This window comes from Streptomyces sp. NBC_00536 (assembly GCF_036346295.1).
In the GTDB taxonomy this organism is placed as follows: Bacteria; Actinomycetota; Actinomycetes; order Streptomycetales; family Streptomycetaceae; genus Streptomyces.
In genome coordinates this window covers 1,719,419-1,834,043 of sequence record NZ_CP107819.1, presented here as the reverse complement: position 1 = coordinate 1,834,043, position 114,625 = coordinate 1,719,419, and the positions used below count along the sequence as shown (strand labels likewise).

At 72.1% G+C, this 114,625-nt stretch carries 101 protein-coding genes, 1 tRNA gene and 2 pseudogenes (2 of these 104 cut by a window edge); 61 read left to right on the top strand and 43 right to left on the bottom strand.

What is annotated here, in order from left to right; translation table 11 throughout:
- Nucleotides 1-858: the 5' portion of a DUF3533 domain-containing protein gene (locus OHS33_RS07845; RefSeq protein WP_330329649.1), read on the bottom strand. Its footprint begins 252 nt before the window's first position; the window shows 858 of its 1,110 coding nt (coding positions 1-858); it begins with the start codon at nt 856-858; its stop codon lies off the left edge, out of view.
- A 185-nt stretch (nt 859-1,043) separates the two neighbouring features.
- Between OHS33_RS07845 and OHS33_RS07840 the strand changes: the two genes are divergently transcribed.
- From OHS33_RS07840 to OHS33_RS07830, 3 genes are all read left to right on the top strand, one after another.
- Nucleotides 1,044-4,604: a DNA polymerase III subunit alpha gene (locus OHS33_RS07840; RefSeq protein ID WP_330329648.1), complete on the top strand. Its 3,561-nt coding sequence runs from the start codon at nt 1,044-1,046 to the stop codon at nt 4,602-4,604.
- Nucleotides 4,601-5,614, top strand: coding sequence for a DNA polymerase Y family protein (locus OHS33_RS07835; RefSeq protein WP_330329647.1), 1,014 nt, complete (start codon nt 4,601-4,603; stop codon nt 5,612-5,614). The genes OHS33_RS07840 and OHS33_RS07835 overlap by 4 nt, the downstream gene beginning before the upstream one ends.
- A gap of 235 nt (nt 5,615-5,849) precedes the next feature.
- The gene (locus OHS33_RS07830; RefSeq protein ID WP_330329646.1) at nt 5,850-6,710 is read left to right on the top strand and encodes an esterase/lipase family protein; all 861 of its coding nucleotides are present in this window, start codon (nt 5,850-5,852) and stop codon (nt 6,708-6,710) included.
- 35 nt (nt 6,711-6,745) lie between these two features.
- Here the strand turns inward: OHS33_RS07830 and OHS33_RS07825 are convergent, their stop codons facing one another.
- From OHS33_RS07825 to OHS33_RS07810, 4 genes and pseudogenes are all read right to left on the bottom strand, one after another.
- Nucleotides 6,746-7,825, bottom strand: coding sequence for a lytic polysaccharide monooxygenase (locus OHS33_RS07825; protein WP_330329645.1), 1,080 nt, complete (start codon nt 7,823-7,825; stop codon nt 6,746-6,748).
- Between the two features lie 201 nt (nt 7,826-8,026).
- On the bottom strand, nt 8,027-8,710 hold the full coding sequence (locus OHS33_RS07820) for a histone deacetylase (protein ID WP_330334951.1): 684 nt from the start codon (nt 8,708-8,710) through the stop codon (nt 8,027-8,029).
- A 176-nt stretch (nt 8,711-8,886) separates the two neighbouring features.
- Nucleotides 8,887-9,189: pseudogene (locus tag OHS33_RS39815) on the bottom strand (DUF402 domain-containing protein); the annotation flags it as partial.
- A 210-nt stretch (nt 9,190-9,399) separates the two neighbouring features.
- Nucleotides 9,400-10,329: pseudogene (locus OHS33_RS07810) on the bottom strand (GNAT family N-acetyltransferase); the annotation flags it as partial.
- An 89-nt stretch (nt 10,330-10,418) separates the two neighbouring features.
- Between OHS33_RS07810 and OHS33_RS07805 the strand changes: the two are divergent.
- Complete coding sequence (locus tag OHS33_RS07805) at nt 10,419-10,805, top strand: GntR family transcriptional regulator (protein ID WP_330329644.1); 387 nt, start codon at nt 10,419-10,421, stop codon at nt 10,803-10,805.
- A 10-nt stretch (nt 10,806-10,815) separates the two neighbouring features.
- Here the strand turns inward: OHS33_RS07805 and OHS33_RS07800 are convergent, their stop codons facing one another.
- Complete coding sequence (locus tag OHS33_RS07800) at nt 10,816-11,922, bottom strand: DUF5925 domain-containing protein (protein ID WP_330329643.1); 1,107 nt, start codon at nt 11,920-11,922, stop codon at nt 10,816-10,818.
- Between the two features lie 190 nt (nt 11,923-12,112).
- Between OHS33_RS07800 and OHS33_RS07795 the strand changes: the two genes are divergently transcribed.
- Nucleotides 12,113-12,916: an SGNH/GDSL hydrolase family protein gene (locus tag OHS33_RS07795; protein WP_330329642.1), complete on the top strand. Its 804-nt coding sequence runs from the start codon at nt 12,113-12,115 to the stop codon at nt 12,914-12,916.
- A gap of 17 nt (nt 12,917-12,933) precedes the next feature.
- Here the strand turns inward: OHS33_RS07795 and OHS33_RS07790 are convergent, their stop codons facing one another.
- Complete coding sequence (locus OHS33_RS07790; RefSeq protein ID WP_330329641.1) at nt 12,934-14,655, bottom strand: serine/threonine-protein kinase; 1,722 nt, start codon at nt 14,653-14,655, stop codon at nt 12,934-12,936.
- A 293-nt stretch (nt 14,656-14,948) separates the two neighbouring features.
- Between OHS33_RS07790 and OHS33_RS07785 the strand changes: the two genes are divergently transcribed.
- Complete coding sequence (locus OHS33_RS07785; RefSeq protein WP_330329640.1) at nt 14,949-15,218, top strand: hypothetical protein; 270 nt, start codon at nt 14,949-14,951, stop codon at nt 15,216-15,218.
- Between the two features lie 109 nt (nt 15,219-15,327).
- Here the strand turns inward: OHS33_RS07785 and OHS33_RS07780 are convergent, their stop codons facing one another.
- From OHS33_RS07780 to hmgA, 4 genes are all read right to left on the bottom strand, one after another.
- Nucleotides 15,328-16,566 carry a CaiB/BaiF CoA transferase family protein gene (locus tag OHS33_RS07780; protein ID WP_330329639.1) on the bottom strand — a complete coding sequence of 413 codons (1,239 nt, stop codon included), beginning with the start codon at nt 16,564-16,566 and terminating at the stop codon, nt 15,328-15,330.
- Nucleotides 16,567-16,643: 77 nt separating this feature from the next.
- The gene (locus tag OHS33_RS07775) at nt 16,644-17,777 is read right to left on the bottom strand and encodes a type ISP restriction/modification enzyme (RefSeq protein WP_330334949.1); all 1,134 of its coding nucleotides are present in this window, start codon (nt 17,775-17,777) and stop codon (nt 16,644-16,646) included.
- Between the two features lie 271 nt (nt 17,778-18,048).
- Nucleotides 18,049-18,798 carry a GntR family transcriptional regulator gene (locus OHS33_RS07770; protein ID WP_330329638.1) on the bottom strand — a complete coding sequence of 250 codons (750 nt, stop codon included), beginning with the start codon at nt 18,796-18,798 and terminating at the stop codon, nt 18,049-18,051.
- Between the two features lie 43 nt (nt 18,799-18,841).
- Nucleotides 18,842-20,155, bottom strand: coding sequence for a homogentisate 1,2-dioxygenase (hmgA, locus tag OHS33_RS07765; protein WP_330329637.1), 1,314 nt, complete (start codon nt 20,153-20,155; stop codon nt 18,842-18,844).
- A 136-nt stretch (nt 20,156-20,291) separates the two neighbouring features.
- Between hmgA and OHS33_RS07760 the strand changes: the two genes are divergently transcribed.
- The 8 genes from OHS33_RS07760 (at nt 20,292) to OHS33_RS07725 (ending at nt 32,120) form a co-directional block, all read left to right on the top strand.
- Nucleotides 20,292-22,475 carry a right-handed parallel beta-helix repeat-containing protein gene (locus OHS33_RS07760; RefSeq protein WP_330329636.1) on the top strand — a complete coding sequence of 728 codons (2,184 nt, stop codon included), beginning with the start codon at nt 20,292-20,294 and terminating at the stop codon, nt 22,473-22,475.
- A 107-nt stretch (nt 22,476-22,582) separates the two neighbouring features.
- Nucleotides 22,583-23,431, top strand: a complete 849-nt coding sequence (locus OHS33_RS07755) for a hypothetical protein (protein WP_330334948.1) — start codon at nt 22,583-22,585, stop codon at nt 23,429-23,431.
- Nucleotides 23,432-23,658: 227 nt separating this feature from the next.
- Nucleotides 23,659-24,951: a hypothetical protein gene (locus OHS33_RS07750; RefSeq protein ID WP_330334947.1), complete on the top strand. Its 1,293-nt coding sequence runs from the start codon at nt 23,659-23,661 to the stop codon at nt 24,949-24,951.
- Between the two features lie 18 nt (nt 24,952-24,969).
- Nucleotides 24,970-25,596 (top strand): TetR/AcrR family transcriptional regulator, encoded by a 627-nt coding sequence (locus OHS33_RS07745; RefSeq protein WP_330334946.1) that lies wholly within the window; start codon nt 24,970-24,972, stop codon nt 25,594-25,596.
- A gap of 160 nt (nt 25,597-25,756) precedes the next feature.
- On the top strand, nt 25,757-27,955 hold the full coding sequence (locus tag OHS33_RS07740) for a molybdopterin oxidoreductase family protein (RefSeq protein ID WP_330329635.1): 2,199 nt from the start codon (nt 25,757-25,759) through the stop codon (nt 27,953-27,955).
- A gap of 73 nt (nt 27,956-28,028) precedes the next feature.
- The gene (locus OHS33_RS07735; RefSeq protein WP_330329634.1) at nt 28,029-29,504 is read left to right on the top strand and encodes a CitMHS family transporter; all 1,476 of its coding nucleotides are present in this window, start codon (nt 28,029-28,031) and stop codon (nt 29,502-29,504) included.
- A 97-nt stretch (nt 29,505-29,601) separates the two neighbouring features.
- Complete coding sequence (locus OHS33_RS07730) at nt 29,602-31,014, top strand: aldehyde dehydrogenase family protein (RefSeq protein ID WP_330329633.1); 1,413 nt, start codon at nt 29,602-29,604, stop codon at nt 31,012-31,014.
- A gap of 26 nt (nt 31,015-31,040) precedes the next feature.
- On the top strand, nt 31,041-32,120 hold the full coding sequence (locus OHS33_RS07725; RefSeq protein ID WP_330329632.1) for a Zn-dependent alcohol dehydrogenase: 1,080 nt from the start codon (nt 31,041-31,043) through the stop codon (nt 32,118-32,120).
- Nucleotides 32,121-32,600: 480 nt separating this feature from the next.
- Here OHS33_RS07725 and OHS33_RS07720 read toward each other — a convergent pair whose 3' ends face one another.
- Nucleotides 32,601-33,245, bottom strand: a complete 645-nt coding sequence (locus OHS33_RS07720; protein WP_330329631.1) for a TetR/AcrR family transcriptional regulator — start codon at nt 33,243-33,245, stop codon at nt 32,601-32,603.
- A 73-nt stretch (nt 33,246-33,318) separates the two neighbouring features.
- Here OHS33_RS07720 and OHS33_RS07715 point away from each other — a divergent pair, with 73 nt between their 5' ends.
- From OHS33_RS07715 to OHS33_RS07705, 3 genes are all read left to right on the top strand, one after another.
- A complete protein-coding gene (locus OHS33_RS07715; protein ID WP_330329630.1) occupies nt 33,319-34,476 on the top strand; it encodes an acyl-CoA dehydrogenase family protein in 1,158 nt (385 codons plus the stop codon).
- 106 nt (nt 34,477-34,582) lie between these two features.
- The gene (locus tag OHS33_RS07710) at nt 34,583-34,897 is read left to right on the top strand and encodes a YiaA/YiaB family inner membrane protein (protein WP_330329629.1); all 315 of its coding nucleotides are present in this window, start codon (nt 34,583-34,585) and stop codon (nt 34,895-34,897) included.
- A gap of 92 nt (nt 34,898-34,989) precedes the next feature.
- Nucleotides 34,990-35,628, top strand: coding sequence for a TetR/AcrR family transcriptional regulator (locus OHS33_RS07705; RefSeq protein WP_330329628.1), 639 nt, complete (start codon nt 34,990-34,992; stop codon nt 35,626-35,628).
- On the opposite strand, the gene OHS33_RS07700 is transcribed toward OHS33_RS07705, so the two are convergent.
- A complete protein-coding gene (locus OHS33_RS07700) occupies nt 35,619-36,080 on the bottom strand; it encodes a MaoC family dehydratase (RefSeq protein ID WP_330329627.1) in 462 nt (153 codons plus the stop codon). The two genes, OHS33_RS07705 and OHS33_RS07700, sit on opposite strands and share 10 nt — an antisense overlap.
- A 122-nt stretch (nt 36,081-36,202) precedes the next feature.
- Between OHS33_RS07700 and soxR the strand changes: the two genes are divergently transcribed.
- On the top strand, nt 36,203-36,661 hold the full coding sequence (soxR, locus tag OHS33_RS07695; protein ID WP_330329626.1) for a redox-sensitive transcriptional activator SoxR: 459 nt from the start codon (nt 36,203-36,205) through the stop codon (nt 36,659-36,661).
- Here soxR and OHS33_RS07690 read toward each other — a convergent pair.
- The 5 genes from OHS33_RS07690 to OHS33_RS07670 all read right to left on the bottom strand — a co-directional run bounded on the left by OHS33_RS07690 (nt 36,648) and on the right by OHS33_RS07670 (nt 40,960).
- Entirely contained in the window at nt 36,648-36,917 is a 270-nt protein-coding gene (locus tag OHS33_RS07690; protein ID WP_330335347.1) for a hypothetical protein, read from the bottom strand. The two genes, soxR and OHS33_RS07690, sit on opposite strands and share 14 nt — an antisense overlap.
- On the bottom strand, nt 36,820-37,353 hold the full coding sequence (locus OHS33_RS07685) for a hypothetical protein (protein ID WP_330334945.1): 534 nt from the start codon (nt 37,351-37,353) through the stop codon (nt 36,820-36,822). The genes OHS33_RS07690 and OHS33_RS07685 overlap by 98 nt, the downstream gene beginning before the upstream one ends.
- 80 nt (nt 37,354-37,433) lie before the next feature.
- Nucleotides 37,434-37,976, bottom strand: coding sequence for a hypothetical protein (locus OHS33_RS07680; RefSeq protein WP_330329625.1), 543 nt, complete (start codon nt 37,974-37,976; stop codon nt 37,434-37,436).
- A gap of 149 nt (nt 37,977-38,125) precedes the next feature.
- Nucleotides 38,126-39,490: a serine-threonine protein kinase gene (locus OHS33_RS07675; RefSeq protein WP_330334944.1), complete on the bottom strand. Its 1,365-nt coding sequence runs from the start codon at nt 39,488-39,490 to the stop codon at nt 38,126-38,128.
- 183 nt (nt 39,491-39,673) lie between these two features.
- Nucleotides 39,674-40,960 carry an exo-beta-N-acetylmuramidase NamZ family protein gene (locus OHS33_RS07670; protein WP_330329624.1) on the bottom strand — a complete coding sequence of 429 codons (1,287 nt, stop codon included), beginning with the start codon at nt 40,958-40,960 and terminating at the stop codon, nt 39,674-39,676.
- Nucleotides 40,961-41,088: 128 nt separating this feature from the next.
- On the opposite strand from OHS33_RS07670, the gene OHS33_RS07665 reads away from it, so the two are divergent.
- From OHS33_RS07665 to OHS33_RS07655, 3 genes are read left to right on the top strand one after another with little or no spacing between them, the layout of a single operon-like run.
- Nucleotides 41,089-41,904, top strand: coding sequence for an SDR family oxidoreductase (locus tag OHS33_RS07665; protein WP_443065423.1), 816 nt, complete (start codon nt 41,089-41,091; stop codon nt 41,902-41,904).
- Nucleotides 41,901-43,586, top strand: a complete 1,686-nt coding sequence (locus OHS33_RS07660) for a class I adenylate-forming enzyme family protein (protein WP_330329622.1) — start codon at nt 41,901-41,903, stop codon at nt 43,584-43,586. Before OHS33_RS07665 ends, OHS33_RS07660 begins: the two co-directional genes overlap by 4 nt.
- Nucleotides 43,587-43,642: 56 nt before the next feature.
- Nucleotides 43,643-44,317 carry a TetR/AcrR family transcriptional regulator gene (locus OHS33_RS07655; RefSeq protein ID WP_330329621.1) on the top strand — a complete coding sequence of 225 codons (675 nt, stop codon included), beginning with the start codon at nt 43,643-43,645 and terminating at the stop codon, nt 44,315-44,317.
- 27 nt (nt 44,318-44,344) lie between these two features.
- On the opposite strand, the gene OHS33_RS07650 is transcribed toward OHS33_RS07655, so the two are convergent.
- The 8 genes from OHS33_RS07650 to OHS33_RS07615 all read right to left on the bottom strand — a co-directional run bounded on the left by OHS33_RS07650 (nt 44,345) and on the right by OHS33_RS07615 (nt 50,390).
- Nucleotides 44,345-44,992 carry an acetate uptake transporter gene (locus OHS33_RS07650; RefSeq protein ID WP_330329620.1) on the bottom strand — a complete coding sequence of 216 codons (648 nt, stop codon included), beginning with the start codon at nt 44,990-44,992 and terminating at the stop codon, nt 44,345-44,347.
- Between the two features lie 151 nt (nt 44,993-45,143).
- Nucleotides 45,144-46,406 carry an acyl-CoA dehydrogenase family protein gene (locus OHS33_RS07645; RefSeq protein ID WP_330329619.1) on the bottom strand — a complete coding sequence of 421 codons (1,263 nt, stop codon included), beginning with the start codon at nt 46,404-46,406 and terminating at the stop codon, nt 45,144-45,146.
- 11 nt (nt 46,407-46,417) lie between these two features.
- On the bottom strand, nt 46,418-47,449 hold the full coding sequence (locus tag OHS33_RS07640) for a phosphotransferase family protein (protein WP_330329618.1): 1,032 nt from the start codon (nt 47,447-47,449) through the stop codon (nt 46,418-46,420).
- Nucleotides 47,450-47,612: 163 nt separating this feature from the next.
- The gene (locus OHS33_RS07635) at nt 47,613-48,524 is read right to left on the bottom strand and encodes an MBL fold metallo-hydrolase (RefSeq protein WP_330329617.1); all 912 of its coding nucleotides are present in this window, start codon (nt 48,522-48,524) and stop codon (nt 47,613-47,615) included.
- Between the two features lie 117 nt (nt 48,525-48,641).
- Nucleotides 48,642-48,938 carry a hypothetical protein gene (locus OHS33_RS07630; protein WP_330329616.1) on the bottom strand — a complete coding sequence of 99 codons (297 nt, stop codon included), beginning with the start codon at nt 48,936-48,938 and terminating at the stop codon, nt 48,642-48,644.
- 129 nt (nt 48,939-49,067) lie between these two features.
- Entirely contained in the window at nt 49,068-49,418 is a 351-nt protein-coding gene (locus tag OHS33_RS07625) for a DUF202 domain-containing protein (protein ID WP_330329615.1), read from the bottom strand.
- The gene (locus tag OHS33_RS07620) at nt 49,415-49,813 is read right to left on the bottom strand and encodes a YidH family protein (protein WP_330329614.1); all 399 of its coding nucleotides are present in this window, start codon (nt 49,811-49,813) and stop codon (nt 49,415-49,417) included. Before OHS33_RS07620 ends, OHS33_RS07625 begins: the two co-directional genes overlap by 4 nt.
- A 55-nt stretch (nt 49,814-49,868) precedes the next feature.
- Nucleotides 49,869-50,390 carry an NUDIX hydrolase gene (locus OHS33_RS07615; RefSeq protein WP_330334943.1) on the bottom strand — a complete coding sequence of 174 codons (522 nt, stop codon included), beginning with the start codon at nt 50,388-50,390 and terminating at the stop codon, nt 49,869-49,871.
- Nucleotides 50,391-50,484: 94 nt separating this feature from the next.
- On the opposite strand from OHS33_RS07615, the gene OHS33_RS07610 reads away from it, so the two are divergent.
- The 4 genes from OHS33_RS07610 to OHS33_RS07595 all read left to right on the top strand — a co-directional run bounded on the left by OHS33_RS07610 (nt 50,485) and on the right by OHS33_RS07595 (nt 57,097).
- The gene (locus tag OHS33_RS07610) at nt 50,485-52,140 is read left to right on the top strand and encodes an FAD-binding dehydrogenase (protein ID WP_330329613.1); all 1,656 of its coding nucleotides are present in this window, start codon (nt 50,485-50,487) and stop codon (nt 52,138-52,140) included.
- Between the two features lie 706 nt (nt 52,141-52,846).
- Nucleotides 52,847-53,803, top strand: coding sequence for a hypothetical protein (locus OHS33_RS07605; protein ID WP_330329612.1), 957 nt, complete (start codon nt 52,847-52,849; stop codon nt 53,801-53,803).
- Nucleotides 53,804-53,831: 28 nt separating this feature from the next.
- The gene (locus OHS33_RS07600; protein WP_330329611.1) at nt 53,832-55,382 is read left to right on the top strand and encodes an APC family permease; all 1,551 of its coding nucleotides are present in this window, start codon (nt 53,832-53,834) and stop codon (nt 55,380-55,382) included.
- 230 nt (nt 55,383-55,612) lie between these two features.
- Nucleotides 55,613-57,097: an amino acid permease gene (locus OHS33_RS07595; protein ID WP_330329610.1), complete on the top strand. Its 1,485-nt coding sequence runs from the start codon at nt 55,613-55,615 to the stop codon at nt 57,095-57,097.
- 115 nt (nt 57,098-57,212) lie between these two features.
- Here the strand turns inward: OHS33_RS07595 and OHS33_RS07590 are convergent.
- Nucleotides 57,213-57,297 (bottom strand) — tRNA-Leu (locus OHS33_RS07590).
- A gap of 168 nt (nt 57,298-57,465) precedes the next feature.
- On the opposite strand from OHS33_RS07590, the gene OHS33_RS07585 reads away from it, so the two are divergent.
- From OHS33_RS07585 to OHS33_RS07575, 3 genes are all read left to right on the top strand, one after another.
- Entirely contained in the window at nt 57,466-58,791 is a 1,326-nt protein-coding gene (locus OHS33_RS07585) for a M20/M25/M40 family metallo-hydrolase (RefSeq protein ID WP_330329609.1), read from the top strand.
- Between the two features lie 154 nt (nt 58,792-58,945).
- A complete protein-coding gene (gene chpH, locus OHS33_RS07580) occupies nt 58,946-59,179 on the top strand; it encodes a chaplin ChpH (RefSeq protein WP_330329608.1) in 234 nt (77 codons plus the stop codon).
- Between the two features lie 171 nt (nt 59,180-59,350).
- On the top strand, nt 59,351-60,199 hold the full coding sequence (locus OHS33_RS07575; RefSeq protein ID WP_330329607.1) for a chaplin: 849 nt from the start codon (nt 59,351-59,353) through the stop codon (nt 60,197-60,199).
- A 58-nt stretch (nt 60,200-60,257) separates the two neighbouring features.
- Here the strand turns inward: OHS33_RS07575 and OHS33_RS07570 are convergent, their stop codons facing one another.
- A complete protein-coding gene (locus OHS33_RS07570) occupies nt 60,258-60,446 on the bottom strand; it encodes a DUF5703 family protein (RefSeq protein ID WP_283452490.1) in 189 nt (62 codons plus the stop codon).
- A gap of 47 nt (nt 60,447-60,493) precedes the next feature.
- Between OHS33_RS07570 and OHS33_RS07565 the strand changes: the two genes are divergently transcribed.
- Nucleotides 60,494-61,162: a hypothetical protein gene (locus OHS33_RS07565; protein ID WP_330329606.1), complete on the top strand. Its 669-nt coding sequence runs from the start codon at nt 60,494-60,496 to the stop codon at nt 61,160-61,162.
- A gap of 397 nt (nt 61,163-61,559) precedes the next feature.
- Here OHS33_RS07565 and OHS33_RS07560 read toward each other — a convergent pair whose 3' ends face one another.
- Both OHS33_RS07560 and OHS33_RS07555 read right to left on the bottom strand, forming a co-directional pair.
- Nucleotides 61,560-63,884, bottom strand: a complete 2,325-nt coding sequence (locus tag OHS33_RS07560) for a helix-hairpin-helix domain-containing protein (protein ID WP_443065422.1) — start codon at nt 63,882-63,884, stop codon at nt 61,560-61,562.
- Between the two features lie 332 nt (nt 63,885-64,216).
- Nucleotides 64,217-65,209, bottom strand: a complete 993-nt coding sequence (locus OHS33_RS07555) for an aldo/keto reductase (RefSeq protein WP_330329604.1) — start codon at nt 65,207-65,209, stop codon at nt 64,217-64,219.
- 134 nt (nt 65,210-65,343) lie between these two features.
- Here OHS33_RS07555 and OHS33_RS07550 point away from each other — a divergent pair, with 134 nt between their 5' ends.
- On the top strand, nt 65,344-66,393 hold the full coding sequence (locus OHS33_RS07550) for an LLM class F420-dependent oxidoreductase (protein ID WP_330329603.1): 1,050 nt from the start codon (nt 65,344-65,346) through the stop codon (nt 66,391-66,393).
- A gap of 196 nt (nt 66,394-66,589) precedes the next feature.
- Nucleotides 66,590-67,420, top strand: a complete 831-nt coding sequence (locus OHS33_RS07545) for a ferritin-like domain-containing protein (RefSeq protein ID WP_330329602.1) — start codon at nt 66,590-66,592, stop codon at nt 67,418-67,420.
- On the opposite strand, the gene corA is transcribed toward OHS33_RS07545, so the two are convergent.
- Nucleotides 67,398-68,390, bottom strand: a complete 993-nt coding sequence (gene corA / locus OHS33_RS07540; RefSeq protein WP_330329601.1) for a magnesium/cobalt transporter CorA — start codon at nt 68,388-68,390, stop codon at nt 67,398-67,400. The genes OHS33_RS07545 and corA overlap by 23 nt on opposite strands.
- A gap of 54 nt (nt 68,391-68,444) precedes the next feature.
- On the opposite strand from corA, the gene OHS33_RS07535 reads away from it, so the two are divergent.
- The 4 genes from OHS33_RS07535 to mshC all read left to right on the top strand — a co-directional run bounded on the left by OHS33_RS07535 (nt 68,445) and on the right by mshC (nt 72,066).
- The gene (locus OHS33_RS07535) at nt 68,445-69,167 is read left to right on the top strand and encodes a histidine phosphatase family protein (RefSeq protein ID WP_330329600.1); all 723 of its coding nucleotides are present in this window, start codon (nt 68,445-68,447) and stop codon (nt 69,165-69,167) included.
- A 91-nt stretch (nt 69,168-69,258) separates the two neighbouring features.
- Nucleotides 69,259-69,849 carry a DUF3090 domain-containing protein gene (locus tag OHS33_RS07530; protein ID WP_330329599.1) on the top strand — a complete coding sequence of 197 codons (591 nt, stop codon included), beginning with the start codon at nt 69,259-69,261 and terminating at the stop codon, nt 69,847-69,849.
- A complete protein-coding gene (locus tag OHS33_RS07525; RefSeq protein ID WP_443065259.1) occupies nt 69,846-70,715 on the top strand; it encodes an SCO1664 family protein in 870 nt (289 codons plus the stop codon). The genes OHS33_RS07530 and OHS33_RS07525 overlap by 4 nt, the downstream gene beginning before the upstream one ends.
- A 121-nt stretch (nt 70,716-70,836) precedes the next feature.
- Nucleotides 70,837-72,066, top strand: a complete 1,230-nt coding sequence (gene mshC, locus OHS33_RS07520; RefSeq protein WP_330329598.1) for a cysteine--1-D-myo-inosityl 2-amino-2-deoxy-alpha-D-glucopyranoside ligase — start codon at nt 70,837-70,839, stop codon at nt 72,064-72,066.
- 209 nt (nt 72,067-72,275) lie between these two features.
- Here mshC and OHS33_RS07515 read toward each other — a convergent pair whose 3' ends face one another.
- The 5 genes from OHS33_RS07515 to OHS33_RS07495 form a co-directional block, all read right to left on the bottom strand.
- On the bottom strand, nt 72,276-73,277 hold the full coding sequence (locus OHS33_RS07515) for a PAC2 family protein (RefSeq protein ID WP_330329597.1): 1,002 nt from the start codon (nt 73,275-73,277) through the stop codon (nt 72,276-72,278).
- Nucleotides 73,278-73,402: 125 nt separating this feature from the next.
- Nucleotides 73,403-75,010, bottom strand: coding sequence for a glycerol-3-phosphate dehydrogenase/oxidase (locus tag OHS33_RS07510; protein ID WP_330329596.1), 1,608 nt, complete (start codon nt 75,008-75,010; stop codon nt 73,403-73,405).
- 39 nt (nt 75,011-75,049) lie between these two features.
- Nucleotides 75,050-76,576 (bottom strand): glycerol kinase GlpK, encoded by a 1,527-nt coding sequence (gene glpK, locus OHS33_RS07505; RefSeq protein WP_330329595.1) that lies wholly within the window; start codon nt 76,574-76,576, stop codon nt 75,050-75,052.
- Between the two features lie 77 nt (nt 76,577-76,653).
- Nucleotides 76,654-77,436 carry an MIP/aquaporin family protein gene (locus tag OHS33_RS07500; RefSeq protein ID WP_330329594.1) on the bottom strand — a complete coding sequence of 261 codons (783 nt, stop codon included), beginning with the start codon at nt 77,434-77,436 and terminating at the stop codon, nt 76,654-76,656.
- 317 nt (nt 77,437-77,753) lie between these two features.
- Complete coding sequence (locus OHS33_RS07495; protein ID WP_330329593.1) at nt 77,754-78,521, bottom strand: IclR family transcriptional regulator; 768 nt, start codon at nt 78,519-78,521, stop codon at nt 77,754-77,756.
- Nucleotides 78,522-78,771: 250 nt separating this feature from the next.
- On the opposite strand from OHS33_RS07495, the gene metH reads away from it, so the two are divergent.
- The 4 genes from metH (at nt 78,772) to OHS33_RS07475 (ending at nt 86,851) form a co-directional block, all read left to right on the top strand.
- A complete protein-coding gene (metH, locus tag OHS33_RS07490; protein WP_330329592.1) occupies nt 78,772-82,284 on the top strand; it encodes a methionine synthase in 3,513 nt (1,170 codons plus the stop codon).
- A 114-nt stretch (nt 82,285-82,398) separates the two neighbouring features.
- A complete protein-coding gene (locus OHS33_RS07485; RefSeq protein ID WP_330329591.1) occupies nt 82,399-83,100 on the top strand; it encodes an HAD family hydrolase in 702 nt (233 codons plus the stop codon).
- A 491-nt stretch (nt 83,101-83,591) separates the two neighbouring features.
- Nucleotides 83,592-85,196 carry an ABC transporter substrate-binding protein gene (locus OHS33_RS07480; RefSeq protein WP_330329590.1) on the top strand — a complete coding sequence of 535 codons (1,605 nt, stop codon included), beginning with the start codon at nt 83,592-83,594 and terminating at the stop codon, nt 85,194-85,196.
- 77 nt (nt 85,197-85,273) lie between these two features.
- Nucleotides 85,274-86,851: an ABC transporter substrate-binding protein gene (locus OHS33_RS07475; RefSeq protein ID WP_443065258.1), complete on the top strand. Its 1,578-nt coding sequence runs from the start codon at nt 85,274-85,276 to the stop codon at nt 86,849-86,851.
- A gap of 12 nt (nt 86,852-86,863) precedes the next feature.
- Here the strand turns inward: OHS33_RS07475 and OHS33_RS07470 are convergent, their stop codons facing one another.
- Together OHS33_RS07470 and OHS33_RS07465 are read right to left on the bottom strand one after the other, a co-directional pair.
- On the bottom strand, nt 86,864-87,535 hold the full coding sequence (locus tag OHS33_RS07470; RefSeq protein WP_330329588.1) for a response regulator transcription factor: 672 nt from the start codon (nt 87,533-87,535) through the stop codon (nt 86,864-86,866).
- Nucleotides 87,536-87,624: 89 nt separating this feature from the next.
- On the bottom strand, nt 87,625-88,497 hold the full coding sequence (locus OHS33_RS07465; protein ID WP_330329587.1) for a RecB family exonuclease: 873 nt from the start codon (nt 88,495-88,497) through the stop codon (nt 87,625-87,627).
- Between the two features lie 177 nt (nt 88,498-88,674).
- Here OHS33_RS07465 and OHS33_RS07460 point away from each other — a divergent pair, with 177 nt between their 5' ends.
- The 3 genes from OHS33_RS07460 (at nt 88,675) to OHS33_RS07450 (ending at nt 91,601) form a co-directional block, all read left to right on the top strand.
- On the top strand, nt 88,675-89,877 hold the full coding sequence (locus OHS33_RS07460) for a site-2 protease family protein (protein WP_330329586.1): 1,203 nt from the start codon (nt 88,675-88,677) through the stop codon (nt 89,875-89,877).
- An 18-nt stretch (nt 89,878-89,895) separates the two neighbouring features.
- Nucleotides 89,896-90,816 carry a tRNA (adenine-N1)-methyltransferase gene (locus OHS33_RS07455; protein WP_330329585.1) on the top strand — a complete coding sequence of 307 codons (921 nt, stop codon included), beginning with the start codon at nt 89,896-89,898 and terminating at the stop codon, nt 90,814-90,816.
- A gap of 164 nt (nt 90,817-90,980) precedes the next feature.
- Nucleotides 90,981-91,601: a hypothetical protein gene (locus OHS33_RS07450; RefSeq protein ID WP_330329584.1), complete on the top strand. Its 621-nt coding sequence runs from the start codon at nt 90,981-90,983 to the stop codon at nt 91,599-91,601.
- Nucleotides 91,602-91,615: 14 nt separating this feature from the next.
- On the opposite strand, the gene OHS33_RS07445 is transcribed toward OHS33_RS07450, so the two are convergent.
- A complete protein-coding gene (locus OHS33_RS07445) occupies nt 91,616-91,936 on the bottom strand; it encodes a ferredoxin (protein ID WP_330329583.1) in 321 nt (106 codons plus the stop codon).
- A gap of 264 nt (nt 91,937-92,200) precedes the next feature.
- Between OHS33_RS07445 and arc the strand changes: the two genes are divergently transcribed.
- The 6 genes from arc (at nt 92,201) to prcA (ending at nt 98,325) form a co-directional block, all read left to right on the top strand.
- Nucleotides 92,201-93,967 carry a proteasome ATPase gene (arc, locus tag OHS33_RS07440; RefSeq protein WP_330329582.1) on the top strand — a complete coding sequence of 589 codons (1,767 nt, stop codon included), beginning with the start codon at nt 92,201-92,203 and terminating at the stop codon, nt 93,965-93,967.
- A gap of 233 nt (nt 93,968-94,200) precedes the next feature.
- Nucleotides 94,201-95,712 (top strand): depupylase/deamidase Dop, encoded by a 1,512-nt coding sequence (gene dop, locus OHS33_RS07435; RefSeq protein ID WP_330329581.1) that lies wholly within the window; start codon nt 94,201-94,203, stop codon nt 95,710-95,712.
- A gap of 176 nt (nt 95,713-95,888) precedes the next feature.
- Nucleotides 95,889-96,101: a ubiquitin-like protein Pup gene (locus OHS33_RS07430; RefSeq protein WP_330329580.1), complete on the top strand. Its 213-nt coding sequence runs from the start codon at nt 95,889-95,891 to the stop codon at nt 96,099-96,101.
- A gap of 244 nt (nt 96,102-96,345) precedes the next feature.
- Complete coding sequence (locus OHS33_RS07425) at nt 96,346-96,726, top strand: endonuclease VII domain-containing protein (RefSeq protein WP_330329579.1); 381 nt, start codon at nt 96,346-96,348, stop codon at nt 96,724-96,726.
- A complete protein-coding gene (prcB, locus tag OHS33_RS07420; RefSeq protein WP_330329578.1) occupies nt 96,678-97,517 on the top strand; it encodes a proteasome subunit beta in 840 nt (279 codons plus the stop codon). Before OHS33_RS07425 ends, prcB begins: the two co-directional genes overlap by 49 nt.
- A 46-nt stretch (nt 97,518-97,563) precedes the next feature.
- Nucleotides 97,564-98,325, top strand: coding sequence for a proteasome subunit alpha (gene prcA, locus OHS33_RS07415; protein WP_330329577.1), 762 nt, complete (start codon nt 97,564-97,566; stop codon nt 98,323-98,325).
- 67 nt (nt 98,326-98,392) lie between these two features.
- Here prcA and OHS33_RS07410 read toward each other — a convergent pair whose 3' ends face one another.
- Nucleotides 98,393-99,394 (bottom strand): LacI family DNA-binding transcriptional regulator, encoded by a 1,002-nt coding sequence (locus OHS33_RS07410; protein ID WP_330329576.1) that lies wholly within the window; start codon nt 99,392-99,394, stop codon nt 98,393-98,395.
- A gap of 160 nt (nt 99,395-99,554) precedes the next feature.
- Between OHS33_RS07410 and OHS33_RS07405 the strand changes: the two genes are divergently transcribed.
- From OHS33_RS07405 to OHS33_RS07345, 13 genes are all read left to right on the top strand, one after another.
- Nucleotides 99,555-100,865, top strand: a complete 1,311-nt coding sequence (locus OHS33_RS07405; protein WP_330329575.1) for an MFS transporter — start codon at nt 99,555-99,557, stop codon at nt 100,863-100,865.
- A 9-nt stretch (nt 100,866-100,874) separates the two neighbouring features.
- Nucleotides 100,875-102,236 carry a Pup--protein ligase gene (pafA, locus tag OHS33_RS07400; protein ID WP_030016332.1) on the top strand — a complete coding sequence of 454 codons (1,362 nt, stop codon included), beginning with the start codon at nt 100,875-100,877 and terminating at the stop codon, nt 102,234-102,236.
- A gap of 155 nt (nt 102,237-102,391) precedes the next feature.
- Nucleotides 102,392-103,336 (top strand): FKBP-type peptidyl-prolyl cis-trans isomerase, encoded by a 945-nt coding sequence (locus tag OHS33_RS07395; RefSeq protein WP_330329574.1) that lies wholly within the window; start codon nt 102,392-102,394, stop codon nt 103,334-103,336.
- Nucleotides 103,337-103,404: 68 nt separating this feature from the next.
- The gene (locus OHS33_RS07390; RefSeq protein WP_330329573.1) at nt 103,405-103,797 is read left to right on the top strand and encodes an FKBP-type peptidyl-prolyl cis-trans isomerase; all 393 of its coding nucleotides are present in this window, start codon (nt 103,405-103,407) and stop codon (nt 103,795-103,797) included.
- 151 nt (nt 103,798-103,948) lie between these two features.
- Complete coding sequence (locus tag OHS33_RS07385) at nt 103,949-104,905, top strand: helix-turn-helix transcriptional regulator (RefSeq protein WP_330329572.1); 957 nt, start codon at nt 103,949-103,951, stop codon at nt 104,903-104,905.
- Nucleotides 104,906-104,922: 17 nt separating this feature from the next.
- Nucleotides 104,923-105,891, top strand: coding sequence for a helix-turn-helix transcriptional regulator (locus OHS33_RS07380; protein WP_330329571.1), 969 nt, complete (start codon nt 104,923-104,925; stop codon nt 105,889-105,891).
- A gap of 29 nt (nt 105,892-105,920) precedes the next feature.
- Entirely contained in the window at nt 105,921-106,193 is a 273-nt protein-coding gene (locus OHS33_RS07375; RefSeq protein WP_330329570.1) for a hypothetical protein, read from the top strand.
- 129 nt (nt 106,194-106,322) lie between these two features.
- Nucleotides 106,323-106,520: a hypothetical protein gene (locus OHS33_RS07370; RefSeq protein WP_330329569.1), complete on the top strand. Its 198-nt coding sequence runs from the start codon at nt 106,323-106,325 to the stop codon at nt 106,518-106,520.
- 145 nt (nt 106,521-106,665) lie between these two features.
- A complete protein-coding gene (gene tatA, locus OHS33_RS07365; protein ID WP_330329568.1) occupies nt 106,666-106,968 on the top strand; it encodes a Sec-independent protein translocase subunit TatA in 303 nt (100 codons plus the stop codon).
- A 47-nt stretch (nt 106,969-107,015) separates the two neighbouring features.
- On the top strand, nt 107,016-107,972 hold the full coding sequence (tatC, locus tag OHS33_RS07360; protein WP_330329567.1) for a twin-arginine translocase subunit TatC: 957 nt from the start codon (nt 107,016-107,018) through the stop codon (nt 107,970-107,972).
- A gap of 17 nt (nt 107,973-107,989) precedes the next feature.
- Complete coding sequence (locus OHS33_RS07355; protein ID WP_330329566.1) at nt 107,990-108,877, top strand: diacylglycerol kinase; 888 nt, start codon at nt 107,990-107,992, stop codon at nt 108,875-108,877.
- A 45-nt stretch (nt 108,878-108,922) separates the two neighbouring features.
- Entirely contained in the window at nt 108,923-111,763 is a 2,841-nt protein-coding gene (locus tag OHS33_RS07350) for a DEAD/DEAH box helicase (protein ID WP_330329565.1), read from the top strand.
- Between the two features lie 90 nt (nt 111,764-111,853).
- Nucleotides 111,854-112,555, top strand: coding sequence for a TetR/AcrR family transcriptional regulator (locus tag OHS33_RS07345; RefSeq protein WP_330329564.1), 702 nt, complete (start codon nt 111,854-111,856; stop codon nt 112,553-112,555).
- On the opposite strand, the gene OHS33_RS07340 is transcribed toward OHS33_RS07345, so the two are convergent.
- The 3 genes from OHS33_RS07340 to OHS33_RS07330 all read right to left on the bottom strand — a co-directional run.
- Entirely contained in the window at nt 112,510-113,484 is a 975-nt protein-coding gene (locus OHS33_RS07340) for an RluA family pseudouridine synthase (protein ID WP_330329563.1), read from the bottom strand. The genes OHS33_RS07345 and OHS33_RS07340 overlap by 46 nt on opposite strands.
- Before the next feature lie 154 nt (nt 113,485-113,638).
- Nucleotides 113,639-114,478, bottom strand: coding sequence for a siderophore-interacting protein (locus tag OHS33_RS07335; protein ID WP_330329562.1), 840 nt, complete (start codon nt 114,476-114,478; stop codon nt 113,639-113,641).
- 61 nt (nt 114,479-114,539) lie between these two features.
- Nucleotides 114,540-114,625 carry the 3' portion of a 5'-3' exonuclease gene (locus tag OHS33_RS07330; RefSeq protein WP_330334941.1) on the bottom strand. The gene runs 820 nt beyond the window's last position, so the window shows 86 of its 906 coding nt (coding positions 821-906); the start codon falls outside the window, past its right edge; its stop codon occupies nt 114,540-114,542.

Genomic DNA, 114,625 nt, shown 5'->3' with positions numbered 1-114,625 from the left:
GGCGCCGCCCGCGCTCGGATTGCCAAAGACGACCACCAGCAGGATCGCCAGGCCGATGCCGACGACTCCCGCCAGCCCCTGGAAGGCCAGGGTGATCGCGCCGACCGCGAAGACGACCAGGGTGCCCAGGCCCCACAGGCCGAAGATGCTGCCGGGCAGCGCGTCCAGGACCGGGCCCGCGATCACCGCGCCGAGCAGTCCGGCGGCGATGGAGTACAGCAGCAGCGCGCCCAGCCGGATGACCGCGCGGGCGGCGTTGGCGGGCCGGGCCCCGGCGCTGATCGCGAGGATCGCGGCGCACAGGTAGCCGCCCACGCACCAGCCGACGACGAGGTAGAAGGAGCTGAGCCCGCGCGCGTCGCCCGCGGCGGCGGGGGCCACGTCGGTGACCTTCACCGTGCGGCCCTGGGCCTTCTCGGCCAGGCCGACGACCTGTTCCAGGGCCTGGCCGAGCGAGGCCCCGGCGCCGCCCGCGACGAGCAGCCGGTCGGTCGTGCCGCGGGGGTCGACGATCAGGGCGCCGTCCACCTCCCGGTTCCTGATCTGGCGCAGGGCGGTGGCCTCGTCCTTGACCGCGCGGGGATCGAGGGGATCACCGGGCAGCTCGCCGAGCTGTTTCACGGACCGCTCGGTGAGCTGGGCGACGGGGGTGGTCACCGCCAGCGGGATCTCGCTCGGCTCGGGGTGGTGGAAGGCGCCGATGTACGAGGTGATGAAGGCGAGCTGGAGCGCCAGCACCCCCAGGACCAGCAGGGCTGCCCGGGTGGTCACGGCGTCCTTGACCTCGGCGAGGAAGCCGCCGGAGGGGCCGGTGGCACTGCCCGAGGGGCCTGCTGCGGTGTTGGTGGGCCGGTTCATGCCTTCACGCTCGACCGGGCGGGGACCGGGCGCAGCAGGGGTGGGCCGAATGGATGACCGGGCCACGACTGGGCCACCGATGGGTGATCGAACATGTGTTTCGCACGGACATTCGAATTGCTCTATGGTGGAGACGGGGGAGGCGAAGGAGTGTCGGGCGCATCGAGAAAAGCAGGAGGCCGCGGATGCCTGGTTTTACGCATCTGCACACCGTTTCGGGGTTCTCCGCGCGCTACGGCGCCTCGCACCCGCAGCGGCTGGCGGAGCGCGCCGCGGAGCGGGGCATGGACGCCCTCGCGCTCACCGACCGCGACACCCTCGCGGGCGCGGTGCGGTTCCTGAAGGCGTGCGAGAAGGCCGGCATCCGGCCCCTGTTCGGCGTCGGACTGGCGGTGGCCCCGGCCCCCGCACATGCTTCCGGTCCCGCCTCCGGTCCCGCCTCCGGCCGCGGCGGGACCTCGCACCGGCTCCGCGCCCCCGTCACCCCCGTCAAAGGGGGCGCCTTCATCGACGAATCCGCCACCCGGGCGCTCTTCCTCGCCCGGGACGGAGCCGCGGGCTGGGCCGAACTGTGCCGGATGGTCACCGCCGCCCACGCCCACGCCCAGGACGGCGGGGGTTCCCCGCTGCTGCCCTGGGACGCCCTGCGCGGCGCGAGCGGCGTGTACGTCCTGCTCGGCCCCGACTCGGAGGTCGGCCGGGCGCTCGCCGCGGGCCGCCCCGACCGGGCCGCCCGGCTGCTCGCCCCCTGGCGCGAGGTCTACGGCGACGCCCTGCGCCTGGAGGCCGTGGACCACGGCCGGACCGGCGCCCGGGCGGGCACCGGCCCCGGCTCGCTGCGCCTGGCCGCCCGCACCGTCGGCTTCGCCGCCGACCAGGGCGTACGGGCCGTGCTCAGCAATGCCGTGCGGTACGCCGACCAGGGCCAGGGCCCGGTCGCCGACGTCCTGGACGCGGCCCGCCGGCTCGTCCCCATCGACCCCCGGCGCGGCCTCGACAGCGGGGAGCGCTGGCTCAAGGGCCCCGCCGCCATGGCCGAGGCCGCCGACCGCATCGCGCTCGCGGCCGGGCTGGGCCCCTCCGGCGCCCGCGCCCTGCTGGCCGAGACCCGCGCCACCGCCGAGGCCTGCGTGGTCGACCCCGCGGACGACCTCGGCATCGGCGAAGTGCACTTCCCCGAGCCCCGGCTCGTCGGCGCCGCCCACCGCACCGCCCAGCGGGTGCTCGCCTCCCGCTGCGCGGCGGGCATGGTGCTGCGCGGGCACGCGGACGACCCGGTGTACTGGGAGCGGATGCGGCGCGAGCTGGACATCATCTCCTACCACGGCTTCGCCTCGTACTTCCTGACGGTGGCTCAAGTGGTGGACGACGTCCGGGACATGGGCATCCGGGTGGCCGCGCGCGGCTCCGGCGCGGGCTCCCTGGTCAACCACCTCCTCGGCATCGCGCACGCCGACCCGGTCGAGCACGGGCTGCTGATGGAACGCTTCCTGTCCAAGCGCCGCCGGGTGCTGCCCGACATCGACATCGACGTGGAGTCCGCGCGCCGCCTGGAGGTCTACCGCCGGATCATCGGCCGCTTCGGCACCGAACGGGTCGCCACCGTCTCCATGCCCGAGACCTACCGGGTCCGCCACGCCATCCGTGACGTGGGCGCCGCCCTGTCACTGGACCCCGCCGAGACCGACCGGCTCGCCAAAGCCTTCCCGCACATCCGGGCCCGCGACGCCCGCGCGGCCCTCGCCGAACTGCCCGAGCTGCGCGACGTACGCGAACGCCAGGAGCGGGGCGAGGTGCACGGGCGGCTCTGGGAACTGGTCGAGGCGCTGGACGCGCTGCCGCGCGGGGTCGCCATGCACCCGTGCGGGGTGCTGCTCTCCGACGCCTCGCTGCTCGCCCGTACGCCGGTGGTCCCCACCAGTGGCGAAGGCTTCCCCATGTCCCAGTTCGACAAGGAGGACGTGGAGGACCTCGGGCTGCTCAAGCTCGACGTGCTCGGGGTGCGGATGCAGTCGGCGATGGCGCACGCCGTCGCCGAGATCCGGCGCGGTACGGGGCGGGAGCTGGACCTGGACGACCCGGCGCAGGTGCCGCCGGACGACGGGGCGACGTACGAACTGATCCGCTCCGCCGAGACGCTGGGCTGCTTCCAGATCGAATCGCCCGGCCAGCGCGACCTGGTGGGGCGGCTCCAGCCCGCCACCTTCCACGACTTGGTCGTGGACATCTCGCTCTTCCGTCCGGGCCCGGTCGCCGCCGACATGGTGCGGCCCTTCATCGAGGCCCGGCACGGGCGGGCGCCGGTCCGCTTCCCGCACGAGGACCTGGCGGAGCCGCTGCGCGAGACCTACGGGGTCGTCGTCTTCCACGAACAGATCATCGAGATCGTCGACATCATGACCCGCTGCGGGCGGGACGAGGCCGACCGGGTGCGGCGCGGGCTGTCCGACCCGGACTCGCAGACCCGGATCAAGGTCTGGTTCGCGGCCCGGGCCGCCGGGCACGGCTATGCGCCCGAAGTGATCGCCCGTACCTGGGAGATCGTCGAGGCCTTCGGCTCGTACGGCTTCTGCAAGGCGCACGCGGTGGCCTTCGCGGTGCCCACCTACCAGTCCGCCTGGCTCAAGGCGCACCACCCGGCCGCCTTCTACGCCGGGCTGCTCACCCACGACCCCGGCATGTACCCCAAGCGGCTGCTGCTCGCGGACGCGCGGCGGCGCGGGGTGCCGGTGCTGCCGCTGGACGTGAACCGGTCGGCGGTCACCCACCGCATCGAACTGGTGTCCGATGCGGGGAGCGGCGCGGCGCGCTGGGGGCTGCGGCTCGCGCTCTCCGACGTCCACGGCATCAGCGCCGCCGAAGCCGCGCGGATCGAGACCGGACAGCCCTACGGCTCGCTGCGCGACTTCTGGGACCGGGCCCGGCCGGGCCGGCCGGTGGCCGAACGGCTCGCCCAGGTCGGCGCGTTGGACGCCTTCGGCGCCAACCGCCGCGACCTGCTGCTGCACCTGTCCGAACTGCACGGCGCACAGCGGGCGGTGGGCGCGCGCGGACCGCAACTCCCGCTGGACGGCGGCCGGTCCACCGCCTCCGCCGGGCTGCCCGACCTGGACGAGGCCGAACGGCTCAGCGCCGAACTCGGCGTCCTCGGCATGGACGCCTCCCGGCACCTGATGGGCGACCACCACGCCTTCCTGGCCGAGCTGGGCGTGATCCCGGCCCGCGCCCTGCGCACGGCCGCCCACGGCCGGACCGTCCTGGTCGCGGGGGCCAAGGCGGCCACCCAGACCCCGCCGGTCCGCTCCGGCAAGCGGGTCATCTTCACCACCCTCGACGACGGCAGCGGCCTGGTCGACCTCGCCTTCTTCGACGACAGCCACGCGGCGTGCGCCCACACCGTCTTCCACTCCTTCCTGCTGCTGGTGCGCGGAGTGGTCCAGCGGCGCGGCCCGCAGAGCCTGAGCGTGGTCGGCGCGGCCGCCTGGAACCTGGCCGAACTGGCCGAACTGCGGGCCACGGGCGGCCTGGAGGCGGTCGCGGCCCGACTGGCGGAGCCGGTGGCCGTACCGACGGCCGGGCCGACCGCCGGGCCGACCGCGGAGCCGGGCGATCCCGCCGGTCCGGGCCGGACGATCCACCTGCCGACGGGGTACGAGCTGAACCCCTGGGCCGATCTCCAGCCCCCCGGCACCGGCCCCGCCACGGGCCGCAAGCTCTGGCACTCCAGCCCCGGGAGCGCGGGATGACCCCGGCGGCGGGCGCCGCGGGCGGGGCGTCCGTGCTGTGCCTGCGCTTCCACCGCGCCGACGGCGCCCCGCTGAGCGCGGACACCCACGCCGGTCTGCTCGCCCTGCTCGGCGCCCTCACCCCGGTGGTCCAGCCGCTGCCGCCCGACGGGGCGCTCGCCGATGTCCGGGGCGCGCTGCGCTACTTCGGGCGGGACGCGGCGGACCTGGCCGCGGTGATCCGGGTGCGCGCCCTCGCCCTGTACGGCGCCGAGTGCGCCATCGGCGCCGCCGGGAACCCGATGCTGGCCACGATGGCGGCCCGCGCGGCCGGGCCCGGGCGCACCCTGCTGGTCCCGGACGAGCCCGCCGCCGTACGGGAGTTCCTGGCCGCCCGGCCCGTCGTGGCCCTGGCCGGGGTGGGCCGGGGGGCCGCCCGGGTGCTCTGCTCCTACGGCCTCGACACCGTCGGCCGGGTCGCCGCCGCCCCGCCCGCGACCCTGCGGCGGATCCTGGGGCCCCGGGCCGGGCGCGAGGTGCACGAGCGGGCCCACGGCATCGACCGCACCCCGGTGCTGCCCGGCGCGGCCGCGCGGTCACTGGCCGCCGAGCGCCCCTTCGGCCGGGACGAGCTGGACCCCGTACGCCACCGCAGGGCCCTGCTCTCCCTCGCCGAGGAACTCGGCGCCCGGCTGCGCGCCGGGGACCAGGTCTGCCGCGCCCTCTCCCTCACCGTGCGCTGCGCCGACCGGACGACCCTGACCCGGACCCGGGTGCTGCCCGAACCCACCGCCCACTCGGCCGCCTTGACCGCCACGGCCTACGCCGTCCACGCGGCCCTGGGCCTCCAGCGGGCCCGGGTCCGCGCGCTCTCCCTGCGCGCCGAGGAGCTGACCCCGGCCGACCGGGCCGCCCGCCAGCTGACCTTCGACCCCGAGGACGAGAAGGCCCGGCGGCTGGAGGCGGTCACGGACCGGATCCGGGCCCGGTTCGGCCCGGGCGCCATCGCCCGGGGCAGCCTGGCGGCGTGAGCGGGCGCTGAGCGGGCGCTGAGCGGGCGCTGACCGGGGCGCCGCCGGCCGCTGCGGCCGCGCGAAAGACCACCCGTTTGCCGCACGACACGCAGACTTTACTGACGCGTAACTTCCAACTCTTGCTACTCGCCCGTAATTTGGCGACAGCAGCACCTCCATGTGATCCGGATCACGGGACTCCCCACGTTCCATCCCCCTGCTCCTTCCCCTTGACCAGCAAGGAGATCACTCGATGCTGCCCTGGAGACGACGCCTGCTCCGCCCGCTGGCCGTCCTCGCCCTCGCCGCCGCGGCCCTGGTGCCCACCGGGTCCGCGCAAGCGGCCTCCGCCCCCCACAGTGGATGGAACGACTGGTCCTGCAAGCCCTCCGCCACGCACCCGCGGCCCGTGGTCCTGGTCCACGGAACCTTCGGCAACTCCGTCGACAACTGGCTCGGGTTCGCCCCGTACCTCGTGAACCGCGGGTACTGCGTCTACTCCCTCGACTACGGCCAGCTGCCCGGCGTACCCCTCTTCAACGGACTCGGCCCGATCGACAAGTCCGCCGGTCAGCTCGACGTCTTCGTCGACAAGGTGCTCGCCTCCACCGGAGCCGCCAAGACCGACATCGTCGGGCACTCGCAGGGCGGCATGATGCCGAACTACTACCTGAAGTTCCTCGGCGGCGCGGCCAAGACCAACGCGCTGGTCGGGATCGCTCCCGACAACCACGGGACCACCCTGCTCGGACTCACCAGACTGCTGCCCTACTTCCCGGGCGCCGGGGACCTGCTCAACTCGGCGACCCCGGGGCTGGCCGACCAGATCGCGGGCTCGCCGTTCATCACCAAGCTGAACGCGGGCGGCGACACCGTGCCGGGGGTGAAGTACACCGTCATCACGAGCCGGTTCGACGAGGTGGTCACCCCGTACCGCAGCCAGTTCCTCGACGGGCCGAACGTACACAACGTGCTGCTCCAGGACCTGTGCGGGCTCGACCTCTCCGAGCACGTCGCGATCGCCCTGACCGACCGGATCGCCTGGCACGAGGCGGCCAACGCGCTCGACCCGCAGAACGCGCGGCAGACCACCTGCGCGTCGGTCTTCGACTGACGCGCGGGCGGTCCGTGGTCGCCGACGCGTGCGCGTCAGCGGCCGTGACGACCGGTGGTGGCCCGGCGACGGGCCACCGCGAAGAGCACGGCCGCGCCCATGGCGAGGGTGGCCGCCCCGGCGATCGCGATCATCGGGGTGGTGCTGTCGCCGCCGGTCTGGGCGAGGTTGCCGTCCGCCGGGGACGGGGCCGGGGACTGCGCGGGGGACTGGGCGGGTGACTTCGCCGCGACCGGCGCGGGCGAAGAGCCGTTGGTCTTGGGGTCGTTGTCCCCGTGGCCGCTGTGCTCGACCGTGGACTGGCCCGCGCCGTCCGCGATCTGCTGGTCCGTGGGCGCCTTGGGCCCGGTCGCCTGCCCGGTGGCCGGGCCCGCGGTCGGGCCGGTGGCCGGCTCGGAGGCGGCCGGGTCCGCCGGCTTGGTGCCGGCCCCGCCGCTGTCCTTGCCGAACACCACGTCGGAGCAGGTGTAGAAGGCCTCGGGGCTGTCCGAGCGCTGCCACACGCTGTAGATGAGGTGGCGGCCGGTCTTCTTCGGGACGGTGCCGGAGAACACGTAGTCACCGTTCTGCATGCCCGGGTCGCTGACCTTCAGGAACGGCGAGGCCTCCAGGTCGGACCACTTCAGCGGCTTCGACGGGTCGTACGAGTCCTTCGTGACGTACAGCTCGAAGGAACCCTTGTGCGGGGCGGTGCCCTTGTAGCGGAAGGTGTGCGCACCGGCCGTCATCGGGCTGGCCGGCCAGTCCGCGCGGGGCAGGTCCAGCCCCTTGTACTTGCTGTTGCCCGCCGAGCACAGCTGCCCGTCCGGGATCAGCGCCTTGCTCTGGCCCGCCGCGTTGGCGATGTTCACCGCGTTCCAGTCGTAGAAGGCCTGCGCGCCGCTCGCCGCGACGGCCGCCTTGCAGGCCGCCGACTCGGGTGACTCTGGTCCCTCCGCGTAGCACGCGGCCACCCGGCTGACCGGGTCCGTCATCGAGCCGTGCGCGGCGGCCGGCCCGACGGCGTACGCGGCCACCGCGAGCGGGGCGATCCCCAGGATGGAGGCACGGACGGCGGCACGGACGGCGGCACGGACGGCGGTGCGCGAGGTGGCGGGGTGGCGGCGTGCGGGCATGGGTGGAACTCCTCTGGAGCGGGGCGTACGGGCGTACGGGCCGGTGCGGCGGGCTGTGCGGCGCCGTCCCCGTACGGGTGCGACGCCGCCTCCGGCCCTCCCTGGCTCGCCCAAGCTAGCCATCGGAAGCCCCCGTTCCGAGGCCGTGAGGCCCCCGGAGCCGATCCTTAGGGTCCCTTTAAGGCACCGGTAAGAGCCCCCTCAGGAACGGGGCTCCCCGGTACCGCCCCTCAGTAGCTCCAGCACCTGCACCGGAGTCCAGTTCCCGGCCGCGCCGGGGCGAGAGGCGAGGTAGTCGGCGATGTCCGGCTCTTCCCACGGTCCGGACTCCAGCAGGCCACCGGCGAGGTACCGAAGGTACGCGGCGGACGGCATGAGGGGTTCGACGTCCTGAAGGGTCCACGGCGCGGTGAACGTCAGCAACGGGATGCCCTCGATCGTCCCGGGGCAGATCAGCGTCTCGTAGCGCCCCGGCCCCAACTCGTCGCGCCCCAGGCGCAGGACGGTGGTCAGGTCCAGGTCCGTCCCCGGCTCCCTGTACATTTCCTGCGCGGCGATGTCCGACATCTGGCTCACCGTCACGAGGTGAGCGCGACCTCGCATACGGCCGGGTGCCGTCGGGTCGTAGAAGCCCCTGCCCCCCGTCCACACGGGGGACTCGGTCGCGAAGTGCAGGCATCCCTCCAGCTCGACGGCGATCGACCGTTCCGGCGCGCGGTGGTCCCGGCAGCCGGGATACGTGCGCGCGGCCCCCGGAGGCGTCCCGCCCGCGATGTAGGCGGTCAGCCGGTCCATGTGCATGTTGGAGCCGTAGGACGCGTACCAGACACGCTCGGGGACGACGGGATCTTCGGCGGCGAGAGGAACCGCGGTGTGGACGGTCATGCTCTGCTCCTCGCGTGCGGGGGTGGGAGTCGGCATGGGGCCGCACCTACGGGGTAGCGAATCACGTGCGGGTCGTCCGGCAAGGCCGTGACCCGACCCGAAGCGGCTTCCCGCCCTTCCGTGAGGAGGGGCGGAGCGGCCCCGGGCCCCCGTGCCGGGGCCCGGGAACGCGTGCCTCAGGCGAGCAGCGCGGGCAGGCCCGGCGCCGAACGGGCCTGGTGCTCCAGCGCGTCGAGGGCCTCCACGGCCCGCGCCGCGGCCTCCGGGTCGCGCTCGGCGAGGCCGCTGGCCGCGAACTCGTCTTCGTCCAGCCGCCGTACGTCCGACCCGTCCGCCGAGACCCACAGGTCGAGGTCGAGGTCCTCCACCACCACCTCACCGCCGCGGACCACCGCGGGCCGGGTGATGTCGCAGTACCAGCCCTTGAGGACGCCCGCACCGCTGCGGACCTCCTTGACCGCGTACCAGCGGTCCCGCCAGAAGTGCTCGGTGAACACGTCCCCCGGCTCGAATTGGACGAAGCCGAAGTCGCGCACGCCCGGGGCCGCCCAGGGGGCGCGTACGGAGATCCGCGTGCCGGTGTCGGCGAGCAGATCGGCCGGATAGCTGATCTTGGTCACGCCGGCCTTGACGAGGGTCACGGTGAGCGTCTTCATGGCGGGCCTCTTCGTGGTGGGCTGCTGCGGGGCGAGTGTTTTCGTGTATCTGACCTCGGAGGCGCAGATCGCGTATCCGAAGCCCTTGTTGACGGCGAGCATCGGGGCGTTCCCGCTGTCGTTGCCCGTGAAGGCCTCCGTGTAGCCCGCCGCCCGCGCCCGGTGCAGGGAGACGGTCTTGGCGAGCTTGGCCAGCCCCCGGCCCCGGAAGGCGCGCCGGGTGCCCGTCATCGCCGAGGCGTAGCGGGTGGCGCCGTCGGTGTGGGCCGCGGTGAAGGCGGCCACCCGGCCGTCGACGAGGACGGCCGTGCTCAGCTCCCGGTCCAGGGCCGGGGCGTGCCAGACGTGCCGCAGCCAGTCGTCGTAGTCGTCCAAGTCGGTGGGCACGTCGCCCGGTTCGTCGGAGGAGGCCTCCGCGTCGGCCTCGAACAGCGGGCGCGGGTCGGCCTCGAAGGCGCTGACCGGGCGCAGTTCGACCCCGGCGGGCAGCACGGCGGGCGGCTCCGGCAGGGCCGCGGCGGTCAGGTCCAGGCGCAGGAAGTGGGCGGAGCGGCTGGCCCGGTAGCCGCGCCGCTCGGCGAAGGCCCGGTGCGCGGGCTCGTCCAGGACCCAGGCGAACACATCGGTGGCCCCCCGCTCCGCGAGGTGCCGCTCCGCCGCGCGCACGAGGGGGCCGCCCGCTCCGAGACCCCGGTGCGCGGGGTCGACGTAGGCGTTCAGGAAGGCCTGGCCCGGCTCGGGGCTGTCATGGGCGATGCCCACCTGGGCGCTGCCCACCACCGTCCCGTCGGGCGTCTCGGCGACCAGCAGGCGGTAGTGCCGGTCGGGATGGGCCGAGGAGAGTTCGAAGGCGACGCCCTCGACGGTCGTGATCATGTAGGGGAGTGCGGCCCGGCGGACACGGACGACGGCTTCGGCATCCGCCGCGTCACCGGGGCGGAGGTCACGGATCAGAACGGTCATGCGCCGACGCTACGGGCGCCGTCACCGCAGCCGCCTCCGATTTTTCCGGCCGATCGCCGACGGCCGGAGCATGGGCGACAATCGGGCCCGTGACCTCGACGAACCTGAAGCTCGCCCTTGACGGCTCGGCCGGTGCGGCCGCCCCCTACGAACAGCTGCGCGCGCAGATCGCCGGGCAGGCGCGCTCGGGACGGCTCCCGGCCGGTTTCAGACTGCCGACGGTGCGCGGGCTGGCGGAGGAGCTGGGCCTGGCCGCGAACACGGTCGCCAAGGCCTACCGGGCCCTGGAGGCGGACGGGGTGATCGAGACGCGCGGCCGCAACGGCACCTTCATCGCCGCCGGGGGCGACGCGGCGGACCGCGAGGCCTCGGCCGCCGCCCAGACCTACGCCGAGCGCGCCCACCGGCTGGGCCTGACCCGCGAGGCGGCCGAAGCCGCCGCCGTGGCCGCCCTGCGGGCCCGCTACAGCGCCTGACGCCCTCTCTCTAGAGGTACAGCCCCGCGTCCGCCCCGTGCCCCTGGGGCGGCAGCAGGGACGCCGGGCCCGCGCCGCGCCGGAGCGCGAACAGCTCGGCCAGGGTCGCCCCTTCGCGCGGCACCCCCTCGTCCGTGCCGAGCCAGTCGACGGCCTCCCGGTGCGTCAGCCGGTCGACCTCGATCCGGGCCAGGCAGCGCCCGGGCCGGACCACGGCGGGGTGCAGCCGCTCCAGGTCCTCGTTGGTGGTGACCCCGACCAGCACGTTGCGGCCCTGGCCCAGCAGACCGTCCGTCAGGTTCAGCAGCCGGGACAGCGCCTGCCCGGCGGTGTGCCGGGCCTCGCCGCGGATCAGCTCGTCGCAGTCCTCCAGCAGCAGCAGCCGCCAGCGGCCCTTGGCCGTGCCCTCGTCCTCGCCGATGGCGATGTCCATCAGATAGCCGACGTCGTTGAACAGCCGCTCGGGGTCCAGGACGCAGTCCACCTGGCACCAGTCGCGCCAGGACCGGGCGAGCGTGCGCAGCGCGGAGGTCTTGCCGGTCCCGGGCGGCCCGTGGAGCAGCAGCAGCCGCCCCGCGATGTCGTCCGGGGTCACCTTCATCAGCCGGTCCAGCGCCCCGGCCACCGGCGCCGTGTAGTTGGGCCGCACCTCGGGCCAGGTGCCGGCGGCGATCTGCCGGGTCGTGCGGTACGGGCCGCGGCGCGGGGAGACGTACCAGAACCCCATGGTGACGTTCTCGGGCTGCGGTTCGGGCTCGTCCTGGACGCCCTCGGTGGCCTCGCCGAGCACGCTGGCGGCCAGGTCGTCGCTGACCGCGGTCACGGTGACGTCCGCGCCCCGGCTCCAGCGCGAGACGAGCATGGTCCACCCCTCGCCCTCGGCGAGGGTGGCACTTCGGTCGGAGTCGCGGGCCGAGCGCAGCACGGTGGCCGCGGGCGGGACCAGGGTGGCCCCCGCCTTCACCCGCTCGATGGAGACGCTGTGCGAGTACGGCTGCTCGCCCGACGCGAACCGGCCGAGGAACAGTGCGTCGACGACGTCCGACGGGGAGTCGCTGTCGTCGACGTTGAGCCGGATCGGCAGCGCGTCATGAGGGTTGGCTGGCATGGCGCCCATGATCCGGCACGAAGTGCCCTTGTGCACACGTGTTTCGCCGGAACGGGTGCGTGAGTTCCCTCTTCAAACGCATCGGTGGTGAAGATTCGGACCGGAACTCCACCCCGAACATTCTTGGCATGAACACTCCCAGTGGACCCCTGCTCGCTGTACCACGGAACCGACAGGAATCCCCCACAAGGAGCCGTACATGAGATTGTCACGGTTTGCCGCTTTAACCTCGTCACTCCTCCTCGCCGCGGGCGCCGCGCTGTTCGGCGCCGGACAGGCCTCCGCCGCCCAGGCGGACTTCGGCTACGTCGCGCTCGGGGACTCGTACTCCTCCGGTGTCGGATCCGGGAACTACGACAGCTCCAGCGGCGATTGCAAGCGCACCAGCCGGGCCTACCCAGCCCTCTGGGCCGCCGCGCACACGCCCCAGTCCTTCGCCTTCACCGCCTGCTCGGGCGCCCGGACGGACGACGTCCTCGCGAACCAGCTCGCGCCGCTCAACACCGGGACCGACCTCGTCAGCCTCACCGTCGGGGGCAACGACGCCGGATTCTCCGACGTCATGACGACCTGTGTGCTCCAGTCCGACTCCAGCTGCATCAACCGGGTCAACCAGGCCAAGGCCTACGTCGACTCCACCCTCCCCGGCAAACTCGACTCCGTGTACAACGCGGTGGGATCGCGCGCGCCGAACGCGCACGTGGTGATCATCGGCTACCCCCGCTTCTACAAGCTCGGCGGCAGCTGCATCGCCGGGCTGTCCGAGGCCAAGCGGTCCGCGATCGACGGCGCGGCCGACTACCTGAACGCCGCGCTCGCCAAGCGCGCCGCCAACCACGGCTTCACCTTCGCCTCGGTCACCAGCGCCTTCACCGGGCACGAGATCTGCTCCGGCAACGAGTGGCTGCACAGCCTCAACTGGGCCAACATCGGCGAGTCGTACCACCCGACCGCGACCGGACAGTCCAGCGGCTACCTGCCGGTCTTCACCAACGCGGCCTGATTCGGGGGGTCCTGAATTCAGGGCGTCGGGCCCGGGCTGGACGACGGGCCCGGCGTACCGGATGTACCAGGGGAGGAGGCCCCGCCCGTCGGGGTCTCCTTCTCGCACCTGACGGAGAAGTTCACCCAATCGGAAGCGGTCGTCACCGGTCTGCGCACCTCCAGCCGGACCGCGTCGTCGAGCGTCGCGCCCGGACGGTGGCTCAGTTCGGTGAAGGACAGCTCCCGGACGGCCGGCCCGCCCGCCTCGTAGCTGACGGCCTGCCAGTCCGGCGCGGAGCTCACCCCGCTGCGCGTGGTCCAGCGGTACTCCACCACCGCGGGCGTACGTACCACCTCCAGCGAAGCCGTGAAGGCGGGCGCGGACGCCTCGGGCGGCGGACAAGAGCCCGCGTAGCGGTCGCGCACCGCACGCACGGACACCGTGACGTTCTGGGCGGCCGTCGCCGAGCCGCTCGGTGAAGGGCTGGGCGACGGGGTGGCCGAGGGCCGCGGGGCGGAGGTGGCGGGGGAGGCGCTCGGCGAAGCGGCCGGGCCGGCGCCCGTCGGGCCGCTGCCGCCCGCGGGGCCGCCGGTGCGGTCCTTGAGCAGCAGCCAGCCCAGCACGCCCAGGGCCAGCAGCAGGACCACGATCCCGACGGTGAGGACCAGACCGGCCCGGCCGGTGCGGGGCGATTCGGCGGCGGGACCGTAACCGGGGCGCGGCGCGGGCCCGTACCCGGGTTCGTCTCCGTACGCGTCCCCGTACGGGGCGGGCGGTGGGGGAGTGGGCGGTCCGTACACACCGGCGCCGGGTCCTCGGCCCTGTCCCTGACCCTGCCCCTGGCCTTGCCCCTGCCCGTGCCCGTGGTGCGCGGTCGAGGTCGGCGAGTCGGGGCCCGACACCGGCCCGCCCTCCGCCCGTACGGTGCCGCCCGCGCCCACGACCCGCAGCATCCGCGCCGCTTCCGGCGCGGTCAGCCGCAGGGCCGGGTCCTTGCGCAGCAGACCCTCCAGTACGGGCTCCAGCGCCCCCGCGCGGCGCGGTGGCGGCAGCTCCTGGTCCACCACGGCCTGCAGGGTGTCGACCGGGCTGTCCCGGCGGAACGGGGTGTGCCCCTCGACCGCCGCGTAGAGCATCACGCCCAGCGACCACAGGTCCGAGGCGGGTCCGGGCGCGGTGCCCAGCGCGGCCTCCGGCGCCAGGTACTCGGGGGAGCCGATCACCTCCCCGGTCATCGTGATGGCCGAAGAGCCCTCCAGCCGGGCGATCCCGAAATCGCTGAGCAGCACCCGGCCGTCGTTGGCGACCAGGACGTTGCCGGGCTTCACATCGCGGTGCAGCACCCCCGCCTCGTGCGCGGAGCGCAGCGCCGACAGCACCTGCTCGCCGATGTGCGCGGCCCGCTGCGGGGGCAGCGGTCCGTCGGCCTCCAGCACCTCCGCGAGCGAGAGCCCGCGCACCAGCTCCATCACGATCCACGGCCGCCCGCCGTCGGTGACCACGTCGTAGACGGTGACCACCCCGCGGTGCGTGACCCGGGCCGAGGCCCACGCCTCGCGTTCCAGGCGCGCGTACATCCGCTGCACGTCGGCCCCGTCCAGACCGGCCGGGGCCCGGACCTCCTTCACGGCGACCTCGCGGCCCAGGACCTCGTCCCGGGCCCGCCAGACGATGCCCATGCCGCCCCGGCCCAGTGGGCCCAGCAGCCGGTACCGTCCCGCGACCACGCGTTCGTCGCCGCTCGGCTCTCCGCTCACGCGAGCCCCCTCATCCGGGTAACGGGGTGATCACTCCAAGTTAGCCGATCGGTCCCGGTGTGACTCCTGTCGCGCCGCAACTCTCCGCAACTCGTCGCATCTCCGCACCGGGCGGCCGCGGGCGAGCCCGTGACGCCCGGTCACTTCGGAGAGTGACGGTCAACTGCGCTGAGTAATCGTCAACTACCGCTCACCACAGGGGTAATTCACACGACCGGGATACCCTGCTGCCGCGCGAGGGCGATAGGGTTACCCTGCCCGGGCCGGGTGCCCTCGTACGGGTGGGGAGAGACATGGAACAGATAGCAATGCGCAGCAGGCCGCCTCGCGTGCCTGCCATCACCTGCGGAAGCAGCGCGACCAGTTCGCGCCTCGACCGTCACCTCTCAGTGCTGGGCGGACCCGCCGTCCCGCACGGTGACGCCGCCGAGGCGACGCTGCTGATGCGTGAGCTGACGTCGCGCGACCACACGCACGTACAGCGGAGCCGGAGCGCGCGCGTCTCGCTCTTCGCACCGCTGCGACGGCTGCGTCGCACGCTCTTCGGCAGCCGCCGCTCGTAACTGTCCCCGGATCCAGGGCTGCCCAGGCGGCCGCCGGGTCCGCGCCCGCGTCCCGATGTCTCGCTGTCCCGAATCCGTTGTCGTCTTCTCGTCGTCTTCATCCCCGGCCTCAGGCGATCACACCGTCCCGGCGCAGTGCCGTGATCTGCGCGTCCGTCATCCCCAGGGCGCGCAGCAAGGCGTCGGTGTGCTCGCCGAGCGCGGGAACCGCACCCATCCGCGGTTCCGCGCCACCCGGCAGTCCGATCGGCGGCAGCAGTGCCCGCAGCGGACCCGCCGGTGAACCGATCTCCCGCCAGCGGTCCCGGGCCGCCAGCTGGGGATGCCCGGCGAGCTGGGCCACCGAATTCAGCCGCGCGCAGGCGATCCCGGCCGCCTCCAGCCGCGCGAGCGCCTCGGCCGCCCCGGACCGGCCCAGCGCCTCGGCGACCACCGCGTCGGTCTTCTCCCGGTTCGCGGTGCGCGCCGCGTTCGTCGCGTACGCCGGGTCATCAGCCAACTCGGGCCGCTCCAGGACCTGTTCGGCGAGCCGCCGCCACTCGCGGTCGTTCTGCACCGACAGCAGGACCCGGTCCCCGTCGGCCGTCGGATAGGCGTCGTAGGGCGCGATCACGGCATGCGCCAGACCGGTCCGGGCGGGCTCCTCGCCGCCGTGCAGGGTCAGGTTCAGCGGGTGGCCCATCCACTCGGCGAGCGCGTCCAGCATCGAGACCTCGACCGGACCCCCGCGCCCGGTGGTGCCACGCCGCAGCAGGGCCGCGAGGACCCCGGAGAAGGCGTACATGGCCGCCGCGATGTCGGCGGCCGGGATGCCCGCCTTGACCGGCCGGCCGGCGGTGCCGGTCACCGAGACCAGGCCCGCCTCGCACTGCACGAGCATGTCGTAGGCCCGCTTGTGCGCGTACGGTCCCTGCGCGCCGTAACCCGAGATGTCCACGGCGACCAGCCGCGGGTAGCGCGCGCACAGCGCGGCGGCGTCCAGCCCGAGCCGGGCCGCGGCCCCCTGGGCGAGGTTCTGCACGAAGACGTCCGCGTCGGCCAGCAGCCCGTGCAGGGCCTCCCGGCCGCGCGGGTCCTTCAGGTCGAGGGCGATGGACTCCTTGCCGCGGTTGGCCCACACGAAATGCGAGGCCAGCCCGTGCGCGGCGGTGTCGTACCCGCGCGCGAAGTCCCCGCCGTCGGGCCGCTCGACCTTGATCACCCGGGCCCCGAGGTCGGCGAGCTGCCGGGTGGCGAAGGGCGCGGAGACGGCCTGCTCGACGGCGACGACGGTGATCCCGTCGAGGGGGAGGGGGAGGGGAGCGGATGCCGGCAGGGGCGCGGGTGTGGGTGTGGGCGCGGAGTTCATTCCACGGTCCTACCGTCCCGCTCCGGGTCTGTCACCCCTGGGACTCCTGGAATCGGTCACACCGGACCCGGCATGACTCAGAACGGCAGCGCGAACTGCCCGTCCGGGCCCTCCTCCTGGTGGCTCAGGACCGAGGCCGGGCGGCGGGACCAGCGGGGCGGCGGGAGCACCCCGGCCGCGCGCAGCCGCTCCGCCGGGAGCGCGGGCCCCGGCTCGAACGCGGCCCGGGCCGGGGCCAGACCGGCCAGCAGGCTCACGGTGGTGACCAGGGCCAGCAGCTCCGAGGTCCAGGCCTGCGGCCACTCGGCGGGGCCCAGTGCGGCCAGACCCTGTGCGCCGGGCTCCCGGTGCGCGCGGCGGGCGGCGAACCACCGCTCCAGCACGCGCACGCCGTTCACCTCGTACGTCCATGCCTCCGCCGGGACCGGCGCGATGCACCCGGCTCCCAGCAGCAGGCTCTCGCCCTCCTCGTCCCAGGACAGCGCGGGCGGCCACCCCGTGACCGCGGAGCGGACGTACGGGCGGCGCCCGCCCGGCAGCCGGGGCGCCTCCCCGCCGCGGGCCCCGCGCAGCTGGACGGTCAGCAGCCGCTGCCCGAGCTCCAGCCCGGCCCGCCAGCGTTCCGGACCGGCCGGGAGCGGGACCTCGTACCCCCGCGGGCCGGGGCGGGCCGCCGCGAGGATCCAGCACAGGACGTCCTCCGGGGTCACCCAGCCGCGGAAGTGCTCGCCCAGCAGTGCCGGCAGCCCCGGCGCCAGATTAGGCTCGGCGCCACCGGGGCGGCGGTGCAGCGGCCGGATCCGGCCGAGCCGCCCCGCCGGCAGGTGCGCGGTGACCAGCGGGGCCCCGAGCCCCGGTGGTTCCACGAGGAACAGCTGATGCTCGTCCAGCACCCGCCACAGCTCCGGGCGGGCCAGATCGATCAGCCGCTGGTCGGGCAGCAGCCACTGCTCGTCGAAGGGCTCGACCAGCACCCGGACGGGGTCGGGGCAGGCGCCGGGCTCCCGCCCGAACCGGCCGGTGGCCGACCGCTGGCCGGGCAGCGCGGCCGCACCGGCGGCGGGCCCGCGCGAGCGGCTCGGCCGGAACAGCCGCTCCCGCTCGGCCCCCTCGGCCCCGGTCAGCGCCGCCCAACGAGCCCGCAGCGAGCCGGGCTCGGGCGCGACCACCCAGTCCCGCCCGAGCCGCAGCCCACCCACGGACCACGGCATCAACTCGTCCAGCAGAGGTGCGACCGGCTGAAGTACGTCTTCGCTCACAACCCCCGATGCTAGTGCTGCGGCCGGGGAGGTTCACCGTGTCACGGCGCCCGGCACGGCACCTCGCCGCGTTGTCGGACCACGACGGTACGTCCAGTACGAGTCGCGGCCCTCCGCCTTGCGATGCGTCCCCTCGGCCCTTCGGGCCTGGGGAGACCCCAGGGCACCGGACACCGCGACCCGGCAAACCTCCCCGGCCGCAGCACTAGGGCGACAGCACCGTCTAGTGCGCGTCCATCGTCACCGTGAACGAGAAACGGTCACCGCGATAGCGGATCCGGGCCACGTCCACCACCTGGCCGTCCTCGTCGTAGGTCACCCCGGTGTAGTGCAGGATCGGGCTGAGCAGCGGCACCTGGAGCAGCTCGGCGGTGGCCGGGTCCGCGAGCCGCGCCTCGACGGTGTCCGTGATCCGGCTGATCCGTACGCCCACCACGTCACGCAGCACCTTGGTCATCGGCCACCGCTCCAGATCGGCCAGATCCACCGCATCGGCCAGCTCCGGGCGGACCGCGTTCTCGGCCCAGTTCGTCGGCTCGCCGCTCTCCCCGTCGTGCCGCAGCCGCCGGTACGTCACCACCTCCGCGAGGCCGGGGAAGTACTCCAGCAGCTCCCCCGGCACCGGCGTCCGCGTGTGGCCGAGGATCGTCGTACGTTCACCCGACTGCTGGGCCACGATCGCGTCGACCGAGCCCAGCAGCCGCACCGGCGCCCCGCGCCGCGCCCCCGGCTCGATGAACGTGCCGCGCCGCCGGTGCCTGCTGATCAGGCCCTCCTGCTCCAGCTCCTTGAGGGCCTGGCGCATGGTCAGCACGCTCACCCCGTAGTGCTCCGCGAGCTGCTCCTCGGTGGGCAGGCGCAGGGTCGCGTCCGGGGTACGGCCGAGTATCGAGGCGCGCAGCGACTGCGACACCTGGTACCAGAGCGGGAGTTTCCGGTTCAGTACCAGGGAGTCGGGGGCGAAGGCGGTCACGGGCGGGTCTCCGTACGGGTGGACAAGGCGGGGTGCTGCGATGTTAGGCGCGGAAGTGCCGTTCGAGCCCCTGCCAGACGTCGTCGTAGCCGGGCTGGAGGTGGTCCGCGCCGGCCGCCTGGGCGGTCGCGGTGACCGGCCAGCGGGTCTCGAACATGAAGGCCAGGCCGTCCTCGATCTTCTGCGGTTTCAGCTCGGCGGCGCTCGCACGGTCGAAGGTCTCCCGGTCCGGGCCGTGCGCGGACATCATGTTGTGCAGGGAGCCGCCGCCCGGGACGAACCCCTCCGCCTTGGCGTCGTAGGCCCCTTCGATCAGGCCCATGTACTCGCTCATCACGTTGCGGTGGAAGTAGGGCGGCCGGAAGGTGTCCTCGCCGACCAGCCAGCGCGGTGCGAAGACCACGAAGTCGACGCCCGCGAGGCCCGGGGTGTCGGAGGGCGCCGTGAGGACGGTGAAGATCGAGGGGTCGGGGTGGTCGTAGCTGATGCTGCCCAGGACGTTGAAACGCCGCAGGTCGTAGACGTACGGGACGTGCGAGCCGTGCCAGGCGACCACGTCGAGCGGGGAGTGGTCGTAGGTGGCGGACCAGAGGTTGCCGCAGAACTTGTTGACCACCTCGACCGGCCGGTCGTCGTCCTCGTACGCCGCCACCGGCGCCTGGAAGTCCCGCGCCGCCGCCAGGCCGTTGGCTCCGATCGGGCCGAGGTGGGGCAGCTCGAAGGGGCGGCCGTAGTTCTCGCACACATAGCCGCGGGCGGTGGCGTCGAGCAGCTCCACCCGGAAGCGGACCCCGCGCGGGATCAGCGCGATCTCGCCCGGGCGGGCGCTGAGCAGGCCGAACTCGGTGCGCAGCAGGAGCCCGCCCTGCTCCGGGACGATCAGCAGCTCGCCGTCGGAGTCGCTGAACGCCCGGTCGGTCATCGAGGTGTCGGCGGCGTAGAGGTGGATGGCCATGCCGGTGCGCTGCGTGACATCGCCGTTGCCGCCGAGGGTCCACAGGCCGGCCACGAAGTCGGTGCCGGGGGCCGGCGCGGGCAGCGGGTTCCAGCGCAGCCGGTTGGGGTCCGGGACGGACTCGGTGAAGGGGGCGCTGCGCAGGGCGCCGTTGCCGATGCGGGTGAAGGGCGGGTGCGCGGCGGAGGGGCGGATGCGGTAGAGCCAGGAGCGGTGGTTGTGGGGGCGCGGCTCGGTGAAGGCGCTCCCGCTGAGCTGCTCGGCGTAGAGGCCGAGCCCGGCGCGCTGGGGCGAGTTCCGGCCGACCGGCAGGGCCCCGGGAACCGCCTCCGAGCTGTGCTCGTTGCCGAAGCCGGTGAGGTACTCCAGCCCCTCCGCCGTCTTCCTGGCCTGCTCGCTCATCGCTGCTCCCGCTCCGTCGAAGGAATCCTATGGTCGACAGTAGGATTCCGCGGCTCCGACGTCAACGGGCACCCCGGGCCAACGATTCGTGCGAGCGGGGATCCCAAAACATGAACATTGCTCTACTCTCACGCGCATGTCGTGGATCCGCAGGTTCCCTGCCGTGCCGGCGGCTCTCCTCGCCGCCCTCCTCTCCCTTCTCGCCCTCTTCGCCGCCGCGCCCGCCGCGCAGGCCCACGAGGAGCGCCCGGTCACCCTCCCCGACGGCTCCGGAAGCGTGCCGGAGTACCGCACGGGCGAACCCGATCTCCTCGTCTGCAAGACCGGCCGCCCCGACTTCGAACGCCGGACCGCCGGATTCCCCGAAGCGCTCAGGCAGCGCAACCTCGCCCTGTACGACCGCTGCGAGAAGTCCGGCTACCGCGATCTCCAGGCCGCCGTCGACGCCGTCGACCGCCCCGGGATGAACATCGCGATCCTGCCCGGCCTGTACGAGGAAGAGCCCTCGCTGCCCAAGCCGACGGGCGAGTGCGCGGCGCTGAAAGCCCCCAACTCCGCGCTCGGCTACCAGATCCTGTCCTACGAGCAGCAGGTGGAGTGCCGCCACAACCAGAACCTCGTGGCCATCCTCGGCAAGAAGAACCTCCAGATCGAGGGCACCGGAGCATCCCGGCAGGACGTCGTGATCGACGCCAAGTACCAGAAGCTGAACGCCATCCGGGCCGACAAGTCCGACGGGATCTACTTCCGGAACTTCACCGCACAGCGCACGACCTTCAACTCGCTGTACGTGCTGGCGGGCGACGGCTTCGTCATCGATGACGTCCTGACCCGCTGGAACGACGAATACGGCTTCCTGACCTTCGCCAGCGACCACGGCCTCTACAAGAACTGCGAGTCCTACGGCAACGGGGACTCCGGCATCTACCCCGGCAGCGCCTCCGACATCAACGACGGCCGCGGCTACGACGTCCCGCGCCACTCCATCGAGATCACCGGCTGCCGGAGCCACCACAACATGGTCGGATACTCGGGAACCGCGGGCGACTCGGTGTGGGTGCACGACAACGAGTTCGACGGCAACATGGGCGGCGCCTCGATGGACAGCGCCTTCCCCGGCCACCCCGGACTCCCGCAGAACCACGCCCTGTTCGAGCGGAACCTGATCCACGACAACAACGAGGACTTCTACCCGTACGTCGCCGACGGCACCTGTGCCAAGGCGCCCGTCGACCGGGGCTACGAACAGGGCGTGGTCTGCCCGCAGATCTCCATGCCGCCGGGCACCGGCATCATCACCGCGGGCGGCAACTGGAACGTGTACGAGAACAACTGGGTCTACGGACACCGGCGCGCCGGATTCTTCCTGAGCGCGGTCCCCGCCTTCATCCGGGGCGAATCGGCCTGGAGCAAGCAGGCCGACACCTCGCACCACAACCGCTACGCGGGCAACGTCCTGGGCAAGGACAAGTCCGGGGCCTCCCGGCCCAACGGCGCGGACGTGTGGTGGGACGGCCAGGGCAAGGGCAACTGCTGGCAGGACGGACCCGACGGCTCCACCCCCGGCACGCTCCCGCAGTGCGGTGCGGCGCGCGGCGAGGTGTCGGGCGGCTCGGCCCGGCTCGCGGGAGAACCGGTCAAGCTGGCCCAGCTGCTCGTCTGCGCCGACTACAACGTCCAGGCACGCAAGCTCCCGGCCGGGTGCGACTGGTACGGCGCCCGGGGCCTGGAGCGGGTGGAGACCCAGATCGCGCTGGCCGTCGCGGTGGTACTGGCCCTGGTCGGCGGGGTGCTGTGGTGGCGACGGCTGCGCGGCTCCCGGCTGGGCACGCTCGCCGCGCTGCTCGGCCTGGCCGGGCTCGCCCTGGACGTCGCCGGGTCCACGATGGCACTGACCACCACCTTCGTCCCGGCTCTCGCGTTGCTCCTCCTCGGGTTGTGGTGGACGGGGACGGGTGTCGCACTGCGGCCCGGCCGCCCCTGGCTGGCGCGGCTGACCCTGCTGCTCGGCGCACTGACCCTGCTCGACGCCTTCGACAAGGCCGTGCTGATGATTCCGTGGATCCCGCTCAGCCCCGCGTGGATCCGCGCTCTGGTGGCCGTCATCTGGGTGCTGTGGGCCGTGATCGCCTCCGCCCGCCCCGGCCCGCCCCGCACCGCCGCCCCCACCACCGGTGACGGCGGCGGTACGAGCGACGGCGGTACGAGCGACGGCGGCGACGGCGGCGCCGACCGCGCCCCCATCCCGGCGCACCCGGCCCCCACCCCGGCCCCCACCCCGGACGGCGCCCCGACCTCCGCCCCGGGCGGTGCCGCGTGAGCGCCGGGGAGCGGCCGACGCCGCCCGGGCCGCCGTACTCCCGCCCGCACCCCGGCCCCGGCCCCCGGACCCGCACCCGCCCCCGGACCGGGCGGGCCCGCCGGACGGTGGCCTGCGCGGCGCTGTTCCTGCTCGCCGTGGCCGGTACGGCCGGCTGCGGCGGGCGGGCCACCACCCACCACAAGCCCGGAACCACCCACCAGCAGGCCTCCGGCAGCGTCGGCACCCTGCTGGACACCCAGGACGAGGCGGGCCACCGGCTGCGCCAGGTCCCGGCGAAGGGCGCGCCCGAGGTGAAGCTCGCCCTCCGCCCCGACAGCGAGGACGGCTGGAACCTCCAGCTGGAGGTGGGCAACTTCCGCTTCACCCCCGACAGCGTGGGCGGCGCAGCCCTCGCCGGTGGTGGCCACGCCCACCTCCTGCTCGACGGCCGCAAACTGGCCCGGCTGTACGGCCCCTGGTACCACCTGTCCGCCACCCAGGTGCCCGAAGGCGCGCACACCCTGACCGTCCGCCTCTACGCGGACGACCACACCGCCTGGGCGGTCGAGGGCAAGCCGGTGGAGGCCACGGCCCAGCTCACCGCGCCCGCCCCGGGCCCGGCGGGCCACGACCACGCCACCCCCGGAGCCCCGGCCCCGTCACCCTCCCCGCCGCCGGTCCGGGCACCGGCCCCGGACCCGGCCGCCGCGGCCGACCGGACCGTCACCATCGCCGTTCGCGCGGGCAAGGTCACCCCCGCCCCCGGCCGGACGGAACTGAAGCGCGGTGAGCGGGTCGCGCTGCGGGTCACCAGCGATCGCGCGGACACCCTGCACGTCCACGGCTACGACAAGGAACTGCCGCTCCCCGCGGGCCAGGAGGCCACCCTGGTCCTCACGGTCGACCGCACGGGCCTCTTCGAGGTCGAGACCCACGAGTCCGGCCTCGTCCTGACCCAGCTCCTCGTCCGGTGACCCCGGCACCGGCCGCGCTGTTCCCGGGTGCGGCACCGGCCCTGTTCACCGGCGCGGCCCCGGCCCCGCTCCCGGGCGGGACACCGGTGCCGGGCCCGACACCGCTATCCGCCCCGAACGGGCTCCGGAGTGCTCACGCCGATGACCTGGCCGGTCACCTCACCGGTCACGTCGCCGATCGCCTCACCGGCCACCTCGGTGATCCGCTCACCACCCTCGCCCACGGCATCGGCTCCCAGCACGATCTCCCGATCTCGCCGTTCTACGCCTTCGCCGGTGCCTTCACCGCGCTCTTCGTCTCCTTTCTCGCACTGGGCCTGCTCTGGTCCACCTCCCGTTTTCAGGGCAACCGCTCCGGGCGCCCGCTGCCCGCCGCCGTCCAGCGGGTGGCCGACGCGCCGGCCACCCGGACCGCAGTGCGCGTCCTCGGACTCGCCGCTGCCCTCTTCGTCCTGCTGCACCTCCTCTTCGGTCCCGATGACCCCGCCCGCAATCCCGCCCCGGGCGCCGTCTACGTCCTGCTCTGGGTCGGGCTCGTCCCGGCCTCCCTCCTCCTCGGCCCCGTCTGGAGCCTGCTCAACCCACTGCGCACCCTGCACCGGCTGCTGCACCGGCCGCTGCGTCCCTCGCTCCGCCGCGTCCTGCCCGCCCGCCGTGGTCCGCAGCGGCCCTCACACCCCCTTCCGTCCCGTCTCGGCCTCTGGCCCGCCGCCCTCGGCCTCTTCGGATTCACCTGGCTCGAACTCGTCTCCCCGGACCCCGCTTCGCGCACCACCCTCCTCACCGCCTTCGCCGTCTTCGTCACCGCCCAACTCGGCCTCGCGGCCCGCTTCGGCGAATCGTGGTTCGCCGAAGGCGACCCCTTCGAGGCCTACTCCACCCTCCTGGCCCGCTTCTCCCCCCTCGGCCGACGTGACGACGGCCGCCTTGTCCTCCGCAACCCCTTCCACGGACTCGACGGGACACCCGAGCGGCCCGGACTCGTCGCCACCGTCTGCGTCCTGCTCGGATCGACCGCCTACGACGGCTTTTCCGACAGCCCTTGGTGGATCAACACCATTCAGACCTCCCCTCTCGGCCGCACCCCCGCGGCCACGCTCGGACTCCTCGGCTCCGTCACCCTCGTCGCCACGCTCTACGGCCTCTGCGCCGCGGCCACCCGCCTGGTCTCCGGCCCGCTGCCGGGCCCCCTGACCGCATTCGCCCATTCCCTCCTTCCGATCGCTCTCGGTTACCTCGTGGCCCACTATTTCTCGTTGTTCGTCACGGAAGCGTCACGCACAGTAATCATTGCGGGGGGTGGTGACGACGTGCCCGCTCCCGCCCCGCCCCTGGATCCCGGCGGTCTCGCCGCCCTCCAGGTCATCGCCGTCGTCACGGGCCACGTCCTCGGGGTCATCGCCGCGCACGACCGCTCGGTGCGCCTCTTCCCGCCGGCCCGGGCCGTCGCCGGTCAACTGCCCCTGCTCGCGCTGATGATCACGTACACCGTCGGGGGGCTGAGCCTCCTGCTGAACTGAGAACCGAGGACCGGCATGATGGACCCCGTGCCTCCAGCCCACCCCCTGCGCCGCGCCCCGATCCAGCAGCGCAGCGCCGACCGGCTCGCCCGGATCCTCGACGCCTGCGCCGAACTCCTCGACGAGACCGGGTACGAGAACCTGAGCACCCGGGCCGTCGCCGTCCGCGCGGGCGTCCCGATCGGCTCGGTCTACCGTTTCTTCGGCAACAAACGGGCCATGGCCTACGCCCTCGCCGAGCGCAACCTCGACCGGTACGCCGAGGGCATCACCGCGCGGCTCGCCGCGCTCCCGGCCGTGGACTGGCGGCCCGCCGTCGACGCGGTCCTCGACGAGTACCTCGCGATGAAGCGCAGCGTCCCCGGCTTCGCGCTGGTCGATTTCGGCGTGCCCCCGCCGCCGTCGAGCGAGGCGGCCGACCCCGCCGACCCCAACGACCTGGTCGCCGCCCGCCTCACCGAGCTCCTCTGCCTCCACCTGGGCCGCACCCCCGACCGGGCCCTGCGGCGCGTGGTCCTGGTCGCCGTCGAAGCCACCGACGCCCTCGTCCAACTCGCCTTCCGGACCGCCCCGTCCGGAGACCCCGACATCATCGACGAGATCCGCGCGATGATGCACGCCTATCTCGCCCGCGTCCTGGACTGACCGCTCGGCGCCCCCGGTCCGTGCCCACTCGGCGCCCCGGTCCGTGCCCGGCGCGTCTCCCGTGCGGGTTCGTGTGCGCGAGGGTCTCCCCAACCTCCGTACCGGTCGGTATGCTCGGGCCGCCCGCGTGCCGCCGCAGCCTGCCGTCCCAGGAGGGCCCATGCCCCGTACCGCCCTGCGCATCTGCCCCCTGTGCGAAGCCACCTGCGGCCTCACCCTGACCATCGAGGGCACCGCCGTCACCGGGGCCCGCGGCGACCGGGAGGACATCTTCAGCCGCGGGTTCATCTGCCCCAAGGGCGCGGCATTCGGCGCCCTCGACGCCGACCCCGACCGGCTGCGCACCCCGCTCGTCCGCCGCGACGGCAGGCTCCAGGAGGCCACCTGGGACGAGGCCTTCGACGCCATCGCCGCCGCCGTTCCCACGCTCACCGCGCGCTACGGACCCCAGTGCGCCGGAGTCGTCCTGGGCAACCCCAACACCCACACCATGGCCGGCGCCCTCTACCCGCCCCTGCTGCTCAAGGCCCTCGCCACCCGCAACCTCTTCACCGCCAGCACCCTCGACCAGATGCCCAAGCACGTCTCCAGCGGCCTGCTCTTCGGCGACCCCTTCGCGATCCCGGTGCCCGACCTCGACCGCACCGACTTCCTGCTGCTCATCGGCGCCAACCCGGTCGACTCCAACGGCTCCCTGTGCACCGCCCCCGACTTCCCCGGGCGGCTGAAGGCGCTGCGCGCCCGCGGCGGCACCCTCGTCGTCGTCGACCCGCGCCGCACCCGCACCGCGCGCCTCGCGGACCGCCACCTCGCACCGCGCCCGGGCAGCGACGCCCTGCTGCTCGCGGCCCTCGCGCACACCCTGCTCGCCGAGAAGCTCACCGACCCCGGAAGGCTCACGGAACACACCGAAGGGATCGGGGAACTCTCCGAAGCCCTCCGCGCGTTCACCCCGGAAGAGGTCGCACCCGCCTGCGACCTCGGCGCCGACGAGATCCGGCAGCTCGCCCGCGACCTGGCCGCCGCCCCGACCGCCGCCGTCTATGCCCGCATCGGCAGCTGCACCGTCGCCCACGGAACCCTGGCCAGCTGGCTGGTCGACGTACTGAACATCCTCACGGGCAATCTGGACCGCCCCGGCGGCGCGCTGTTCCCGCTCTCCGCGACCGCCCCGGCACCCAGGCCCGCCGCGCCCGGCCGGGGGTTCGCGCTCGGCCGCTGGGCGAGCCGGGTCTCCGGCCACCCCGAGGTCAAGGGCGAACTGCCCATGGCCGCCCTCGCCGAGGAGATCGAAACCCCGGGGGAGGGGCAGATCCGGGTGGTGATCGCCGTCGCCGCCAACCCGGTGCTGTCCGCGCCCGACGGGGACCGGCTCGACCGGGCGCTGTCCGGTCTCGACTTCATGATCTCGGTCGACCCCTACCTCAACGAGACCTCGCGTCACGCCCATGTCGTCCTGCCCCCGCCGCCGCCCGCGCAGAGCGCCCACTTCGACTTCGCCTTCAACGGCTTCGCCGTCCGCAACCAGGCTCGCTATTCGCCCCCCGCCATCCCGCTGGAGGAGGGGCGGATGGACGAGTGCGAGATCCACGCCCGGTTGATCCTCGCCGTCTCCGGGCGGCACGGCGGCGATCCCCGGGCCGTGGATGAAGCCGTCATCGCGGACACCCTGGCGCGGGCCGCCGCCGATCCGCGCTCGCCGCTCTCCGGCACCGACCCCCAGACGTGGGCCCGGATGCTGGCGGGCCGCAACGGCCCCGAGCGGCGGCTCGACATGATGCTCCGCCTGGGCCCGTACGACCTCATCCTCGAAGACCTGCGCCACGATCCGCACGGCGTGGACCTCGGCCCGCTCGCCTCCCGGCTGCCAGGGCTGCTCAAGACCCGCAGCGGCAGGATCGAGCTGCTGCCGGAGCCGATCGCCGCCGACCTGCCCAGACTGCGGGGCGCGCTCGCCGACCGCCCCGCCGCCCTCGTCCTCGTGGGCCGCCGCCACCTGCGGTCCAACAACAGCTGGCTGCACAACGTCCCGTCCCTGACCGGCGGTTCCAACCGCTGCACCCTGCACGTCCACCCGGACGACGCCGGACGCCTCGGCCTCGCCGACGGCGGCCGGGCCAGGATCACGGCCGACGGCGGCAGCCTGGAGGTCCCGGTCGAGGTCACCGACACCATCCGCGCCGGGGTGGTCAGCCTTCCGCACGGCTGGGGTCACGACCGGCCCGGCACCCGTCTGGGCGCCGCCGCGGTGGTGCCCGGAGCCAATGTCAATCAGCTCCTCGACGGCTCCCGGCTGGACCCGCTGTCCGGGACCGCCGTGCTCAACGGGTTCCCCGTGGAGCTGGCGCCCCTGCCCTGAGCTGGGGTTTTGCTCGTATTGCTCACGCGCCGACGTCTTGTTGGGGTTACCGGGGGACACCTACCTTCCGAGCATGCTGACCTTCCTCGGCTTCGCCATGATCGCGACCTTCCTGGTCCTGATCATGATGAAGAAAATGTCGCCGATCGCGGCGCTCGTCCTCATTCCCGCGCTCTTCTGCGTGTTCGCCGGCAAGGGCGCGCACCTGGGCGACTACGTCATCGACGGCGTCGGCAAACTCGCGCCGACCGCCGCCATGCTGATGTTCGCCATCGTCTACTTCGGTGTGATGATCGACGTCGGCCTCTTCGACCCGGTCGTCCGGGGCATCCTGCGCTTCTGCAAGGCCGACCCGATGCGGGTGGTGGTCGGTACGGCGGTGCTGGCCGCGATCGTCTCGCTCGACGGGGACGGCTCGACCACCTTCATGATCACCGTGTCGGCGATGTACCCGCTCTACAAACGGCTCGGCCTCAGCCTGGTGGTCATGACCGGCGTCGCCGCCACCGCCAACGGCGTCATGAACACGCTGCCGTGGGGCGGCCCGACCGCCCGCGCCGCGACCGCGCTCAAGCTCGACGCCGCCGACATCTTCGTGCCCATGATCCCGGCCCTGGCCGTCGGTCTGCTGTGCGTCTTCGTCCTGGCCTACGTGCTCGGGCTGCGCGAGCGTCGCCGGGTGGGCGCGCTGTCCCTGCCCGGCACGGCCGACGACGCGCCGGCGGCCGACGCGGAAGCCGAGCGCCTGGTTGTGGCCGGTACGGGCGCCACCGCGTCCGGGGCCGACACCGCCGGGTCCGCCGCCGGAGCCACGGCTGGACCCGCTTCCCCCGGGTCCGCGTCCCCCGCCCCCGCCGGGGCCGCTGCTCAGGCCGGCACGGATCCCGCCGACCCTGAGGGTGACGGGTTCCAGGGGCTGGACCCGGACCGGGTCACGCTGCGGCCGCGGCTGTACTGGTTCAACGCGGGCCTCACCGCCGTCCTCCTGACCGCGATGATCATGGAGTTGCTCCCCATCCCGGTGCTGTTCCTGCTCGGCGCCGCCCTCGCGCTCACCGTGAACTACCCGAAGATGGCCGACCAGAAGGCCCGCATCGCCGCGCACGCCGACAACGTCCTCAACGTCGCCGGCATGGTCTTCGCCGCGGCCGTCTTCACCGGAGTCCTCACCGGCACCGGCATGGTCAAGGACATGGCGGGCTGGCTGGTCGGCGCCATCCCGGACGGGATGGGCCCGCACATGGCGCTGGTCACGGGCCTGCTCAGCCTGCCGCTCACCTACTTCATGTCCAACGACGGCTTCTACTTCGGCGTCCTGCCCGTCCTCGCCGAGGCGGGCGCCGCGCACGGGGTCTCGCCGCTCGCGATCGCCCGCGCCTCCCTGGTCGGACAGGCCCTGCACATGTCCAGCCCGCTGGTCCCGGCCGTCTACGTCCTCGTCGGCATGGCCAAGGTGGAATTCGGCGACCACACCCGCTTCACCGTGAAGTGGGCCGCGCTCACCTCGCTCGTGGTGCTGGGTGCGGGGATGCTTTTCGGCATCATCTGACCCTGGCGCCCAGAAAACTACCGACGCTAGTTTGTAGGGTGGCCGCGAGGTCCATGCGGTCCATGCGGTTCACGCGCTCGTGCTCGGGAGGAATGCGATGAAGGCCCACGACGGGATGTACATCGGCGGGGAATGGCGGCCCGCCGCCGGACGGGACCGGATCGAGGTCGTCAACCCGGCCGACGAGCAGGTCATCGCCAGTGTCCCGGCCGGGACCGAGGAGGACGTGGACGCGGCCGTCCGGGCCGCCCGCGCCGCCTTCCCCGGCTGGGCGGCCACCCCGCCCGCCGAGCGGGCGGCCCGGATAGCCGCCCTGCGGGACGTCCTGGTCGCCCGCAAGAGCGAGATCGCCGAGACCATCACGGCGGAACTCGGCTCCCCGATCGGCTTCTCCGAGAGGGTCCACGTCGGGGCGCCCGTCGCGGTGGCCCACTCGTTCGCCGAGATCGGCGCGACGTACGCCTTTGAGGAACGCCTGGGCAACTCCACAGTCCTGCTCGAACCGGTCGGTGTCGTCGGGGCCATCACCCCCTGGAACTATCCCCTGCACCAGATCGTTGCCAAGGTGGCACCCGCTCTCGCCGCCGGCTGCACCATCGTCCTCAAGCCCGCCGAGGACACCCCGCTGACCGCGCAGCTCTTCGCCGAAGCCGTGCACGAGGCGGGCATACCCGCCGGAGTGTTCAACCTGGTGACCGGCACCGGCCCGGTCGCCGGACAGGCCGTGGCCGCCCACCCGGGGGTCGACCTGGTCTCCTTCACCGGCTCGACCGCCGTCGGCAAGCAGATCGGCGCCACCGCGGGCGCCGCCGTCAAGCGGGTCGCCCTCGAACTGGGCGGCAAATCGGCCAATGTCATCCTGCCCGGGGCCGACCTCGCCAAGGCGGTCGCGGCCGGCGTCGGCCACGTCATGAACAACGCGGGCCAGAGCTGCAACGCCCTGACCCGGATGCTGGTCCACCGCGACGACTACGAGGAAGCCGTCTCCCTCGCCGCCGCCGCGGTCGCCAAGTACCCCACCGGCGACCCGCGCGACCCGGCCACCCGCCTCGGCCCGGTCGTCAACGCCAAGCAGCACGACCGCGTCCGCGGCTACATCGCCAAGGGCATCGCGGAGGGCGCCCGCCTGGTCGCGGGCGGGGCGGACGCGCCCGCGGAGCGCGGCTACTTCGTCGCGCCCACCGTCTTCGCGGACGTCACCCCCGACATGACCATCGCGCAGGAGGAGATCTTCGGCCCCGTCCTGTCGATCCTCGCCTACGCCGACGAGGACGAGGCCCTGAGCATCGCCAACGGCACCGTCTACGGGCTCGGCGGCGCCGTGTGGGCGGCCGACGAGGCGAGCGCCGTCGCCTTCGCGCGCCGCATGGACACCGGCCAGGTGGACATCAACGGCGGCCGGTTCAACCCGCTCGCCCCCTTCGGCGGCTACAAGCAGTCCGGCGTCGGCCGCGAACTGGGCCCGCACGGCCTGGCCGAGTACCTCCAGACCAAGTCCCTGCAGTTCTGAGCCCCGGAAACACGGAGACGACGACCATGGTCCGCGCCGCCATCCTGCCCGCCATCGGAGCCCCCCTGGAGATCCGGGAGATCGTGCTCCCCGATCCCGGACCCGGGCAGGTCCGGGTCAAGCTCACCGCCGCCGGGGTCTGCCACTCGGACCTCTCCCTCACCGACGGCACCATGCGGGTCCCCGTGCCCGCGGTCCTCGGCCACGAGGGCTCCGGCACGGTCCTCGCCGTCGGCGAGGGCGTCACCCACGTCGCCCCCGGCGACGGGGTGGTCCTCAACTGGGCCCCGTCCTGCGGGCAGTGCCACCACTGCTCGATCGGCGAGGTCTGGCTCTGCGTCAACGCCCTCGCGGGCGTCGGCGCCGTCTACGCCCACGACGCCCAGGGCGCGGAGCTGCACCCCGGGCTCAATGTGGCCGCCTTCGCCGAGGAGACCGTCGTCGCGGCCAGCTGCGTGCTGCCCGCACCGGCCGGGGTCCCGCTCGCCGAGGCGGCGCTTCTCGGCTGCGCCGTCCTCACCGGCTACGGCGCCGTCCACCACAGCGCCCAGGTGCGCCCCGGCGAGTCCGTCGCCGTCTTCGGTGTCGGCGGGGTCGGCCTGGCCGCGCTCCAGGCGGCGCGGATCGCGATGGCGGGCCCGGTCGTGGCCGTGGACGTCTCCCCGGCCAAGGAGGAGCTGGCCCGCGCGGCCGGGGCCACCGAATTCGTCCTCGCCTCCGACACCACCGCCAAGGAGATCCGCGCCCTCACCGGCGGGCGGGGCGTGGACGTCGCCATCGAGTGCGTCGGGCGTGCCGAGACGATCCGCGGGGCCTGGGAGTCCACGCGGCGTGGTGGCCGTACGACGGTCGTGGGGATCGGGGGCAAGGAGCAGCAAGTCACCTTCCACGCCCTGGAGATCTTCCACTTCGCCCGTACGCTGACCGGCTGCGTCTACGGCAACAGTGACCCGGCGCGGGACCTGCCGGTGCTGGCGGCGCATGTCCGGGCCGGGCGGCTCGACCTCGGTGCGATGGTGACCGACCGGATCGGGCTCGATGGCATTCCGGCTGCCTTCGATGCGATGCTCGCGGGCAAGGGGGGCCGCTCCCTGGTCGTGTTCTAGCCCGCCCGGCCCCTGACCCCGGCCGCCAGCCAGGACCCCGGCCCTGGGCGGCCGGCCCGGCCCGGCCCCGGCGTACGCGTGCGCGCGTCCGTGCGGGGCCGGTGCTGCCTCCGGCGGCGCCTCAATCGCCGGCGGGGCTGGTTTTGGCTGGCCCTCATGTCTTTGGCGGTGCCGTGATGGGCGGCCGGGGTGGTTTGGTCGGCCTCTGGCCTCTGGTGGTGCCGTGATCGGCGGTCGGGGTGGTGTGGTCGGCCTCTTGCCTCCGGCGGCGCCTCAAACGCCGGCGGGGCTGGGTGTGGCTGGGCCGCTTGCCGTCGATGGGGCTGGGTGTGGCTGGGCCGCTTGCCGTCGGCGGGGCTGGGTATGGCTGGCCGCTTGCCGTCGGCGGAGCTGGGTGTGGCTGGGCTCCTTGCCGTCGGCGGGGCTGGTTTTGGCGGGGCCTCTTGCCGTCGGGGCGGGGCTGGGGGCGGGGCTCAGGTGTTACGCGCTCCGCAAGGCCTCGTATTGGAGGGTCAGGCCGTCCAGTAGGGCGGTCAGGCCCGTTTCGAAGGCTCCCTGGTCCACTTCGCGCTGGCGTTCGGCCAGGAGGTGGGCCTGGCCGAGGTGGGGGTAGTCCGCGGGGTCATAGGCGGCCTCGTCGTCCACGAAACCCCGGGCGAACGAAGCCACCGCCGACCCCAGGATGAAGTACCGCATCAGCGCGCCGATCCGGGTCGCCTGGGCGGGCGGCCAGCCCGCCGCCGTCATCGCTCCGAACACCGCGTCGGCCACCCGCAGCCCGGCCGGGCGGCGCCCCGGGCCCCGGGCCAGGACCGGCACGATGTGGGGGTGGTCGGCCAGCGCGTCCCGGTAGGAGTGCGCCCAGTCGGCCAGCGCCGTGCGCCAGTCCCGCGGATCCCCGTCCTCGAACATCGACAGGTCCACCCGCGCGCTCACCGCGTCCGCGACCGCCTCCAGGATCTGGTCCTTGGTGCGGAAGTGGTTGTAGAGGGACGGCCCGCTGACCCCCAGGGCCGCCGCCAGCCGCCGGGTCGAGACCGCTTCCAGCCCTTCCGCGTCCACGAGCGCGCCCGCCGCCGCGACGATGCGTTCTCTGCTCAGGAGGGGCTTGCGCGGTCTGGCCATGCGCCACATAGTAGGGCCTGCCCCACTTAAACTACCGGTGCTAATTTAAAGGGTCCGTCGTCGAGGAGTGGCCGTGAACCTGGAACTCAGCGAGGAGCAGACCGCGGTCCGCCGGCTCGCCCGTGACTTCGCGGACCGCGAGATCACGCCGTACGCCGCCGAATGGGACCGCGCCGAGAGCGTGGACCGGGCCATCGTCAAGAAGCTCGGCGCCGTCGGCTTCCTCGGCCTGACCGTCCCCGAGGAGTACGGCGGCTCCGGCGGCGACCACCTCTCCTACGTCCTGGTCACCGAGGAACTGGGCCGCGCCGACTCCGCCGTGCGCGGCATCGTCTCCGTATCCCTCGGCCTGGTCGCCAAGACCATCGCCGCCTGGGGCGACGAGGAGCAGAAGCGGGCCTGGCTGCCGCGCCTGTGCTCCGGTGACGCCCTCGGCTGCTTCGGCCTGACCGAGCCCGGCACCGGTTCCGACGCCGGGAACCTCACCACCCGCGCCGTCCACGACCCCGACACCGGCACGTACACCGTCAACGGCGCCAAGATGTTCATCACCAACGGCACCTGGGCCGACGTCGTCCTCCTCTTCGCCCGCACCAACGACGAGCCCGGCCACCGCGGCGTGTCCGCCTTCCTCGTCCCCACCGACACTCCCGGCCTGACCCGCCGCGAGGTCCACGGCAAGCTCGGTCTGCGCGGCCAGGCCACCGCCGAACTCGCCTTCGCGGACGTACGGGTTCCGGCCTCCGCGATGCTCGGCCCCGAGGGCAAGGGGTTCTCGGTCGCGATGTCCGCGCTGGCCAAGGGCCGGATGTCGGTCGCCGCGGGCTGCGTCGGCATCGCCCAGGCGGCGCTGGACGCCGCCCTCGCGTACGCGGCCCAGCGCGAGCAGTTCGGCAAACCGATCGCCGGCCACCAGCTGGTCCAGGAGCTGATCGCCGACATCTCCGTGGACGTGGACGCCGCCCGGCTGCTGACCTGGCGGGTCGCCGACCTGATCGACCGCGGACTGCCCTTCGCCGCCGAGTCCTCCACCGCCAAGCTCTTCGCCTCGGAGGCGGCGGTCCGCGCGGCGGGCAACGCCCTCCAGGTGCACGGCGGTTACGGCTACATCGACGAGTACCCGGCGGGCAAACTCCTGCGCGACGCCCGCGTGATGACCCTCTACGAAGGCACGAGCCAGATCCAGAAGCTGCTCATCGGCCGCGCCCTCACCGGCGTGTCGGCCTTCTGAAGGCGCCGGGTGCCAGGCGGCTGGACCCCCGAACTCCCGGCTCTGAGTACGCACATGAGTACGTGAGCGGATTACCCCCGCCGCGCCCGCTCGCGATGCTGGAGCCATGAACGAGACACCGGTCAAGCAGCAGAACACGGGGGCCTACTACGGCCAGGCCGTCGCCTCCTTCGGCGTCGCGATGGGCGCCGTCGCCCTGGGGATCTACAACCTGGAGGCGAACGCGTGGGTCCGGGCCTTCCTCGGCATCGCGGTGCTCTACCTCACCACCTCCGCCTTCACGCTCGCCAAGGTGGTCCGGGACCGCCAGGAGGTGACCCAGATCGTCACCCGGGTCGACCAGGCCCGGATGGAGAAGATCATGACGGAGTACGACCCCTTCTCGCCGCGGCCGCAGCCCAAGCCCGCGCAGGACCGCTGAGCGCTTATCGCTAAGCGCTAAGCGCTTGCTCACCCTCCGGTAAGCTGTTCATTTCCACACGGGACGAGCACGGCGAAGAGGGTGAGCGGGCGATGGACATCTCGGACGAGGCGACCGAGGCGACGACCGGCGGCTACCAGCCGTGGTCGGAGGTCACCCCCGACGCCGCGCGCCGGCTGCTGCTGGCCGCCGTCGAGGCCTTCGCCGAGCGCGGGTACCACGCCACCACCACGCGTGACATCGCGGGGCGGGCCGGGATGAGCCCGGCCGCGCTCTACATCCACTACAAGACCAAGGAAGAACTCCTCCACCGGATCAGCCGGATCGGCCACGACAAGGCCCTGGAGATCCTGGAGACCGCCGCGGACGGGCCCGGCACCGCCGCCGAGCGGCTCGACGCCGCCGTCCGGTCCTTCGTGCTGTGGCACGCAGCGCACCACACCACCGCGCGGGTGGTCCAGTACGAGCTCGATGCTCTCGCTCCGGAGCACCGCTCCGAAATCGTGGCACTGCGCCGCCGCAGCGACGCGGCCGTCCGCCGGATCCTCGCCGACGGGGTCGGCGCGGGGGAGTTCGACGTACCGGACGTCCCCGGCACCACCCTCGCCGTGCTGTCGCTGTGCATCGACGTGGCCCGCTGGTTCAGCGCGTCCGGGCAGCGCACGCCCGACGAGGTCGGCGCGCTGTACGCCGGCCTCGTGCTCCGCATGGTCGGGGCGCGTCAGAAGTAGTAGCGGGACACCGTCTGCGCCACGCAGACCGGCTTGTCGCCGCCCTCGCGCTCGACCGTCACCGTCGCCGCCACCTGCACCCCGTCGCCCACCTCCGTCACCGCGGTGATCACCGCGGTGGACCGCAGCCGCGACCCGACCGGCACCGGAGCGGGGAAACGGACCTTGTCCGTCCCGTAGTTGATGCCCATCCTCATGCCCTCGACCCGCATCGTCTGCGGTACCAGACTCGGCAGCAGCGCCAGCGTCAGATAGCCGTGCGCGATGGTCGTCCCGAAGGGTCCGGACGCCGCCCGCTCGGGGTCCACGTGGATCCACTGGTGGTCGCCGGTGGCGTCCGCGAAGAGATCGATCCGCTTCTGGTCGATCTCCAGCCACTCGCTCGGCCCGAGCGGCTCACCGACCCCCGCTCGCAGTTCCTCGGCGGACGTGAAGATCCTCGGCTCGGCCATGCCTGTGCCCCTGCCTCTCAACGACTCAACGATCAAAACGAGCGAATAAGCGCTTGCTCAGCATGCTGGGGCGACATGGGTCTGTCAACGGACGGAAACACGCACCGACTACGCTCGGCCCGGTGCCGCAGATTCCCGAAAAAGTCCACGAGCTCACCGTCGGCCAGCTGTCCGCGCGCAGCGGCGCGGCGGTCTCCGCGCTCCACTTCTACGAGACCAAGGGCCTGATCAGCAGCCGCCGCACCGCGGGCAACCAGCGCCGCTACACCCGTGACGCGCTGCGCCGGGTCGCCTTCGTCCGCGCCGCCCAGCGCGTCGGCATCCCCCTGGTCACCATCCGCGAGGCGCTGGCCCAGCTCCCGGAGGAGCGCACCCCCACGCACGAGGACTGGGCCCGGCTGTCCGAGAACTGGCGCGCCGAACTCGACCAGCGGATCAAGCAACTCGGCCGTCTGCGCGATCACTTGAGCGACTGCATCGGCTGCGGCTGTCTCTCGCTGGAGACCTGCGTCCTGTCCAACCCGGACGACGTCTTCGGCGACCGGATCACCGGCTCCCGCCTCTACGTCACGCCCCGGTAGTCCCGGTGGCGAGCAGGGCCAGCGCCACCGTCACGAGTTCTTCGTTGGACCGGGCCGGGCGACCGTCCGGCAGGTGGAGTACGTCGCCCAGCCCGGTCCGCACCCATCGGCGCGGCCCTGTTCCCGCACCGCGGAGCAACACCTCCCAGGCGGCGGCATCACGGCCGTACACCAGCACCTCGCGCACCCCCTCCACCCCGCCCCACGCACCGGACCAAGCCGCGACGCCCAGGTCGGCACCCGCTCCCGCACCCACACCCACCTCCACCACCAGCCGCGCCACCGGAACCCCCGGGAGCCCGGCACCCACCCCACAGCCCGGCACCCACCCCACAGCCCGACACCACCCCACCCCCCGCCACCACCGCGTCCACCGCCACCCCCCGCTCCGCCAGGGCCGCCGCCAGCTCCACCGCACCCGGCTCGGCGAACCGCACCTCCGCCCGGTCGGGCAGTACCTCCCAGGACCGCACCCGGGCCACCCGCGCCCCGGGATCCGGCTCCGCGGCCACGCTCGCGCACACCACCAGCGGCGCCGCGACCCCGCCCTCCCGCAGCGCCCGGAGCGCCGGCCCGACCACCCGCGGCGACAGGCTCTCGCGCCCGCACGGGGTCCGCGGGTGCACCAGCACCTCACCGGCCCCGGCGGCCACCGACCGCAGCGCCGACTCCACCAGCGCCTGCGGGGACATCGGCACCGCCGCCCCGTCGGCCGCGCTCCGCGCCCCGTTCAGCGACACCTGCAGCACCACCCCTGAGCCCGTCGCCCGCGTCACGCCGAGTCCGCGAGCGCCGGTCTGGGCACCACGATCCCGCAGCCCGCGCACACCGGCCCGACCCAGTGGCCGGGCCCGGCCGGGGCGGGCCAGCGCAGTTCCTCGTCCCCGCACACCGGGCATCCCGTGCCCGGCTCCGATTCCAGCGCCTTCACCAGCCGCCGCAGCACCTCGCCCAGCGCGCCCTCCGGGCGGACGTCCGGATCGGCGCACCGCACCACCGCCTCGCCGCTCCACGCCCACTCCGGGCGCCGCAGCCCGTCGTGCTTCTCCCGCCGCCTGCGCTCGGCGAAGTGGCGCTCGTACTCCAGCCACACCGCCCGCGCGTCCTCCAGTTCCTCCAGCGCCGCGACCAGCCTGAGCGGGTCCGCGCCCCGGTCGTCGGGGCCGATCCCGTGCCGGTCGCACAGGTGCCACCAGGTCGCCCGGTGGCCGTACGGGGCGAAACGCTCCAGGCAGCGGCGCAGTGAATGGCGCCGCAGGGCCCGGTCGTTGCCCGCGTCGCGCACCTGGTACGCCAGACTACGGAAACCCGCCATCACACCTGCACCTCCGTCGCGCTCGTGCTCGCATACGGCAACGAGTGACGTCACATGTCTTCACATGTCTTCGATGTGCCCAACATGCCCGCCCGGGTGTGGGCGCATGCGGGGGCGGTCGAGGCGTGCGGGTGGCACATGGCCGGAAGTCAGCGCCCCACGCGCCCCGCCAGAGTGACCAGACGGGCCAGTTCTTCGTGGCAGATGTCGCTGTGCGCCCCGGAAGGCGCCCCTCCGCGCCGCACCACCGACGCCGCGTCCACGCTGACGCACCCGGCGGCCGGGAGCCCGCCGCGCAGCGCCGCGTCCAGGGTCAGCCGCGGCGCGCCCGCCACCTCCTGGATGCCGTCGTGTCCGACCGCGCCCCACCGGCTGTCGAAACCCGCGAAACCGGTCGCGTCCCCGGCCAGCCGGGAGGCCAGCGGGTAGAGCACCTTCAGGGCCGTGTCGAAGTCCGAATGGCAGGCCACCACCGGTCCGTCCACCCGCGACGGGAGACCGTGCAGGTCACCGGCGCCAAGGCCGAAGGGCAGCCGGGCGGCGAACGCGTAGTGGGAGAAGGCCCCTTGGAGCAGGGTGACCGAGCGGACGCCGCGCGGTCCGGCCTCCGGCAGCCCGCGCAGCGCGAACGACACCACCCGCGCCCCGAAGCTGTGCCCGATCAGGTGGACCCGCGGGCCGCTCCCACCGCCCGACGGCCGTGCCAGCCCCGCCAGGACCGGGCCCAGGCCGTGCTCGCCGATGACTCCGGCGCGCTTCTTCATCCGGTAGTAAGTGGCCTGCCGCAGCAGCTCCTTGGCCCCGTTCCAGAGCGAGTGCGCGGCGGACCCGACCGAGAAGCCCTGCGCCCCGGGCACCGGCGGCGCGCCGTCCAGGGCGCCGCCCAGCGCGCCGGTCTCCGCGAGCGCGTCCGTGAAGGCCCGGCACACCTCCAGCACGTCCTCGGTGAACATGAGCGGCACCCGGCCCGGCGCGGCGGCCCCGGCCCCCACGGCGGTGTCCGTGCCACTCAACTCCCGGATCAACGCCCCGAATTCGACGAGGGCGGCCGCCGATTCCGGCTGCTGTTCCAGGAGTTCCGCGACGCGGTCCAGCTCGGCCTCCCGCCCCGGCCAGAACTCCCCGAGCGCCTGCCGCGTCCGCGCGTCCAGCCGCACCGCATAGCCGGTCTCCGCGACAGCGTCCCCGACCCCCACCGCGCCCTGGTGCCCGAAGTCCGGTATCGGTTCGTCGGAGAAGATCATCGACGGCCAGACGACCCCCACGTACCCGGGCCGCACGCCCGGCGCGAGCAGTCCGGGGAAGGGCGCGAAGAAGCTGTCGTAGAGCTGGGTCGCCGCCGTCCGGTCGCTGTTCCAGCCGTGCGCGAAGACCAGCAGGTCCGTCACGTCCAGCCGGGCCACCGCGTCCCGGGTCGCCGGGTCCACGTCCCCGTCCGCGTCGAAGGTCAGCTCCACGTACGGCCGTACGCGCACCCCCGCGGCCCCCGCGCCCGACACGCCCGCGTCCGACATCCCCGCACCCGCCATGACGTCCCCCTCCGCGTCGCACCGCCGGGCCGCGGCGCGGCCGGTGCCGACAGCATCCTGCGGGCGCCCCCGCCCGGCCAGCCCCCGGACGGCACCGGTATCCGCCACCGGTATCCGGCACCGCGACGGAGGCCCCAAGAGGCTCGGTCGACGCGAGCCCCGCGAGCCTCAGCTGTAGAGCAGGTACTTCTCCCGCACCGCCGCGAACCGCGCCAGCCCCGCCTCCCAGTCGGCCGCGATCTCCGCGACCCCCGCCCCCGCGTCCACCATCCGCCGGACCCGGTCCGAGCCGGTCAGCCGGTCGATCCAGTGGTCCTCCCGCCACGCGAACCCGCTCCAGGCGCGCCGCGCGCTCACCAGCAGCCCGATCCCGGTCCGCACCGGGTCGAAGGCCTCCGGGTCGTGCACCAGCAGCCGCACCCCGCCGCACACCCGCCCGGCGTGTTTGGAGAAGGAGGGCGTGAAGTACGCCTCCCGGAACCACACCCCGGGCAGCCCCAGCGCGTCGGCCTCCCGCGCCCAGCTCCGGTCGACGCCCTCGGCGCCCAGCACCTGGAAGGGGGTGGTGGTGCCCCGCCCCTCGGACAGGTTGGTCCCCTCGAACAGGCAGGTCCCCGCGTACGCGAGCGCCGTGTCCGGGGTCGGCACGTTGGGACTCGGCGGCACCCAGGGCAGACCCGTCGACCCGAACCGGTCCCGGCGCCGCCACCCCGACATCCGGACCGTGCGCAGCCGCGCCGGCAGCGCGGCCAGGAACTCGCCGTTGAACAGCAGGGCCAGCTCGGCCGCGGTCATCCCGTGCGCGAGCGCGATCGGCTCCCGGCCCACGCCGCTCGCGTACGCCCGCTCCAGCACGGGACCGGCGGCCCGGGCGCCCCCGGCCGGGTTGGGCCGGTCCAGCACCACCACGGCCTTGTCCGCCAGCGCCGCCGCCCGCATGCAGTCGTACAGCGTCCAGATGTAGGTGTAGAACCGCGCCCCGATGTCCTGGACGTCGAACACCACCGTGTCCACCCCGGCCGCCGTGAACACGTCCGCGAGCGCCTGCCCGCTCTTGTCGTAGACGTCGTACACGGGCAGTCCGGTCGCCGGATCGCGCGCGGTGCCCTCCGAGCCGCCCGCCTGCGCCGTCCCGCGGAATCCGTGCTCCGGCCCGAACACCGCGACCAGGCGCACCCGTTCGTCGGCGTGGAGCACATCGACCAGGTGGCGCGCGTCGGCGGTGATCCCGGTGGGGTTGGTGACCACCCCGACCCGCTGCCCGGCGAGGTCCCCGTAGCCGTCGGCGATCAGCCGCTCCAGCCCGGTCACCACCCGTTCCGGCGTCCGCCCCCGCCCCCGCCCCCGCCCCGGCCCCGGCCCGGGCCCCGGCGCGGCGGCGCCCACCGCGCCCACGGCGCCCGCCGCCCCCAGTGCCCCGGCCGCTCCCAGCAGTCCCCGTCGCGACAGATCCATCGCCCCAAACTAGGTGTCGGCACTCTTCCATCCCGGCATACCGACTGGTTAGTCTGCCGTCGACCGGCGCGATCCGGCGCGGGCCGCGGCAGGCGACGAGGAGCGATCCAGTGGGCACGGACCAGCACGTGGACCAGCACGGCAAGGGCGAGGGCGACGGTCGGTTCGGCCACGGCGGCGGGCACGGCCACCAGGGCGCGCGCGTCGTCGTCACGGGCGCGGGCGGCGGGATCGGCGCCGCCCTCGCGCGCCGCTTCGCCGCCGAGGGGGCGACCGTCGTGGTCAACGACCTCGACCCCGCCCGGGCCGCGGCCGTGGCGGCGGAGATCGGCCCCCGGGCGATCGCGCTGCCCGGCGACGCCTCGGCCGTCGTGGCGGAGGCCCGCGAGGCCCTGGGCGGGGTGGTGGACGTCTACTGCGCCAACGCCGGGCTCGCCTCGGGCGGTGACGCCTTCGCCGACGAGGCCGTCTGGGACGCCGCCTGGCAGACGAACGTGATGGCCCACGTCCGCGCCGCCCGCACGCTGCTGCCGCAGTGGCTGGAGCGGGGGAGCGGCCGGTTCGTCTCCACCGTCTCGGCCGCCGGGCTCCTGACCATGATCGGAGCCGCGCCGTACAGTGTCACCAAGCACGGTGCACTCGCCTTCGCCGAATGGCTGTCGCTGACCTACCGCCACCGCGGGATCCAGGTCCACGCCATCTGTCCGCAGGGAGTACGCACCGACATGCTGACCGCTGCGGGTTCCGCCGGTGAGCTGGTGCTCGCGCCGACCGCCATCGAACCGGAAGACGTCGCCGACGCCCTCTTCGAGGGTATGGCCTGGGGCCGCTTCCTGATCCTCCCGCACCCCGAGGTCGCCGGGTTCGCGGCCGCCCGCGCCACCGATCCCGACCGCTGGCTCAGCGGGATGAACCACCTCCAGCAGAAGTGGGAGACGGAGTGACCCCGACCCCGGACCCGCAGCCGACCGCCTCGCCGTACGCCGCGCGTCCCTGGCTCGGCCGGCTGACCGCGGCCCAGCGGGCCCCGGTCAGCCCGCCGCCCACCGTGCTGCACGCCTTCCGCGACGCCGTGGCCCGGGCCCCGGGCCGGACCGCGCTCGCCTACTTCGACGGGCGGATCGCCTACGCCGAGGCCGACGCGCTCTCCGGCTCCGTCGCGGGGTACCTCGCCGGGCGCGGGGTGCGGGCGGGGGACCGGGTCGCCGTCATGCTCCAGAACACCCCGCACTTCGCGCTCGCCGTCCTCGCCGTCTGGAAGGCCGGGGCCGTCGTGGTCCCGCTCAACCCCATGTACAAGTCGGCCGAGGTGGCCCACATCCTGCGCGACTGCGGCGCCGCCGCGCTGGTCTGCGAACGCGGCGCCTGGGCGGCGTACCTCGCCGACGCGGTCGCGGGTACGGACGTACGCACCGCCCTCACCACCAGCGACCTGGACTTCCAGAGCCGGGGCGACACCCGCGTGCTGGACCCGGACCGCGAACTGCCGCCCCCGGGCGCCCCCGCCGAGGACTTCCTGACCGTGGCCCGCGCCGGTCACCGCGCCCCCGGCTTCCCGGCGGCCGGACCCGCCGACACCGCGCTGATCAGCTACACCTCCGGCACCAGCGGCACCCCCAAGGGCGCCCTGAACCCGCACGGCGCGGTCACCTACAACGCGGAACGGCAGGTGACCGGGCACCCGGTCCCCGAGGGCGCCACCTACTTCGCCCTCGCCCCGCTCTTCCACATCACCGGCCTGGTCTGCGAACTCGCCGCCTGCTTCCGCAACGCGGGCACCCTCGCCCTCGCCCACCGCTTCGAGGCCGGGGTGGTCCTCGACGCCTTCCTCGAACACCGCCCGGCCTACACCGTCGGCCCCGCGACCGCCTTCATGGCCCTGGCCGCCCACCCGGGCGCCACCCGTGACCACTTCGCCTCGTTCCAGGTGATCTCCTCCGGCGGGGCCCCGCTGCCGCCCGCACTGGTCGAGCGGCTGCGCGCCTCCTTCGGCTTCTACCTCCGCAACGGCTACGGGCTCACCGAATGCACGGCCCCCTGCGCCTCCGTCCCCCCGCACCTGGAAGCCCCGGTCGACCCCGCCTCGGGCACCCTGTCCGTCGGCGTCCCGGGCGCGGAGACGCTCGTACGCGTCCTCGACGAGCGCGGCGCCGAGGTGCCGCTCGGGGAGAGCGGGGAGATCGCGGTGCGCGGGCCGCAGGTGGTGCCCGGCTACTGGCGGCTGCCCGCCGATACCGCCAAGGCCTTCCCGGACGGCGAACTGCGCACCGGGGACGTCGGGTTCATGGACGCGAATGGCTGGCTCTATGTGGTCGACCGCAAGAAGGACATGATCAACGCGTCCGGTTTCAAGGTCTGGCCGCGCGAGGTCGAGGACCTCCTCTACACGCACCCGGCCGTCCGTGAAGCCGCCGTCGTGGGCGTTCCGGACCCGTACCGGGGGGAGAGTGTGAAGGCGTACGTCAGTCTTCGTCCCGGTATGTCGGTGGAGCCCGCCGAACTGTCCGCGTACTGCGCCGCGCGCATCGCCGCGTACAAATACCCGCGCCAGGTCGAGATACTGCCTGTTCTCCCGAAGACGACCAGTGGCAAGATCCTGCGACGGGAACTGCGCGAGCGCGGCTGAAAACCAGCGGTGGGCGTGACGCGTTCGATGGTGAAGGCGAAGGGAAGGCGAAGGCCATGGAGACCAAGGAGCCCGCGCGGCCGCACGAGGCCGCACGCCCGGCGGAGTCCACACGGCCGCCGAAGGGGTCCGCGCGGCCCAAGGAATCCGCCGCCGCGCAGGACACGCCGGTCCCGCAGCGGCTGCTGGCCGTCGCCACCCGGCTCTTCGCCGAGCGGGGCTACGACCGCACCTCGGTCCAGGAGATCGTCGAGGCGGCCGGGGTCACCAAGGGCGCGCTCTACCACTACTTCGGGTCCAAGGACGACCTGCTGCACGAGGTGTACGCACGGATGCTGCGCCTCCAGCAGCAGCGACTCGACGCGATCGCCGACTCGGCGGCCCCGGTCGAGGAACGGCTGCGCGCGGCCGCGGCCGACGTGGTGGTCACCACGATCGAGAACCTCGACGACGCGATGATCTTCTTCCGCTCGATGCACCAGCTCAGCCCGGAGAAGTACAAGCAGGTACGGGCCGAGCGGCGGCGCTACCACGAGCGCTTCCGGGCCCTGGTCGAAGAGGGGCAGCGGACCGGGGTCTTCGCCTCCGCCACCCCCGCCGACCTGATCGTGGACTACCACTTCGGGTCCGTCCACCACCTGTCCACCTGGTACCGCGAGGACGGCCCGCTCACGCCGCAGCAGGTCGCCGATCACCTCGCCGACCTGCTGCTGCGCGCCCTGCGTCCCTAGACGTCCCGCGGGTGCCCGGGGCGGGGCTCAGCCGAGCGGGAGGACCTTGCGGCCCCACGTGTCCTCGGCCACCACGGCCAAGGAGATGTACCAGGCGATCCCCGCGGTGAGCAGGCCGAGGAAGCCGCCGGTGTGACCGAGTGCGGTGACCTCGGTGAGGTCGCCCAGCGCGAGGAAGAGGAAGGTCAGCGCCAGCGAGACGAACAGCAGGCGGTGCGCCACGTCCAGCTTCATCGCGGCGATGGACATGGAGGCGGTGAAGACGAACCAGGCCACGAGGAACCAGCCGGTGGCGATGTGCGCCTGATCGGCGGGCAGCGTGGGGACGACGAACTTCACGTAGCCCGCGAAGGACATCCAGAAGGCGCCGTACGAGACGAACGCGGTGGTCCCGAAGGTGTTGCCGCGGCGGAATTCCATGATGCCCGCGACGAACTGCGCGAGGCCGCCGTAGAACAGGGCCAGCGGCAGCACGACGGCGCTGAGGGCCGCGTTCGGGATCAGGCCCGAGTTGAAGAGGCTGAGCACGAAGGTGGTCAGCGCGAACGCGGCCAGGCCGAGGGGGCCGGGGTTGGCGACCCGGCCCGCCACGGCGGCGGACGCGGCGGCGGACGCGGTGACGGATGCGGTGACGGGAGGGGTCACCGGCGCCGGGGCCAGAGTGGAGCTAGGCATGACGAGAGGCACTTTCGATGGGGGATCTATCGAATATATCGGACCTTCGTGATGGTCCAGACCAGTCGGAAGTCCCCCTCGGAGCCCGAACGGCCGCCGGGCGGCGGGCCGGAAGGCCCGGTCCGCGCCACCCCCGGCCTCCGCCCGCGCGTCAGCGGTACCGCTTCAGCTCCCGCCGGGCCAGCGACCGCTGGTGCACCTCGTCCGGGCCGTCCGCCAGCCGCAGCGTCCGCGCCGCCGCCCACAGCTCCGCGAGCGGGAAGTCCTGACTGACCCCGCCCGCCCCGTGCAACTGCACCGCCTGGTCCAGGATCCCCACCACCGCGCGCGGGGTGGCGATCTTGATGGCCTGGATCTCGGTGTGCGCACCGCGGTTGCCGACCGTGTCCATCAGCCAGGCCGTCTTGAGCACCAGCAGCCGCAGCTGCTCCACGGTCACCCGGGCGTCCGCGATCCAGTTCTGCACCACCCCCTGCGCGGCCAGCTCCTTGCCGAAGGCGGTCCGCCCGATGGCGCGCCGGCACATCAGCTCGATGGCCCGCTCCGCCATCCCGATCAGCCGCATGCAGTGGTGGATGCGGCCCGGGCCCAGCCGGGCCTGGGCGATCGCGAAGCCGCTGCCCTCGTCACCGATCAGGTGGGAGGCCGGGACCCGTACGCCGTCGAAGACCACCTCGGCATGACCGCCGTGGTCGTGGTCCTGGTAGCCGTACACGCTCATCGCCCGCCGCACCTCGACGCCCGGGGTGTCCCGCGGCACCAGGATCATCGACTGCTGGCGGCGCGGATCGGCGTGGTCCGGGTCCGTCTTGCCCATTACGATGAAGACCTTGCAGTCCGGGTTCATCGCCCCGGAGATGAACCACTTGCGCCCGGTGACCACGTAGCTCCCGCCGTCGGCGGACCGCTCGATGCGCGTCTCGACGTTGGTGGCGTCCGAGGAGGCCACCTCGGGCTCGGTCATCGCGAACGCGGACCGGATCTCCCCGGCCAGCAGCGGCTCCAGCCACCGCTTCTTCTGCTCGTCGTCCCCGAACTGGGCCAGCAGCTCCATGTTCCCGGTGTCCGGGGCGGCGCAGTTGGTGGCCATCGGCGCCAGGTGCGGGCTGCGGCCGGTGATCTCGGCGAGCGGCGCGTACTGGAGGTTGGTCAGCCCGGCGCCGTACCGCTCGCCGGGCGAGCCGTGCCCGTCGTGCCCGTCCCTGCCCTGCCCGTCCACGAAGAAGAGGTTCCACAGGCCCTGGCGGCGGGCCTCGGCCTTGAGTTCGCCGAAGACCGCCGGAGTGTCCCAGGGGGAGGGCAGCAGCGCCCGCTGCCCGGCCGCCACCGCCTCCGCCGGATAGACGTACTCGTGCATGAACGCGAGCAGCCGCTCGCGGAGTTCCTCGGTCCGGGCGTCGAATGCGAAGTCCATGAGCGCGTGCCTCAGCCTTCCTGGAGGGTGGTCAGACCGTGTTCGATGAAGACCGGAACCAGCTCGCCGATCCGGTCGAAACCCGCTCCCACGGTCTGCCCGAGCGTGAAGCGGTAGTGGATGCCTTCGAGGATGACCGCGAGTTTGAACCAGGCGAAGGCGGTGTACCAGGAGATCGCCCCGGTGTCCCGGCCCGAGCGGGCGGCGTACCGCTCGATCAGCTCGGCGGGCGCCGGATGGCCGGGCGCGCCGCTCGTCGTGCTCACCGGGGACTCGGTCAGCCCCAGGTCGGAGCTGTACATCACCAGCAGCCCGAGGTCGGTCAGCGGATCGCCGAGGGTGGACATCTCCCAGTCCAGCACCGCCCGGATGGTGTCGTCCGGGCCGCCGATCAGCACGTTGTCGAGCCGGAAGTCACCGTGGACCACCGTGGGGGCCGGGGAGTCGGGCAGCGCCCGGCCGAGCGCGCCGTGCAGCTCGTCGATCCCGGCCAGCTCCCGGCCCCGGGAGGCCGCCAGCTGCTTGCCCCAGCGCCGCAGCTGCCGGTCGAGGAAGCCCTCGGGGCGGCCGAAGTCGCCCAGGCCCACCGCCTCGGGATCCACCGCGTGCAGGTCGACCAGGGTGTCCACCAGGCCGAGCACCGCCCGCCGGGTCCGCTCGGGGCCCAGGGCGGCCAGCTGCCCGGCCGTCCGGTACGGCACTCCCTCCACGAACTCCATGACGTAGAAGGGGGCGCCGAGCACCGACTCGTCCTCGCAGAGCAGCAGCGTCCCGGGCACCGGAACCGCGGTGCCGGCCAGCGCGGCGATCACCCGGTGCTCGCGGCGCATGTCGTGCGCGGTGGCCAGCACGTGGCCGAGCGGCGGGCGCCGGACCACCCAGCGGCCGGCGCCGTCGGTGATCTCGTAGGTCAGGTTGGAGCGGCCGCCCTCGATCAGCCGGCCGCCGAGCGCCCCGGTCACCAGCCCCGGCCGCACGCGGTCGAGGTGGGCGCGCAGCCGCTCCAGATCGAGACCGCGGGGACCGGCCGGTGGTGTGGTCATGGTGCGGACCTCCGTATGACGAGGGGCGGGCGGTGCCCGGTCGGGTGTGCCAGATGTCTCGGAGCCATCATGCCGACCGGTCGGTATGCCGTCCAGAGTGCGCACCGAAACTTCGCCCCGGAGGCGGAGCCGACCCCGCGGCCGGCCCCCGCCCCCGCCCCCCTCACGCGTGGCAGGCGATCGGCACTCCGCCGTTCATCACCGTCATGTCCCGCAGCACCACCATGATGTCCAGCGGCTCCCCGAGGGCGCCCCCGGCCAGCTCCGCGTAGGCCCGGTGCAGGTTGGCCACCAGCCGCTCGCTCTCCCGCCACCCCGCGAACTCCCCGAGGTCCGCCCGGCGCGCCGTCTCCAGCGGGGTGTCCCCGCGCTCCCGGCCCTCCCGGGCGAGCTGGTCGACGTAGCGCAGGTAGCGCTCGGTGGCGTCGTAGGCCGACGGGTCCGTCAGCGGCCCGTGTCCCGGTACGACGGTCTCCGCGTCCAGCGCGCGCAACAGCTCCAGCGCCCGCAGCGAACCGGCCAGCGACCCCATGGCCAGGAACGGCGTGCCCTCGGCGAACACCAGGTCCCCGGTGAAGACGGTCCGCTGCCCCGGCAGCCACACCACCGAGTCCCCGACGGTGTGCGCCACGCCCGGGTGGATCACCTCCACCTCGGTGTCGCCCACGTGCACGGTGGCGCGCTCGCTGTAGGTCAGGTCGGGCGCGGTGACCGGCAGGGTGCCGAAATCGGTATCCGGCCAGATCAGTTCCAGCTGACGCCCCGCGTCCAGCTGCTCCGAGCGGCACCGGTCGTGGCCGAGGACCAGCGCCTCGGGGGTGAACACGGCGTTGCCGTAGGTGTGGTCGCCGTGGTGGTGGGTGTTGACCACGGTGCGCGGCAGCGGCGACCCGGTCGAGGTGATGGCGTCCCGCAGGGCCAGGGCCCGGCGTTCGGTCGCTGCGGTGTCGACGAGCAGGCTGCGCCCGCCGCCGGTGACGAACCCGGCGTTGTTCAGGCACCAGCCGCCGTCCGGCTGTATGTAGGCGAAGACGCCGGGCGCCGGCTGGACGAGGTAGGGCTTCTCTGCGGTCATCTGCGCTCTCCCCGGGTCGCGTTGAATGGCGGGCAGCATCCTGCCAGCCGACGCGGACCCGGGGGAGGGCGGGGTCACCGCCGCGGCGCGCGGACCTCGGGGAATGTCAGGGGAGCGTCAGTGGTCGTCGTAGTGGCCGTCGTGCTCGGCGTGCCGGTGGCCGTCGTGTACGTAGTCCACGTGATCGCCGTGCCGGACCGCCTCGTGGCCGCAGTCCGAGCCGTGCGCGTGGTCGTGCTCCGCGTGCGGCACATGGCCCGCGGGCTCGCACTCGTCCCAGTGTCCGGAGTGCTCCCGGTGCAGGTGGCCGTCGTGGGCGTAGTCCACGTGGTCGCCGTGGTCGACCTGGGGGTGCCCGCAGTCGGGGCCGTGGGCGTGCTCGTGGGTGGCGTGCTCGTGGTGCAGGGTCGTCATGGCGCCGAGGCTAGTGGGGTGGGGGCGGTATCGCCCGTTGTGCACCCCGCGGCACGCGGAAGCCCGATCATCGCACCGGCACGGTCCGTTGACCGCCGCAGGCGACGGCCGCCCCGGCCGGTTGCCGCCTCAGACGATCACCGCCATCGCGAACACCGCCAGGGCCACCGTCCACAGCGTGGCCGCGAGCGCCACGCGCGGGGCCAGCCGCGGCGGCCGCCCGGCCGCCAGCTCCGTCATCCTGCGGTGCGCCACCCCCAGGAACGCGAGCCAGACCACCACGATCAGCACGGTCGCGGCCACCGCCACCGGCGTGCCGGGCCCGCGCAGCGCCTGCCGCAGCCCCAGCACGGCGGCCACCGACGCGCTCAGCGTCGTACGCCGCCACGCCATCCGGGTGCGTTCGGGCTGCAGCCCGGGATCCCGCACGGGCGCGGGCACCCCGGATCCGCTCGCCGACCCGCCCTCGGGCCCGCTCACCGCCCGGTCGTCCAGCCCATCAGCATGACCACCACCATCGCCACCGCGACCAGCCCCACCCCCAGGCTCAGCACCACCGGGAACGGCGACAGCGGCAGGTCCTCACCGCGCCGCATCGCCCGCTCGCACCGCACCCAGTGGTTCACCGCCCGCAGCGCACAGGCGGCGCCCACCACGAGCAGCGCGAGGGCCAGCCCGACGCGCACCGCCCAGCGCAGGTCCGGCAGGAACTGGTCCACCGCGAACCCGCCGCCCACCAGGGCCAGCGCGGTCCGGATCCAGGCGAGGAAGGTCCGCTCGTTGGCGAGGGAGAACCGGTAGTCGGGGGTCGCGCCCTCGTCCCGGACCCGCCGCGGCGCGAACCAGAGGCGCACGTCCTTGACGAAGTCGATCATCTCCCCAATCTAGTGGCCGAAGTCGGATGATCGGTGGAACGCCCCCACCCGTTCGCTACCCCTCCACCCGCCGGTGCTCCTCCAGCCTCCGGTACGCCTCCAGCCCGTCCGGCACCCACGGCCAGGACCCGTCGGCCGCCCGCCGCGCCACCTCGGCCTCGTCCACGAAGGCGTACCAGTCCACCTCGGAGACCTGCGGACGCACCGGCAGGTCGCACCGCACCTCGTGCACGTACGACCACCAGGCCCCGCCCTCGCCCTCGTACAGGAACTTCAGCACGGGCACCGGCTGCGCCAGCCCGCTCACCCCCAGCTCCTCCTCGGCCTCCCGCAGCGCGGCCGACGCGTAGTCCTCGCCCGCGCCCAGCACCCCGCCGACGAACATGTCGTAGCGGGACGGGAACACCAGCTTCGACGCGGTCCGCCGGTGCACGAAGATCCGCCCCTCGGGGTCCCTGACCCGCACGAACACGCAGCGGTGCAGCAGCCCGCGGGCGTACACCTCGCCCCGCCGCGCCCGCCCGGTCACCCGGTCCTCGCGGTCCACCACGTCCAGTACCTCGTCCGCCGGATCCATCGCGCTCATACGGTCCATCCAAGCACCGGTGTTGACTGGTTACCGCGAGGTAGCCAGGATCTGTCCCATCCACCGAGGTCAGGACGGAAAACGCATGGGGTACGACGCAGACGTCATCGTGATCGGCGCAGGGCTGGCGGGCCTCGTGGCCACCGCCGAGCTGGTGGACGCGGGCCGGAAGGTCATCCTGCTCGACCAGGAGCCCGAGGCGTCGATCGGCGGCCAGGCCCACTGGTCCTTCGGCGGCCTCTTCTTCGTGAACTCCCCCGAACAGCGCCGCATGCGCATCAAGGACAGCCACGCCCTGGCCCTCCAGGACTGGTTCGGCACCGCCGGGTTCGACCGCCCCGAGGACGCCTGGCCGCGCCGCTGGGCCGAGGCGTACGTCGACTTCGCCGCGGGGGAGAAGCGGCCCTGGCTGCACCAGCGGGGCGTCCGCTTCTTCCCCGTGGTCGGCTGGGCCGAGCGCGGCGGCTACGACGCCACCGGGCACGGGAACTCCGTACCCCGCTTCCACATCACCTGGGGCACCGGCCCCGGGCTGGTCGAACCCTTCGAGCGGCGGGTCCGGGCCGGGGTGGCCCGCGGGCTGGTCCAGCTGCGCTTCCGCCACCGGGTCACCGGTCTCTCCCGGACCGCCGGGACCCTGGACACCGTCACCGGCGAGGTCCTGGAACCGTCCGACGCCGTACGGGGCACCGCGAGCAGCCGCGAGGCCACCGGCGCCTTCTCGCTGCGCGCCCAGGCGGTCATCGTCACCTCCGGCGGCATCGGCGGCAACCACGACCTGGTCCGCGCCCAGTGGCCCGAGCGGCTCGGCACCCCGCCCGAACGGCTGCTGTCCGGGGTCCCCGCCCACGTCGACGGCCTGATGCTCGGCATCGCGGAACGGGCGGGCGCCAGCCACATCAACAAGGACCGGATGTGGCACTACACCGAGGGCATCGAGAACTGGAACCCGATCTGGGCCCGGCACGGCATCCGGATCCTCCCCGGACCCTCCTCGCTGTGGCTGGACGCCACCGGCAAGCGGCTGCCCGTACCGCTCTTCCCCGGCTTCGACACGCTCGGCACCCTCGACCACATCATGAAGACCGGCCACGACCACACCTGGTTCGTCCTCAACCAGCGCATCATCGGCAAGGAGTTCGGCCTCTCCGGCTCCGAACAGAACCCCGACCTCACCGGCAAGTCCGTCCGCGAGGTGATCAACCGGGCCCGGCAGGACGTCCCCGGGCCGGTCAAGGCCTTCATGGACAACGGCGCCGACTTCGTCGTCGAACGCGACCTCGGCGCCCTGGTCCGCGGCATGAACGCGATCACCAAGGAGGGCCTGATCGACGAGGACGCCCTGCGCCGCGAGATCACCGCCCGCGACCGGGAGATCGCCAACCCCTTCACCAAGGACCTCCAGGTCATGTCCATCCACGGGGCCCGCAAGTACCTCGGCGACAAGCTGATCCGTACGGCCGCCCCGCACCGGATCCTGGACCCCAAGGCGGGCCCGCTGATCGCCGTCCGGCTCTCCATCCTGACCCGCAAGTCCCTCGGCGGCCTGGAGACCGACCTCTCCTCCCGCGTCCTCGACGCGAGCGGCGAACCGCTGCCCGGGCTCTACGCGGCGGGTGAGGCCGCGGGCTTCGGCGGCGGCGGCGTCCACGGCTACCGCGCCCTGGAGGGCACCTTCCTCGGCGGCTGCATCTTCTCAGCCCGAGCCGCGGGCCGCGCGGCGGCGCAATCGGTGTCCTGACCCGGCCCCGCCCCGCCCTCAATCGCCGGGCAGGCTGGGGTGTGCCGGGCCCGTAGCCGCGGGGCAGGCTGGGGTGTGCCCCGCCCTCCGCCGCCGGGCGGGCCCAATCCAGCCCCGCCGGCGTTTGAGGCGCCCCCGGAGGGCCCGCGACCGCAGGACGCAACCCGCCGTCGTCCCCTCCGCGGGTCGCCGTCGCCTCCGGCGGGCCCTCAGCCGCCGGGCGGGCTTGGGTGTGCCGGGCCCTCAGCCGCCGGGCGGGCTTGGGTGTGCCGGGCCCTCAGCCGCCGGGCAGGCCGGGTGTGCCGGGCCCTCCGCCGCCGGGCGGGCTGGGTGTGCCGGGCCCGCAGCCGCCGGGCAGGCTGGGTGCGCCCGTCCGGCCCGGAACTCCGCCCGCAAGGAGCACCATTCAGCCACACAGGCGCACCCTCGGCCCCGCCCGCCGCCGGGCCGGAGAACCCGCCCGCATGCCGTGGCGCCCGTACGGCCGCCCCCTCCACCACCGCCACCGCACGGACCCCCGCCCGGCCCGGGCACACCCACCCGCCACCGAACCGGCACAAGCGGCCCAACTCCACCACACCCCCTACCAGTTGAAACCCGCCACCCGGTGGCTTGGACCTTGACGCGGAGCTGTGAGTACCGGTTTGCTGTGCGTGATCATCCACCGCTCGTCGACCCGCGCTCGCGTTCTGGAGGGAAACCGCGGATGTCTCCGCCTCCGCCGCCCCTCGGCCGCGCCCGCAAGCGGGACGCCCAGCTCTTCGACCCGGCGCTGTGCGACACCGAACTCGTCGACGTGCGCGCGCAGTTCACCCAGGGCCGGTGGGCCACCGCGCGGAGCCTGCTCGCAGCCACCGCCGACGACTGGGACCGCCGCGGCCACCGCGTCGTCGTCCTCGCCGAGACCCCGGCCGCCACCGCCTGGGCCCGGGAATGGCTCCTCGCCGAACCCGAGAGCGCCGACGCCGCCACCCTCCTCGCCTGCGCCGCCGTCTTCACCGCCCTGCGCCGCAAGGGCACCCCCGAGGCCGCCGACGAGGCCTGCCGCCGCGCCGCCGCACTGCTGCCCGCCGACCCCACCCCCTGGCTCGGCCTGCTGCTGCTCTCCCGCGCCTTCGGCACCGAGGAGGAGTTCAGCAGGCACTTCGACCAGGTCCGCGCCCGGCACCGGGAACACCACCACGCCCACCACGTGATGGTCGCCCGGCTCGCCGAACGCCTCCCCGGCACCGGCCACGACCCGCTCCACGAGGTCTACGACTTCGCCGCCTGGGCCGCCGAGGAGTCCCCGGCCGATTCACCGCTCGCCGTCCTCCCCGTCATCGCCCACGCCGAGCGCTACCGCGTCCTCGCCGCCGCCCACGGCGGATCCGGCCCCGGAGCCACCGCGGCCGCCGAGCACTGGTCCGGCCGCCGCGCCCGTCAGGTCCTGCGCTCCGCCTTCGACTGGTGGCTCGAATGGGAACGCGAGGACCACCCCCGCAACCGCGTCGACCTCAACTTCCTCGCCCACGCCAAGCTCTGCGAGGGCCGCCCCGCCGAGGCCGCCGCACTCTTCCACCGCATCGGGAGCCATGCCACCCGGGCCCCCTGGTCCTATCCGGACCTCGACCCGCACAAGGCCTTCCTCGCCGCGCGCAGTGCCGCGCTCGGCTCCGCCTGAACTTTCCTTCCCGAAAGGACCACCCGCCATGGCGACGGGCAGTTCCACCACGTCCCCGCGCGGCAGCGCGGCCGAGATCCGCACGTACAAGGGGCAGGACCGGGCCCTGCGCGCCGACCGCCTCGGCACCGCGGGACTGCTGCTCTCCGTACTGGCGGCCAGCGCGCCCCTGATGGTGGTGGCCGGCGTGATGCCGACCACCTTCGGCGTCATGGGCATCGTCGGCCAGCCGCTGCTGTTCGTCATCCTCGGCGTCGTCCTCGCGCTGTTCAGCATCGGCTACGCCGAGATGAGCCGGCACGTCCACAACGCGGGCGCCTTCTACGCCTACATCGCGCGCGGCCTCGGCGCCACCGCCGGCGCGGGCGCCTCGATGGTCGCCCTCGTCGCGTACAGCGCCATGCAGGTCGGCGTGTACGGCATCCTCGGCTTCGAGGTCTCCGGCCTCCTCACCACCTACCTCGACGTCCAGGTGGCCTGGTGGATACCGGCCCTCCTCGCGGTCGCCGCCACCGGCGCCCTCGGCTGGCTCAAGATCGACCTCAACGCCAAGGTCATCGGCGTCCTCATCCTCATCGAGTGCGCCCTCGTCGTCATCTTCGACCTCGCCGCCCTCGGCAAGCCCGGCGCCGAAGGCCTCTCGCTGCACGCCTTCAACCCGGCCACCCTCAGCGGCCCGGGCCTCGGCACCGCCCTGTGCTTCTGCATCGCCGCCTTCGTCGGCTTCGAGCAGTCCCCGGTCTACGCCGAGGAGACCAGCAAGCCGCACATCGTGGTCTCCCGCGTCATGTTCCTCGCCGTCGGCTTCGTCGCCCTCTTCTTCGCGCTGAGCGCCTGGGCCCTCACCGTCGCCACCGGCCCGAGCGAGGTCGTCAAGGCCTCCGCCGACGCCGGTCCCGGACTGCTCTTCCAGCTCACCGAGGACCGCCTCGGCACCGCCTTCACCGACGTCCTGCACGTGCTCTTCGTCACCGGCATGTTCGCGGCCATGCTCAGCTTCCACAATGTCGTCGCCCGCTACGCCTTCGCGATGGGCCGCGAGGGCCTGCTCCCGGCCGCCTTCGGCCGTACCAACGCGGGCACCGGCGCCCCCGGTACCGGCTCCCTGCTGCAGACCGGCGTCTCGGCCGTCATCGTCCTCGGCTTCGCCCTCACCGACGACAACCCGGCCGGTGACCCCACCGCGCCCATCCTGCACCTGTTCACCTGGATGGGCAGCGTCGGCGCCCTCGGCATCACCCTCCTGATGGCCACCGCCTCCTTCGCCGTCATCGCCTTCTTCGTCCGCCGCGGCACCGCCTCCGCCCAGGTCTGGCGCCTCGCCGCGGCGGGCGCCGCCGGCCTCGCACTGCTCGGCATCGCCGTCTACACCGTCAAGGACTTCGCCGTCCTGGTCGGCGCCGACAAGGGCTCCGCGCTCAGCTGGGCGCTGCCCGCCATCATCGCCGTCGCCGCCGCGGGCGGCCTCGCGTACGGATCGGTCCTGCGCTCCCGGCGCCCCGAGGTGCACGCCCGGATCGGCCTGGGCAACGAGGCCTTCCGCCTCGACCAGGCCGCCGAAGCCACCCCGCGCGCCTGAGCCCCGTACGCCCGCGCCCGTACGCCCGACAACCGCCGCAGAGGCCCCCGGCACCCCTTTCGAGGGGAGCCGGGGGCCTCTGCGGGTAAAGGGACGGTTTTGGCCCGAGCGCGGCACGCATGGTCTCCTGGGGCGATCAAATTCCGGACCGCGGGCACAGGCGATACCACCCAGCTCTCCTGCGCGGCGGCCCGGACCTGCCCGTCCACCCCACGAAGGCGAAGTCATAGATGAGTGACCGCACCCTGAAAGAGGCCGCGTCCCGGGCCCCTGCCGCACCGGAACCGTCCGTCCGGACCGTTCATGTGGACGCCGGTGACGAGGGTTACAGCAAGGACCTGAAGTCCCGCCACATCAACATGATCGCGATCGGCGGAGCGATAGGCACCGGCCTGTTCCTCGGCGCGGGCGGCCGCCTGGCCAATGCCGGGCCCTCCCTCGCGATCGCCTACGCGGTGTGCGGCGTCTTCGCCTTCTTCGTAGTGCGGGCGCTGGGCGAGCTGGTCCTCTACCGGCCGTCCTCCGGCGCCTTCGTCTCCTACGCGCGCGAGTTCATGGGGGAGAAGGGCGCCTACACGGCGGGCTGGCTGTACTTCCTCAACTGGTCCACCACCACCGTCGCCGACATCACGGCGGCCGCGACCTACGCCCACTTCTGGTCGATGTTCAGCGACATCCCGTCGTGGATCCTCGCGCTCATCGCCCTCTCCGTGGTCCTCGCCGTGAACCTGATCTCGGTGAAGTACTTCGGCGAGATGGAGTTCTGGTTCTCGATCGTCAAGGTCGGCGCCCTCGTCGCCTTCCTCCTGGTCGGCATCTACCTGGTCGCCACCAGCCACCCGATCGACGGCCACACCCCCGGCCTCGGCTCCATCACCGACAACGGCGGCATCTTCCCCGCGGGCATGCTCCCCATGCTCCTGGTGGTCCAGGGCGTCGTCTTCGCCTACGCCTCCGTCGAGCTGTGCGGCGTCGCCGCGGGCGAGACCGAGAACCCCGAGAAGATCATGCCCAAGGCGATCAACTCGATCATGTGGCGCGTCGGCGTCTTCTACGTCGGCTCCGTGGTCCTGCTGGCGCTGCTCCTGCCGTACACCGAGTACTCCGCCGACCAGAGCCCCTTCGTCACGGTCTTCGACAAGCTCGGCGTCCCCGGCGCCGCGGGCATCATGAACCTGGTCGTCCTCACCGCGGCCCTCTCCAGCCTGAACTCCGGCCTCTACTCCACCGGCCGGATCCTGCGCTCGATGGCCACCGCCGGCTCCGCCCCCAAGTTCACCGCCCGGATGAACCGGGGCAAGGTCCCCTACGGCGGGGTCCTCTTCACGGCCGCCTTCGGCGTCATGGGCGTGGGCCTGAACTACTTCATGCCCGACGACGCCTTCGAGATCGTCCTGAACTTCGCCTCCATCGGCATCCTGGGCACCTGGGCGATGGTCATGCTCTGCTCCCTGCACTTCTGGCGCCGGGCCCGCGAGGGCCGCGTGGAGCGCCCCTCCTACCGGCTGCCCTGGGCCCCGTACACGCAGATCGTGACCCTGGTCTTCCTGGCCGTCGTGCTGGTCCTGATGGGGAGCGACGACGGCGTGGGCCGCCGCACGATCCTCTTCCTCCCGGTCATCGCCGCCGCCCTGGTCGGCGGCTGGTTCCTGGTCCGCCGCCGGGTCGCCGAACTCGCCGCGGCGCGGGAAGCCGCCGCGGAAACCCGCGACTGACCTCGACGCCCACTCCGGTACGGGCCCCCGTCACCCGGCGGGGGCCCGTACGCGCGTCTCCTGCCGACCGGCGGACAACGAAAAAGGACCCCGCCGAAGCGGGGTCCTTCTCTTGTGTCCGAGGGGGGACTTGAACCCCCACGCCCGATAAAGGGCACTAGCACCTCAAGCTAGCGCGTCTGCCATTCCGCCACCCGGACAAGGTGTCTGTCTCGCGTCCCTCGCGGGCCGTTCCGACAGGGAAAACATTACCAAACATTCCGGGGTCCCCGATCACACCCCCCGGTGACCGGGGATCGCCCTTGGGTGCGGGCGCCCGGAGCGGGAGGATGGGGGGAGTTCGGTACCGATCAGTGGGAGGAAGCAGCGTGAGCGAGTCGAGCGCGGGCAGGACCGTCTCCGGCGAGGACGAGGTCGTCGACCTCTGCCGGGACCTCATCCGGATCGACACCAGCAACTACGGCGACCACTCGGGTCCCGGCGAGCGCAAGGCGGCCGAGTGGGTCGCCGAGCAGCTCGCCGAGGTGGGCCTGGAGCCGCAGATCTTCGAGTCGCACAAGGGCAGGGCCTCCACCGTGGCGCGGATCGAGGGCGAGGACCCCTCGCGGCCCGCGCTGCTGATCCACGGCCACACCGACGTCGTCCCGGCCAACGCCGCGGACTGGACGTACGACCCCTTCGCGGGCGAGATCGCCGACGGCTGCCTGTGGGGCCGCGGGGCGGTCGACATGAAGGACATGGACGCGATGACCCTCGCGGTCGTGCGCGACCGGATGCGCAGCGGCCGCAAGCCTCCCCGGGACATCGTGCTGGCCTTCCTGGCCGACGAGGAGGCGGGCGGCACCTACGGGGCCCGGCACCTCGTGGACAAGCACCCCGGGCTCTTCGACGGGGTCACCGAGGCGATCGGCGAGGTCGGCGGCTTCTCCTTCACCGTCAACGAGAACCTGCGGCTGTACCTGGTGGAGACCGCCCAGAAGGGCATGCACTGGATGCGCCTGACCGTGGACGGCACCGCCGGCCACGGCTCGATGACGAACAACGACAACGCCATCACCGAGCTGTGCGAGGCCGTGGGCCGCCTCGGCCGCCACACGTGGCCGGTGCGCGTGACCAAGACCGTACGGTCGTTCCTGGACGAACTCTCGGACGCGCTCGGCACCCCGCTCGACCCCGAGGACATGGACGCGACGCTCGCCAAGCTCGGCGGCATCGCCAAGATGGTCGGCGCCACCCTGCGCAACTCGGCGGCCCCGACCATGCTCGGCGCGGGCTACAAGGTCAACGTCATCCCCGGCCAGGCCACCGCGCACGTGGACGGCCGCTTCCTGCCGGGCTACGAGGACGAGTTCTTCGCCGACCTCGACCGGATCCTCGGCCCGCGCGTCAAGCGGGAGGACGTCCACGGGGACAAGGCGCTGGAGACGGACTTCGACGGGAAGCTCGTCGACGCCATGCAGGGCGCCCTGCGGGCCGAGGACCCGATCGCCCGCGCGGTCCCGTACATGCTCTCCGGCGGTACGGACGCCAAGTCCTTCGACGACCTGGGCATCCGCTGCTTCGGCTTCGCGCCGCTCCAGCTGCCGCCCGAGCTGGACTTCGCCGGGATGTTCCACGGAGTGGACGAGCGGGTTCCGGTCGACGGCCTCAAGTTCGGCGTGCGCGTCCTGGACCGGTTCATCGACAACGCCTGACCGACAACGCCCGACCCGGCGAAGGGAATCGGGAGCGTGTGCGGAATCCACTGAGAAGAGTGAATGCGCTCATACGCTCGTAGCCCCGGTGGGAACTCCTCGTTACAGGTGGTGCGGTCCGCGGCTGGTACCGCATTGCCAACTAGGAGGAACAATGATCAAGAAGGTTGTCGCCGCTGCGGCTGCCACGGGTGGCCTCGTACTCGCTGGTGCGGGTCTGGCCGTCGCCGACGCCGGTGCCCAGGGTGCGGCCATCGGTTCCCCCGGTGTTGCCTCGGGCAACGTCATCCAGGTCCCCGTCCACGTTCCGGTGAACGTGTGCGGCAACACGATCTCCGTGATCGGCCTGCTGAACCCGGCCTTCGGCACTGTCTGCGTCAACAACTGACGCTCTGAAGTGCCAGCCCCGGAGCGCGTTTCCCGCGCTCCGGGGCGCCGGGCTTTCCAGACGCGTTTTCGGCGTACGAGGCGGGGGAGCCGGTACGGCCGGTACGTCGATCCGTAACGAACGTACAGAGCGGCGCCGCGCACAGCGGACCGGGGTTGGGGACACGGACACATGCGACACGCACGACACGGACGAGGGCGGCAGACCGCCACCAGGAAGACCCTGATCACCATGGCGGCGGCGGGCGGGATGCTCGCACTGGGCGGCGGATACGCCCATGCCGACAGCGGCGGCGGAGGCGGGGCCACGGCCTCCGGGCACGCGGCGGACTCACCGGGGCTGCTGTCCGGGAACGCCCTCCAGGCTCCCCTGGACGTGCCGGTGAACCTCTGCGGGAACACCGTGACGGTCATCGGCCTGCTGAACCCGGCCTTCGGCAACCACTGCGCGAACGACTCCGGCAGGCCGCCGGGCGGCCACCAGGGCCAAGAACACCCGGGCGGTCACGACCACCCCGACGAGCCGTGCGAACCGGGCGGCCACGACGGACCCGGCGACCACGGCGGCAACCCGGGCACCCCGGGCGGCCACGACGGCCACGAGGGCAACGGCGACCACGGCGGCAACCCCGGCACCCCGGGCGACCACGGCGGGAACCCCGGCACGCCGGGCGGCAACCCGGGTACGCCGGGCGGTCACGGCGGCAACCCGGGCACCCCGGGCGGGAACCCGGGTACCCCGGGCGGGAACCCGGGCACGCCCGGCGGGCACCCCGGTACCCCCGGCGGGCACCCCGGTACTCCCGGAACCCCGAGCGGGAGCGGCCACGGCACCGGGACCCCGGTGAGCCTCCCCGGAACCCCGGGCGGGGGCGATTCCGGTTCCGGTTCGGGTTCGGGCGGCGGTGACATGCTCGCCGCCACCGGAACCGGCGGGGCCGTCGGCGCGGCCGTACCGCTCGCCGGTGGCATGCTGCTGGCCGGCGCCCTGCTCTACCGGCGTTCCCGCAACGCCGCCTGACGCGGGCTCACGACAGGGGTCCACGGCGCGGGTCCGGCTCCCGGGCCCGCGCCGTACCTCACCAGGTCGCGCGTATCTGACGGATGATCCGGCGCCGCAGTCTCACCCGGCGACTCCCGTCCCGGTGCAGCGTGAGCCGGTCCAGCTCCCAGTTCCCGTATTCCGCATGATCGGTCAGCAGCCGGGTCGCCTCCTTGCGAGGCACCCCGCGCGGCACGTACACGTCGACAAATTCGTATTCCGGCATCGCATCTATTGTGCAGACGGAGCCCTGCTACGGATAGCGTCTGCTCTATGTCTGATGCCGCTCTGCCCACTGTTGCCGAGGTACGCGCCGCCGCCGAGGCCGTCAAGACCGCGCTGGACCGTCACCTTGCGGCGGTCGAGGGCAGGTCCGGAGACGATGATCCGGCCGTCTACGCCGCGTTCAACGAACTCGCCGCCGCCGCCGAGGAGTACGACGAACTCCTCTACGACCGCTACGACGAAGTCACTCCCTTCGAGATCCCCGCGACCGAGGACGGTGTCCCGTACACCGGTCCCGCCGAACCCACCGCGTTCAGCGTGCTGATCCGCCGCGACTACGTGGTCGCCGAACCGCAGCGGCTGATCGCCCAGGCCGAGCGGGTGGCCGCGCACGACCGTGACGCCGAACGCGTCCACGACGGCGGCACCGGGGGCGCCCTCGGCGTCCTCTTCGGCGAGTACGAACCGGACGAGATCGCCTCCCGCTACAAGGAGTTCGGTCTCGAAGAGGGCGACTCCACGCTCTGGCTCGCGGCGACCGAGGAGCCCGCGGAACCGGGGGAGTGGCTGGGCTCGCCCTTCGACCACGCCGATCCGGAGCACGTGCTGCACCGGTTCGACGTGAGTTCCGTCTTCGACGACGAGTTCGACGAGGACGAGGCCGAAGACGCCGAGCCGGGCCCGACCCCGGCCGCCGCCCAGGAGGCCGACCACTAGGACCCGTCCGAGGCTCGGCCTCCAGCCCTTCCGGCGGCTTGAGGCGCCGCCAAACTCGGCCTGGCCGACTGCCTGACGCGCCGCCAAGCTCAGCCTGGCCGCCGGCCTGAGGCGCAGCCAAACTCAGCCTCGCCAGCGGCCTGACGCGCAGCCAAACTCAGCTTCACCGACGGCCTGACGCGCAGCCAAACTCAGCCTCGCCGGCGTTTGAGGCGCCGCCGGAGGCAACCCCGGGCACCGGACGGTTGCGGCTGGGGTGAGCCCCCTTCGGCGGCGCCTTCGGCGTTCCCTCCGGGGGCGCCTCAAACTCCCCCAGCTACCGCTGGGAGGTGCCCCCGGGCGAGGCTGAAACGGGCCCCGCCTCCCGCACCACGGCGCGGGAGGCGGGACCCCGGGCTCAGGCCTGGGCATCCCCGGCCGCGGCGGCGGCCAAGGCACGCAGCAGGCCCGTCAGACGCGTCGTGCGCGGCTTCGGCAGGACCTCCGCCACCGCGCGCGGCAGCGCCTGGTCCACGCCGTGGACCACGGACAGGTGGCGCCCGGCCCGCCCGAAGGCCGTGTACACCCAGTCCCGCGACAGCGCGTCCGCCGCGTCACCGGGGAGTACGACGACCACGGCGGCCCAGCGCGAGCCCACGGCCTGGTGCGCGGTCACGGCCCAGCCGTGCCGCACCGCCGTCTCCACCCGCTCCTTCGGTACGACGACGCGCCCGCCCGCGCCGGGGCAGTCCAGGTGGAGCCCCTCGGCGTCGGCCGTGACCACCCGGCCCGGCAGCGCGCGGCCCGCGGAGGGGACGTGGACGATCCGGTCACCGGGGTCGAAACCGCCGAACCGGCCGGGGCCCGGGTTCAGCCGTTCCTTGAGCGCGGCGTTCAGCGCCCGGGTGCCCGCCGAGCCGCCGTGGCCCGGGGTGATGACCTGCACCCCCTCGGCCGGCAGGCCGAAGGCGCGCGGTACGGACTCGGCCACCAGCTGCACCGTGCGGTGGACGGCCTCCCCGGCATCGCGCACGGGGACGATGACGACCTCCTTGCCGGGGGCGTCGACCGCGAGCAGCTCCCCGGCGCCGATCCCGGAGACCAGCTCGCCGAGCGGGCCGGGGTCCGGGACGCGGGAGGTGATCCGCGGGCAGGCGCCGGACGCCAGCAGGTCCGCGAACACCCGCCCGGGGCCCGCGGATCCGAGCACCCCGGGATCCCCGGACAGCACCAGCCGGGCCCCGTCGGGGACGGATTCGACGAGCGCGGCGGCGCTTTCCACATCGAGCTGCGGGGCGTCGGTGACGACGAGCAGGTCCAGGGCGAGCTGGCCGTCCTGGTCCCGGCCCGGGCCCTCGGTACCGGCCAGCAGTCCCGCGACGGTCGCGGCGCCCTCGCCCGCGCGCTCACGGGCGTCGGGGGCGTGGCAGGCGAGCCAGGCGCGCAGCCCGAGCGCGCGGGCGGCGGCCAGCAGGGCCAGGGGCTCCGCGCGGGCCGCCTCGCCGCCGGTGTGGGCGACCAGCCCGTGGCCCGCGACGGCGCGGACCAGCCCGGCGGCGACGGCCGCGCCGCCGTCACCGGAGGCGGCCTTCGCCCACTGCTCCGGGTCGGCGGCTCCGCCGAAGGTGTTCACCAGGCGGGCCAGGCCGTCGGCGAGGCTCTCCTCGGCCAGGGCGCAGCCCTCCAGGCCGACCAGGACCTTGACGGGCTGTTCCTCGCCCTCCGCGACGGGCTCGCCGACGGGTTCCTCGAAGACGAGGACGGCCCCCTCGCCGATGGCGTGTTCCAGGGCCTCGGCCGGGTCGGGCACGGCGTACTGGCCGAGGGCGCCGGTCAGCACGGAGGCCTCCAGCGCGGTGTGGCCCTTGAGGGCCGCCTGGGCCAGCAGCCAGGCCACCAGGGCGGCCGTGCGGCGCTCGTCCCCGGGGCCGCAGTCCGCGCCCAGCAGGGCGCGGGCGAAGCCGTCGGCCTGGGTCGGGCGGACACCGGGGACGGCCAGCAGCTGCCAGGGGTCCTCGGTGAGCCGCTCGGCGGCGTCCTCGCCCAGGGCCTCGGCGGCCTTGGCGGCGACGGCCTCGGGGCCGCCGGTACGGGCGAGCAGCGCGCGTACGGCTTCGACGGCCCCGGCGGGGACGGTCGCCTGCGGCGCGGTCAGGGGGCGGTCGACGACGGGGGCCTGCGCCGGTGCCGGTGCCGGTGCCGGGGTGCGGCGGGGGGTGGCCGGGGCGTCGTCGAAGTACCGGGAGGGCGGCTTCTCCCCGCCCTCCACGGCGCGTACGGCGGCCAGCAGGTCGGCCGCGGTGCCGCTGAGCTTGGCCCCGGCCTCGACCGGCGCGGTCCGCTCGGCCTTGCGGCGCGCGATCCGCTCCCGCTCGACCTTCTGCGCGGCCAGCTCGGCCGCGGCCTCGCTGATCCCGGGCGCGGGCACTTCGGCCCCACCGGCCTGCCCGGGAACCGCCCCGGCGCCGCCGTCGCCCCGCACGCCGGAGCGTGCGCCGTCCACCACGACGCCAGCCTCCGAGCCAGCGCCCGCCTCCGCCTCCGCGTCAGCGTCCGCCTCAGCGCCACCCTCCGCGCCCGCCTCCGCGTCAGCAGCCGCCTCAGCACCCGCGTCCGCCTCAGCACCCGCGTCAGCGTCCGCGTCCTGCTCCGCCTCCGCGCCGGGCTCCGTGTCCCCGACCGGCTCCGCCTCAGCGTCCGGTTCGGCGCCAGCCTCCGCGCCCGGCTCCGCGTCAGCAGCCAGCTCAGCGCCAGCATCAGCGTCCTGCTCCGCCTCCGAGCCGGGCTCCGCCTCAGCAATCGCCTCCGCCTCAGCGACCGGTTCCGCCTCGGCGTCCGGCACAGCGTCAGCATCCGGCTCAGCGCCCGCCGCAGCGCCCGCGTCCGCCTCCGCGACGGCCTCCGAGTCAGCGACCGGCTCCGAGCCCGCCTCCGCCTCCGCAACCGGCTCCGCGCCAGCGCCCGCATCCGCCTCCGGGGCCGGACGGGACGGGGTCCCGGGCGCGGGGGTGTCCGCCCCGGCTTCCTCGGGGGCGGTGGGGGTGGCCTCCGGGGGCGGGTCCGTGCGGTCCGTACTCACAGCGTGCTCCAGTCAGGATCGGGATAGCGGTGCACGGGCGCCGAGACGTCGTCCAGCGCGCGGCAGATCTCCTTGGGAAGACTAAGCGCCTCCACCGACAGGGCCGCCGCGAGCTGGGCCGACGTACGGGCCCCCACGATCGGGGCGGCGACCCCCGGGCGGTCGCGGATCCAGGCCAGGGCCACCTGGAGCGGGGTCACGGCCAGCCCGTGCGCGGCCGTCGCCACCGCGTCCACGATCCGGCTCGCGGCGTCGTCCAGGTAGGGCTCCACGAAGGCGGCCAGGGTTTCCGAGGCACCCCGGGAGTCCGCGGGGATGCCCTCGCGGTACTTGCCGGTCAGCACCCCGCGCCCCAGCGGGGACGACGGCAGCAGCCCCACGCCGAGGTCCAGCGCCGCCGGCAGCACCTCCCGCTCCACGCCGCGCTGGAGCAGGGAGTACTCCATCTGGGTGCAGGCGAGCGGAGTCCTGACGCCCGGCGCGGCCCGCTGCCAGGTCGCCGCCTTCGCCAGCTGCCAGCCGGAGAAGTCCGTCACCCCCACGTACCGCGCCCGCCCGCTGCCGACCGCGAGGTCCAGCGCGTGCAGGGTCTCCTCCAGCGGGGTCCACGGATCGAAGGCCTGGACCTGCCAGAGGTCGACGTGGTCGGTGCCCAGGCGTGCCAGCGAGTCGTCCAGCGCCGCCAGCAGGTGCCCGCGCGAGCAGTCGACGCGGCGCCGCGGATCCGGCACCCCGCCCGCCTTGGTGGCGATCACCAGGTCCCGCCGCGGCACCAGCCCGTCCAGCAGCCGCCCCAGCAGGTATTCCGCCTCGCCGTCCCCGTACACGTCGGCGGTGTCGACCAGCGTGCCGCCCGCCTCCCAGAAGGTCTTCAGCTGTTCGGCGGCGGCTTCCTCGCTCTGCCCCCCGGCGGAGCGGCCCCACGTCAGGGTGCCGAGGCCGATCCGGGACACGCGCAGGCCGGTGCGGCCGAGATGCCTCTGCTCCATGAGCGCTGAGCGTACTGCGGGACGCGTGAGGCACTGACGGATGGTGCCCCGGCGCGCTAGAGTCCCCGGGACAGCGACGTTACTCATCAGTACAGACGTCAGTACAGACGTGTACCGGCTTAAAAGGGGACGACATGCGGCTCGGCATCAATCTCGGCTACTGGGGCGCGGGCATGGACGCCGACAACCTGGCCGTCGCCCAGGAGGCGGACCGCCTCGGCTACGACGTGTGCTGGGCCGCCGAGGCCTACGGCTCCGACGCCCCCACGGTCCTGGCCTGGGTCGCCGCCCAGACCGAGCGCATCGACATCGGCTCCGCGATCCTCCAGATCCCGGCCCGCCAGCCCGCGATGACCGCGATGACCGCCGCCACCCTCGACTCCCTCTCCGGCGGCCGCTTCCGCCTGGGCCTCGGCGTCTCCGGACCGCAGGTCTCCGAGGGCTGGTACGGCGTGAAGTTCGACAAGCCGCTGGCCCGCACCCGCGAGTACGTGGAGATCGTCCGCAAGGCCATGAGCCGCGAACGCCTCACGCACGACGGCGAGCACTGGACCCTGCCGCTGCCCGGCGGCCCCGGCAAGCCCCTCAAGCTCACCGTGCACCCCGAGCGCGAGCACATCCCGCTCTACATCGCGGCCATCGGCCCCAAGAACCTGGAGCAGACCGGCGAGATCGCCGACGGCGCGCTCCTCATCTTCCCGGCCGCCGAGCACCTGGAGGCCACCGCGCTCACCCACATCCGGGCGGGCCGCGAGAAGGCCGGACTGACCATGGACGGCTTCGACGTCTGCCCGACCGTCCCGCTCGCCGTCGGCGACGACGTGAACGCCCTCGCCGACATGTTCCGCCCCTACACCGCCCTGTACGTCGGCGGCATGGGCAGCCGGAAGCAGAACTTCTACAACCAGCTCGCCCAGCGCATGGGCTACGAGAAGGAAGCCGCCGAGATCCAGGACAAGTACCTGGCGGGCGACAAGCCGGGCGCGGCCGCCGCGATCCCGCACTCCCTGATCGACTCGACCACCCTGCTGGGCTCGGTGGAGCGGATCGCGGACAAGATGACGGCCTACGCGGAGGCCGGGGTCACCACGCTGACCCTGGCCCCGGCCGGTTTCACCCTGGAGGAGCGGGTCACCGCCCTGCGCACCGGAACCGAGGCCCTGGAGCGCGCCGGACTCGCCTGATGCCGTGACCGCAAGCCTGCGGCCGTGGTGGGGGCTCGGGGTGTCTTCCCCGCCACGGCCGGCACAGCGAACAACGCGCCGGGGGCCCGGCGGGTTACGCCCCGGGCCCTACCTACCCCTTCGGGCTACCTACGGTTGCCCGCCCCCGGGATCGGGACTTGAGTGAAGTCCCGCTTCCCCGGAGGTGCCGCGCCCCATGCTCTCTGCCCGCAGCCTGTTCACGGAGATCCTCGACCACGACGACTCCTTCCAGCTGTTCTGCTCCATCGCCGCCAGCGGGGAGTCACAGGGCGGCTGGGAGAACGCGCGGATCGCGGCGCTGGTGCCCGACGGCATGCGCACCCTCGCGCCCAAGATCGTCCGGCACGGAGCCGACGAGGACAAGCACGGCCGGATCTTCCACGCCCTGCTGCGCCACCGCGGACTGCACGCCGTCACCGTCCCCGCCGACACCGACTACACGATGAAGCTGGAGCGGCTCGGCATCGGCCTCGCCCACGAGAAGCTGCGCCGCGCCGAACCGCTGACCGAGCGGGACATCGTCGTCTACCTCGCCCACAGCCGGGTCACCGAACAGCGCGCCGCCGACCAGATGGACCTGCTCGTACGGTACTTCGGGGACCACCCCGAGATCGGCCGGGCAGTGCGCATGATCAGCGCCGACGAGGACAACCACCTCGCCTACTGCCACGAGGAACTGCTGCGCCTCGCCGCCCGCGGTCACGGCCGCACCATCCAGCGGGTGCTGCGGCAGAGCGCGCTGGCCGAGATCGCGGTCCACCGCGACGTCAGCCTCGCCGTGATGGCGCACATGGGCCGGCTGCTGCGCTGGCCCGCCCCGAAGTCCGCCGCGCTCGCCGCCGGGATCCGCTCCGTGTACGCGTACGAGCGCTTCGCGGGCTGGCACCGCATGGTGGGCCTGCGGATGCCCGAGCGGCGCGGCGCGCTCGGCGGCGGCAGCGGCCCCGGCGGCGCGGGCCGTCCCCGCGCGGGGACGGCCGTCGCTACAGCCAGCCCCGCCGCTTGAACATCCGGTGCAGGCCCACGCACAGCACCGCCATCAGGATCACCACGCCCGGGTAGCCCCACCCCTGCTTCAGCTCCGGCATGTGCTCGAAGTTCATGCCGTAGATCCCCGCGACCATCGTGGGCACGGCCGCCATCGCCGCCCACGCCGAGATCTTGCGCATGTCGTCGTTCTGCCGCACCCCCATCTGGGCCAGGTGCGCGGCCAGGGCGTCCGACAGCAGCCGGTCCAGGCCCTCGATGTACTCGTTCGCCTTCGTCAAGTGGTCGGACACGTCACGGAAGAACGGCCGAGAGTGCTCGTGCACGAACGGCACGTTCCCCGAGGCCAGCCGGTCCATCGGCTGGAGCAGCGGGCTCGTCGCCCGCCGGAACTCCAGCACCTGCCGCTTGAAGCCGTAGATCCGCGCCGCGGTGTTCTTCGCGTCCGAGGGGTTCGGCGCGAACACCTCCGCCTCCAGCTCCTCCAGATCCGCCTGCAGCTCCGCCGCCACGTCGATGTAGTGGTCCACCACCGCGTCGGCCACCGCGTACAGCACCGCCGTGGGCCCGTGCTTGAGCACGTCAGGCTCCTGCTCCAGCCGGTGGCGCACCGCGGACAGCGCGGCCCCCTCGCCGTGCCGCACCGTCACCACGAACGAGTCCCCGATGAAGACCATCAGCTCGCCCGTGGTCACCGTGTCCGTGGCGTCGTCGTACAGGACCGGCTTGAGGACGACGAACAGCGAATCGTCGTACACCTCCAGCTTCGGCCGCTGGTGCGCCGTGAGGGCGTCCTCGACGGCGAGCGCGTGCAGCCCGAACTCCTGGCTGACGTGCTCGAATTCCTTCTCCGACGGCTCGTGCATACCGACCCAGAGGAAGGCGTCGCCGGTGGCCCGGGCCTCGGCCAGGGCGTCCGAGAAGTCATCGGGCCCGTCCGTCCGGCGGCCGTCCCGGTAAATCGCGCAGTCGACAATCACCCGGGGCATTCTTCCCTGACCCGGCCCCGGCCGCACACCACGCCGAGCGCTTACCCTGTCCGCATGGCCACGCTGATCCTCGTACGACACGGGCGGTCCACCGCCAACACCGCAGGGCTGCTCGCCGGATGGACCCCCGGGGTCGAGCTGGACGAGCGCGGCGCCGAACAGGCCGCCGCCCTGCCCGGCCGGCTCGCGGACCTGCCGCTCGCCGCCGCCGTCACCAGCCCGCTGGAGCGCTGCCGCCAGACCCTCGCCCCGCTGCTCGCCGCCCGGCCGGAGCTGCCCCTGCATCCGGACGAGCGGATCGGCGAGTGCCACTACGGCGAGTGGTCCGGCCGCAAACTCTCCGAACTCTCCGACGAACCCCTGATGCGGATCGTCCAGCAGCACCCCTCCGCCGCCGCGTTCCCCGGCGGGGAATCGATGCGCGCCATGCAGGCCCGCGCCGTGGACGCCGTACGCGAGTGGAACGCCCGCATCGACGAGGAGCACGGCGCCGACGCCGCGTACCTGATGTGCTCGCACGGCGACATCATCAAGTCGCTGGTCGCCGACGCCCTCGGGATGCACCTCGACCTGTTCCAGCGCCTCCACGTCGACCCCTGTTCGGTCACCGTGATCCGCTACACGCCGACCCGCCCCTTCCTGCTCCGGCTCGGCGACACCGGGGAGTTCGGCGGCCTCGGCGCCCGGCCCGCGGCGCAGAGTGGCGCGGCGAGCGCGGACAAAGCCGCCGAAGACGCCGGGAACGCCGTCGTGGGAGGCGGTGCGGGCGCAGTGTGATCGAACGGCGCAGTAGGGTGGACTGGCCCCGATACTTGAGCACAGCCCACGTGCGCAGAGCTCCCCCTGCCGCAGAGACTGGAGACTGGACGTGCCCCGTCAGGTGTTCCTCTACGACCCGCCGGACCGCTTCGTGGCCGGTACGGTCGGCCTGCCCGGACGCCGTACCTTCTTCCTCCAGGCTTCCACCGGCCCCCGCGTGACCAGCGTGTCCCTGGAGAAGACCCAGGTCGCGGCGCTCGCGGAGCGGATGGACGAGCTGCTGGACGAAGTCGTACGGCGCACCGGGGGCAATGCCCCGGTACCCGCCGTCGCCCCCGCCGAGGCGGCGGACACGGCCCCGCTCGACGCTCCCGTCGAGGAGGAGTTCCGCGTCGGCACCATGGCCCTGGCCTGGGACGGCGAGGAACAGCGCATGATCGTCGAGGCGCAGGCCCTGGTCGAACTCGACGCGGACTCGGACGAGGACCTCGCCGAGGCCGAGGAGCGGCTGCTCCAGGACGAGGAGAACGGCCCGCCGATGCTGCGGGTGCGCCTGTCCGGAGCACAGGCCCGCGCCTTCGCCAAGCGGGCCCTGGACGTCGTCAACGCGGGCCGCCCGCCGTGCCCGCTGTGCAGCCTGCCCCTGGACCCCGAGGGGCACGTCTGTCCGCGCCAGAACGGCTACCGGCGCGGGGCGTGAGCGCGATGGGGGACGAGGACGTGACGCAAGAGGACCACGAAGGCCGGGGGGACCGGGACTCGCAGACCGAGGGACTCCTCGACGTGCTCACCCGGGGCGAGCTGACCGTCCAGGGCCGGATCCGCGAGGCCTCCAACGCCGTCCTGCTGTGCACCGTCACCCACGACGGCGTGAGCGTGGACTGCGTCTACAAGCCCGTGAAGGGCGAGCGCCCGCTGTGGGACTTCCCCGACGGCAACCTCGCCCAGCGCGAGCGCGCCGCCTTCCTGGTCTCCGAGGCCACCGGCTGGGGCCTGATCCCGGCCACCGTGCTGCGCGACGGCCCCTACGGCGAGGGCATGGTCCAGCAGTGGATCGAGGCCGCGGAAGGGGAGGAACCGGAAGGCAACCTCCTCGCCCTGGTCGAAGGAGAGGAAGCGGGGGAGGGATGGAAGCCCGTCGCCCTCGCCGAGGTCGGCGAAGGCCGCACCGCGCTCCTTGTGCACGCCGACGACCCCCGGCTGCGCCGCCTCGCCGTCCTCGACGCCGTGATCAACAACGGCGACCGCAAGGGCGGCCACCTGCTGCCCGCCCCCGACGGCCGGCTCTACGGCATCGACCACGGAGTGAGCTTCCACACCGAGGACAAACTGCGCACCCTGCTCTGGGGCTGGGCGGGGGAGCCGCTGACCGCCGAGGCGCGCGCGGTACTCGCCTCCCTGGCGCTCCTGCTGGCCGACGGAGCGCCGCTCGCCACCCGACTGGCGGAACTGATCACACCGGTCGAGCTGGACGCCGTACGGGGCCGGGTGGCGGATCTGCTGCGGACCGGGGAGCACCCCCGGCCCTCCGGGGAATGGCCCTCGATCCCCTGGCCGCCCGTCTGACCACGGACCCCGGCCGCGTACGCACGTACGCACACAACCGGCCGGACCGCAAGGGTGTCGATCACGCCAAGAGCGCAGGTCCGGTTCGTTTGAGGAACACCCGTCCGGTTAGGCTCCAGACATGCATGCCTGGCCCGCTTCTGAGGTCCCCGCCCTGCCTGGCAAGGGCCGCGACCTCCAGATCCACGACACTTCGACTCAGGGGAAGGTCACCCTTTCCCCCGGTCCCGTCGCCCGTATCTACGTCTGCGGAATCACCCCGTACGACGCGACCCACATGGGTCACGCGGCGACCTACAACGCGTTCGACCTCGTGCAGCGCGTGTGGCTCGACACCAAGCGGCAGGTGCACTACGTCCAGAACGTGACCGACGTGGACGATCCGCTCCTGGAGCGGGCCCTGCGCGACGGCCACGACTGGACCGAACTCGCCGAGCGCGAGACCGCCCTGTTCCGCGAGGACATGACCGCGCTGCGGATGCTCCCGCCGCAGCACTACATCGGCGCCGTCGAAGCCATACCCGGCATCGTCCCGCTCGTCGAGCGGCTCCGGGACGCGGGCGCCGCCTACGAGCTCGACGGTGACACCTACTTCTCGGTCGAGTCCGACCCCCACTTCGGCGGGGTCTCGCACCTCGACGCCGAGGCGATGCGGCTGCTCTCCGCCGAGCGCGGCGGCGACCCCGAGCGCCCCGGCAAGAAGAACCCGCTCGACCCGATGCTGTGGATGGCCGCCCGCCCGGGCGAGCCCAGCTGGGACGGCGCCTCGCTGGGCCGCGGCCGGCCCGGCTGGCACATCGAGTGCGTCGCCATCGCCCTGGACCACCTGGGCATGGGCTTCGACATCCAGGGCGGCGGATCCGACCTGGCCTTCCCGCACCACGAGATGGGCGCCTCGCACGCGCAGGCCCTGACGGGCGAGTTCCCGATGGCCAAGGCCTATGTGCACGCGGGCATGGTCGGGCTGAACGGCGCGAAGATGTCGAAGTCCAAGGGCAACCTGGTCTTCGTCTCCGCGCTGCGGCGCTCCGGGGTCGACCCGGCGGCGATCCGCCTCGCGCTGCTCTCGCACCACTACCGGTCCGACTGGGAGTGGACCGACCAGGTGCTCGCCGACGCGGTGGCCCGGCTGGAGCGGTGGCGTGCCGCCGTGTCCCGGCCGGACGGGATCGCGGCCGACGCGCTCGTCGAGGAGGTCCGTGAGGCCCTCGCCGACGACCTCGACGCGCCTGCCGCGCTGGCGGCCGTGGACCGGTGGGCCGACGCGCAGATCGCCACCGGTGGCTCCGACGAATCCGCGCCCGGCCTCGTCTCGCGCACGGTGGACGCCCTCCTGGGCGTAGCCCTCTGACCCTGGCCCTCCGGGCCCGAACCCACGGCCCCTCGCCCACCGGGCGGGGGGCCGCGGTCTTTGCGCGGCGCGCGGGCTCGTATGCCCTCCGGGGGCGCCTCAAACGCCGACGAGGCTTGATTTTGCCCGGCTCAGGTATGCAGCTGAGCCGGGCAAATCAAGCCTGCCCGGCGATTGAGGGCAAAGACAGCCCGCCCGGCGATTGAGGGCTACGTGTCCGGGGTGTCCTCGCCGGAGGCGTCCGGCGGGGGGTCGGCCGGGTCCTCGCCGGAGGCGTCCGGTTTGCGGCGCGGGCCTTTCGGCCGACCGCTCGACGGATCGCGGAGGTAGGAGCCGTCCCCCGGGTCACCCGCCACCGCCGGGCCGGGACCGCCGTCCCGCCGCCGCAGGTACCGCTCGAACTCCCGGGCGATGGCCTCCCCGGAGGCCTCCGGCAGGTCCGCCGTGTCCCGCGCCTCCTCCAGCGTCTGGACGTACTCCGCCACCTCGCTGTCCTCGGCGGCGAGTTGGTCCACGCCCACCTGCCACGCCCGCGCGTCCTCCGGCAGTTCGCCGAGCGGGATGCGGATGTCGATCAGGTCTTCCAGCCGGTTCAGGAGGGCCAGCGTCGCCTTCGGGTTCGGCGGCTGCGACACGTAGTGCGGCACCGCCGCCCACAGCGACACCGCCGGAACACCCGCGTGCGTGCACGCCTCCTGGAGGATGCCGACGATCCCGGTGGGGCCCTCGTACCGGGTCTCCTCCAGGTCCATCGTCCGCGCCAGGTCCGGATCGGACGTCACCCCGCTGACCGGCACCGGCCGGGTGTGCGGGGTGTCCCCGAGCAGCGCGCCCAGGATGACCACCATCTCCACGCCCAGTTCATGGGCGAAACCGAGGATCTCGTTGCAGAACGACCGCCACCGCATGGACGGTTCGATGCCCCGGACCAGGACCAGGTCGCGCGGCTTGGCGCCGCCCACCCGGACCACGGACAGCCGGGTGGTCGGCCAGGTGACCTTCCGTACCCCGTTGTCCAGCCACACCGTCGGACGGTTGACCTGGAAGTCGTAGTAGTCCTCGGCGTCGAGCGCCGCGAACACCTCGCCCTTCCACTCCCGGTCCAGGTGCGTGACCGCACCGGAGGCGGCGTCACCCGCGTCGTTCCAGCCCTCGAACGCGGCCACCATGACCGGGTCGATCAGCTCGGGCACGCCCTCAAGCTCGATCACCCAGGTCTCCTTCCGAAGTTCCCCTTGTGTACGGGGGCCAGCCTAAGCCTTGGCGGTGTGCCTTCCACAGCCCATGGAAAAGGGGCGGTCCCCGGGACCACCCCTCTTCCCCACCTGCGCGGAAGCTATGCCTTGCGGCTCAGCATCTCCTCGACCCGGCCGCGTACCGCGTCGGTGTCGAGACCGCGCACGGTGACCGTCGTACGGCGGCGCAGGACGTCGTCGACCGTCTCCGCCCACTCGTGGTCACGGGCGTAGGCGACCTGCGCCCAGATCTCCGGGCCGTCCTCGTGGATCCGCTCGGCCAGCGCCGGGTCCTCATTGGCGAGGCGGGCGATGTCGAAGGCCAGCGAGCCGTAGTGCGAGGCGAGGTGGCGGGCGGTCAGCGGGTCCATCCGCGAGCCCGGGTCACGGTCGATCAGCAGCCGGTGCGCGACCGCGTTCGGGTTGGCGACACCGGGCAGCGCGATCCGGCGGACCAGGGACTTCACCGGCTCCATGTCGTCGGTGAGCGGGCTGCCGGGGAGCTTCGCCAGCTTGTCCATGACCACGCGGCCGATGTGCCGGTACGTCGTCCACTTGCCGCCGGCCACCGACAGCATGCCCGCGCGGCCCTCGGAGACCACCGTCTCGCGCTTGGCCTTCTCGACCCCGCCGGGGCCGCCGGGCAGCACCCGCAGGCCCGCGAAGGCGTACGTCATCAGGGAGCGGTCGAGGTCGGCGTCCTTCACGGAGAAGGCCGCCTCGTCGAGGATCTGGTCGATGTCGGACTCGGTGGCGCGGACGTCCGCCGGGTCGCCCTCGTAGACCTCGTCGGTCGTGCCGAGCAGCAGCTGGTCCTCCCAGGGGAGGGCGAAGGTGATGCGGTACTTGTCGATCGGGGTGGCCATGGCGGCCTTCCACGGCGACTTGCGCTTCATCACGATGTGCGCGCCCTTGGAGAGGCGGATCGACGGCATCGAGTGCTTGTCTTCCATGCGCCGCAGGTGGTCCACCCACGGGCCGGTGGCGTTGAGCACGACGCGCGCGTCGACCCCGAACTCGGTGCCGTCGAGACGGTCCTTGAGCTCGGCACCGGAGACCCGGCCCTGCGTCATGCGCAGGCCGGTGACCTCGGCGTGGTTCAGGACGACCGCACCCGACTCGACGGCCGCGCGGACCGTCATGACGGCGACCCGCGAGTCGTTCATCTGGTGGTCGTAGTAGACCGCGACGGCCTTCAGGTTGTCGGTCTTCAGACCCGGGTTGTCGGCGGCGGCGCGGGCCGGGGATATGACCTTGCCCATGCCGTCGCCGAAGGCGGACAGCGCCGAGTAGGCGAAGACGCCCGCGCCGAGCTTCGCGGCGCCGACCGGACCGCCCTTGTACACGGGGAGGTAGAAGGTGAGCGGGTTGACCAGGTGCGGGGCCACGTCCTTGGCCAGCACCCGGCGCTCGTGGTGGTTCTCGGCGACCAGCTTGACCGCGCCGGTCTGCAGGTAGCGCAGGCCGCCGTGGACGAGCTTGGAGGAGGCGGAGGAGGTGGCGCCGGCGAAGTCGCCGGCGTCCACCATGGCGACCCGCAGACCCGACTGCGCGGCGTGCCAGGCCACCGAGGTGCCCAGGATTCCACCGCCGATGACGAGCAGGTCGTACGTGGCCTTGGCCAGCTGCTCGCGGGTCTCGGCTCGGCTCGCGTTCGAACCGGCGGTCGGGTGCGATCCCAGTGAGGGAACGCTCTGCAGGCTGCTCATATCTCTCTTAGCTCCTCGTCGATGCGACAGCTGGTGCGGTCAGCTGGCGTCTTCGTCGTCGATCCAGCCCATGGACCGCTCGACGGCCTTGAGCCAGTTCTTGTACTCGCGGTCCCGCTGTTCGGCGGGCATGCGCGGGGTCCACTCCGCCGCGCGGCGCCAGTTGGCGCGCAGGGCGTCGGTGTCGGGCCAGAAGCCGACGGCCAGGCCGGCGGCGTAGGCGGCGCCGAGGCAGGTGGTCTCGGCGACCATCGGGCGCACCACGGGGGCGTCCACGAAGTCGGAGAGGGTCTGCATCAGCAGGTTGTTGGAGGTCATGCCGCCGTCGACCTTGAGGGCCGCCAGCTCGACGCCGGAGTCCTTGGTCATGGCGTCGGTGATCTCACGGGTCTGCCAGGCGGTGGCCTCCAGGACGGCACGGGCGATGTGCGCCTTGGTGACGTACCGGGTGAGGCCGGCGATCACACCGCGGGCGTCGGAGCGCCAGTACGGGGCGAAGAGGCCGGAGAAGGCGGGCACGAAGTACGCGCCGCCGTTGTCCTCGACCGAAGACGCGAGGGTTTCGATCTCGGCCGCGGTCTTGATCATGCCCATCTGGTCGCGCATCCACTGGACGAGCGAGCCGGTGACGGCGATGGAGCCCTCCAGCGCGTAGACCGGCTTCTGGTCGCCGATCTGGTAGCCGACCGTGGTCAGCAGGCCGCTGTAGGAGTTGATGATCTTGTCGCCGGTGTTCATCAGCATGAAGGTGCCGGTGCCGTACGTCGACTTCGCCTCGCCCTCGGCGAAACAGGTCTGGCCGAACAGCGCGGCCTGCTGGTCACCGAGCGCCGAGGCGACCGGGACACCGGCGAGGACGCCGTCCTTGACGTGGCCGTAGACCTCGGCGGAGGACTTGATCTCGGGGAGGACGTTGAGCGGAACGCCCATCGACTCCGCGATCTTCTCGTCCCACGCCAGGGTGTGCAGGTTCATCAGCATGGTGCGCGAGGCGTTGGTGACGTCGGTGACGTGCACGCCGCCCTGGGCGCCGCCGGTGAGGTTCCAGATGACCCAGGAGTCCATGGTGCCGAAGAGGATGTCCCCGGCCTCGGCGCGCTCGCGCAGGCCCTCGACGTTGTCGAGCAGCCAGCGGACCTTGGGACCGGCGAAGTAGCTCGCCAGCGGCAGGCCGGTCTCGCGGCGGAAGCGATCCTGGCCGACGTTGCGGCCGAGCTCCTTGCACAGGGAGTCGGTGCGGGTGTCCTGCCACACCAGCGCGTTGTGGACCGGCTCGCCGGTGTGGCGGTCCCACAGCAGGGTGGTCTCGCGCTGGTTGGTGATGCCGACGGCCTTGACGTCGGCGGAGGTGATCTCCGCCTTGGCGATGGCCCCGGCGACGACCTCCTGGACGTTGGTCCAGATCTCGGCGGCGTCGTGCTCGACCCAGCCCGGCTTCGGGAAGATCTGCTCGTGCTCCTTCTGGTCGACGGCGACGATGCGCCCGTCGCGGTCGAAGACGATGCAGCGGGAAGAGGTGGTGCCCTGGTCGATCGCGGCGATGAAGGGGCCGGTGCTGCTGGTCATGGTGGCTGCTCCTGGCAGGTCTGTGAGTAGGCGGAATCAGAGGGCGGTGCGGATCTTGCGAAACGTGCCGGTGCTGATCAGGCGAACGCGAGGTTGTACAGACCGCCGGCGAGTGCGGCACCGGCGAGCGGTCCGACCACCGGGATCCAGGAGTATCCCCAGTCCGAGCCGCCCTTGTTGGGCAGCGGAAGCAGGGCGTGCACGATGCGCGGACCGAGGTCGCGCACCGGGTTGATGGCGTAGCCGGTCGGCCCGCCCAGCGAGAGGCCGATGCCGACGACGACGAACGAGGTGATCAGGACGCCGATGACGCCGAGGCCCTTGCCGTCGGCCTGGAGGCCCTGGGTCAGGATGGCCAGGACCAGGACGGCCGTGCCGATGATCTCGGTGGTGAGGTTCTGGACGACATTACGGATCTCGGGACCCGTGGAGAAGACACCGAGCACCGGACCGGCCTGGTCGTGCGGGTGCGGGTCCTCGGGGCCGAGCTTGGCGTCGCGGATGTGCTCCGGGTCGGACAGGTGCACGCGGAACTGGCCGTAGTACGTCGCCCACATCAGGACGGCGCCGAGCATCGCACCGAGCAGCTGGCCGGCGAAGTACACCGGTACGTCGTTCCACTCGCCGGTCTTGACGGCGAGGCCGACGGTGACCGCCGGGTTCAGGTGGGCACCCGAGAGCGGCGCGGACACGTAGGCGGCGATCAGGACGGCGAATCCCCAGCCGAACGTGATCGCCAGCCAGCCCGCGTTCCGGGCCTTGGAGCTCTTGAGGGTCACGGCGGCGCAGACGCCACCGCCGAGCAAGGTGAGCAGGGCGGTACCGATGGTCTCGCCAATGAAGATGTCGGAGCTGGACACCCGCGACTCCTTTGTCAAACGTCCAGGGGGTGGGCGGAACACCGGGTCCCTCCGGTGGTCCCACGCACTCGGTGAGTGCTGCACCGGTCCTTGGCCTCGCCACACCTTAACGCGTATTGCCGTTAGGTGTTCGACAATGCCGACCGGTGAACGGCAGTTTTCCGCCTGGGTGGAGAACGCGTCAAGGGTTGGCCAGGCCAAAGTGCCGGATCGTTACCGGTAGGTACGATCGCCCAAATCCAGCCGTCCGAAGGTCAGGAACAGGCCGAAATGGGCATGGAACGGCCAGGGAACGGCCCCTGGCCGGAAAAGAAAGGTCAGAACCGGCCCGCGCCAAGGTCGCGCGAAACCGCCCGCGCACAGTCCCGCACGGCCGCCACCAGCGCCGGACGGGGATCCCCCGACTCGCCGCAGACCCGCTCCACGGCCCCCGAGACCGCCACAGCGCCCACCGGCATCCGACGCCGGTCGTGGATCGGCGCCGCCACCGAGGCCAGCCCCTCCCACGTCTCCTCGACGTCCGAACCCCAGCCCCGCGCCCGGGTCAGGTCCAGCACCTCTTCGAAGCCGACCGGGTCCGTGACCGTACGCGGTGTGAACGACTCCCGCTCGGCCTCCACGGCCTGGCTGTGCGCCACCGGGTCATAGGCGGAGATGACCTTGCCCAGGGCCGTGGAATGCAGCGGCTGCATGGCCCCCACCTCCAGCACCTGGCGGCTGTCGTCGGGCCGGAAGACGTGGTGCATGATCAGCACCCCGCTCTTGTGCAGCACCCCCACGTACACGCTCTCGCCGCTCGCGCGGGCCAGATCGTCCGTCCAGACCAGCGCGCGGGCGCGCAGCTCGTGGACGTCCAGATAACTGTTGCCCAGGCGCAGCAGCTCCGCGCCCAGCTGATAGCGGCCCGAGGCGGGATCCTGCTCCACGAAACCCTCGGCCTGCAGCGTGCGCAGGATGCCGTGGGCCGTGCCCTTGGCCAGCCCCAGCGAGGAGGCCACGTCCGACAGGCCCAGCCGGCGCTCACCGCCCGCCAGGAGCCGCAGCATCGCAGCGGCTCGTTCGAGCGACTGGATGTTCCGTGCCATCGGACTGCCTCCTGCTGACGTGGTTCGACAATGCTGAACAGTATCGGTCGATGCCGACTCCTCGCATGGTGGGGAAAAACTTCGAGCCACGGCGAACCGGCCAGACCCGGCAGACCCCCGCGCACAGAATGCAGTCCGCCACGTGGGACACCCTCACCGGGGCCGGTTCCACGCGGTTACCCTGACCGCGTGCACCCTTGACACAGAGGGGGTGCAAAGCCGACAGCCGTCGCATCCCAGGGAGCACACCGTGGCCTCGTTGCCGAACCCGCCCGCAGACACCCAGACCCGGGCCGATGCCCTCCGCCAGGCACTGGCCACCCGCGTGGTGGTCGCCGACGGAGCCATGGGAACGATGCTCCAGGCCCAGGACCCCACCCTGGAAGACTTCCAGGACCTCGAAGGCTGCAACGAGGTCCTGAACGTGACGCGCCCCGACATCGTGCGCACGGTCCACGAGGCCTACTTCTCCGTCGGCGTGGACTGCGTCGAGACCAACACCTTCGGCGCCAACCTCTCGGCCCTCGCCGAGTACGACATCCCGGACCGCAACTTCGAGCTGTCGGAGTCCGGCGCCCGGATCGCCCGCGAGGTCGCGGACGAGTTCACGGCATCGACCGGTCAGCAGCGCTGGGTGCTGGGTTCCATGGGCCCGGGCACCAAGCTCCCCACCCTGGGCCACATCCGCTACGAAGCGATCCGCGACGCCTACCAGATCAATGCCGAGGGTCTGATCACGGGTGGTGCGGACGCGCTGCTGGTGGAGACGACGCAGGATCTGCTGCAGACGAAGTCCTCGATCATTGGTGCGCGGCGGGCGATGGACGCGCTGGGTGTGTCGGTGCCGCTGATCTGCTCGGTGACGGTGGAGACCACGGGCACGATGCTGCTGGGCTCGGAGATCGGCGCGGCCCTGACCTCGCTGGAACCGCTCGGTATCGACATGATCGGGCTGAACTGCGCGACCGGTCCGGCGGAGATGAGCGAGCACCTGCGCTACCTCGCGCGCAACGCCCGTATCCCGATCTCCTGCATGCCCAACGCCGGCCTGCCCGTCCTGACCAAGGACGGCGCCCACTACCCGCTCTCCGCGAGCGAGCTGGCCGACGCGCAGGAGACCTTCGTCCGCGAGTACGGGCTCTCCCTGGTCGGCGGCTGCTGCGGCACCACCCCCGAGCACCTGCGCCAGGTCGTCGAGCGGGTCCGCGGGCTGGCCCCGCAGGTCCGCGAGCCCCGCCCCGAGCCGGGCGCGTCCTCGCTGTACCAGACGGTTCCGTTCCGTCAGGACCTCGCGTTCATGGCGATCGGTGAGCGGACGAACGCGAACGGGTCGAAGAAGTTCCGGGACGCGATGCTGGAGGCGCGTTGGGACGACTGTGTGGAGATGGTCCGGGACCAGATCCGTGAGGGTGCGCACATGCTGGACCTGTGTGTGGACTATGTCGGCCGGGATGGTGTGGCGGACATGGATGAGCTGGCGGGCAGGTTCGCGACGGCGTCGACGCTGCCGATCGTTCTGGACTCGACCGAGGTTCCCGTGATCAAGGCGGGGCTGGAGCGTCTGGGCGGGCGTGCGGTGATCAACTCGGTGAACTATGAGGACGGTGATGGGCCGGAGTCGCGGTTCGCGCAGGTGACGCGGCTGGCGCAGGAGCATGGTGCGGCGTTGATCGCGTTGACGATCGATGAGCAGGGTCAGGCGCGGACGGTCGAGCACAAGGTGGCGATCGCGCAGCGGCTGATCGCGGATCTGACGGGGAACTGGGGGATCCGGGAGTCGGACATCCTCATCGACACCCTGACGTTCACGATCTGCACGGGTCAGGAGGAGTCGCGGGGTGACGGTATCGCGACGATCGAGGCGATCCGTGAGCTGAAGCGCCGCCACCCCGACGTCCAGACCACCCTCGGCCTGTCGAACATTTCCTTCGGTCTGAACCCGGCGGCCCGTGTGCTGCTGAACTCCGTCTTCCTGGACGAGTGCGTGAAGGCGGGCCTGGATTCGGCGATCGTGCACGCGTCGAAGATCCTGCCGATCGCGCGGTTCGATGAGGAGCAGGTCACCACGGCGCTGGATCTGATTTATGACCGGCGTGCGGAGGGTTATGACCCGCTGCAGAAGCTGATGGCTCTGTTCGAGGGTGTGAACACGAAGTCGTTGAAGGCGGGGCGGGCGGAGGAGCTGCTGGCGCTGCCGTTGGACGAGCGGTTGCAGCGGCGGATCATCGACGGCGAGAAGAACGGCCTGGAGAGGGACCTGGACGAGGCTCTCGCTTCCCGTCCGGCGCTGGACATCGTCAATGACACCCTGCTGGAGGGCATGAAGGTCGTTGGTGAGCTGTTCGGCTCCGGTCAGATGCAGCTCCCGTTCGTGCTGCAGTCGGCGGAGGTGATGAAGACGGCGGTGGCGTATCTGGAGCCGCACATGGAGAAGACCGACGCGGATGGGAAGGGCACGATCGTGCTGGCCACGGTCCGCGGGGATGTTCATGACATCGGGAAGAACCTGGTCGACATCATTTTGTCGAACAACGGCTACAACGTGGTCAACATCGGGATCAAGCAGCCGGTCTCGGCGATTTTGGAGGCGGCGGTCGAGCACCGCGCGGACGTGATCGGGATGTCGGGGCTGCTGGTGAAGTCCACGGTGATCATGAAGGAGAACCTCCAGGAACTGAACCAGCGCAAGCTGGCCGCCGACTATCCCGTCATCCTCGGCGGCGCCGCCCTGACCCGCGCCTACGTCGAACAGGACCTCCACGAAATCTACGAAGGCGAAGTCCGCTACGCCCGCGACGCCTTCGAAGGCCTGCGCCTCATGGACGCCCTGATCGCCGTGAAGCGCGGCGTCCCCGGCGCCACCCTGCCCGAGCTGAAGCAGCGCCGCGTCGCCAAGCGCGACACGCCCGTGGTCGTGGAGGAGGAGCAGGACAGCGGCCCGGCCCGCTCCGACGTCTCCGTCACCAATCCCGTGCCGACCCCGCCGTTCTGGGGGACTCGGGTGGTCAAGGGGATCCCGCTGAAGGACTACGCGTCCTGGCTGGACGAGGGCGCCCTGTTCAAGGGCCAGTGGGGGCTCAAGCAGGCCCGGGCGGGCGGGGCGACGTACGAGGAACTCGTCGAGAGCGAGGGCCGCCCGCGGCTGCGCGGACTGCTCGACAAACTGCACACCGAGAACCTCCTCGAAGCGGCCGTGGTCTACGGCTACTTCCCGTGCGTGTCCAAGGGCGACGACCTGATCATCCTGGACGACCAGGGCAACGAGCGGACCCGGTTCACCTTCCCCCGCCAGCGCCGCGGCCGCCGCCTGTGCCTCGCCGACTTCTTCCGCCCCGAAGAGTCCGGCGAGACCGATGTGATCGGCCTCCAGGTCGTCACGGTCGGATCCAAGATCGGTGAGGCCACCGCCAAGCTGTTCGCCGCCGACGCCTACCGCGACTACCTGGAACTGCACGGCCTGTCCGTCCAGCTCGCCGAGGCCATGGCCGAGTACTGGCACGCCCGGGTCCGCGCCGAACTCGGCTACGCGGGCGAGGACCCCGCCCGCGTGGAGGACATGTTCGACCTGAAGTACCGGGGCGCGCGCTTCTCCCTCGGGTACGGGGCCTGCCCCGACCTGGAGGACCGGGCCAAGATCGCCGAGCTGCTCCAGCCCGAGCGGATCGGGGTCCACCTCTCCGAGGAGTTCCAGCTCCACCCCGAACAGTCCACCGACGCGATCGTCATCCACCACCCCGAAGCGAAGTATTTCAACGCACGCTGACACGGACCGACGTACACTTGTCGGTCCCATACAGGCCGGTCGCCTGTTCCCCCGGGGCGCGCCCCGCGGGGAAGAGGTGACCGGCCTTCTCGTCCCTTCAGAGAGGTGTGCCGGATGACCAGCACCGTTCCCGCGCCCGTCGCCCGTACGGCCGACGGACATGCCCTCCAGGCGGTGCTGCTCGACATGGACGGCACCCTCGTCGACACCGAGGGGTTCTGGTGGGACGTCGAGGTCGACATCTTCGGCGAACTCGGCCACCGACTTGACGAATCCTGGCGTGACATCGTCGTCGGCGGCCCCATGAGCCGCAGCGCCGCCTTCCTCATCGAGTCCACCGGCGCGGCCATCACCCTGGCCGAACTGTCCGTCCTCCTCAACGAGCGCTTCGAGGCCCGGATCGCCGACGCCGTGCCCCTGATGCCCGGCGCCGAGCGGCTGCTGTCCGAGCTGGCCCGGCACAACGTCCCCACCGCCCTCGTGTCCGCCTCGCACCGCCGGGTCATCGACCGCGTGCTGCGCTCGCTCGGCCCCGACCGCTTCGCGATCAGCGTCGCCGGTGACGAGGTACCGCGGACCAAGCCCCACCCCGACCCGTACCTGATCGCCGCCCGCGCGCTCGGCGCCCACCCCTCGCGGTGCGCCGTCGTCGAGGACACCGCGACCGGGGTCGCCTCCGCCGAGGCCGCGGGCTGCCGGGTGGTCGCCGTACCGTCCGTGGGCCAGATCCCGGCCGCCCCGGGCCGTACCGTCGTCCGCTCGCTGGAAGACGTGGACCTGACCTTCCTGCGCTCCCTCATCACTCCGATGAACTGACCGCGCACTCAGGGTTCCGAACCGGGTTCCGAACGAAATGGGGTTGGGGCGAAGGTCCCACCGCAGACCGTCCGGTACGGAGCCCCGGAGGCCGAAATTCCATCCTTGCCGGGGCAGTTGTCCGGGTGACCTTTGTCACCGGGGCGGCTGCCCCCAGCCATGCCCAGAGCACCCAACGGCTTCCCTTGTGTCCCGATTGATCAGCTCCTGACCGAATCCGCGCGGACTTCGGTGTGAGCAGGCGTACTCGTCCCATCACGGTGCGATTACACCCCCGCTCCCACCAGTTCAAGCCATCCCTTCCGGGCCCACTAATGTCGACGCGGGCACTGCGCCGCACCTCAGCCGCCCCGCGCACACACCCCTGTGCCGGGGTCGCGTGGACCGATCGTCACACCACCGGCCCGATCGTTCCGCCCTGAACGGGCGACGCCACGCAGTGCCCTTTTCACCGCTGTGAACAAGTGCCGGGTTGAGGGAGTTTTTCGAGGATGAACCGCAAGACCATGGTGCTGACGGCCGCGGCCGGCCTGCTCACCCCCGCGCTGACCGCATGCGGCAGCACCAGCGGAACCGGAGCGGGCACAGGAGCGATCGTCGTCGGCACCACCGACCGGTTCGAGGCCGCCGACACGGTCCCCGCCCCGTTCGACCCGGCGTACGCCTACGACGCCGGGACCTGGAACGTACTGCGCCAGACCGTCCAGACCCTGATGCACACCCCGCGCGGCGGCGGCCAGCCCGTCCCCGAAGCGGCCTCCGACTGCCGCTTCACCGACGCGGGCAACGAAAGCTACCGCTGCACCCTGCGCCCCGGGATGAAGTTCGCCAACGGCGACCCGCTCACCGCGAAGGACGTCAAGTTCTCCATCGAGCGCGTCCTCGCCATCAAGGACGAGAACGGCCCGGTCTCCCTGCTCTCCACCCTCGACACCGTCGAGACCAAGGGCGCGGACACCGTCGTCTTCCACCTGAAGACCCCGGACGCCACCTTCCCGTACAAGCTGTCGACGCCCGCCACGGGCATCGTCAACCAGAAGATGTACGACGGCAAGAAGCTCCGCGAAGGCTTCGCCGTCGACGGCTCCGGCCCGTACACGATGAAGGCCGAAGTCAAGGACAACCACCTCGTCCGCGCCGTCTTCACCAAGAACCCGAACTACAAGGGCGACATCAAGCTGCAGAACGACAAGGTCGAACTGCGCACCTTCACCGACTCCGCCGCGATGGGCAAGGCCCTCACCGACGGCTCGGTCCACATGGTCTCGCGCACCCTGTCGCCCGCCCAGATCCAGGACTTCGCCGCCAAGCCGCCCAAGGGCGTCAAGCTGGTCCCGATGCCCGGCCTGGAAATCCGCTACCTCGCCTTCAACACCGAGGCACCGGTCGTCAAGGACAAGGCCGTACGCCAGGCCCTCGCCGCCGCCGTCGACCGCAACGCCGTCATCTCCAAGGTGTACGGAAAGTCCGCGCAGCCGCTCTACTCGCTGGTCCCCACCACGGTCAACGGCCACGTCAACTCCTTCTTCAACAAGTACGGCGAGGCCAACACCGCCAAGGCCGCCGCCATCCTGAAGGAAGCCGGGATCAAGACCCCGGTCAAGCTGACCCTGAACTACACCAACGACCACTACGGCGACGGCACCGCCGGGGAGTTCGCCGCCCTCAAGGCCCAGCTGAACTCCACCCAGCTCTTCGACGTCACCGTCCAGGGCAGCGACTGGGCCGCCTTCCGCCCCGCGCAGAAGAAGGGCGACTTCGCCGCCTACGGGCTCGGCTGGTTCCCCGACTACTCCGACGCCGACAACTTCCTCGCCCCGTTCCTGGAGCAGGACAACTTCCTCGGCACGCCGTACGCCAACAGCACGGTGCGCTCCAAGCTCATCCCCGAATCGCGCCGCGCCGTCGACCGCAGTGTCGCCGCCCCCGCGATCGCGGAGATGCAGGACATCGTCGCCGACGACGTCCCCGTCCTGCCCCTGTGGCAGGGCAAGCAGTACGTCGCCGCGCGCGACGGCATCACCGGAGTGGAATGGTCCGTCAACTCCATCTCCGACCTCCAGCTGTGGGAACTCGGCCGGGGCGTCAGCGGCTGACACCCCACAGCGACCGGCCCGCGGAACCCGCGGGCCGGGGCCAACGCAACAGTTCGACTGTGAAGGACGTTCGTGTGATGAGACGTAACCAGTGGCTGGTCGCCCCGCTCGGGGCGGTCACCGCCGCCGCGCTGCTCAGCGGTTGCGGCGCACAGGACGGCGCCGCCGCCGGCAACGGCAAGGGCGTGGTCATGGGCATATCCGCCGATGTGCGCTCGACGGACCCGGCGGCGGGCTACGACCCCGGCTCCTGGCTGCTCTTCAACAACGTCTTCCAGTCGCTGCTGGCCTTCCCCAAGGGCGGCACCACCCCCGAACCGGACGCCGCCCGGACCTGCGCCTTCGAAGGCAGCGACAGCAAGCTCTACAAGTGCACCCTGCGCGACGGGCTCAAGTTCAGCAACGGCAACAGCCTCACCGCCCAGGACGTCAAGTACTCCTTCGAGCGCACGCTGAAGATCAACGACCCGAACGGCCCCGCCGTCATGTTCGCGTCCGTCGCACGCATCGACACCCCGGACGACAAGACCGTCGTCTTCCACCTCAAGACGTCCGACGCGACCTTCCCCAGCAAGATCGCGTCGGGCGCGGGGTCCATCGTCGACCACCGCGAGTACCCGGCCGACAAGCTCCGCACCGACGGCAAGGCCATCGGCTCCGGCGTCTACAAAATGGACTCCTTCACCACCAAGAGCGCCGCCTTCTCCGTCAACAGCGCCTACACCGGCCAGGCCAAGGCGAAGAACACCGGCGTCACCATGAAGTTCTTCCACGAGGACGAAGGCGCCCTCAAGTCCGCCCTCGAAGCGGGCGACGTCGACTTCGCCTTCCGCGGCCTCGCCGCCAAGGACATCGCCGGCATGGCCGCCAAGACCGGAGACCAGAAGGTCCTCGTCGTCCAGGGCGCGGGCGCCGAAGTCGAACACCTCGTCTTCAACATGAACGACCCGGTCGTCGGCAAGCTCCCCGTCCGCAAGGCCATCGCCTACCTCGTCGACCGCGACGCCCTCGTCAAGGACGTCTACGACGGCACCGCGACCCCGCTCTACTCGATCGTCCCGGCCGGCATCGGCGGCCACAGCACCGCGTTCTTCGACCGCTACGGCGGCAGCCCCCAGCCCGAGAAGGCCAAGGCCGTCCTCAAGGCCGCCGGGTACACGGACAAGGTCAAGCTGACCCTGTGGTCCACCCCGTCCCGCTACGGACCCTCCACCGACCAGCAGTTCCAGGCGATCGCCAAGCAGCTCAACGCGAGCGGGCTCTTCGACGCCACGGTCAAGTCCGTCGAATTCGGGCAGTACGAGAAGGACATCCAGGCCGGCAAGTACGGCGTCTACGTCAAGGGCTGGGTCCCCGACTACCCCGACGCCGACAACTTCACACAGCCCTTCTTCGGCCCCGACAACGTCCTCGTCAACAACTACGAGAACAAGGAGATCACCGGGACCATCATCCCCGCGACCTCCGCCAAGGCCGACCGCACCGCCACCACCACCGACTTCACGCGCCTCCAGGACATCGTGGCCGAGGAAGTCCCCATCCTCCCGCTGTGGCAGGGCAAGCAGTACGCCGTCGCCCGCCCCAACATCGCAGGCCTCCAGTGGTCCCTGGACGCCTCCACCGTCTTCCGCTTCTGGGAGATCAGCAAGGGCTGAGCATCCCCGGAGCTACTGCGCTCCGGGCCGGACCAGGCCGCTCTCGTACGCGTACACCGCGGCCTGGACCCGGTCCCGCAGACCCAGCTTCGTCAGCACATGACCCACATGCGTCTTCACCGTGGTCTCGCTCACGAACAGGTCCGCCGCGATCTCCGCATTCGACAGACCCCGCGACACCAGCTTCAACACCTCCACCTCACGCTCGGTGAGCGTGCCCAGCGTGCTCGGCGCGGCCGCCTCACCGGACGGAAGGTGCCCCGCGTACTTGTCCAGCAACCGCCGCGTGATGCTCGGCGCGAGCATCGCCTCGCCCGCCGCCACCACCCGGATCGCCTGGATCAGCTCCACCGCCGGCGCGTCCTTCAACAGGAACCCACTGGCCCCCGCGCGCAGCGCCTCCACCACGTACTCGTCCAGATCGAACGTGGTCAGCACCAGCACCTTCGCCGGACCGTCCCGCCCCGGACCCGTGATCTGCCGGGTCGCCTCCACCCCGTCCATCCGCGGCATCCGGATGTCCATCAGCACCACATCGGGCTGCAACGCCCTGACCTGGTCGATCGCCTGCAGACCGTCCCCGGCCTCACCCACGATCGCGAGATCCCCCTCGGCCTCCAGGATCATCCGGAAACCGGTGCGCAGCAGTGGCTGGTCATCGACCAGCAGGACGCGGATCGCCACAGGGTCTCCCTCGTAATCGCTCGATCAGTGGACAGCAGCCAGGCGGGACGGCTCGTCAGGACCCCGCCCATTCTGCCCTGACCCGCCCCTCACGATTCCTCCGGCCGCTCCACCGCCACCCGCGGAGTGATCACCAGCGGATACACCGGGGGAGTGCCACCGAACTCCGGACACACCGCCTGATGATCACACCACCCGCACAGCTTCGTCGGCCGCGGACGCCAGTCACCCGTCTCCGTCGCCTCCTTGATCGCGTCCCACAGCGCCAGCAGCTTGCGCTCCATCCGCTCCAGGTCCTCGATCACCGGGTCATACGTGATCACATCACCACTGCCCAGATACACCAGCTGCAGCCGCCGCGGCACCACCCGCTTCAACCGCCACACCACCAGTGCGTAGAACTTCATCTGGAACAGCGCACCCTCCGCATACTCCGGCCGCGGCGCCTTCCCCGTCTTGTAATCGACGATCCGCACCTCACCCGTCGGCGCCACATCCACCCGGTCGATGATCCCGCGCAGCCGCAACCCCGAATCCAGCTCCGTCTCGACGAAGAACTCCCGCTCCACCGGCTCCAGCCGCGTCGGATCCTCCAACGTGAACCACCGGTCCACCAACGACTCGGCCTCCGTCAGCCACCCCGCCAGACCCACGCCCCCGTCATCCACCGGAAACAGCTCCGTCAGCTCCGGCTTCGACTCCAGCAACCGCTCCCACTGCCCCGGAATCAACGCCTTCGCCCGCGGCGCCGTCCGCTCCTCCGCGGGATGATCGAAAAGCCGCTCCAGCACCGCATGCACCAGCGTCCCCCGCGTCGCCGCCGCACTCGGCTTCTCCGGCAGCTTGTCGATCACCCGGAACCGGTACAACAACGGGCACCGCATGAAATCGCTCGCCCGCGAAGGAGAAAGCGAAGAAGGCCGCGCTGCTTCAGCCGGACCGGAACCGGGACTCGTCGTCATACCAAGACCCTACGACCCGCCACCGACAGCACGGGCATACCATCGACGCCGAGCCCCCTCGCACTGCATGATCGGAGCATCACACCGCGCGACCGCCCGGCCCCACCCACCACCCAGGGCCCGCCGGCACGGACCGCACCCACAGCACGGACAGCACCGATCGACCGAAGGACACCCGTGGCAGACACCGACGAAACCGGCGAGCGCACAGGCCGTCGCTCCGGACCGGGCGGCGGAATCCTCATGGGACGCCCCTTCGGCGTGCCCGTCTACGTATCCCCCAGCTGGTTCCTCGTCGCCGCCCTCATCACCTGGATCTTCGGCAACCAGCTCGAACGCGTCCTCCCCGACCTCGGACCCGCCCGCTACCTCGTCGCCCTCTTCTTCGCCGTCGCCTTCTACGCCTCCGTCCTCGTCCACGAACTCGCCCACACCATCGCCGCCCTCCGCTTCAAACTCCCCGTCCGCCGCATCCAGCTCCAGTTCTTCGGCGGCGTCTCCGAAATCGAGAAGGAATCCGAGAGCCCCGGCCGCGAATTCGTCCTCGCCTTCGTCGGCCCCCTCCTCTCCCTCGCCCTCACCGGCGCCTTCTACCTCGGCATGAAAGCCGTCGAACCCTCCACCGTCCCCGGCGTCCTCCTCGCCGGCCTGATGATCTCCAACCTCCTCGTCGCCGCCTTCAACCTGCTCCCCGGCCTCCCCCTCGACGGCGGCCGCATGCTCCGCGCCGTCATCTGGGCCCTCACCAAAAACCCCATGACCGGCACCATCGCCGCCGCCTGGGTCGGCCGCGCCATCGCCGTCGCCGTCCTCTTCGGCCTCCCCCTGCTCACCAGCAACGGAACCCTCGACGGCGCCGCCACCCGCGACCTCGGCGGCATGGACACCGTCATGAACGCCCTCCTCGCCGCGATCCTCGCCGGCATCATGTGGACCGGCGCCGGCAACAGCCTCCGCATGGCCCGCCTCCGCCAGCACCTCCCCGAACTCCGCGCCCGCACCCTCACCCGACGCGCCATCCCCGTCGAATCCGCCACCCCCCTCTCCGAAGCCCTCCGCCGCGCCAACGACGCCGGAGCCCGCGCCCTCGTCATCGTCGACGGCCACGGCGACCCCACCGCCCTCGTCCGCGAAACCGCCATCGCCTCCGTCCCCGAACACCGCCGCCCCTGGGTCGCCGTCAGCGGCCTCGCCCAGGACCTCACCGACGGCATGAAGGTCTCCGCCGAACTCTCCGGCGAAGACCTCCTCGACGCCCTGCGCGCCCACCCCGCCAGCGAATACCTCGTCCTCGAACCCGGCGGCGAGATCTACGGCGTCCTCTCCACCCTCGACGTCGAAAAGGCCTTCGTGAAGGCCATGGCGCGGCCCCAGTCCTAGAGCCAATACACTGGTCACATGTCCGAACCGACCGGTGCCGCCCGCCGACGCGGGCCCTTCAAGGTCGGGGACCAGGTTCAGCTCACCGACCCCAAGGGCCGCCACTACACGTTCACGCTCGAAGCAGGGAAGAATTTCCACACCCACAAGGGTTCCTTCCCGCACGACGAGCTGATCGGTGCTCCCGAGGGCAGTGTTGTCCGCACCACGGGGAACGTCGCGTACCTCGCGCTGCGCCCCCTGCTCCCCGACTACGTCCTGTCCATGCCCCGCGGCGCCGCCGTGGTCTACCCCAAGGACGCGGGCCAGATCCTGGCCTTCGCCGACATCTTCCCCGGCGCCCGCGTCGTCGAAGCGGGTGTGGGCTCCGGATCGCTGAGCAGCTTCCTGCTCCGCGCGATCGGCGACCAGGGCATGCTCCACAGCTACGAACGACGCCCGGACTTCGCCGAGATCGCCACCGCGAACGTGGAACGCTACTTCGGCGGCCCCCACCCCGCATGGCAGCTCACCGTCGGCGACCTCCAGGACAACCTGTCCGACACCGACGTCGACCGCGTGATCCTCGACATGCTCGCCCCCTGGGAATGCCTGGAGGCCGTCTCCAAGGCACTCGTCCCCGGCGGCATCCTCTGCTGCTACGTGGCCACCACCACCCAGCTCTCGCGCACCGTCGAATCCATCCGCGAGTTCGGCTGCTACGCCGAACCGCAGCCGTGGGAATCGATGATCCGCAACTGGCACGTCGAAGGCCTCGCCGTCCGCCCGGACCACCGCATGATCGGCCACACCGGCTTCCTCGTCACCGCCCGCCGCCTCGCGGACGGCGTCGAAGCCCCCCTCCGCCGCCGCCGCCCCTCCAAGGGCGCCTACGGCGAGGACTACGAAGGCCCCGGCAGCCGCTCCGCGGAGCGCACCGCCGAAACCGAGCGCGGCTGACCCCACCGGGCAGCCATCGGGCAGCCCCCGCGGCCCCGCACAACGCACCGGCGCCTTTTCGTTACGCCTCGTGATGCCTCTCAGCGAGCGTCCCGCCCACCGGCCCGCCCACCGGCCCGCCAGGACGGACCCGCCCGTTCCACCCCCGTGTGAGGTGTGGCACGATGCTGGCTCCCCGTCAGCGCCGCCCACAGGAGACGCCCCGCGTGCCGCACACCCCCGCCGCCCCGGACCCGGCCCACACCCGCACCCGACCGGTGCACTGGATGGCCACCGCGGTGGCGCTGGCCGCCGTCGTGGCCGCAGCCGCCTTCCTCCAGCCCGACCACGCCGTCGCATCCGCCCCCCAGGGCGCCGACGGACCCACGGCCACCCCCGCACCCGACCCGGCACAGGTGACCTTCCCCCTGGACTGCCACGGCCTGCCACAGAGCGTCACCGCCACCGCCCAAGGCGACCTCGACGGTGACGACCGCCCCGAAACCATCGCGGCCGTCCGCTGCGACGCGGGCTCCGGAAACCCCCCGCACGGCCTGTACGTCCTGACCGCCGGCCCGGCGCCGGGCGCGGCCCCCCGGATCGTCGCCACCCTCCTCGACCCCGGCGCGCGCAAGACCGTCACCGACCTCGCGGTGCGTGACCACACGGTCACCGCCACCCTCACCGGATACTCCTCGCCCCAGATACCGCGTTACGCACCCGACGTGAAGCAGCAGTCCAAGTGGCGCTGGACCGGCGGAAAATTCAGCCAGGAGCTTACGGACTCGGCCGCGAAACGCGTTTGATTCCGGGACCGCCGCTATTCCGCGTCGGGACCGTACACCTCGACCCTGTCCGAAACGCGACGCACGTGGATGCAGTCCCCCGGACATTCCTTGGCCGAATCGACCACGTCCTGGAGCAGCGGCAGCGGAACCGGAGTGGTCGCCCCCGCGTCCTGGAGGAGTTCGTCCTCACCACTCTTCACATACGCCAGACCATCGATGTCCAGCTCGAAGACCTCGGGCGCGTACTGGACGCAGATCCCGTCCCCGGTGCAGAGGTCCTGGTCGATCCAGACCTCCAACAGCTCCCCGCCCTCGCCGGCACCGCCAGTGTGAGCCTCGTGCTGCACGGTCATATCTCCTGCCGTTCCCTGTCCTCGGTGATCCACTCCGGTCACAAGTCGCAGCAAGTCGCGCGAGCCCTGACGGGTGTTGAACAGTTCGACCTTACAACCGGCTGCTTTCCGATGTTGAAGGGTGGGTATTTCCCTGGCGTGAGGGAGTACGCAAGGGTGAAGATCGGACACACCCCTACCGTCTTTGTGATCTAGGGGTTTCAATCACCACCAGCCCAGGTAGGGTCAGGAAGCGTCCAGCTCCCCTTGGAGGAGGTGAGGACCGTGGCAGCCCACGACGATGACATCACCCGCGGCATCCGGCCGGGGCGAGGGTCTGATGACCCCGCCGGTCAGGTTGCCTATCTCGAGCAGGAAATCGCCGTCCTGCGACGTAAGCTCGCCGACTCTCCGCGACACACGAGGATTCTCGAAGAGCGGATCGTCGAGCTCCAGACAAATCTGGCCGGAGTATCCGCGCAGAACGAGCGACTCGCCAATACGCTCCGTGAGGCACGCGACCAGATCGTGGCCCTCAAGGAGGAAGTCGACCGGCTCGCACAGCCGCCGGCCGGCTTCGGAGTCTTCCTTCAGTCGAACGAGGACGGCACGGTCGACATCTTCACGGGGGGCCGCAAGCTCCGCGTGAACGTCAGCCCCAGCGTCGAACCCGAGGACCTCAGGCGTGGCCAGGAGGTCATGCTCAACGAAGCCCTCAACGTGGTCGAGGCCATGGAGTTCGAAAGGGCCGGGGACATCGTCACCCTCAAGGAGATCCTTGAGGACGGCGAGCGCGCCCTGGTGGTCGGGCACACCGACGAGGAAAGGGTGGTGAGGCTCGCCGAGCCGCTCCTGGACGTCATCATCCGCCCCGGCGACTCCCTGCTGCTCGAACCCCGCTCCGGCTACGTCTACGAGATCGTCCCCAAGAGCGAGGTCGAGGACCTCGTCCTCGAAGAGGTCCCGGACATCGACTACGACAAGATCGGCGGCCTGGGCGACCAGATCGAGCTGATCCGCGACGCCGTCGAGCTCCCGTACCTCCACCCCGACCTCTTCAAGGAACACGAACTGCGCCCGCCGAAGGGCATCCTGCTCTACGGTCCGCCCGGCTGCGGAAAGACGCTGATCGCGAAGGCGGTCGCCAATTCCCTGGCCAAGAAGGTCGCCGAGGTGACCGGCCAGCCCGCGGGGAAGTCCTACTTCCTCAACATCAAGGGCCCCGAACTCCTCAACAAGTACGTCGGCGAGACCGAGCGGCACATCCGCCTCGTCTTCCAGCGTGCCCGGGAGAAGGCGAGCGAGGGCACCCCCGTCATCGTCTTCTTCGACGAGATGGAATCGCTCTTCCGCACCCGCGGATCCGGTGTCAGCTCGGACGTGGAGAACACCATCGTCCCCCAGCTGCTCGCCGAGATCGACGGTGTGGAGGGCCTGGAGAACGTCATCGTCATCGGCGCCTCCAACCGCGAGGACATGATCGACCCGGCCATCCTGCGCCCCGGCCGACTCGATGTGAAGATCAAGATCGAGCGTCCGGACGCCGAGGCCGCGAAGGACATCTTCGCGAAGTACCTCAAGGCCAGCCTGCCCCTGCACACGGACGACCTGTCCGAGCACCAGGACTCGCGCGCCGGCACCGTCCACAGCATGATCCAGACCGTCGTCGAGCAGATGTACGCCGAGACCGAGGAGAACCGCTTCCTCGAGGTCACGTACGCCAACGGCGACAAGGAAGTCCTCTACTTCAAGGACTTCAACTCGGGCGCGATGATCCAGAACATCGTGGACCGTGCGAAGAAGATGGCGATCAAGGCCTTCCTCGAGCACAACCAGAAGGGCCTCCGGGTCTCCCACCTCCTCCAGGCTTGCGTGGACGAGTTCAAGGAGAACGAGGACCTGCCCAACACCACGAACCCGGACGACTGGGCCCGCATCTCCGGAAAGAAGGGCGAACGGATCGTATTCATCCGCACGCTCGTCACCGGAAAGCAGGGCGCGGACACCGGACGCTCCATCGACACGGTGGCCAACACCGGTCAGTACCTCTGACAGAGCGGGGCGGCTGCGGGTGCCCTCACCGGGCACCCGCAGCCGACTGCTTTTCAGCCGCGGCCGGGTCAAGGCAATGATTGAAATGATCTCCCCACCAGCGCGGAGCCGCTCTAGGCTCTTCCGTACCGCCGCATCCGCAGTGCGGGGACGGGCACCGCACACGCACCGGAGCACCAGCGGTACTTGAGCGCCGCTTCCGATCGGAAGCGCCGCCGGGCAAGGAGGGCCGCATGACCGTACGGCGAGTAATGGGGATCGAGACGGAGTACGGGATCTCCGTCCCCGGTCACCCGAACGCCAATGCCATGCTCACCTCGTCCCAGATCGTCAACGCCTACGCGGCGGCGATGCACCGGGCGCGACGCGCCCGCTGGGACTTCGAGGAGGAGAACCCGCTGCGGGACGCCCGCGGCTTCGACCTCGCCCGCGAGGCCGCCGACAACAGCCAGCTCACCGACGAGGACATCGGCCTCGCCAACGTCATCCTCACCAACGGCGCACGGCTCTACGTCGACCACGCGCACCCCGAATACAGCTCGCCGGAGATCACCAACCCGCGCGACGCCGTCCTCTGGGACAAGGCCGGCGAACGGATCATGGCCGAAGCGGCCGAGCGGGCCGCCCAGCTCCCCGGCGCCCAGCCGATCCACCTCTACAAGAACAACACCGACAACAAGGGCGCCTCCTACGGCACGCACGAGAACTACCTGATGAAGCGGGAGACCCCCTTCTCGGACATCGTGCGCCACCTGACCCCCTTCTTCGTCTCCCGCCAGGTCGTCACCGGGGCCGGCCGCGTCGGCATCGGCCAGGACGGCCGCGAACACGGCTTCCAGATCAGCCAGCGCGCGGACTACTTCGAGGTCGAGGTCGGCCTGGAGACCACCCTCAAGCGCCCCATCATCAACACCCGCGACGAGCCGCACTCCGACGCCGAGAAATACCGCCGCCTGCACGTGATCATCGGCGACGCGAACCTCTCCGAGATCTCCACCTACCTGAAACTGGGCACCACCGCCCTGGTCCTCTCCATGATCGAGGACGGGTTCATCAACGTCGACCTGGCCGTGGACCAGCCGGTGCGCACCCTGCACCAGGTCTCCCACGACCCGGACCTGCACCAGCTCATCACCCTGCGCAGCGGGCGCACGCTGACCGCCGTACAACTCCAGATGGAGTACTTCGAGCTGGCCCGCAAGTACGTCGACGAGCGGTTCGGCTCCGACGCGGACGACCAGACCAAGGACGTGCTGGCCCGCTGGGAGGACGTACTGGGCCGGCTGGAGACCGACCCGATGAGCCTCGCGGGGGAGCTGGACTGGATCGCCAAACGGGAGATCCTGGAGGGCTACCGCAGGCGCGACGGACTGGACTGGGACGCGGCCCGGCTCGGACTGGTGGACCTCCAGTACTCGGACGTCCGCCCCGACAAGGGCCTCTACAACCGCCTGGTGGCCCGCGGGAAGATCAAGCGGCTGCTGGACGAGCCCGCCGTCGAGCGGGCCGAGAGCAAGCCCCCCGAGGACACCCGGGCCTACTTCCGCGGCCGCTGCCTGGAGCAGTACGCCGACGACGTGGCCGCGGCCTCGTGGGACTCGGTGATCTTCGACCTGCCGGGCCACGACTCGCTCCAGCGGGTCCCCACGCTGGAACCCCTGCGGGGCACCCGTGCGCACGTCAAGGAGCTCCTGGACCGCTGCCGCACGGCGGAAGACCTGGTCCGGGTCCTTTCGGGGCGCTGAACGGGGCTGAAAGGCCTCCGGTCCGGGAATCATGAGAAAGACCGGACGTTAGTGAAAGTGCGGGGACGAATGCCGGACCCTCCTTGTAGGGTCCGACGTAGGGTCTGATCTTGAGGGATCCCGAATTCCCGGGGTCTCTCGACGTGAGCGTGCGAACCGAGCGGGGTGAGGTAGACATGGCGACCAAGGACACCGGCGGCGGACAGCAGAAGGCGACGCGCTCGACCGAGGAGGTCGAGGAGACGACCGCCGAGGCGAGTTCGGACGTCCAGGAGCGGCACGAGAAGCTCTCGGACGACGTCGACTCCGTACTTGACGAGATTGACGATGTCCTAGAGGAGAACGCCGAGGATTTCGTGCGGTCGTTCGTTCAGAAGGGTGGCCAGTGATGGCCGAAGGCGCGGTTTGACCTTCGAATCGAAGGCGGGGCGGGTGGAGCTGAAAAGGTGCGTGCGGTGCGGCGAGACCAAGCCGCGCGCGGCCTTCAGTGTTAAGCGGTCGAACATGGATGGCCTCCAGAAGCACTGCCGGGACTGCGGTACGAGGTACCACCTCAAGGCACCCTTGGTGGAGGCCAGGACGGGCCTTCCGCGTGTGGACGTGCCAGAGGGGCACAAGCTCTGCACACGCTGCGTGGAGGTCAAGCCGCACTCCGAGTACCACCGCAAGGCATCCGCCTCCGATGGTCTCAATACGCGCTGCAAGGCGTGCCGGGCCGCCGAGGGTCGGGCAGGTCACCTCAAGCGCAAGTACGGGATCACCGAGGCCGAGCGTGACCAGATGGTCGCGGATCAAGGTGGTCTCTGCTGCCTCTGTCTCCGTGCTCCGGCCGTGCATGTGGATCACTGCCACAAGACGGGTAGGGTCCGTGGCGTACTTTGCTTCAACTGCAATGCGGGCCTTGGCCTGTTGAAAGAAAATCCCGACCGCATTCTTCGGGCGGCCGAATATCTGGAGGGACACGCGTGGAAGCCAACAATCACGGCACAGGGCGTCTACCGGCAGCCTTCCTGACGCCGGGGTCCTCCTCCTTCATGGACTTCCTGGGCGCGCACTCGCCCGAGATGCTGCCGGGGAACCGGACGCTGCCGGAGGGGATCGTGCAGGCGCCGCACGGGACGACGATCGTCGCGGCGACCTTCCCCGGCGGGGTCGTGCTCGCCGGTGACCGGCGGGCGACCATGGGGAACATGATCGCCCAGCGGGACATCGAGAAGGTGTTCCCGGCCGACGAGTACTCCGCGGTGGGCATCGCGGGTACGGCCGGTCTGGCCGTGGAGATGGTCAAGCTGTTCCAGCTGGAGCTGGAGCACTTCGAGAAGGTCGAGGGCGCGACCCTCTCCCTGGAGGGCAAGGCGAACCGCCTCTCCACCATGATCCGCAGCAATCTCGGCATGGCCATGCAGGGCCTCGCCGTCGTCCCGCTGTTCGCCGGCTGGGACGAGGCCAAGGAGCGGGGCCGGATCTTCACCTACGACGTGACCGGCGGGCGCTCCGAGGAGCACGGCTACGCCGCGACCGGTTCGGGTTCGATCTTCGCCCGGGGTTCGATGAAGAAGCTGTACCGCGAGGACCTGACGGAGCAGCAGGCGACGACCCTGGTCGTCCAGGCGTTGTACGACGCCGCTGACGACGACTCGGCGACCGGTGGTCCGGACATGGCCCGCCGGATCTTCCCGATCGTCACCGTGATGACCGACGAGGGGTTCCGCAGGCTCACCGACGACGAGTCGGCGGAGCTGGCCCGCGCGGTCACCGAGCACCGCCTGACGCAGCCCGACGGGCCGCGCGCCGCCCTGCTCTGACCATCCGTAGCCCTGTAGAAGACCGGAAGAAAGGGACGGACAGCCGGTGTCGACTCCGTTCTATGTGTCACCCCAGCAGGCCATGGCGGACCGTGCGGAGTACGCGCGCAAGGGCATCGCCCGCGGTCGCAGCCTCGTCGTGCTGCAGTACGCCGACGGCATTGTGTTCGTCGGTGAGAACCCGTCCCGCGCGCTGCACAAGTTCAGCGAGATCTATGACCGCATCGGTTTCGCGGCGGCGGGGAAGTACAACGAGTACGAGAACCTGCGGATCGGTGGTGTGCGCTACGCGGATCTGCGCGGGTACACCTATGACCGTGAGGACGTGACGGCCCGTGGGCTGGCGAACGTCTACGCGCAGACGCTGGGCACGATCTTCTCCAGTGCGGGTGAGAAGCCGTACGAGGTGGAGCTGGTGGTCGCGGAGGTGGGTGCGACGGCGTCCGGTGACCAGATCTACCGGCTGCCGCACGACGGTTCGATCGTGGATGAGCACGGTTCGGTCGCGGTCGGTGGCAATGCCGAGCAGATCAGTACGTTCCTGGATCAGCGTCACCAGGACGGGATGACGCTGGCGGAGGCGTTGAAGCTGGCGGTGCAGGCGTTGTCGAGCCAGGCCAACGGGACGGACCGGGAGATTCCGGCGGACCGGCTGGAGGTGGCGGTGCTGGACCGGACGCGGGCGCAGCAGCGGAAGTTCAAGCGGATCCGTGGCCGTCAGCTGTCGCGTCTGCTGGAGGCGGATGTTCCGGCGGCGGCGCAGGTGGATGCCGTGTCGAATGATGAGGAGCCGGAGGACGCCGAGTAGGCGTTCGCGGTCGTCCGGCCGGTGCCCCGGTCCGCCTCTGGTGAGGTGGGCCGGGGCACCGGTGCGTTCAGGTGCCGTGGGGCGGGGGTGCGGTGGAGTCGCGTACGACGAGGGTGACGGGGAGGTCGGGGGCGTTCCAGGGGGTGCCGTCGAGGACGGCGAGGAGGGCGCTCATGCCGTGTTCGCCGACGCGTTCGGCGGGGAGGCTGATGGTGGTGAGTTCGGGTTCGACGGCGGTGGCGAGGGCGAGGTCGTCGAAGCCGGTGACGGAGAGGTCGTCGGGGACGCGCAGGCCGAGGCGGCGGGCGGCTTTGCAGGCGCCGGCGGCGAGGATGTCGTCGTCGCAGATGATGGCGGTGGGCCGGTCCTGGGGGGTGGCCAGGGCGGCTTCGGTGGCGGCTCTGGCGGCGTCGACGCTGAGGGCGGAGCGTACGGTGCGCAGCTGGGCGCGGGGGCCCAGGTGGCGGCTGAGGGCTTCGGCGCGGACGTGGAAGGTCCAGGAGTCGATGGCGGAGGCGAGGTGGAGGTAGCGGTGGTGGCCGAGGGCGTGGAGGTGTTCGGTGACCTGGCGCATGCCGTCGGCGATGGCGAGGTTGACGTGGGCGGCGGCGTGGCCTGAGGTGGGGTCGCTGTCGAGCATGACGAGGGGGAGGCCGTCGCCGCCGAGGGCTTCGAGGGCGTGGGCGGCCATGGAGGAGGCGATGACTCCGTCGAGGGCGGCGCGGGCGGAGGCGAAGGGGTCGCGGGCGGGGCCGGTGCCGTCGGGGGAGGGGTAGAGGACGACGCCGAAGCCGTGTTCGGCGGCGATGCGGGCGGCTCCGGTGTAGACGCGGGCGAAGAATTCGTTGGTGAGGGCGGGGACGACGAGGAGGGCGGTGCGGGTGCTGCCGAGGCGGAGGTTGCGGGCGGCGAGGTTGGGGCGGTAGCCGAGGTGGGCGGCGCTTTCGCGGACGTGGGCGGCGGTGCGTTCGGAGACGCGGCCGCGCCATTTGTCGCCGAGGACGAGGGAGACGGTGGCCTGGGAGACCCCGGCGGCGTGGGCGACGTCGCGGCTGGTGGGTCTCGTCACGCGGGGCTCCTGTGGTGGGTGGCCGGGTGGGCCTCGGGCGGGCTGCCGTGGGGTGGCCGTCGCGGGTCGTGGGGTGGACCCCTGGACTGTGGTCATGGTACGTATTACCCGTCACGTTATACGTATTACCCCGGCTGGATCCGGGCGGAAAGGGGCGGACATGGCCGCGGGATACGCGGAGCTGCTCAGGACCCGGCATGCGGCGAGGCTGCTGGTGGGGACCCTGATAGGCAGGCTGCCCAACGGCACCGCTCCGATCGCGATCGTGCTGTTCACCCGGGCCGAGGGTGGCAGCTACAGCCTCGCGGGGGCCCTGGCGGCGGTGTACGGGGTGGCGAACGCGGTGGGTCAGCCATTGCTGGGGCGGGCGGTGGACCTGTTCGGGCAGCCGCGGATCCAGCTGCCGGCCGCGCTGGTCTCGGCGCTGGGCATGGTGTGGCTGGCTCTGGCGGGCACGGGGTCGGCGTTCTCGGCGTACGCGGCCGTGGTGGTGGCGGGGCTCTTCACGCCGCCGCTGGAGGGCGGGTTGCGGGCGCTGTGGCCGGGGGTGCTGGGCGGCAAGGAGGAGCGGGTGCACGCCGCGTACGCGATGGACGCGGTGGCGCAGGAGGTGATGTTCACGGTCGGTCCGCTGCTGGTGACGCTGTTCGTCGCGCTGTGGGATCCGGCGGTGGCGCTGCTGGTGATCAATGCGATCGGGGTGCTGGGCGCGCTGTCCGTGGTGGTGAGCGAGCCTTCTCGTGCCTGGCGTTCCGCGCCGCGCGAGGCGCACTGGCTGGGGGCGCTGCGTTCGCGCGGGCTGCTGGCGTTGCTGGGTGCTTTCTTCTTCGTGGGGACGGCGCTGGGTTCGATCACGGTGGCGGGGGTCGCGTACGCCGACGGGCACGGTGGTCAGGCGGTGTACGGGTGGCTGATGGCGGCGCTGGGGCTGGGTGCGCTGGTGGGTGGTGTGCTCTACGGCGCCCGGCACTGGCCGGGTGCGCCCGAGCGGCGGCTGCGGGTGCTGGTGGCGTTGCTGGCGGTGTGTTATCTGCCGCTGATGCTGGTTCCGGGTGCGGTGGCGATGACGGCGCTGGCGGCGTTGGCCGGGGTGTTCCTGGCGCCGGCGATCGCGTGTGCGTTCATCGTGGTGGACCGGCACGCTCCGACGGGGACGGTGACGGAGGCGTTCTCCTGGCTGGTGACGTTCTTCGGGGTGGGCGCCGCGATCGGTACGGCGGTGGCGGGTCCGGCGGTGGAGCTGGGGGGTACGGCGTCCGGTTTCGCGGTGGCGAGCGTGGCGGGGGCGGCGGCGCTGCTGGTGCTGATGACCACTCAGCGGGTGCTGGCCGCGCCCGCGTCCGGGGCTGGTGGGAGTGCTTCCGGCGGGGCCTCCGGTGGGGCCTCCGGCGGGGTGCCTGACGGGGCCTCGGATGAAAATGATCGGAACGCCGCTCTCGAACTCGGTTTCAGAACACAGCAGAAGGCGTAATGTTCAGTCATGGACCGCCGCATTTTCGGGCTGGAGAACGAGTACGGCGTCACGTGCACGTTCAGGGGACAGCGCCGACTGTCTCCTGACGAAGTGGCGCGCTACCTCTTCCGCCGTGTCGTCTCATGGGGCCGCAGCAGCAATGTCTTCCTGCGGAACGGCGCCCGCCTGTACCTCGATGTGGGTTCGCATCCGGAATATGCAACTCCCGAATGCGACAACGTGACCGAACTGGTCACCCACGACAAGGCCGGCGAGCGCATTCTCGAAGGTCTGCTCGTCGACGCCGAACGCCGCCTGCACGAGGAGGGAATCGCGGGCGACGTCTACCTCTTCAAGAACAACACCGACTCGGCGGGCAATTCGTACGGCTGCCACGAGAACTACCTGGTGGCCCGGCACGGAGAATTCTCCCGCCTGGCGGACATCCTCATTCCGTTCCTCGTCACGCGCCAGCTGATCTGTGGTGCGGGCAAGGTACTGCAGACCCCCCGGGGCGCGGTCTACTGCGTGAGTCAGCGGGCCGAGCACATCTGGGAGGGCGTCAGTTCCGCGACGACCCGGTCGCGGCCCATCATCAACACCAGGGACGAGCCGCACGCGGACGCCGAGCGTTACCGGCGCCTGCATGTGATCGTCGGCGACTCGAACATGTCCGAGACGACGATGCTGCTGAAGGTCGGCGCGACCGATCTGGTGCTGCGCATGATCGAGGCGGGCACGGTGATGCGTGACCTGACGCTGGAGAACCCGATCCGGGCGATCCGGGAGGTCAGCCACGACATCACGGGGCAGCGCAAGGTGCGTCTGGCCAGTGGCCGGGAGGCCTCGGCGCTGGAGATCCAGCGGGAGTACTACGACAAGGCCGTGGACTTCGCCGAGCGGCGGGGCATCCGCACCGGGGTGGTCGACCAGGTCCTGGAGCTGTGGGGCCGTACGCTCGACGCGATCGACGCGGAGGATCTGGACCGGATCGGCACGGAGATCGACTGGGTCATGAAGTACCAGCTGATCGAGCGGTACCGGGCCAAGCACAACATGACCATGTCGAACCCGCGGGTCGCTCAGATAGACCTCGCGTATCACGACATCCACCGGCGGCGCGGTCTGTACTACCTGCTGGAGCGCAAGGGGCAGGCGGCGCGGATCTGCAACGACCTCAAGATCTTCGAGGGGAAGTCGGTGCCGCCGCAGACGACGCGGGCGCGGTTGCGCGGTGACTTCATCCGGCGGGCGCAGGAGCAGCGGCGGGACTTCACCGTCGACTGGGTGCACCTGAAGCTGAACGACCAGGCGCAGCGCACGGTGCTGTGCAAGGACCCGTTCCGGTCGGTGGACGACCGGGTGGAGAAGCTGATCGCCGGGATGTGATCCCGGTATGTGATCCGGGTGTCGTCGTGGGGGTGACCGCGCGGCGGGATCTTGCAGTGTGACATCTCACGGGCCCCGTACGTCTCTCGTACGGGGCCCGGTGCACGCCTTAGAGTTGGCGGCGACCGATGTGCCGTCTGAGATCTGAGGAACACGTGCGCCGAATTGCCGGCCTGCTTGTCGTCCCCCTTCTGCTGCTGTCGACAGCGGCCTGTGGCAGCGACGACAAGGGCTCCGACTCCGCCGAGATGAAGAACGGGGTGCCCGCGATCACGAAGGGCGCCAAGTTCGGGGAAGAACCCACCCTCTCGAAGGGCAAGGGAACCCCGCCCAAGGAACTGAAGGCGGAGGTGCTCAGCGAGGGCAAGGGCCCGGCGCTGAAGAAGGGTGACGCGGCGCAGGTGAACTACCTGGGCCAGGTCTGGGACAGTGCGGAGCCGTTCGACAAGAGCTTCGGCCGCCCGGCCCCCTTCGACCTGACCATCGGTGCGGGCGGCGTCATCAAGGGCTGGGACCAGGGTCTCGAAGGCAAGAAGGTCGGCAGCCGTGTCGAGCTGGTGATCCCGCCCGCGCTCGGTTACGGCGAGACGGGTTCCGGCGACAAGATCAAGCCGAACGCGACGCTGGTCTTCGTCGTCGACATCGTCAAGGGGATCAGCATCCCGGCTTCGGCCACGGGCAAGGAAGTCCCCCAGGACAACAAGGACCTGCCCAAGATCGGTACGAACACGGACGGCAAGGAGGTGTCGGTCGCGGTTCCCAAGGACGTGACCCCGCCCGCCAAGCTGGTCTCGGAGTACGTGCTGGAGGGTGACGGCGCGGTCGTGAAGGACAGCGACAGCGTGGCGGTCCGGTTCAACGGCAAGACGTGGAAGGACGACAAGACCTTCGAAAGCACGTACACCACCGGCACGTCGGTGACCTGGCCGATGGCCCAGATGTCGGTGAAGGGCCTCAAGGACGGCATCGTCGGCAAGAAGGTCGGCAGCCGCCTCCTGCTGGTGATCCCGCCGGGCGACGGCTTCGGTGACAAGGAGCAGGGCACCATCCCGGCGAACTCGACGCTGGTCTTCAGCCTCGACATCGTCGCCGTGACCTGAGACGTGATGTAAGACTTGTCCGGTTGCCCCCCGGCCTCCGCCGGGAGGTGCCCCCCTTGTTCGTACGTATGAGGAGCAGTTCCGTGAGCGACAAGCTCGAGAAGCCCGAGATCGATTTCCCCGGCGGCGATGTCCCCACCGACCTCGTGATCGAGGACATCTGGCTGGGCGACGGAGCCGAGGCCAAGGCTGGCTCCAACATCAAGGTCCACTACGTGGGCGTCGCGTTCTCCACCGGCGAGGAGTTCGACGCCTCGTGGAACCGTGGTGAGCCGCTTCCGTTCACCCTCGGTGTCGGTCAGGTCATCAAGGGCTGGGACCAGGGTGTCCAGGGCATGAAGGTCGGCGGCCGTCGCAAGCTGACGATCCCGGCCCACCTCGCCTACGGCGACCGTGGCGCGGGCCGGGCGATCAAGCCGGGCGAGACGCTGATCTTCGTGTGCGACCTGATGGCCGCCTGATCCACCGGCAGTCACGTGTGAGGGGCCCCCGCCGTTCGGCGGGGGCCCCTCACACGTGTCCGCACTGATGCCCTCACTTTTGCCGACGGGGCCCAGGGCGGTACGGTCAACGGTCACGAGTGTGTCGTGGGAGATCGGGGGAAGGGCGTCGATGGCGATTGCCAAGGCCGAGCGGCTGATGAACCTGGCGCTGTGTCTGCTGGGGACGCGCCGGCCGCTCAGCAAGCGCGAGTTGCGGGGGTCCATCGAGGCCTATCTGGAAGCCGGCAACGACGAATCCTTCAACCGGATGTTCGAGCGGGACAAGGACGATCTGCGCGAGCTGGGTCTGGTCATCGAGACCGTCGAGAGCCTCGACGGGGACATCGGTTACCTGGCCCGCCGTGACAGCAACCGGCTGCCCGCCGTGTCCCTGGACGCGGAGGAGGCGGCCGCGCTGGGCGTGGCCGCCAAGGTGTGGCAGCAGGCCCGTCTCGCGGGTGCGGCCAGTGGCGCGCTGCAGAAGCTGCGGGCCGGGGGCATGCCGGAGGCGGGGGACCCGTACGACGGCCAGCACAGTGCGATCGAGCCGCGCATCCCGGTCCACGAGGCGGCCTTCGAGCCGCTGATGCTGGCCTGCCGGGACCGGCGGCCGGTGGTCTTCGACTACCGCAAGTCCAATGCGGCGCACCCGGCGACCCGCCAGGTGGAGCCGTGGGCGCTGGAGTGCTGGCGCGGTCACTGGTACCTCGCCGGGTTCGACCGGGACCGCGGGGCGGAGCGGGTGTTCCGGCTCTCCCGGATCACCGGCAAGGTGCGTTCGCGGGCCGGGAAGTACACGGCCGAGGTGCCGGACGTGGTGACGGTGCGGGAGACCGTGGCGAGCTGGGCCGGGGACACCGCGGACCGCTCGGCGCTGATCCGGCTGCGGGCGGGCGCGGGTTACCCGCTGCGGGCCCGGGCCACTGCCGTGCGCGAGGGCGCCGACGGCTGGGACGAGCTGGAGATCCCGTACGGTCACGGGCTGGACGCCTGGCTCGTGGAGTTCGGGCCGGACGTGGTGGTGGTGGAGCCCGCGGACCTGCGGGCCGATGTGGTGGACCGGCTGCGCGCCGTGGCCAAAGGCTGAGGGGGACACGTACCAGCATGGCTGCCAACGCCATTGACCAGACCCGACGGATGCTGTCGCTGGTGACCTATCTGCGCGAGCGCCCCGGGGCGCACGTCGCGGACGTCGCGCGCGCCTTCGGGATCACGGAGGACGAGCTGATCTCGGACCTCGACGTGCTGCCCATGTGCGGTACGAGCTTCCGCGGCGGGGACCTGCTCGACATCGACACCGACGGCGAGCGCATCTGGTGGCGCAACCCGGACGCGTCGGGGGAGTCGACCGCCGAGCCGCTGCGGCTGGCCGCCGACGAGGCCACGGCGCTGCTGGTGGCCGCGCGCGCGGTCGCCACCCTGCCGGGGCTGCGGGAGAGCGACCGGGACGCGCTGCTGCGGGCCACCGCGAAGCTGGAGGCCGCGGCGGGCGAGGTGGCCGGGGCCAGCTCGCGGCTGTCGGTGACCTTCGAATCGGAGGGCGGGGTCTTCGCGGACGTCGACCGGGCGATCGCGGAGCGCCGCCGGGTGTGGCTGCGGTACTACTCGCCGGCCCGGGACGAGCTGACCGAGCGGACCGTGGACCCGATCCGGCTGTTCGCGGTGGGGCACACCTACATGGAGGGGTGGTGCCACCTCTCGGAGGCCCGGCGCACCTTCCGGCTCGACCGGGTCGCCGAGATCCGGCTGCTGGACGAGCGGGCGGAGCCGCCGGCGATCGAGCCGCGCGACCTGTCCGTGGGTCTCGTACAGCCCGCGGCGGGGGATCCCGAGGTCGTGATCGAGGTGGGGCCCGGTGGCCGCTGGGTCGCCGAGTACTACCCGCACGACAGCGCGGAGGAGCTGGCGGACGGGGGGCTGCGGATCACCCTGCGCACCCCCGATCCGGCGTCGCTGCGCCGGCTGGGCCTGCGGCTCGGCGGGGACGGGCGGATCGTGTCGCCCGCCGCCGTGTCGGACAGTGCGCGCCGGGCGGCGCGCGAGGCACTGGCCGGGTACGGAGAAGAGGTCTGAGGACCGCGACCGAGGGGGATCGCCGCACGATGTCAGTCACCTCCACGCCCGGCACCGCCGTGCCCGCCGCGCCGACGGCGTCCGCCGACGGTCCGGTCAGCTTCAAGGCGGCCTGTCCCGAGTGCCGGGGCCGCTTCGAGCTGACGGCGGGCGCGCTGCGCCTGGCCATCGGCGCCAGCCGTCGCACCACCTTCTACTCCTTCACCTGCCCCGACTGCGGGGCGGCGGTGCGCAAGCACGCCGGTGAGCGGATCATCGAGCTGCTGACCGGTGGTGGCGTGAGCACCCTGCGCAGCGTGTAGCGCGGGGGCGGGGCGTACCGGGGCGGGGGCCGGGGCTCCGCTCGACGGCCGGTGGACGGCGTGTCGCTCGTGGCCGGGCGCCGCGCCCTGCCGGAGTCCGTGGGCGGGGTACGCGCTAGGCTCGGCCCCATGCTGTGGCCGATGCTCGCAATTGCCCTGGGTTTCCTCGGGGTCGCCGTCCTCGCCGTGCTCGCCGTGCGGGTGTTCGCCGAGGTCCGCAGGCTCTCGGGGCAGGTCGCCGAGGCCAGCCGGAGGATCGCGGACGCATCGGGCGAACTGGAGCGCGCGAGCACCGATCTGGCCCGTGCGGGCCGGTCCGTGCCCTAGACGCGCGTAATCACAGGGGCCCCGGGGGATTGCCGGGCGTTAACCCCTGGGGGTTACGATCCTTGTCAGAGCGGTTTCCGGATTCCTGTCCCGGACCGCCGCCTCCTTACGACCAGCCGATTCGGTGAGAAGGAAGTCAGACGTTATGGGCAATCTGAAGCCTCTTGAGATCCTCCTGATCATCGCCGTGATCTTCCTGCTGTTCGGTGCGAAGAAGCTGCCGGACATGGCCCGCTCGCTGGGCAAGTCCGCCCGCATCCTCAAGAGCGAGGCCAAGGCGATGAAGAAGGAGGGCGAGGCCGAGGACGCCGCCGCGGCTGCCGCCGCCGCGCCCGCGGCCCCCGCCGACCAGGCCCCGCAGACGGCTCCGCGCACCATCCAGGCCGCGCCCGGTGACGTCACCAGCGCCCGTCCGGTCAGCGAGCCGAACCGCTCCACCCAGGCCTGACCCCCACGGGTCGCGTCAGTCATCTGCAACGAGCCAAGGGACCTGGGTTGCTCAAGTCTGCCCGAAAGCAGGAGAAGAGGGAGAAGGACGCCGAAGGGCGGATGCCTCTCATCGAGCACCTGCGTGAGCTGAGAAACCGCCTGCTGAAGGCGGTCGTGGCGATCCTCGTGATCACCATTGTGGCGGCCTTCTACTACAAGCATCTGATCGACTTCATGCTGAAGCCGATGCTGGATTCTGTGGGCTGTACCAACGGGGTGGTCTCGCAGCGAAACGGCCGGCCCTGCGCCGACATGACCGTGAACGGTCTCATCGCGCCGTTCTCGATCGCCTTGAAGGTCTCCCTCACCGCGGGCGTGGTGCTCTCCGCCCCGGTCTGGCTCTACCAGCTCTGGGCCTTCGTGGCTCCGGGCCTGCACAACCACGAGAAGCGGTACGCGATCGGGTTCGTGGCGGTCGGCGCGCCGCTCTTCGGCACCGGCGCGGTGCTCGCGTACAAGATCCTGCCGCAGACCGCGCAGATCCTGCTGGAGTTCACGCCCGACAACGCGCGCAACCTGCTGCCCGTCGACGACTACCTCGACCTGGTCACGCGCATGGTCGTCGTCTTCGGTCTGGCCTTCGAGCTGCCGCTGCTGCTGATCCTGCTGAACGTCACCGGGGTGCTCACCGCGAAGCGGCTGGCGAGCTGGTGGCGGATCATGGTCCTCGGCATCACGATCTTCGCGGCGTTCGCGACGCCCACCGGCGATCCGCTCACGATGATGTCGCTCGCCTCGCCGATCATCGGCCTCTACTTCATCGCGCTGGGCATCTGCATGCTGAACGACCGCAGGCGCAAGCGCAGGAACCCCGACGCGGACCTCGACGACGACGAGGCCTCGCGGCTGGACCTGACCCCGGCGCCCGTCGGCGAGATCGAGCAGGTCGCACCGCCCGCCGCACTGCCCGGCCAGGACGACGGCGGACGCCAGCGGATCAACGGTTACGACGACGCCACCTGACGGGTAGATTCCGCGGGGTGATGGCAGAGATCACCCTCTTCGTCAATCCCACCGCCGGACGCGGCCGGGGCGCGCACGCCGCGCAGCCGGCCGCTTCCGCGCTCCGGGAGGCAGGTTTCTCGGTGCGGACGGTCGTCGGCACCGATGCCGCGGACGCCCTGGTCCGGCTGCGCGCGGCCGTCCGCGAGGGGACCGGTGCGGTGATCGCGGTCGGCGGGGACGGGATGGTCTCGCTGGCCCTGCAGGCCGTGGCGGGCACGCTGGTGCCCCTCGGGGTGGTCGCGGTGGGCACCGGCAACGATTTCGCGCGGGCGACGGGGCTGCCCGTACGGGCGCCCGCCGAGGCCGGCCGGCTGGCGGCGCGGGTCCTCAAGGAGGGCCGGTTCCGGGAGATCGACCTGGGGCGGGTGGCCGGGCGCTGGTACGGGACGGTGCTGTGCTCCGGCTTCGACTCGCGGGTCAACGACCGGGGCAACCGGATGCGCTGGCCGGTGGGGCGCTTCAAGTACGACCTGGCGATGCTCGCCGAGCTGGCGGCCTTCCGGCCCTTCCCCTACCGGATCACCCTGGACGACGGCCCGGTCATCGAGACCGAGGCCACGCTGGTGGCCGTCGGCAACGGGTCCTCGTACGGCGGCGGGATGCGGATCTGCCCGGACGCGCGGCCCGACGACGGGCTCTTCGACGTCACCGTGGTCGGCGACTGCTCCCGGTCCACCCTGCTGAAGGTCTTCCCGAGGGTCTACAAGGGAACGCACACCGGTCACCCGAAGGTGAGCGTCCACCGGGCCGCGAAGGTGACCGTGGAGTCCGCGGGGATCACCGCCTACGCGGACGGGGAGCCGGTGGGGCCGCTGCCCGTGACCGCGGAGTGCGTGCCCGCTGCGGTGCGGCTCCTGTCATAAAGATCGCGCTTGTTGTCAGAGGGGGCGGGTAGGCTCGATGACAAGATGACCGAGGAACTCTCACCCGCCGACGCGTACGCCGCGTTCCGCCGCCGCGCCGCCGAAGAAGCCACGGCCCTGCACCCCTTCCGGGAGATGTACGAGTTCGGTCTGGATCCCTTCCAGATCGAGGCGTGCAAGGCCCTGGAGGCCGGAAAGGGCGTGCTCGTGGCCGCCCCGACCGGGTCGGGCAAGACCATCGTCGGCGAGTTCGCCGTCCACCTGGCGCTGCTCCAGGGCAAGAAGTGCTTCTACACCACGCCGATCAAGGCCCTGTCGAACCAGAAGTACGCCGACCTCGTCAAGCGCTACGGCGCGGCCAAGGTGGGCCTGCTGACCGGTGACAACAGTGTCAATGCCGATGCGCCGGTGGTCGTGATGACCACCGAGGTGCTGCGCAACATGCTGTATGCGAAGTCCCCCGCGCTGACCGGTCTCGGCTACGTCGTCATGGACGAGGTGCACTACCTTTCCGACCGGTTCCGCGGAGCCGTCTGGGAGGAAGTGATCATCCACCTCCCCGAGTCGGTCACCCTCGTCTCGCTCTCGGCGACCGTGTCCAACGCGGAGGAGTTCGGCGACTGGCTGGACACCGTGCGCGGCGACACCGAGGTGATCGTCTCCGAGGAGCGGCCCGTTCCGCTGTGGCAGCACGTCATGGCCGGCCGCCGGATCTACGACCTCTTCGAAGAGGAGAGCGACCACGGCGGCCGCGGCAGCGCGCGCCGCGAGGTCAACCCCGACTTGCTGCGCCTGGCGCGGGAGGAGAACAGCCGCACCTACAGCCCCAAGGACCGGCGGCGCGGCAAGATGGTCCGCGAGGCCGACCGCGAGCGCGAGCGGCGTTCCCGCAACCGGATCTGGACCCCGGGCCGCCCCGAGGTCATCGAGCGCCTCGACAACGAGGGGCTCCTTCCGGCCATCACCTTCATCTTCAGCCGTGCGGGCTGCGAGGCCGCCGTACAGCAGTGCCTGTATGCGGGGCTGCGGCTCAACGACGACGCCAAGCGGGCCCGGGTCCGGGAGATCGTCGAGGAGCGGACCGCCTCGATCCCCTCCGAAGACCTGCACGTCCTCGGCTACTTCGAGTGGCTGGAAGGCCTGGAGCGGGGCATCGCCGCGCACCACGCCGGAATGCTGCCGACCTTCAAGGAGGTCGTGGAGGAGCTGTTCGTCCGCGGCCTGGTCAAGGCCGTCTTCGCCACCGAGACCCTGGCGCTGGGCATCAACATGCCCGCGCGCACGGTGATCCTGGAGAAGCTGGTCAAGTGGAACGGCGAGCAGCACGCCGACATCACCCCCGGCGAGTACACGCAGCTCACCGGCCGGGCCGGGCGCCGCGGCATCGACGTCGAGGGTCACGCGGTGGTGCTGTGGCAGCGCGCGATGGACCCGGTGGCCCTGGCGGGGCTGGCCGGTACCCGCACGTATCCGCTGCGGTCCAGCTTCAAGCCCTCGTACAACATGGCCGTGAACCTGGTCCAGATGTTCGGGCGGCACCGCTCGCGCGAGCTGCTGGAGACCTCCTTCGCGCAGTTCCAGGCGGACCGCTCGGTCGTCGGCATCTCCAAGCAGGTGCAGCGCAACGAGGAGGGCCTGTCGGGCTACACCGAGGGGATGACCTGCCACCTCGGGGACTTCGAGGAGTACGCGCAGCTGCGCCGTGACCTCAAGGACCGTGAGACGGACCTGGCCAAGCAGGGCGCGGCCCAGCGCCGGGCCCAGGCGGCCGGTTCGCTGGAGAAGCTCAAGGCCGGCGACGTCATCCACGTGCCGACGGGCAAGTTCGCCGGGCTCGCGCTGGTCCTGGACCCGGGGGTGCCCGCGGGGCGTTCCAACGGGCACCGCGGCCAGGAGTACACCGAGGGCCCGCGCCCGCTGGTGCTCACCGCCGAGCGGCAGGTCAAGCGGCTCGCCGCGATCGACTTCCCGGTGCCGGTCGAGCCCATCGAGCGGATGCGGATCCCGAAGTCCTTCAACGCGCGCTCCCCGCAGTCCCGTCGGGACCTCGCCTCCCAGCTGCGCGTCAAGGCCGGGCACATCACGCCGGAGCGCGGCCGGCGCGGCCGGGCCGAGGCGGCGGACGACCGGGAGATCGCGCGGCTGCGCGCCGCGCTGCGCGCCCACCCGTGCCACGGGTGCGACGAGCGCGAGGACCACGCGCGGTGGGCGGAGCGCTACCACCGGCTCAAGCGGGACACCCAGCAGCTGGAGCGGCGGATCGAGGGCCGGACGAACACCATCGCCCGCACCTTCGACCGGATCCACGCGCTGCTGACCGAGCTGGACTACCTGCGCGAGGACGAGGTCACCGAGCACGGCAGGCGTCTGGCCCGGCTGTACGGGGAGCTGGACCTGCTGGCGTCGGAGTGTCTGCGGGCCGGGATCTGGGAGGGTCTGAGCCCTGCCGAACTGGCGGCCTGTGTCTCGGCGTTGGTGTTCGAGGCGCGGCAGTCCGACGATGCGGTGGCGCCGAAGGTGCCGCCGGGCGCGGCGACGGTCGCGCTCGCGGAGATGGTGCGGATCTGGGGGCGGCTCGACGCGCTGGAGGAGGAGCACCGGATCAACCAGGCGGAGGGCGTGGGCCAGCGCGAGCCGGACCTCGGCTTCGCGTGGGCGGTGTTCCAGTGGGCTTCGGACAAGAGCCTCGACGAGGTGCTGCGCGAGGCGGGGATGCCCGCGGGTGACTTCGTGCGCTGGTGCAAGCAGGTCATCGACGTGCTCGGGCAGGTCGCCGCGGCCGCGCCGTCGCACTCCGGTGGCGGGACGAGCACGGTGGCGCGAAACGCCCGTAAGGCCGTGGACGCCCTGTTGCGGGGTGTAGTGGCCTACAGCTCGGTCGGCTAGCCGCTTTTGGGGCTTCCTCCTAAAGGGGGCATGGCTTGATCTGATCTCTTGCCATGATCCTTTCCTCGTGCGCTGTGCGACGATCTGCGCATGAGTGGGGCAGCGGGCGAAGGAGCGAGACGGGTCGGGCGGCCGCGTGCCGATCAGCGAAGACCGGACAGTGGGCGGCCGCCGCGCGAGGAACTCCTCGGTGCGGCGGCGCAGCTGTTCACGGTCCGCGGGTACGCGGCCACCACCACGCGGGCGGTGGCCGAACTGGCCGGTATGCGCCAGGCGACGATGTACCACTATTTCGGCGGCAAGGAAGAACTCCTCGCCGAACTCCTGGAGTCCACGGTGGCTCCGTCCCTGGTGCTGGCCCGGCGGCTGCTCGCCGCCGCCGACCCGAGCCCGGAGCGCAGGCTGTGGGAGCTGTGCCGCTCCGACGTCATGCTGCTGTGCGGCGGACCGTACAACCTGGGTGCGCTCTACCTGCTGCCCGAGGTCGGCGGCAGTGACCGGCTGGAGCGGTTCCGCCGGATGCGCACCGAACTGCGCGATGCCTACCGGGCGTTGCTGCGGGCCACGGCCGCGGGCGCCGCGCTGGGCCGGGACGCGGCGGGCCTGGCCCTGCGCAACGACCTGGTCTTCGGCCTCATAGAAGGGGTCACGCTGGTGCACCGCTCGGATCCGGGGCGGCCCGTCGAGGCCTTCGCGAAGGCCACGGCGGACGCGGCCCTGCGGATCGCGGGCGTGCCGCTCGGCCCTCAGACCTCCGGCTCGGGCGGGATCCCGGCCGCCCACGCCTCGTAGTCCGTCCACGCCCCCAGGGTGCGGGTGCTCTCGAAGCGGTGCGCGAGGCCGGTGACCGGGTCGGTGAACGACAGGACCCGGGCCAGGAGTTGCAGGGGGCGCCGGTAGTCGTCCGGGGCCGGGTCGCCGACCTCCGGGTAGACCGGGTCGCCGAGGATCGGCGCGCCGAGGCTGTTCATGTGGACGCGGAGCTGGTGGGTGCGGCCGGTGTGCGGGGTCAGCCGGTAGTGGCCCAGGGCGCCCCGGTGGCCGATGAGTTCGACCCGGCTCTCCGCGTTGGGCTCGGCGCCCGGGATCTCGGTGGCGGCCATCACCCCGCGGGTCTTCTCGATCCGGCTGCGCACGGTGCGGGGCAGGGTGAGCCGCGGATCGTGGGGCGCGACGGCCTCGTACTCCTTGTGCACCAGCCGGTTCTGGAAGAGGAGCTGGTAGGCGCCGCGGTCCTCGGGGCGGACGCTGAACATCACCAGGCCCGCGGTCAGCCGGTCGAGGCGGTGCGCCGGGCTGAGCGCGGGCAGCTCCAGGCGGTGGCGCAGCAGGGCGAGGGCGGTCTGGGTGACGTGGCTGCCGCGCGGGGTGGTGGCCAGGAAGTGCGGTTTGTCCGCGACGAGCAGGTGCGCGTCCCGGTACAGGACGCGGGGCGCGTAGGGCACCGGGGTCTCGGCGGGCAGGTCGCGGTGGAACCACAGGAAGGCGTCCGGCTCGTACGGGTCGTGCGCCTGGCGGGCCCGCCCGTCGGCCCCGAAGACCCGGCCCGCGCGCAGCAGCCGCGCCATCGGCTCGGCTCCGGAGGTGCCCGCGTAGTGCGCTTGGAGGAAGGTGCCGATGTCGGCGTACGGGGTGTCCCGGTGCATCCGGAGCCGGACCGGGTCGATGCCGTCGATCTGGGGCAGCGGGGCGGCGGCGGGGGTCTGGGCTCTGCGTTTCATCGGGGCCAGCGTATGCGGCCCGCCGGCCGTCACCGGCCGCGCGTGAACACCCCGTGGTGCCCGGGCCCGCGGGTACGGGCCCCCGCGCGCGGGGGACCCGTACCGGGGCCGGGCGCCCGTGCTCGGGGGGCAGGCGCCCGTACCCCGTGGGGTGTCAGGCGCGCACGGGCTCCTGCTCGGCTTCGACCTGGGCGTTCCAGTCGCGCTTGATCGCGCGCCAGCCCTCGTCGGTCTCGCCCAGGCGCCAGTAGCCCGAGATCGAGAGCTGCTTGGCCGGGATGCCGCGCTCGGTGCGCAGGTGGCGGCGGAGTTCCTTGACGAAGCCCGCCTCGCCGTGCACGAAGGCCTGGACCCGGCCCGCCGGGAACTGCAGGGAGGTGACGGCCTCGACCAGGGCCTCGCCCACCGGGCGCTCGCCCCGGTGGATCCAGATCGGGGTGATCCCGCACGGGGTGGCGATCTTTTGCTCGTCGTCCGGGCCGGAGACCTCCACCAGCGCGATCACCTCGGCGCCCACCGGCATGTGCTCCATCGTGGCGCCGATCGCGGGAAGGGCGGCCTCGTCACCGGCCAGCAGGTGCCAGTCGGCCGTCGGGTCGGGGCCGTAGGCGCCGCCGGGGCCCAGGAAGCGGACCGTTTCGCCGGGCTGGACCCGCGCCGCCCACGGGCCGGCCAGGCCCTCGTCGCCGTGGACGACGAAGTCGATGGTCAGCTCGTGGTGCGCCGGGTCCCAGGCGCGCACCGTGTAGGCGCGCTGCCGGGGCCACTGGTCGCGGGGGTGGGTGGCTCTGATGCCCTCCAGGTCCCAGGGTTCGGCGTAGGTGACGCCCTCGGGGGCGAAGAGCAGTTTCACGTAGTGGTCGGTGAAGTCCCCGACCGTGAACCGCGCGGCAAGGCCTTCTCCGCCGAGGATGACGCGCACCATGTGGGCGCCCAGTCGCTCGGTCCGAACCACCTCGGCGGTGGCAATCCTGCGAGCACGTCCTTCTGCCACGGCGTCTCCCCGGTGTCCCGTGATGCTTCCCCTGAAACTTAGGATTACCTAAGTTACCACCTCAGGGTCGAAGTGCGGTGGTGAGCCGCGCAACTGCGCCGCCCAGGCCCCATCGGTGACCAAGTGCGTCCACCACGTCCTGGTGCG

Coding starts and splice junctions, on each gene's coding strand:
- OHS33_RS07445 (WP_330329583.1), bottom strand. CDS start 91,936: ATGACCGTGCAGCACGAGGCTCACACTGGCGGTGCCGGCGAGGGCGGG.
- OHS33_RS07655 (WP_330329621.1), top strand. CDS start 43,643: ATGGAGACCAAGGAGCCCGCGCGGCCGCACGAGGCCGCACGCCCGGCG.
- OHS33_RS07800 (WP_330329643.1), bottom strand. CDS start 11,922: ATGGGCGCCATGCCAGCCAACCCTCATGACGCGCTGCCGATCCGGCTC.
- OHS33_RS07345 (WP_330329564.1), top strand. CDS start 111,854: ATGAGTGGGGCAGCGGGCGAAGGAGCGAGACGGGTCGGGCGGCCGCGT.
- glpK (WP_330329595.1), bottom strand. CDS start 76,576: ATGACCAGCAGCACCGGCCCCTTCATCGCCGCGATCGACCAGGGCACC.
- OHS33_RS07605 (WP_330329612.1), top strand. CDS start 52,847: ATGTCTCCGCCTCCGCCGCCCCTCGGCCGCGCCCGCAAGCGGGACGCC.
- OHS33_RS07600 (WP_330329611.1), top strand. CDS start 53,832: ATGGCGACGGGCAGTTCCACCACGTCCCCGCGCGGCAGCGCGGCCGAG.
- OHS33_RS07480 (WP_330329590.1), top strand. CDS start 83,592: ATGAACCGCAAGACCATGGTGCTGACGGCCGCGGCCGGCCTGCTCACC.
- OHS33_RS07710 (WP_330329629.1), top strand. CDS start 34,583: ATGAACGAGACACCGGTCAAGCAGCAGAACACGGGGGCCTACTACGGC.
- OHS33_RS07820 (WP_330334951.1), bottom strand. CDS start 8,710: ATGACCGTCCACACCGCGGTTCCTCTCGCCGCCGAAGATCCCGTCGTC.
- OHS33_RS07405 (WP_330329575.1), top strand. CDS start 99,555: ATGGCCGCGGGATACGCGGAGCTGCTCAGGACCCGGCATGCGGCGAGG.
- OHS33_RS07430 (WP_330329580.1), top strand. CDS start 95,889: ATGGCGACCAAGGACACCGGCGGCGGACAGCAGAAGGCGACGCGCTCG.
- OHS33_RS07340 (WP_330329563.1), bottom strand. CDS start 113,484: ATGAAACGCAGAGCCCAGACCCCCGCCGCCGCCCCGCTGCCCCAGATC.
- OHS33_RS07680 (WP_330329625.1), bottom strand. CDS start 37,976: ATGGCGGGTTTCCGTAGTCTGGCGTACCAGGTGCGCGACGCGGGCAAC.
- OHS33_RS07830 (WP_330329646.1), top strand. CDS start 5,850: ATGCTGCCCTGGAGACGACGCCTGCTCCGCCCGCTGGCCGTCCTCGCC.
- OHS33_RS07610 (WP_330329613.1), top strand. CDS start 50,485: ATGGGGTACGACGCAGACGTCATCGTGATCGGCGCAGGGCTGGCGGGC.
- OHS33_RS07510 (WP_330329596.1), bottom strand. CDS start 75,010: ATGAGCAGCCTGCAGAGCGTTCCCTCACTGGGATCGCACCCGACCGCC.
- OHS33_RS07495 (WP_330329593.1), bottom strand. CDS start 78,521: ATGGCACGGAACATCCAGTCGCTCGAACGAGCCGCTGCGATGCTGCGG.
- OHS33_RS07835 (WP_330329647.1), top strand. CDS start 4,601: ATGACCCCGGCGGCGGGCGCCGCGGGCGGGGCGTCCGTGCTGTGCCTG.
- OHS33_RS07740 (WP_330329635.1), top strand. CDS start 25,757: ATGCCCCGTACCGCCCTGCGCATCTGCCCCCTGTGCGAAGCCACCTGC.
- OHS33_RS07785 (WP_330329640.1), top strand. CDS start 14,949: ATGGAACAGATAGCAATGCGCAGCAGGCCGCCTCGCGTGCCTGCCATC.
- OHS33_RS07780 (WP_330329639.1), bottom strand. CDS start 16,566: ATGAACTCCGCGCCCACACCCACACCCGCGCCCCTGCCGGCATCCGCT.
- OHS33_RS07630 (WP_330329616.1), bottom strand. CDS start 48,938: ATGACGACCCTGCACCACGAGCACGCCACCCACGAGCACGCCCACGGC.
- OHS33_RS07825 (WP_330329645.1), bottom strand. CDS start 7,825: ATGCCCGCACGCCGCCACCCCGCCACCTCGCGCACCGCCGTCCGTGCC.
- OHS33_RS07350 (WP_330329565.1), top strand. CDS start 108,923: ATGACCGAGGAACTCTCACCCGCCGACGCGTACGCCGCGTTCCGCCGC.
- OHS33_RS07450 (WP_330329584.1), top strand. CDS start 90,981: ATGCTGGCTCCCCGTCAGCGCCGCCCACAGGAGACGCCCCGCGTGCCG.
- OHS33_RS07615 (WP_330334943.1), bottom strand. CDS start 50,390: ATGGATCCGGCGGACGAGGTACTGGACGTGGTGGACCGCGAGGACCGG.
- mshC (WP_330329598.1), top strand. CDS start 70,837: ATGCATGCCTGGCCCGCTTCTGAGGTCCCCGCCCTGCCTGGCAAGGGC.
- pafA (WP_030016332.1), top strand. CDS start 100,875: ATGGACCGCCGCATTTTCGGGCTGGAGAACGAGTACGGCGTCACGTGC.
- OHS33_RS07840 (WP_330329648.1), top strand. CDS start 1,044: ATGCCTGGTTTTACGCATCTGCACACCGTTTCGGGGTTCTCCGCGCGC.
- OHS33_RS07380 (WP_330329571.1), top strand. CDS start 104,923: ATGGCTGCCAACGCCATTGACCAGACCCGACGGATGCTGTCGCTGGTG.
- tatA (WP_330329568.1), top strand. CDS start 106,666: ATGGGCAATCTGAAGCCTCTTGAGATCCTCCTGATCATCGCCGTGATC.
- OHS33_RS07735 (WP_330329634.1), top strand. CDS start 28,029: ATGCTGACCTTCCTCGGCTTCGCCATGATCGCGACCTTCCTGGTCCTG.
- hmgA (WP_330329637.1), bottom strand. CDS start 20,155: ATGAGCGAGCAGGCCAGGAAGACGGCGGAGGGGCTGGAGTACCTCACC.
- OHS33_RS07720 (WP_330329631.1), bottom strand. CDS start 33,245: ATGGCCAGACCGCGCAAGCCCCTCCTGAGCAGAGAACGCATCGTCGCG.
- OHS33_RS07550 (WP_330329603.1), top strand. CDS start 65,344: ATGCGGCTCGGCATCAATCTCGGCTACTGGGGCGCGGGCATGGACGCC.
- OHS33_RS07670 (WP_330329624.1), bottom strand. CDS start 40,960: ATGGATCTGTCGCGACGGGGACTGCTGGGAGCGGCCGGGGCACTGGGG.
- OHS33_RS07760 (WP_330329636.1), top strand. CDS start 20,292: ATGTCGTGGATCCGCAGGTTCCCTGCCGTGCCGGCGGCTCTCCTCGCC.
- OHS33_RS07650 (WP_330329620.1), bottom strand. CDS start 44,992: ATGCCTAGCTCCACTCTGGCCCCGGCGCCGGTGACCCCTCCCGTCACC.
- OHS33_RS07730 (WP_330329633.1), top strand. CDS start 29,602: ATGAAGGCCCACGACGGGATGTACATCGGCGGGGAATGGCGGCCCGCC.
- OHS33_RS07675 (WP_330334944.1), bottom strand. CDS start 39,490: ATGTCGGACGCGGGCGTGTCGGGCGCGGGGGCCGCGGGGGTGCGCGTA.
- corA (WP_330329601.1), bottom strand. CDS start 68,390: ATGCCCCGGGTGATTGTCGACTGCGCGATTTACCGGGACGGCCGCCGG.
- OHS33_RS07795 (WP_330329642.1), top strand. CDS start 12,113: ATGAGATTGTCACGGTTTGCCGCTTTAACCTCGTCACTCCTCCTCGCC.
- OHS33_RS07705 (WP_330329628.1), top strand. CDS start 34,990: ATGGACATCTCGGACGAGGCGACCGAGGCGACGACCGGCGGCTACCAG.
- OHS33_RS07565 (WP_330329606.1), top strand. CDS start 60,494: ATGTCTGATGCCGCTCTGCCCACTGTTGCCGAGGTACGCGCCGCCGCC.
- OHS33_RS07640 (WP_330329618.1), bottom strand. CDS start 47,449: ATGACCACACCACCGGCCGGTCCCCGCGGTCTCGATCTGGAGCGGCTG.
- OHS33_RS07575 (WP_330329607.1), top strand. CDS start 59,351: ATGCGACACGCACGACACGGACGAGGGCGGCAGACCGCCACCAGGAAG.
- OHS33_RS07570 (WP_283452490.1), bottom strand. CDS start 60,446: ATGCCGGAATACGAATTTGTCGACGTGTACGTGCCGCGCGGGGTGCCT.
- chpH (WP_330329608.1), top strand. CDS start 58,946: ATGATCAAGAAGGTTGTCGCCGCTGCGGCTGCCACGGGTGGCCTCGTA.
- OHS33_RS07595 (WP_330329610.1), top strand. CDS start 55,613: ATGAGTGACCGCACCCTGAAAGAGGCCGCGTCCCGGGCCCCTGCCGCA.
- OHS33_RS07620 (WP_330329614.1), bottom strand. CDS start 49,813: ATGATCGACTTCGTCAAGGACGTGCGCCTCTGGTTCGCGCCGCGGCGG.
- OHS33_RS07370 (WP_330329569.1), top strand. CDS start 106,323: ATGCTGTGGCCGATGCTCGCAATTGCCCTGGGTTTCCTCGGGGTCGCC.
- OHS33_RS07385 (WP_330329572.1), top strand. CDS start 103,949: ATGGCGATTGCCAAGGCCGAGCGGCTGATGAACCTGGCGCTGTGTCTG.
- OHS33_RS07685 (WP_330334945.1), bottom strand. CDS start 37,353: ATGTCCCCGCAGGCGCTGGTGGAGTCGGCGCTGCGGTCGGTGGCCGCC.
- OHS33_RS07475 (WP_443065258.1), top strand. CDS start 85,274: ATGAGACGTAACCAGTGGCTGGTCGCCCCGCTCGGGGCGGTCACCGCC.
- OHS33_RS07465 (WP_330329587.1), bottom strand. CDS start 88,497: ATGACGACGAGTCCCGGTTCCGGTCCGGCTGAAGCAGCGCGGCCTTCT.
- OHS33_RS07555 (WP_330329604.1), bottom strand. CDS start 65,209: ATGGAGCAGAGGCATCTCGGCCGCACCGGCCTGCGCGTGTCCCGGATC.
- OHS33_RS07775 (WP_330334949.1), bottom strand. CDS start 17,777: ATGCCGTGGTCCGTGGGTGGGCTGCGGCTCGGGCGGGACTGGGTGGTC.
- OHS33_RS07645 (WP_330329619.1), bottom strand. CDS start 46,406: ATGGACTTCGCATTCGACGCCCGGACCGAGGAACTCCGCGAGCGGCTG.
- OHS33_RS07455 (WP_330329585.1), top strand. CDS start 89,896: ATGTCCGAACCGACCGGTGCCGCCCGCCGACGCGGGCCCTTCAAGGTC.
- OHS33_RS07635 (WP_330329617.1), bottom strand. CDS start 48,524: ATGACCGCAGAGAAGCCCTACCTCGTCCAGCCGGCGCCCGGCGTCTTC.
- OHS33_RS07535 (WP_330329600.1), top strand. CDS start 68,445: ATGGCCACGCTGATCCTCGTACGACACGGGCGGTCCACCGCCAACACC.
- OHS33_RS07725 (WP_330329632.1), top strand. CDS start 31,041: ATGGTCCGCGCCGCCATCCTGCCCGCCATCGGAGCCCCCCTGGAGATC.
- OHS33_RS07700 (WP_330329627.1), bottom strand. CDS start 36,080: ATGGCCGAGCCGAGGATCTTCACGTCCGCCGAGGAACTGCGAGCGGGG.
- OHS33_RS07745 (WP_330334946.1), top strand. CDS start 24,970: ATGGACCCCGTGCCTCCAGCCCACCCCCTGCGCCGCGCCCCGATCCAG.
- OHS33_RS07545 (WP_330329602.1), top strand. CDS start 66,590: ATGCTCTCTGCCCGCAGCCTGTTCACGGAGATCCTCGACCACGACGAC.
- dop (WP_330329581.1), top strand. CDS start 94,201: ATGACCGTACGGCGAGTAATGGGGATCGAGACGGAGTACGGGATCTCC.
- OHS33_RS07375 (WP_330329570.1), top strand. CDS start 105,921: ATGTCAGTCACCTCCACGCCCGGCACCGCCGTGCCCGCCGCGCCGACG.
- OHS33_RS07485 (WP_330329591.1), top strand. CDS start 82,399: ATGACCAGCACCGTTCCCGCGCCCGTCGCCCGTACGGCCGACGGACAT.
- OHS33_RS07390 (WP_330329573.1), top strand. CDS start 103,405: ATGAGGAGCAGTTCCGTGAGCGACAAGCTCGAGAAGCCCGAGATCGAT.